Source organism: Aeromonas sp. 97A (assembly GCF_051919185.1).
Lineage (GTDB): Bacteria > Pseudomonadota > Gammaproteobacteria > Enterobacterales > Aeromonadaceae > Aeromonas > Aeromonas veronii.
The window spans coordinates 4,363,054-4,476,952 of sequence record NZ_JBQBFF010000001.1 but is presented as its reverse complement, the minus strand read 5'-3'; the positions used below and the strand labels follow the sequence as shown (position 1 = coordinate 4,476,952).

Sequence of the window (113,899 nt, the reverse complement as noted above, 5' to 3'; positions counted from 1 at the left end):
GCCATCCGCTGGCCGGACTGAAGCGGGTCAAACAGCAGGATCTGACCGATCACACCCAGGTCACCCTCTCGTATGTAGATGAATTTTCGGTAAAAAGCCTGCTACCTGTGGGGGGCATGCATATCGGCCTCTCCAGCTTCGAGTTGATGCGCAATGCGGTGCTGGATGGGCTGGGCTGGGCAGTGCTCCCCTCGCCACTGATCCAGAGCCAGTTGCGACAAGGCTCCCTGCTGACCCTGAAACACAAGTTCAGCCTGCAGTGGCGGGATTACGGGGTCTATCTGGCGGAAAACGCCTATCACGGCAAGGTGTTGGCCTGGTTGAAGAAGTCGATCCAGGGGTATCTGGAACCTTTCGAGTAGCGATAAAGAGGCGGAGCCAGCTCACGATATCTACTTATCCTGATGATCCGAGAGGATGTGATCGTGCATACTGTTCACATACTCATTGAGCGCCGGAGGCGTAACCGATATGAGCAGTGCCCAAGACAAGGACGATATCTTGCTGGACGACGACATCATCGAACTCGATGATGAGGAGGTCGTGGTCCCCAAGGCACTCAACCCATGGCAAGTGCTGATCGTGGATGATGAGCCGGATATCCATCATGCCACCCGCCTGGCCCTCTCCAACATTCACTACAAATCCCGTCCACTGGAGCTGCTCAATGCCTACAGCGGCGCCGAAGCTGGCCGCATGCTGGAGGCCAATCCCAGGATTGCGCTGATCCTGCTCGATGTGGTGATGGAGACCGAAGATGCAGGTCTGCGGCTGGTACACCGGATCCGCAACGAAATGCACAACTCGCTGGTGCGGATCGTGCTGCGTACCGGCCAGCCCGGTCAGGCCCCCGAGCAGCGGGTGATCCTCGATTACGACATCAATGACTACAAGACCAAGACCGAACTGACGGTACAAAAGCTGTACACCACCGTCATCGCATCCCTTCGTTCATACGAAACTCTCAGTGCCATCGACAAGAGCCGGCAGGGGCTCGGCAAAATTCTGGAAGGGGCGGGAGATCTCTACCATCTTCATTCACTCAAGGAGTTTGCCTCCGGCGTGCTGAAACAGATCAGCGCCATTCTCGATGTGGGCACCGAAGGGGCTATCTGCGCCGAGCGCCGTCCCGGCGAACAGGGGCTGGAGATCCTCGCCGCCACCGGCGACTACGAGACTCTGCTGGATGATGGCAAGATCACCGACTTTCCCACCCTCAATGACTCGGTTCTGAAGGCACTGGCGGCGCGCAGCAACCGCTTTGAACACCCGCAGGACTCCCTCTATATCGCCGCCCAGAATGGTCGCGAGTTCGTGCTGAGTTTTACCCCGACCCAGCCCCTCGATCCCCTCGAATGCGATCTGCTGGATGTCTTCTGTCAGCGCATCTCGGCGGCCTACGACAACCTCTATCTCTACAACCAGTTGCTGCGCGCGCAGGAGGCCACCGTGGTGGCGCTGGCGGCGCTGGCGGAGTTTCGCGACTCCGATACCGGCGAGCATGTCTTGCGGGTGCAGAAACTCTCCGATGCCATCGTGGCAGAGTTGAGGCAGATGTCGGCCTATCCCGAGCAGCTGACCCCGGAGTTTGTCGAGATGATCGGCATGGCCTCCATCCTGCACGATGTGGGCAAGGTGGGCACCCCGGATCATATCCTGCACAAGCCCGGCCGTTTCGACCCGGAGGAGCGGGCCATCATGGAGCAGCACGCAGGTATCGGCGCCAATATCCTGCACAAGGCGGGCGAAATGGTGGAGGGAACCAGCTACCTCTCTCTCGGCGCCGAAATCGCTCGGGGCCACCATGAGCACTTCGATGGCAAGGGCTACCCGCAGCAGTTGGCTGGTCAGCAGATCCCGCTGTCGGCGCGGATTGTGGCGGTAGTCGATGTATTCGATGCCCTGCTCAGCAAGCGCCCCTACAAGGAGCCCTGGACGCTGGCGCAGACCATGGAGTATATCCAGTCCCGCTCCGGCACCCAGTTTGACCCTCATGTCGTAACAGCCCTGTCGCGACTGGTCAACGAATCGAGACTCCCCTACTCGCTCTGACCCCCTTTGCTCGCAACTCCACATGCCCTGCCGGTGACCAAGGTCAGCGGCAGGGCATCAAAACAGCCGTTTTGTTGCATCCCGCACACATCAAAGTGCCGCAAAGCGGAAACATCCCCCTTCTTTGTTAGCGATATCCGCTGAAATATGGTCATTTAACATCACATCGCTATAATATCGGCCTGCAAACCTGATACTAACAACGAAGGAATTATCATGAGCCTGAACCTGGTACCGGCCGGCAAGAGCCTGCCCGACGATATCTATGTCATCATCGAAATCCCGCAGAATGCCGACCCGATCAAATACGAAGTCGACAAGGACAGCGGTGCTATTTTCGTCGATCGCTTCATGTCTACCCCGATGTTCTATCCGTGCAACTACGGCTACGTGAACGCGACCCTCTCTCTGGATGGTGACCCCGTCGACGTACTGGTTCCGACCCCCTACCCGCTGCTGGCCGGTTCCGTCATTCGCTGCCGCCCGGTTGGCGTGCTGAAGATGACCGACGAATCTGGCGAAGATGCCAAGATCGTTGCAGTACCACACTCCAAGCTGACCAAGCAGTACGACCATATCCAGGATGTGAACGATCTGCCGGAACTGCTGAAAGCCCAGATCCAGCACTTCTTCGAGCGCTACAAAGAGCTGGAAGCGGGCAAATGGGTCAAGGTGGAAGGTTGGGGCGACAAGGCCGCTGCCGAAGCCGAGATCAAGACCTCTGCCGAGCGTTACGCTGCCAAGTAAGCGTCACTTCGCTTGTAAAAAAGGCGCCTTATGGCGCCTTTTTTGTTGGTATTTGCGGCAGCTGACCGGCTGCATCTCCGGTAGGATTGCCCTGAATGTATATTTCACGACCATCTTTCTGGTAGGGACGATAGTAATCACCGCCACAGCGATAGCCGCCGCCCGGCTGGCTCATCAGCTCGCAGTTGACCGGTAATACCTCCAACCACTTGATGGCCTGCTGGTAGCGCAGCCACTCCTGCCATTCGTGTTCGCGCGCCAGCTGGTCACGAAGAGCAAAGGTATCCGCAACGGACATCCCCTTGTTTACGATCACCTGACCCGCCATGGCTGGCAGGCTGAGCAGCCCAAACAGCACTATGATCCAAGGCTTCATAACCCCTCCAGAGTGACTTAATTTCACAATTAAATTAAAAGTCACATCAATCTGTTATCCAGATCACAAAACGAAACATCACCAAAGTGGTGCCGGCTCACCTAGTTGTTAATTATCGTCCACGGCAGGAAGCACCACCATGAAGCTGACCCCCGCGCTGTTGCTCAGCCTCACTCTCAGCACCACCCTTGGCGCCACAAGCAACGCCAGCGAGATCAACATGAGCTGGCAGTGGCAATCCACCGATGGCCAGCGCAAGCACTTCCAGCTGACCACCGACGATCAGGTGATGGCCGCCAGTCGCCACGAGATGAGCCTGCTGAAGGCCTCTCTCACCAATCCGCTGGAGACCCTTTACGCCTATATCAGCCCACGGCTCTACAACAGCATCAACCTGATCAACCAGAGCAGCTCGGAGACCGCTACCAAATTTCGCAATCTGGAGCAGGCCTTCACCCTGCGGGACGACAGCATGGAGTCGATGCTGTTCTGGCAAGCCTACCAGCAGTATCAGGAGGATGCCTTCTACCAGATGAGGGTGATCCCCTGCGTCCATCCGGCCAATCGCAAACTGCCTTGCGTGCGACCCGATTACTCCCAGCTCTTCTACCACTTCAAGGGGCATCTCAAGCCGCTGGCGCAGCAATTTGCGGCCAAGGATCTCGCCACCAGCGTCAGCCTGCTGCAGGAGTGGCTGAACGCCATCCCCACCCAGCCAGAGCAGCTGGATCACTTCGCGCCGCCGCTGCAGGCACTGCAGGATAACAAGGCCGACAGCGACGAGAAGGCGCTGTTGATGGCCAGCCTGCTGGCGGAGCTGGCGCCGCAATATGTGCTCAGCATCATCTATCCGGATATCAGCATCGGCAGCGTCTCCCCTGCCTGGCTGGCCATTACGGCAGACAGTGGCGTACCCGGTGATGTGGTGGTGATCAACAATCAGCGCCATGTGCTGCTGACCGGCTCGTCCCTGCTGGCCCAGCAGATGACCATGGCCAAGATCCCCCTCATCAGCGAGTCGCTCTACTGACGCAGACAGCTCAGACCAGCAGCCAATTCATTGATTTTTATTGATGTCATGCCATCCTAGCCGCCCTTGCCAGCCAACCACCTGACTGGCGGGGCGCCGACGCTTCTGAATTGCGATCTTATTTAACACTTTTTAAACAGATCCGATCAGTTTAGGATGAAGCTCGCCCATTCCCTCAATCCGAAACTCGTTATAACATAACAAATGGAGTGTCATCAGGATGAAACATCTCGTACTTACTTTGGCGCTGCTGCCATCTCTGGTCTTTGCTCACAACTTCAAGGATGGCAACCCGGTTCCGCTGGTCAATGTCAGCGACAAGGGTGAGCTGGTACTGAATGGCAAGGAGATCGGCTACCAGCCGTGGCAGAGCACCTCGCTCACCGGCAAGGTGTTCCTGATCCAGCATATTGCCGGTCGCTCCAGTGCCAAGGAGCTGAACGCCCCGATGATCGAGGCGATCAAGGCCGCCAAGTTGCCGCAAGACAAGTACCAGACCGTTACCGTCATCAACAGCAATGACGCCATCTGGGGCACCTCCGGCTTCGTGAAGAGCAGTGCCGAGGACAGCAAGAAAGAGTTCCCCTGGTCCGCCATGGTGCTGGATGCCAAGGGCATGGCGCGCAACGCCTGGGATCTGACGCCGGAAAGCTCGGCGATCATTCTGCTGGATAAAGAGGGCAAGGTGCTGTTTGCCAAAGATGGCCAGCTCGATGCCAACAACATTGCTACCGTGATGGGGCTCATCAAGTCCCATCTCTAAGTCAGAGAGAAAGGGCGCTGATGGCGCCCTTTCCATAAGGGTCTATGGGTCGTATCAAGCTGAAAATCTGGATCTTGCTGCTGGGCTGGTTATGGCTGCAGCCTGCCCTTGCCCGGCACCAGTTTGAATCCGCCCTGCCCGGCCACGACGACCATCACTGCCTGGTTTGCGCCCTCCATCTGGATGGCAAGCAGGTCATCACCGCCACCCCCTATTGTTTCCCCGGTTCGACCTCTGTTCTGCCCGCAGTTGCAACCATGCAACGCTCGGCAGATACCGCCACGCTTCACAGCTATGCCATCCGTGCGCCGCCAGCCTCTGCTTTTCTCTATCCCTTTGTTTAATTTCGCTATTTGTTTTGAAAAGGATTAAAGATGAAAGCAGTTACTCTGTTGCTGGCCGCAGCGGCCTTTGGCGCACACGCAAATCACGACGAACACGAGAGCCACAGCCACGGCGCCCACGAGCATGGCCACGGCCACCTCAATCTGGTAGTCGATGGCGACCAGCTGATGATCGAACTGCAGGCCCCTGCTGCCGATCTGGTGGGCTTCGAGCACGCCGCCAAGAGCGATGAAGAGAAGGCACAGTATGCCAAGGCGGTCGCCCGCCTCCAGCAGCCTGACGCTCTGTTCCGCTTCGACCCGGCCGCTGGCTGCAAACTGACCCAGCAGGAGTTGCAAGCCGCCAAAGAAGAGCATGATCACGACCATGACCATGACCATGACAAGGCTGCCAGCGACAAACATGAAGACCACCATGATCATGACGAAGCGGGTCACGCCGATATGGGCGCCATGTATACCTACACCTGCGCCACGCCGGCCAAACTGACCGGCCTTGAGGCGACCCTGTTCAGCGTCTATCCGAGCCTTGAGAAGTTGAGCGTGCAGGGCATTCTGCCTACCGGCCAGACCGCTGGCGAGCTGACCCCGTCCGCCAACAAGCTGAGCTGGTAACGCCATGAAAAAAGCCGTGGTTGAGATCCGCGATCTGGCCTTTGCCTGGCCAGGTGGCGACGCTGTACTCGATCTGCCCGCCCTCACCATCCGCGAGGGTGAGCGGGTCTTTATCAAGGGCCCGTCGGGCTCCGGCAAGTCGACCCTGCTCGGGTTGCTGGCCGGGATCCAGACCGCCAACCACGGCACCCTGGAGGTGCTGGGCCAACCATTGGCCCGGCTCTCTGGCCGTGCCCGTGACCACTTCCGGGCGGCCAATCTGGGTTATATCTTCCAGCAGTTCAATCTGCTGCCCTTTCTCTCGGTGCAGGACAACGTGACCGCGGCCCTCACCTTCTCGCCCGCCAAACGGGCCCGCCTGCAAGGGAGTCCGGAGCAGGAGGCGCGCCGTCTGCTGGCGGAGCTGCAACTGCCGGATGACGCACTGCATCGCCCCGTCCATGCCCTTAGCATCGGCCAGCAGCAGCGGGTTGCAGCCGCACGGGCGCTGATCGGCTCGCCGCCACTGGTGATCGCCGACGAGCCCACCTCGGCCCTCGACACCGACAACCGGGCCGCCTTTATCAAGCTGTTGTTCGAGGAGTGCGACAAGCAGGGCTCGACTCTGATCTTCGTCAGTCACGACCCTTATCTCGAACCCCTGTTCCCGCGGGTCGAAAACCTGCAACAGCTCAACCGGAGGGTCACGTGCTAAAGCTCGCCCTGCAAAGTCTCTGGGCCCGCCGCCTCACCGCCGGGCTCACCCTGCTGGCCGTCGCCATCAGCGTCACCCTGCTGCTCGGGGTGGAGCGGGTGCGCACCCAGGCCCGTGAAAGCTTCTCCAACACCGTCTCGGGAACCGATCTCATCGTCGGCGCCCGCTCCGGTCAGGTGAATCTGCTGCTCTACTCGGTGTTTCGCATCGGCAACCCCACCAACAACGTGGGGTGGGACTCCTATCAGGCCATCAAGCAGAAACCGGGCGTCGCCTGGACCATCCCGCTCTCCCTTGGTGACTCCCACAAGGGATTTCGGGTGCTCGGCACCAATGGCGACTACTTCACCCACCTGAAGTACGGTCAGCAACAGTCGCTGCAACTGCGGGAAGGGCGACCGTTCGAGACGCCGTTTGAAGCTGTGCTCGGCGCCCAGGTGGCCGAGAAGCTCGGCTATCACCTTGATCAATCCATCGTCATCGCCCACGGCGCTGGCAACACCTCGTTCAGCCAGCACGACAATCTGCCATTCAAGGTGGTGGGCATTCTGGCGCCGACCGGTACGCCCATCGATCGCACCATCCATGTGCCGCTGGCGGGGATCGAGGCGATCCATCTCGGTTGGGATACCGGTCGCCACAGCAAGAACGTGACGCCGGAGCAAGCGCTGGCGCAGGATCTCACCCCGAAAACCATCACCGCCTTTATGGTGGGCTTGAGCAACCGGATCCTGGCGTTCCAGCTGCAACGCAGCGTCAACACCTATCCCAAAGAGCCGCTGATGGCGATCCTGCCGGGGGCCGCCCTGCAGGAGCTGTGGAGCCTGATGAGCGTGGCGGAAACCGCCCTGTCGGTCATCGCCGGTTTCGTGGTAGTCGCGGGCCTGATCGGCATGCTGACTACCCTGCTGGCAGGGCTTAACGAGCGGCGCCGGGAGCTCGCCATTTTGCGATCCCTCGGTGCCGGCCCCGCCCACCTGTTCCTGCTGCTGGCGCTGGAGGCCATGGCGCTGACCACGGTCGGCATCGCTCTCGGGGTCGCCGTGCTCTATCTGGGGCAGGGGCTTGCCTCGCCCTGGCTGCTCAGCCACTATGGCCTGCAACTGAGTCTGGGGCTGCCGAGCGCCTATGAGTGGCAGTTACTGGGGGTAGTGTGGCTGGCAGGCATGGTGATCGGCCTGCTCCCTGCTGCCCGCGCTTACCGCTACAGCCTGAGCGATGGCATGAGCATTCGCGTCTAGCGAGACGCCCAAAAATCGAAACAGAAGGACAGATGATGAAGTGGAAAATTGTGGCGCTGCTCGCCAGCCTGCTGGTGCTGCCCGCCCTGGCCGCCGATTACAAGACCATCGACTGGGATGTGCTCATCCCGGAAGGGGAAAAACTGCTGCCACCGCCCCAGGTCAATCACGAAGATCCCATGTCGGTGCCGCAACCGGTGGGCGGGGTAAACAAGAAGCTGGACAACCAGGATGTGCGCATTCCGGGCTTCGTGGTGCCGCTGGAAGGGGATGCCAAGAAGATCACCGCCTTCCTGCTGGTGCCCTACTTCGGCGCCTGCATCCATGTGCCGCCGCCCCCGACCAATCAGGTGATCTATGTGAGCTACCCCAAGGGTGCGCCGGTGGATGACCTGTGGGATGCCATCTGGGTGAAGGGCAAGATGCGCACGGTCAGCTCCAGCCACGAGATGGCCACCGCCTCCTATTCGATGGAAGCGGTCGAGGTGAGCGTCTACGAGGAGTAATCCTCCCGTTGCAAAAAAAGCGGCCTCCACGGAGGCCGCTTTGTTATCTTGGCATCCCGGTTGGAGTAACATTCAGCTCCAGAACCTGTGCGAATGGAGTCAGCATGGCAGACCTCCCCCCCCCCGAAAAAAGAGAGTTCGATCCTGAGCAGCCAGGAGCAGACCCTGCGTCTGGCCCGCAGTCGCGGCATCGACGGCATGCTCACCCGCAACAGCGACAGCACCTTCGAACAGCGAGCCACCTTTCGCCATCTGGCGGATCAGGCCGCTCGCCAGCGCAATCTGGAAGCCATCATGGTGATGGCCTCCCGCCACTGCGAAGAGACCGCGGCTGGCGGCGAGATGGACAGCGACTGGCTGACCCGCTTCCTGCAACTGGCGGAAGATATCAGCATGGTGCCGATGCAGCAGCTGTGGGGGCGGATCTTCGCGCTGGAAGTCGCCACGCCGGGCCGCTTCTCCATTCGGGCGCTCGCCACCCTCAAAGAGATGACCCAACGCGAGGCCCAGCTGTTCCAGCGCATCTGTTCACTGACTTGCCACTACACCGGCAGCGACGAGCAGCGACTGCTGCTGGGGCTGCACAAGGGGGCCACCCTGCTGAGCCGCGCCAAGGCAACGCGCCTCGGCCTTGGCAAATACCGACTGCCCTACAACGCCCTGCTGCAACTGTTTGAGCTGGGGCTGCTGCATCGTGCGGAGCTGGAGTCCGGCCCGCTGCCCGCCGATGGGGTCGAGCTGGAATTCGGCAACCAGCGCTGGCGGCTGCAGTGCAAGCAGAACAACATCACCCTGCTCTACTACCGCCTCACCCCGGTGGGCAACGAGCTCGCCCAGCTGCTGCAAGAGTCGCCGCTGGAGGAGTACCTGCAGGATCTGAAAACCGTGCTGGTGCAGGGTATCCAGATTGAAGTGATGCAGCTCGTCAGCGCCCCCTCCTCACCCGCTCCCGACCCTCTCCCCTGATCTCTGGCGGGGCAGCTGATGCCCCGTCGGTTCGTGGCTCCTTCGCATCAAGCTTCTGGCTCCCAGCTCATGGGCTTGACCAGAATAGGTTGCAAATTGCAGATGCCGCAAAGGCACACCCCGTCAGATCCGTTGCATATTGCAAACAGCACCGATCTTTTCCTGCCAAAACGTCACTAATAACACATCAATCATTAGCTTTTGCCAGCTGGCCCGCCCTTTGCACATGTCTTGATGCAAATCAAAATTCAACCATCACAGCTCGGGAGCAAGGCCATGAGAATCAATCAACCGGTTACCCAAAGAGAACGTCTCTATCCAGACCACCAGAGCCTGATTTCCACCACGGATCTGGAGAGCCGCATCACCTACGCCAACGATGAGTTCTGCGAGATTGCAGGCTTCTCGCTCGACGAGCTGGTGGGGGAACACCACAATCTGGTGCGCCATCCTGACATGCCGAAACAGGCCTTTGCCGATCTGTGGAACCATATCCGCGAAGGCAAGAGCTGGATGGGGCCGGTGAAAAATCGCTGCAAGAGTGGCGACCACTACTGGGTCAGCGCCTTTGTCACCCCCATCAAGGATGCCAGTGGCCGGGTGGTGGAGTATCAGTCGGTGCGCACCGCCCCGAGCGAGGAGATCAAACAGCGGGCCGAGAAGGTCTATGCCGACCTTCGCAACAACAAGCTGCCGCTGGCGCTCAAGTTGCCCACCTTCTCCCATACCCTGACCATCAACCTCTGCCTGCTGCTGAGCCTGCTCGCCATGTTTGCGCTGGGCTACAACCACGACATGAACTGGCAACTGGCGCTGGTCGCCCTGCCGCTGGCGATAGCGGCCATCACCCTGAATGCCCTCTCCCGTCGCCTCGGCAAGCTCAACAAGATGGCCCGCAGCCGCTTTGACAACCCGCTGATGCAGCTGCTCTACACCAACAAGGTGGACAACATAGCCGCCATCGAACTCTCGATGGTGATGAATCAGGCAGAGTTCAACGCCGTGCTGGCCCGCACCCAGCAGACCTGCAGCAAGATCCTGCAGGCCGCCGAGGGGGATCTGCGCAACGCCGAATCCATCACCGACAACCTGCAACAGCAGCAGGCCGAAACCAATCAGGTAGCGACCGCCGTGACCGAGATGTCGGAATCCATTCGCGAGGTGTCGCAAAGCTCGACTGACTCCTCCAGCCTGCTTGATGAAACGGCCGTGCTGTTCAAGAGCGGCAATAGTAGCGTGGCCGAAACCGTAGCTGCCGTGGCAGGCATGAACAGCGAGCTGACCACCTCCAAGAGCGTGATCAGTGCGCTGGTCGGCCACTGCCGCGATATCGACGGCATCCTTGATGTGATCAACAACATCGCCAACCAGACCAACCTGCTGGCCCTCAACGCCGCCATTGAAGCGGCCCGGGCTGGCGAAGCGGGTCGCGGCTTCTCGGTAGTGGCTGACGAGATCCGCACACTCGCCATCAAGACCCAATCCTCGACCAGCGAGATCCAGAAGATGATCACCGAGCTGCAAACCAGCGCCGGGGATGCAGAGCAGGCGATGGAGAAGGGCTGCCAACTCTCCGAAAGCTGCCAGCAAAAAGCCTCGGCGACCGGCACCATTCTCCAGCAGATCAACGATATGCTGCAGCAGGTCGCCTCCGGCAGCGGCCAGATTGCCCAGGCGGTGCAGGAGCAGTTCCACGTCACCGCCGAGATCAACCGCAACGTTCTCAGCATCAAGACCCTGGCCGATGACTCCAGCGTCGGCAGCCAGCACGCCGTGCACGGCATCACCCAGCTGGTAAACCAGTTAAGCGATCTCGACCGGCTGGTACGCCAGTTCCAGAAAGGGGCTCCGACAAGCCAGAGCCGCTACGAAGTGGCCACCACCCGCGCCGTGCCGGTTCGCCAAGCGAGATAACCACGACACAAACAATCACCGCAGACAAACCCTATGGGCCTTTGGGTCCATAGGGTTTTTTAATGCCCGCCAACAAGAGGACGATACTCCCGCTTCACCGTCCGATTTTCCCCTGCGCTGATTGACCGCTGCTGTTGAGCGACACCATCACCATCCGATGTTTATTAATTTATTGATCCTGCTCAGAAAGTTACCACCTCCCTATTCCCTACTAAGTCCCGTTCGGTAACATATCCGCTTGGCAACCCTTGTCGGAGTCAGCCATGAGCCAAGCCAGTTCCAAATCGCCGGTTAAAAGCAGCAAACTGGAGGCTGGGATTCAGGGGCGGTAGCGTGGTTTTTGCAGGCAGGAGACAAGCCCAATAGACGAAGACGGTCAGACCAAGCAGAGCGGGATAAACATGGAGCGGGCCGATCGGTAAAGCACATTTTCAGATACATTTCGCGGTAAACGTTGGGCTTCAATTCGTTCAGCACCACCTACGATTTTTAGCCTAACATACGAAATGGCACTCAATAATTTACACTCCATAAAAATAGCTTTCATTTTAAAAATTAACTATTCAATACACTCAAACCCCGTATGTTAGGAAAGTAAATGAAAAGAACAAATATTTTTTATGCGACGGTCTTTATACTTGTTTTGTTGTCTTTCTGTTTTGCCATATGGATTCATTATCTAAATGAAGGCAAAGATTTACTAAATTTTACAATATCAATTGTAGGATTTTGCATTGCATTGTTAGCCTTGTTTATTGCTGTCCGCACCTATACATCAATAGACAGTGTAAATAATATAAGCAAGATGGATGGTAACATCCTAGATAATGAAAACTATGTCACATCACTGCCAGAGATAATTAGTCAGTTTAAGTCTCAAGGTGAAAAAGATTTAGATAGAACCATATTTGACTCTATCGAGTACAAGTTAAAAAAAGAATCTCATACAGCAGTACTCTTTGCTGACACATTACAGTATATGATCGATCTAATAGTTATATTCCCTGCTGTCTTTAACGCTTCCGAAACTGACAGGGGAAGTTACAAGCAGCGTATGAACAGAATCCTAAAAAGCATAGATGAGCGGCGTGAGATTCTGTATTCCATTAGTAAAGGAAACTCCATTCAAATCACTGAATCCATAAAACTGTTTAAAGCTGTAGTTTCTTATCAAAATTTAGTTGCAGATGGCAATCTTAATATTCACGCTGATCTTCTTCATGTTCGTGGACCTATTCTTCGTAACCCAGTCACTAAAACTATCTATCACAACTACCTTGGCTTATATTACAATAAGAAAGGTATGCACTTACTTAGACAATCCCTTGCTATAGGATCGAAAGACATTCTTTCAATTGACGGTCTGAACAGTATTCAATCAAAAACAAATACTCTCTCACCACAAATTTTGGAAGAGGTAGTCATGTATTTAACCTCCGCATGCAAACAGTTTGATAGAGCCCTTGATATATCAAAGGAAGATATAATGTGGCCTAGCTTCATTAATTACAACAAGAGTAGAACATTATATTTTTTGAACTTGCTTTCAGGTTCGCATGATAGTTGGTTAGATGTTATGAATGAGACTATCAACTCTCGCTCCAGATTGAATAGATTAGTTGATGAAATTTTATCGGTAAGTAAATCAGGTGATGCTGAAGTAATTGATACACATCTGCGTACATTTTTTCTTTATCAAGAAGAGCTTGCTCGCCTAGTTAAACTAAATCTCATGATCTCAGAAAAAAACAATCAACCAAATATCTCCTCTATAATATACAGAGGTTTAGAGATCTCAAATATATCTAAAGATGACCTGAAAAAATCTTTCGTGGATATAGAAGAGTTCCCAACAATAAAATTGTATCAAGATGACATCATCAAAAAAACATACATGAAATGTGACTCAATATAAAATCATCATAGCAAACAAAAATATAATAAATCATTTGTAACCTCAACCTTAAAATAAAAGTATTACATCACGCCATTCATTTAAGTAAATGCCCCCCTTCAAAGATAGAATGGGCTAGCGACCCGAATAATATACGGTTTGATTCAATTCACCATCTAAATATAAACTATAATATTTACTCAGGAAAATACACCCTACGGGTTAATTATGCAACCAAAGTCACATACTTTATTTCATTTCACCAAGAACATTGATTTCCTAAAAGACATTTTAGCTAATGGATTCTGGCCAAGATATTGCCTTGAAGATATGCGATGGTACTCAGGAAACAATACAAGAAGTGCTTATCCAATAGTTTGTTTCTGCGATATACCACTTTCTCGTGTCGATGAACATGTGAAGTTCTATGGTAATTATGGGATCGGCGTCACTAGAGAATGGGCTAGAAAAAAACAACTATCCCCAGTGATTTACCTTAATGAAGATACACATCAACACCAATCTTTAAAAAAGATCCTATTAGGCAATTTGAAAGGCAATGGATATTATCAAGATGCCGGCAGTGACATTAACAATATAATGTCTCACATAAAGCCTATAGAGGGAGAAATGATAGTCAATGGCGAATCAATACTTAAGGAGTTTTATCAAGAAAACGAATGGCGCTATGCCATTAGTGGATTGGCAACAGAGTTAAAATCCAAGCCATGGTTGTACGAGATAGATTATAAAAACAAAACTATATTAGAGAATCAAAACTTGAAGTCAAAAGAGTATTACAGTTTAAAAATCTCACCATCAGATATAAGGTACATATTTGTCAAGTCTGATTCAGATATACCCAACATGGTTAATTTCATTCAAACTAATTTAGACTACTACCCTAGCTCAGACATTAAAATTCTATTATCGAGAATCATGTCTTTTGAAACGATAACTAGAGATATTTAAACCAATAATAAACACATCAACCAAATATTTAATTTATATTTCCGCCAAGAAAATATAAATGCCACGAACGATAAGGGCGATAGTTGGAAAAGAAATAAACATGGGGGAATTCTCCCCCTCTAATACCGATCCTCGGAATGGACAATCAACCTCAGTCGATCAACCCCCGTAGCCTTAGCGCAGCCAGCAACGCCTCCACCAGCTCCTCCACCGCTTTACCGGCATTCAGCAGATGAATTTCCGGCTGCTCGGGGGCCTCGTAGGCGGAATCGATACCGGTAAAATTCGTAATTTCCCCTGCCCGCGCTTTTTTGTAGAGCCCCTTGGGGTCGCGCTCTTCACAGATGGCGAGAGGCGCATCGACAAAGACCTCGACAAACTCCCCCTCGCTCAAGAGACTGCGCACCAGCTCCCGCTCGGCACGAAACGGCGAGATAAAGGCGGTGAGCACGATAAGGCCCGCATCCACCATCAGTTTTGCCACCTCGCCGACCCGGCGGATATTCTCCTGCCGCGCGGCATCATCGAAACCGAGATCGCCGCACAGGCCGTGGCGCACATTGTCGCCATCCAGCAGATAGGTGTGCTTGCCTTGTGCCGCCAGCGCCTGCTCCAGCGCCCCCGCCAGGGTGGATTTGCCCGCCCCCGAGAGCCCGGTAAACCAGATCACCAGCGGTTTTTGCCCTTTAAGCTCGGCCCGGCTCTGTTTGTCCACGGCATGTTTGTGCCACACGATATTGCTCATCCCACACTCCTTGCTTGGCGCTCACGCCTCAAAACTTAAACGGTCCGGCACCACGGGGAGCCGCCTCGGACTATCCGCCGACAACGTGCTGGTGCCATGGTATTGCTCACCCAACACACCCTGATTGGCGCTTACGCCTTAAAACGGAAACAGCAGGGGCACCATCACAATCACCCCGAGGCTATAGGCCAGCGAGACCGGCAGAGCCAGCTTGAGGTAGTCCGGCATCTTGTAGTTGCCCGCGGCATAGACCATCAGGTTGGTCTGGTAGCCATAGGGCAGGATAAAGCTGGAGCTCGCCCCGAACAGCACCGCCAGAATAAACGGCATGGTCGAAACATCCATGCTGAGCGCCAGCTGGTAACCCATGGGGAAGGCCAGCGCAGCGGCAGCATTATTGCTCATCAGTTCGGTCAGCACCAGCGTAAACAGATAGATACCGATAAAGGCGATGATGGGGCTGGCACCGTTGAACTCCCCCATCAGCCAGTCGGCGATAAGCTTGGCCAGTCCGCTCTTTTCCAGCTGATCGGCGATGGCGAGCGCCCCGCCCACCACCAGCCAGATATCCAGCGGGAAGCGGCGGCGGATCTCGTCCAGGGTCAGAATGCGGGTGAGCAGCAGCGCCACCAGCATCAGCAGCAACCCCTTGAACAGCGGCACCAGATCAAACACAGAGAGCGCCAACACCCCGAGAAAGCCCAGCACCACGGCAGCGCTACGCTTGCCATCGAGGCGGGTGGAGGCTTCCAGCCCGCTCACCACCACAAACTCCCGCCCCAGCGATTTGTTGCGGGCAAACTGGGGGCCAGGAGCCAGCAGCAGGGTATCACCGGCGTGCAGTTCAATCTGGCCGAGGCCGCCGGTGAGCTGGGTTTCGCCGCGGCGCACCGCCAATACCACCGCATCGAAGTGGGTGCGAAATTCGGCATCCTTGATGGTCTGACCCACCAGCCGCGAGCTGTGGCTGACGATCACCTCCACCAGATGCTGGCCGTTGAGGCGGTGCTGGCCGTAGAGATCCAGCCCCTTCATCTCCTGCAACACGCCGACGCTCTCCACATCGCCGCAAAACAGCAGCACGTCCCCTTCGTGCAGTTCATGTTCCGGCTGCACCGGGCAAATCACCTGATCGCCGCGAATGATCTCCGCCAGATAGAGGCTTTTCAGGCTGCGCAGGCCATTCTCCTTGACGCTGCGCCCCGCCAGCGGCGAACCGGCGCCCACCTTGGCTTCGAGAAAGTAGCCGGATTCGCGGCTCATCTCGGTATCCTGCTCCGGCAGGTGACGGGCAAACAGCAGCACGGCCACCAGACCGGTCAGCAGGGTGCCCGCCCCCACCATAAAGAAGTCGAACATGCCGAGCGGCGGCGCCCCCATCTTGATGAGGAAGCTGTTGACGATGAGATTGGTGGAGGTGCCGATCAGGGTCAGCACCCCGCCAAAGGTGGCCGCGAAGCACATGGGCAGCAGCAGTCGCGACGGCGCATGGTTGGGGTTGCGTTTGACCGCTCCCAGCATGGAGGCCACCACGGCGGTGTTGTTGACGAAGGCGGACAGGAAGGCGGTGGAGAACCACACCTTCACCAGCACCTTGTTGAATGAACCCGTGCCCACCAGATTGGCGAACCAGCTCATGATGCGGGTCTTCTCCACCGCCAGCGACACCAGCAGCAACAGCACCAGCGTCAGCAGGGCGCTGTTGGTGTAGCCCGCCACCACGGCGTTGATATCCGCCAGCCCGCTCAGGTAGGTGATGAGCACGGCGCCCGAGAAGAGCAGCGCCGGGCGGAGTTTGCCCTGGATCAGCAGGGCCACGAGAGCAGCCAGCAGACCCAGCACCAGGAATTGTTGCCAGGTCATGGGCTTACTCCTTGCTTGTGTCGTTACCGATGGCAAGGGCTTGCCAGTGCGGGAAGTGCTTGCGTACCAGGGCGTTGAGCTCGATTTCGAACTCGCTGTAGTGCCCTTTTACCGCTTTGGCGGCCAAGCCTTCCACTATCATGCCAGCGCCGACGGTGACGTTGGTCAGCCGGTCGATCAGGATAAAGCTGCCGGTGTCGCGGATCTCCTGATACGGGTCGAACGCCACCGGGTCGGTGAGGCTCAGCTCGCACAGGCCGATCTCGTTGAGCTTCAGCTCGCTGGCGGGCAGTTCGTCCAGCTTGTTGATCTCGATGCGGTGGCGGATGGCCTCCACCTGACCGCGACTCTTCTTGGTCGCCAGTTTGACGTCGTAGACCCGGCCCGGTTGCAGGGACTCCTCCCCCATCCAGACGATATGGGCCAGCACATTCTGGGTCACTTGCGGCCGCTTGGCCGCATCCACCAGCAAGTCGCCGCGGCTGATATCGATCTCGTCGGCGAAGGTGACCGTGATGGCCTGACCCGGCAGGGCGTACTCCAGATCCCCGTCGAAGGTGACGATGCGGGTCACTGTGCTCTCTTTGCCCGACGGCAGCACCGCCAGCTTGTCGCCCACCCGCAGGATGCCGGAGGCGAGTGTGCCCGCGAAGCCGCGAAAATCGAGGTTGGGGCGGTTCACATACTGCACCGGCAGACGCACCGGATGACGCTCCAGCTCGCGCTCAACCTCGGCGGATTCCAGCAGCGCAAGCAGGGTTTCGCCCTGATACCAGGCCAGCTTGTCGCTCTGGTTGACCACGTTGTCACCGTCCAGCGCCGAAACCGGCACGATATGGATGGTGTCGACGCTGAGCTTCTTGGCGAACTCGCGGTAGTCGGCACTGATGCGCTCGAACACCTCCTGACTGAACTCCACCAGATCCATCTTGTTGACCGCCACCACGAACTGCTTGATGCCGAGCAGGCTCGCAATAAAGCTGTGGCGGCGGGTCTGATCCAGCACCCCTTTGCGGGCATCGATCAGAATGATGGCCAGATCGCAGGTGGAGGCGCCGGTGGCCATATTGCGGGTGTACTGCTCGTGGCCCGGGGTATCCGAGATGATAAATTTGCGCTTGGCGGTAGAGAAATAGCGGTAGGCCACGTCGATGGTGATGCCCTGCTCGCGCTCCGCTTGCAGGCCGTCAACCAGCAGCGCCAAGTCCAGCTTCTCGCCGGTGGTGCCGAGCTTCTGGCTGTCGGACTCCAGCGCTTTGAGCTGATCTTCATAAATCTGCTGGGAGTCGTGCAGCAGGCGACCGATAAGGGTGCTCTTGCCGTCATCCACGCTGCCGCAGGTGAGAAAACGCAGCAGACTCTTGTGCTGCTGGGCGTGCAGGTAGGCTTCGATGCCCTGTTCGGTGATGGCGGTCTGAATATGGCTGTTCATGCTGACGACTCCTTAGAAATATCCCTGACGCTTCTTCTGCTCCATGGAGCCGGCCTGATCGTGGTCAATCAGCCGCCCTTGCCGCTCGCTCGAAGTGGTGAGCAGCATCTCTTCAATAATTTCCGGCAAGGTGGTGGCATCGGATTCGATGGCCCCGGTCAGCGGGTAGCAACCGAGGGTGCGGAAACGAACCAGCTCCTGCTTCACTTCGTCTTCTGGGCCGATGGGCATACGATCGTCATCCACCATGATCTTGATGCCGTTGCGCTCCACCACCGGACGGTAAGCGGCGAAGTAGAGCGGCACTATGTCGATCTTTTCCAGATAGATGTATTGCCAGATATCCAGCTCGGTCCAGTTGGAGAGCGGGAACACCCGGATGCTCTCCCCCTTGTTGACCTGGCTGTTGTAGACACGCCACAGCTCCGGACGCTGGTTTTTCGGATCCCAGCGGTGGGACTTGTCACGGAAGGAGTAGACCCGCTCCTTGGCGCGGGACTTCTCCTCGTCGCGACGGGCGCCACCGAAGGCGGCATCGAAGCCATATTTGTTGAGCGCCTGCTTGAGCGCCTCGGTCTTCATGATGTCGGTGTGCTTGCCACTGCCGTGCACAAAGGGGTTGATACCCATGGCGAGCCCCTCCGGGTTCTTGTGGACGATAAGATCCAGCCCGTACTTTTTGGCGGTCTCATCGCGGAACTTGATCATCTCCTTGAACTTCCAGTCGGTATCGACGTGGAGCAAGGGGAACGGGATCTTGCCCGGATAGAAGGCCTTGCGGGCCAGATGCAGCATGACGGAGGAGTCCTTGCCGATGGAGTACATCATCACCGGGTTTTCAAATTCGGCAGCCACCTCGCGGATGATATGGATGCTCTCGGCTTCCAGCTGCTGCAAGTGCGTCAATCTTTCACGGTCCATGTTGGTCCTCGGGTCATTGCTTATGCGCCTGCTCAAGGCGCTGGGTGGTTCAGTGCGCGGCCGCGCTGGCAGCCGCATCAAATATCTCTTTCTCGGTCAGGCCAGCTGCACCAGCTTGAGGTCGCAGCCATCGAGATCCGGGTTAGCGCGCTGCTGCTCGCCGCCCTGCTCTCCAAACCAGGCCAGCCGATCGCGCAGGGCGACCACTTCGCCGATGACGATAAGCGACGGGCTCACCGCCTGTTTGGCCAGCTCGGCCAGATCAGCCAAGGTGCCGGTCAGCACCCGCTGGCGGGATGTGGTGCCGCGCTCGATGATGGCGATGGGGGTGGCTTGGCTTCGGCCGTGATCCACCAGCTGCTGCTGGATATGCTCGGAGCGCATCAGGCCCATGTAGATGACCAGAGTCTGACTGGTGGCGGCGAGCTGCTGCCAGTCGGGCTCCTTGCCCTCTTTCTGGCAGTGGCCGGTAATAAAGACGGCGCTCTGGGCGTAATCACGGTGAGTGAGCGGAATGCCGGCATAGGCGGTGGCCCCGGCGGCGGCCGTGATGCCGGGCACCACCGAGAAGGGAATGCCTTCGTCGGCCAGCACTTCCAGCTCCTCGCCACCCCGGCCAAACATAAAGGGATCGCCCCCTTTCAGTCGCACCACCCGATTGCCCGCCTTGGCGTATTCCACCAGCAGGCGATTGGTCTCCTCCTGCGGCACGCTGTGGGCGCCCGCCTTCTTGCCGACCGACACCAGAGTGGCGTCGCGGCGCACCAGATCGAGGATCTCGGCGGAGACCAGCTGGTCGTAGAGCACCACTTCGGCCTGTTGAATCTGTTGCAGCGCCTTGAGGGTCAAGAGGCCCGGATCGCCGGGGCCCGCCCCAACCAATACCACCTCGCCCACTTCGCTTTTCGCCTGGTCGAGGCCATCGCTCAGCCACTGCTCGGCACCTTGCCAATCCTCTTTCTCAATCAGGCTAGCGAGGGTGTTGGAGGCAAAGGCGCGCTCCCAGAAACGGCGGCGATCGGAAATGGAAGAGAGCACCCGCTTGGCCTTGTCACGGACCCGGCCGGAGAGCTCGGTCAGCCCGCCAAGATGGCGCGGCAGCAGGCTCTCCAGCCGCTCGCGCAGCAGGCGCACCAGCACCGGCGCCTTGCCGCCGCTGGAGACCGCCACCATCAGCGGCGAGCGATCGATGATCGAGGGGAAGATAAAGCTGGAGCGCTTGGGGTCATCCACCACGTTGACGAACAGACCCAGCTGGTTGGCACTTTGATAAACCAGCGCGTTGACTTCGAGGTTATCGGTCGCCGCCACCACCAAAATCTGGCCAGCCAGATGGGCCGGGGTGAAGCGCTCGGCAAGATGGGTAAAACGACCGGTGAATTCCGCAAATTCCGGTTCAAGCTCCGGGGAGACCAAGGTCAGCCGGGCACCGGCCGCCAGCAGCAGGCGCGCCTTGCGCAGGGCAACCTCGCCCCCGCCCACCAGCAGTACCGGGCGGCCTTCCAACTTGGCAAACATAGGTAAATAATCCATTTCGGCCCATCCCTCGGAACACGACTAATATGGGGCGACTATAGGCAGGGCAGCTTATCCCTCAAAATAATAAAAAATGCTTTTTAATGCGTTTTGGTAATTAGCAAAGCCAATTCATGACAAAGGCGTACAAAGTCACTTGTGGTACCTGACGCCAGACCATAGGCTAGGGACTGTGTTTCATAAGGAGCTAAATGATGAATGAATCATTGATTGTGCTAGGGATTTTTGTGTTCCTGGTGCTCGCCACCCTGAGCGCGGGCATCAAGATAGTGCCCCAGGGCTACAACTGGACGGTGGAGCGCTTCGGCCGCTACACCCGCACTCTGACCCCGGGTCTCAACCTGCTGATCCCCTACGTGGATCGGGTCGGCCACAAGATCATCATGATGGAGCAGGTGCTGGACATCCCGGCACAAGAGGTGATCTCCCGCGACAATGCCAACGTCACCATCGACGCCATCAGCTTTGTGCAGGTGGTGGATGCCCGCAAAGCGGGCTACGAGGTCAACGATCTCACCAGTGCCATCCGCAATCTCACCATGACCAATATGCGGACCGTGCTCGGCGCCATGGAGCTGGACGAGATGCTCTCCCAGCGCGACACCATCAACGAGAAACTGCTGCGCACCATGGATGCCGCCACCGCCCCCTGGGGCATCAAGGTGACCCGCATCGAGATTAAAGATGTGCGCCCGCCGCTGGCACTGGTCGAGGCGATGAACGCCCAGATGAAGGCCGAGCGCCAAAAACGGGCCGAGGTACTGGAGGCCGAAGGGGTGCGCCAGTCCAAGATCCTGAAAGCGGAAGGCGAGAAGCAGTCCCAGATCCTCAAAGCCGAAGGTGAGCGCCAGGCCGCCTTCCTCGCCGCCGAAGCGCGGGAGCGGGCTGCCGAGGCGGAAGCCAAGGCGACCCATATGGTTTCCCAGGCGATTGCGGAAGGAGACCTGCAGGCCATCAACTACTTCGTGGCCCAGAAATATACCGAGGCACTGGCCCGCATCGGTGAAGGCCCAAACAGCAAGATCATCATGATGCCGCTGGAAGCGGGCAGCCTGATTGGCTCGGTGGCTGGTATGGCCGAGCTGTTCAACAAAGATGGCAAGGGCAGCAAGTCATGACAGCCCTGTTAGAGGGGCTGACCCACTGGCACTGGCTGGGGCTCGGCTTCATTCTGCTGGCCATCGAGGTGCTCGGCTCGGTGGGCTTTTTGCTCTGGACCGGCATCGCCGCGCTGGAAGTGGGGCTACTGCTGCTGATCTGGCCCTTTGGCTGGCAGGCGCAGTTGCTGCTGTTTGCGGTGCAATCCCTGCTCACCACCTGGGCCTGGTGGCGCTGGCAGCACCAGCGCGACAACTCGGGTCAGGATGCCGCCAGCACCATCAACGAGCGGATGCAGAGCTATATGGGCCGCGAGCTGACCCTGCTGGATGATGTCGCCCAGGGCACCAGCCGGGTACATCTGGACGACACGGTCTGGACAGTCCGTTGCGACGAGTCGCTGCCTGCGGGCAGCAAGGTCAGGGTGGTGGGGGCCGACTCCCACATCCTGCTGGTTGAACCCCGCAACTGACGCAACTCTGCCATCGAGTGATGAAAAAGCCCGCGATCGCTCGCGGGCTTTTGTCTCTCTGGCTGCCACTCAAGTACGCAGCCGATCGAGCTGACTGGCCAGCGCCGTGGCCGCTTGCTCCAGCGCTTCGCTCAGCTGATGGCTGGAGCTGGCCTCCTGCCCAATCACGTTGGCGGTATCGCCAATGCGCATCAAATTCTTGTTGATATCGTCACTGACGGCGCTCTGCTGCTCGGCGGCGGTAGCCACCTGACTGATGTGGTCGTGGATCTGCTGGATCTGGGCCACCACCCGATTGAGCGCCTCGAACGCCTGCTCGGTACCCTGCACCGTGGTGGTGGAACGCTCGATGCCGGTATTCATCAGACGTTGACTGCTGCTCACCTCTGTTTGCAGGCTACCAATCAGCTGGCCGATCTCGTCGGTCGATTCACGGGTCTTGTTGGCCAGCGCCCGTACCTCATCCGCCACCACCGCAAAGCCGCGGCCCATGTCCCCTGCCCGCGCCGCTTCGATGGCGGCGTTGAGGGCCAGCAGATTGGTCTGCTCGGCAATGGCGCGGATCACATCGAGGATCCGGCTGATATTGGTGCTGCGCTGGGCCACCAGCGCCACCGCCTTGTCCGCCTCATGCATATCGCCGACCAGAGTATGGATCTCGTTGCGGGCATTGCTGAGGGTCTGCTGGGCGGTATTGATGTGGTGGGTCGCCGCTTCCGACTCCTGCGCCGCCTGCTCGGCATAACCTGCCACGCTGACTGCCGTGGTGCTCATCTGATGCATGGCGCTTACCACGCTCTCCAGCTCCAGATTCTGCTCGTCCAGACTACTGCGCATGGTGTCGGCGGTATGTTTCATCTCCCGCGCCTGCTGGTAGACCTGCTGACCGATCCCCTTGCTCATTTGCACCATGCCCCGCAGCTTGCCGAGGAAGGCATTGAGCTGGGAACCCAGATCGATCAGCTCCTGATGGGTGTCGATCTCCATCTGCTGGGTCAGGTCCCCCTCGTTGCTGGAGAGATGGCCCACATGGCGGCTGATAAGGGAAAGCGGCGCTGTGATGGTCTGGATAAACCAGACCAGCAGCCCCAGCACCAACAGGGTGATACCGCCCATGGCGATGATCTGCTGCCGCTGGCCATCCACCAGCAGGGCACCCAGTTCATTGCTGATGGCGTGCGCCTTGCTCAGCGCCAGCGCCTTGGGCACCTTGATCATCAACCACCACTGGGTATTGGCAGCCTCAACCCGAATGGGCTGATGAAGAATGAAGTCACTGTCGCTGCTGACCGGCTGACCGTCAGGCAGGGTCAGGCCCACCTCCTTGAGTGGACGGCCCAGCTTGTCGGCATAGCGGTTGCTGCCCACAATCAGCCCCATCTTGCTGACCAGAGTCACATCCGCCTTGTTGTCATAGAGGCTCTTGCCAAGGTTTTCAGCCAGTTGCTGGAAGATGGGCAGGTTCATATCCACCCCGGCCAGCCCGACAAACTTGCCGTCACGCAGCACGGGCACCGTCAGGCTGGTCATCAGCATCTTGTTGCCCGGGCTGATTTCGTAGAGGTAGGGCTCCATCAGGCAGGGCTGGCGGGTATCGCGGCCACAGAGATACCACTCGCTGTTGCGAATGCCGAACTCGTTGAGAGAGGTATCAAACTTGGCCTCGCTGGCAGCGGCGTCCACCGCTTGCTGAGCGACGGCCCCTCCCTGATCCTTGGTGAAATAGACCTCCAGACTCCCCTTGCCTGCCACCGAGTGGCTGGCTCCGCCCAGCCAGTTGCCATCCTCGCCATCATAGCCATCCGGTTCAAACTGGGCATAAATGGAGCTGATCCCGCTCGCCTGCTGCAGGCTGCTGCCGAGCAGAGACTCCACTTGGGGCCGCGACAACCGCAGTTCCGGCTTGGCCATACCGGCTTCAATCTGGGCGGTCACGGTCAGGGGGATCTGATAGGAGTTCTGCATCAGCGAGGCAATCTGGATGGCATAGCGCTCTGCCTGATACTGCAGGCTGCGGGAGACCTCCTCTTCCAGTGCATCGCTGGTCTGGGTCATCACCATGTTGCGAAGGGAACTGAACGAGGCCGATTGCAACAGGGTCATGGCCAGCCCGGTCAGCAGAAACAGCCCCATGGTAAGGCACAACAGCTTGAACTTGAGGGAACGTTGCTTCATGCGACAACTCCTTATGGCAGAATAACAACGAATTACTTGAGTATATTCGCCCACTTGCGCTTCACCCGATTTGTTGATGGGTTTGTGGCAGGCTTCTGGTTATAATTTTTGCCTTCCCGAGCGTTGATGGAACAGTCGCAATGAGCAATGCACTGAGCAGTGTCCCGCCGGTAGTCGCGATGGACTACCCCTTTCCGGCCAAACCTCTTCCCCTGAGTGCCGAGCAGAGAACGACCTTGACCACAGAAATCAAGGCGCTGCTCAAGGAGCGCAAGGCGGTACTGGTTGCCCACTACTACACGGATCCCGAGATCCAGGCGCTGGCCGAAGCCACCGGCGGTTTCGTCGGTGACTCGCTGGAGATGGCCCGCTTTGGCCGCGATCACGAGGCGCAAACCCTGATCGTCGCCGGGGTGCGCTTTATGGGGGAAACCTCCAAGATCCTGAGCCCCCACAAGCGGGTGCTGATGCCGACTCTGGAGGCCGAATGCTCCCTCGATCTGGGCTGTCCCATCGAACAGTTCTCCGCCTTCTGCGATGCCAATCCCGACCATACCGTTGTGGTCTATGCCAATACCTCGGCCGCCGTTAAAGCACGGGCTGACTGGGTGGTGACCTCCAGCATCGCACTCGAGATCGTCGAACACCTCGACAGTCTGGGTCACAAGATCATCTGGGGCCCGGATCGCCATCTGGGCGCCTATATCGAGAAGAAGACCGGGGCGCAGATGCTGCGCTGGCAAGGCCACTGCATCGTCCACGACGAGTTCAAGGCCCGTGCCCTGCGCGAGCTGAAAGAGCAGAATCCGGACGCCGCCGTGCTGGTTCATCCGGAATCCCCCGCCTCGGTGATCGAGCTGGCCGATGCGGTGGGCTCCACCAGTCAGCTGATCAAGGCGGCCAAAGAGCTGCCCCAGCAGAAGCTGATCGTGGCGACCGATCGGGGCATCTTCTACAAGATGCAGCAGGCCTGTCCGGAGAAAGAGATGGTGGAAGCACCGACCGGTGGCGATGGCGCTACCTGCCGCAGCTGCGCCCACTGCCCCTGGATGGCGATGAACGGTCTGGTGGCGATCAAGGAGGCCCTCACCGATGGTGCCGAGCGCCACGAGATCCATGTCGATGAAGCGCTGCGGGTAAAGGCCCTCATCCCGCTCGACCGGATGCTCAATTTCGCCGCCGAACTCAAGCTCAAGACCCAGGGCAACGCCTGATTGCCACCGTCATGAGATGCAAAGAGGGCTCCCGCGGGAGCCCTCTTTATTTATCTGAACCTCATCCAACTCAGATGATCACGGTGGAGAGGCTGTGCTCTTCATCCGGCGCAACGGTCACACCCGCCTCGCCAGCGATGGCTGCTTCGACGCAGAGCATGGTGCGATAGCCATCGTCGCTCATGTCTGCCATGGCGGTGGCCCCTTCCAGCCAGGGGGTCCAGACCACCACGCTGTCGTGGTTGCCACTGACAACCCGGGTCTCGCGCTCACCATCCTGCACCTTCACCAGCGCCTCTGGCTGCCAGTAGACCCGATCCAGCGGCCCGCTCAGGGTCAATGCACCCTGCTGCTTGGCATCCTGTCCGGTCAGCTTGTCGGCATAGGGCTCACCCAGACCGCTCACGCTCACCACCTCCGGTGCGCTGATCTGCAAATAGGTGTGCAGCGCACCACTATAAGTCAGCGGCTGGCTACCGATGTTGCGAGTGGTCAGCACCAGCGAGAGCTCTTTGCCCACCAGCACATCCAGCTCCAGTTCGAAGGGGTGATCCCACAGGGCACGGGTCGCATCGCTGTCGCGCAGGGAGAGATGAACGAGCGTGCCGTCAGCGTGATCTGAGACCCCGTCCAGCATCCAGAGGGTGGTACGGGCAAAACCGTGGGAGGGCTTGCCGCTACCGACGCGGGCGGGCGCCGGGCCAAACCAGGGCCAGCAGATCGGGATACCACCGCGAACAGGCTTGCTGCCATCCAGCACCGCCTTGTCACTCAGCCAGATGGAGGCCGGCTCGCCATGACGCTGATAGCTCAGCACATGGGCGCCAAACAGACTGATCTCAGCCTTGGCATAGTCGTTGTTGATGGTGAGAACCGGCAGACCGGCCGCATTGTTGGCAAGCTTGCAATTGGCTGTCAGGGGACGAATGGATTGCATGTGGACTCCTGTCATCAGGGAAAACCGAAAAACAAAAAGGCGGCCAATGGCCGCCTTTTTCAAGCTACGCGATTGCGCATCCCAAATTACTTGGAGATGTGAGCGATCAGGTCCAGAACTTTGCTGGAGTAGCCCATTTCGTTGTCGTACCAGGATACAACTTTAACGAATTTGTCGTTCAGCTGGATACCAGCCTTGGCGTCGAATACGGAGGTCTGACGCTCACCCAGGAAGTCGGTAGATACAACTTCGTCTTCGGTGTAGCCCAGAACGCCTTTCATAGCGCCTTCGGAAGCAGCTTTCATCGCTTCGCAGATTTCTGCGTAGGTGGCAGCTTTCTTCAGGTTAACGGTCAGGTCAACAACAGACACGTCCGGAGTCGGAACACGGAAAGCCATACCGGTCAGCAGGCCTTTCAGTTCCGGGATAACTACGCCAACAGCTTTGGCTGCACCGGTAGAGGACGGGATGATGTTCTGAGCCGCACCGCGGCCACCGCGCCAGTCTTTGGCAGACGGACCATCAACGGTCTTCTGGGTAGCAGTGGTAGCGTGAACGGTGGTCATCAGGCCAGACTCGATACCGAAGGTATCGTTCAGAACCTTGGCGATCGGTGCCAGGCAGTTGGTGGTGCAGGAAGCGTTGGAAACGATGTCCTGGCCAGCGTAGGTAGAGTCGTTAACACCCATTACGAACATCGGGGTAGCGTCTTTGGACGGGCCAGTCAGAACAACTTTCTTGGCACCAGCAGCGATGTGCTTACGAGCAGTCTCGTCGGTCAGGAACAGACCGGTAGCTTCAGCAACAACGTCAACACCGATTTCGCCCCACTTCAGGTTGGCCGGGTCACGCTCAGCGGTAACACGTACGGTTTTGCCGTTTACAACCAGGTTGCCGTCTTTAACTTCAACGGTACCGTTGAAACGACCGTGAGTTGAATCGTACTTCAGCATGTAAGCCATGTAGTCAACATCGATCAGGTCGTTGATACCAACAACTTCGATGTCTGCACGCTCGCAAGCCAGACGGAATACGAAACGACCGATACGGCCAAAACCGTTAATACCTACTTTGATAGTCATATTTAGTTACCTAACTGTTCAGTAGTCAAAGAAAATTCCGCTTGTAAATTTACTAGAACTCTCCGGTGAGTCAACCAACATTCTGTCTGAAATTGCGCTATATCATGAAAAACTGTGAAATTAATTTTCTGTTTATGTAACTGATTACCACGTTTTGACGAAAAAAGTGCCAGATCGTGGCATCGCGCAGATATCCACAATAGTGCCTACTCGGTCACACAACCATTCACAGAGATATGTAAAAATGTGCGCGGTTTAGCATGGCCAAAGAGCCACTGTTCAAGTACCACCCCATAAAAATCAAACAAAATAGTATAGATAGAATCCACAGCGGGAATTCTCAAACTATGACCACCCTGATTGAACAGCTGGCTGCCGCAAAAGGTATCGCCAGCGAGTATGTCGATGCCTGGGGCCACCCGGCCCAGGTATCCGAAGAGAGCAAGGCCGCCATGCTGGGCGCCATGGGCTACCGCGTCGATGACGAGGCCGCACTGGTGCAGCAGTTGGAAGAGGAGCATCGCCAGCACTGGCTGCGGGCGCTGGATCCTGTGATGGTGGTTCGCACCGGCGACGCCGTTACCCTTGAGGTTCGCCTCCCCATCGAATTCGTCAACGACGCCCTCACCTGGCAGCTCCAGCAGGAGCAGGGTGCAGTGCTGTCCGGTCAATTCACTCCCATCGAGGGTGAGCTGGTCGGCGTGGCCGAATTTGAAGAGATGGAGTGCCAGGCCTATCGTGTCACTCTGGATATGGCCCCGGAGCTGGGTTATCACCAGCTGGTGTTGCTGGAAGAGGGCAATGACGAACCGCTGGCCGCCATGCGCCTCATCGTCGCCCCCAAGGCCTGCTACAAACAGGCGCCGATTGCCGATGGCCGCAAGGTATGGGGCCCGAGCGTGCAGCTCTACTGCCTGCGCAGCCGCCACAACTGGGGTATCGGTGATTTCAGCGATCTGGGCCAGCTGGTCGAGAAAGCCGCCGCCTGGGGTGCCCACTTCGTCGGCCTCAACCCTATCCACGCCCTCTATCCGGCCAATCCGGAGAGCGCCAGTCCCTACAGCCCCTCTTCCCGTCGCTGGCTCAACGTGGCCTATATCAATGTGGAAGCGGTGCCCGAATTCCAGCAGAGCGATCGCCTGAAAGCGGAAGTGGCAAGCCCTGCCTTTCAGCAACATCTGGCCGATCTGCGCGCCAAAGAGAACGTCGATTACACCGGCGTGATCCAGACCAAACTCGGCATGCTGCGTCAGGTGTTCGACGAAGCCAGCCTTGGCGCCGAGCGTCAGGCCGCCTTTGATGCCTTCGTGGCCGCCGGTGGTGACAGCCTGCAACAGCAGGCAGCATTTGATGCCCTGCAGGCCCACTTCTATGCCAAAGGCGAAAATGCCTGGGGCTGGCCGGTATGGCCGCAGGATCTGCGCGATTACCACAACCCTGCCGTTGCCGCCTGGATGGCCGAGCACCCGCAAGATGTCAACTTCTACCTCTATCTGCAGTTCTTGGCCGACGAGCAGCTGGCGCAAGCCGATGCCCGTGCCAAGGCTGCCGGCATGGTGATGGGTATCTACCGGGATCTGGCGGTGGGCGTCTCCGAAGGCTCCACCGAGATCTGGGCCAACCAGGATCTCTACTGCCCGAAAGCTTCGGTCGGTGCGCCGCCCGATATCCTCGGCCCGCTAGGTCAGAACTGGGGCCTGCCCCCGATGAACCCGAACAAGCTGTTTGAAGCGGCCTATCAGCCGATGGTGGACTTGTTCCGTGCCAACATGCGCTCCTGTGGCGCACTGCGTATCGACCACGTGATGGCCTTGCTGCGCCTGTGGTGGGTACCGCCCGGAGCGTCCGCCGCCAAGGGCGCCTACATCTACTATCCGGTCAACGATCTGCTGGGCATTCTGGCCCTCGAATCCCACCGCAATCAGTGCCTGCTGATCGGCGAGGATCTGGGCACCGTGCCGGAGGGGATCGACGTGACCCTGAAAGAGAACGGCGTCCACTCCTACAAGGTGTTCTTCTTCGAGCGCTCCAAGGAAGATGGCGGCTTTATCTCCCCGGCGCACTACACAGAGCAGGCGATGTCGGCCCTGACCACCCACGACATGCCGACCCTCAAGGGCTTCTGGCACTGCGACGATTTGGCGCTCGGCCGTCAACTGGGTCTGTATCCGGATGAAGATGTATTGAAGACTCTGTATGCTGATCGTCACCAGGCCAAACAGCGGATCCTCGACAGCTTGCATGCCCACAAGGTCATCTCTGACAACATCAGTCATGACGTGAACTGGGTCGGCATGAACACCGAACTTAACCACGGTCTGCAGATCCATATGTCCCGCGGCAGCTGCGCCCTGTTCAGTACCCAGCTGGAAGATTGGCTGGAGATGGACAAGCCGGTCAACGTACCGGGCACCAGTTACGAATACCCCAACTGGCGCCGCAAGCTCTCCGCTGATCTGGAAGATATTTTTGCCAATGAGGCACTCAAGGCACTGGCTGGCAAGATGAGCCAAGCCCGTGATGAGGCCAGTCGTTGAGACGCTGTCTCCCACAGCGCTCTCACCTAAATCCACTCCGGCTTCGGCCGGAGTGGATGCTCTGTCATGAAAGGAAATCTCGATGCTCGTTGAACGTTTGGTTGCTGCCCGCTGTTCCGATCCCTTCTCTCACTTAGGCCTGCAGGCCAATCCGGATGGGCCCGGCCTCAAACTGACCGCCTGGTTGCCTGATGCCCTCGAAGTTCGGGTCAAGGATCTCAAGTCGGGCAAAGTCGTTGCCACCCTGGCGCCCACCGATGAATCGGGTCTTTTTGAAACTGTTTTCACCCGCCGCAAAAACTCCTTCCCCTATCAGCTGATCGCCAGCTACCAAGATGCCACCACCGAGGTTATCGACCCCTATCAGTTTCAGGATGCCGCCTGGGCAGGCCTGGCCGAACTGACCGCCCAGCCGGAAAACCTCTACCACACCCTTGGCGCCCAGCTGCGCACCGTGGAGCATCTTGGCCAGCAGGTGGAAGGGGTGCGTTTTGCGGTCTATGCGCCGAGCGCCACCGCCGTGAGCCTCATCGGCGATTTCAACTTCTGGGATGGCCGCCGCCATCCGATGCAGCGCAGCCTCTGCGGTCACTGGGTGCTGTTTGTGCCGGGCCTCAAGGCCGGGGATCGCTACAAGTTCGAGCTCAAGGATCCCATGGGCAACCGGTTGCCCCACAAGAGCGATCCGGTCGGCTTTTACTGCGAGCAGTATCCCTCGTTCGCCTCCGTGGTCTATGACCACGCCCAGTACCAGTGGCAGGATGCCGAGTGGATTGCCAGCCAGCACAACGACAAGCGTGAGCAACCCCTATCCATCTATGAGCTGCATGTCGGCTCCTGGAAACGCCACCCCAATGGCGACAGCCTGAGCTGGCGCGAACTGGCAGTGGAGCTGGTCGCCTACATCAAGGAGATGGAGTACACCCACATCGAGCTGCTGCCGGTCTCCGAGCACCCCTTCAGCGGCTCCTGGGGCTACCAGCCGGTGGGTATGTTCTCCCCCACCAGCCGCTACGGCACCGCTGATGATTTCAAATACTTCGTCGACCAGTGCCACCAGGCCGGCATCGGCATCATTTTGGACTGGGTACCCGCCCACTTCCCGTCCGATGCCCACGGGCTGGCCCGTTTCGACGGTACCCCGCTCTATGAATATGAAGATCCGCGCCGTGGCTGGCACCCGGACTGGAACTCCTACATCTACGACTTTGGCCGCGACACAGTGCGCCAGTTCCTGGTGGCGAGCGCCCTGTTCTGGCTCGACAAGTTCCACATCGACGGCCTGCGGGTGGATGCGGTCGCCTCCATGCTCTATCTGGACTACTCCCGCAACGCCGGTGAGTGGGTACCGAACGTCGATGGCGGCAACCATAACTACGAGGCGATCAGTCTGCTCAAGTGGACCAACGAGGAGGTCTACGGCAAGTACCCCCACGCCATGACCATCGCCGAAGAGTCCACCGCATTTGCCGGTGTCTCCCGCCCCACCTTCCTCGGCGGCCTCGGCTTTGGCTTCAAGTGGAATATGGGCTGGATGCACGACACCCTCACCTATATGCAGAAAGAGCCGATCCACCGTCGCTACCACCACAACGACATGACCTTCTCCATGGTTTACCACTATGACGAGAACTTCATCCTGTCGCTCTCCCACGACGAGGTGGTGCACGGCAAGCACTCCATGCTCTACAAGATGCCGGGGGACGAGTGGCAGCAAGCCGCCAACCTGCGGGCCTACATGGGCTTCATGTACGCCCACCCGGGCAAGAAGCTCAACTTCATGGGCACCGAGATCGCCCAAAGCAACGAGTGGAACCACGACGCCCAGCTGCCGTGGCACCTGCTGCAATATCCCAAGCATGCCGGTCAGCAGCGGCTGATCCACGATCTCAATCACCTCTACCGTCATGAGCCTGCCTTGTATCAGGCCGATTATGAGCAGACCGGCTTCCGCTGGCTGGATCACAACGATGCCGACAACAGCATCTTTGCCTGGCTGCGGGCGGACAAAGAGGGCAAGCAGGCTATTGTGGTGGCTTGCAACTTCACCCCGGTGCCCCGTCTCGAATATCGGATCGGCGTCCCTGCGGCGGGCCACTATCGGGTGATGCTCAACACCGACAGCGAGTATTACTGGGGCAGTAACTATGATGTAGGTCTGGTGTTCGCTGCCGAGCCGACCCCCTGGCAGGGGATGGCACACAGCATAGTGCTGGATCTGCCGCCGCTGGCGACCTTGTTTATCAAACAGGAGTCTTGATGCTTGTAATGGAAAAAGGGGTGGGCCACCCGCTGGGGGCCCGCCTTGACGAGAACGGTTGCCACTTCTGCGTCTGGGCCCCCCAGTCGGACAAGGTGGAGATCTGCCTGTACGACGAGCAGGAGCAGGAGCTGATGCGGCTGGAGTTGCCCGGCCGCCGTGGCCAGTATCGCTTTGGCTACGTGCGCGGTGTAAAGGCCGGTCAGCGCTACGGCTATCGGGTCTATGGCACCCCGCAGGAGGGGATGCTGTTCGATCCGCAAAAACTGCTGATTGACCCCTACGCCAAGGCGCTCAGTCGTCCCACCTACTGGGATGAAGCCCTCTATCAGGGGGACAGCGCCGAGATGATTGCCAAGTCGGTGGTGGTGGATGACAGCTTTGACTGGCAAGGGGTTGGCAAACCCGGGATCAGTCCGGCCCGCACCATTATCTACGAGACCCACGTCAAGGGCTTTACCAAGCAGCATCCGGGGATCCCCAAAGCGCTGCAGGGCACCTACCTTGGCATCTGTCACCCGCTGGTTATCGAGCATATGAAGAGTCTCGGCATCACCTCGGTGCAGCTGATGCCGGTGGCCGCCTTCATGTCGGAACCGCGACTGGAGCAGTTGGGACTGACCAACTACTGGGGCTACAACCCCATTGCCTTCTTCGCCCCGGAGCCGCGTTACAGCACCCGAGCCGACGAGGCGGTGACCGAGTTCAAGACCATGGTGCGCGAGCTGCACCGGGCCGGGCTCGGGGTGATTCTGGATGTGGTCTACAACCACACTGCCGCCTCTGGCTTCGACGGCCCAACTCTCTCGTTCAAGGGCTTTGACAACGCCGGTTACTACGCCTTCGAAGCGGGCCCCCACGGCCCGGACTACACCCGTCACGCCAACGTGACCGGTTGTGGCAACAGCGTCAATCTGGATCACCCCAACACCCTGCGACTGGTGCTCGATGCTTTGCGCTACTGGGTCACCGAGATGCAGGTGGATGGCTTCCGTTTCGATCTGGCGGTGACGCTGGCGCGGGAAGCGGGAGAGTTCGAGCCCATGGGCGCCTTCTTCAAGGCCGTGATGGCCGACCCTGTGCTGTCACAGGTCAAGCTCATCGCCGAACCCTGGGATATCGGTCCCTTCGGCTACCGGCTGGGTCAATTCCCGAGCCAGTGGCAGGAGATCAATGACCGCTACCGCGATACGGTGCGCGCCTTCTGGCGCGGTGATGCTGGCAAGATGGGGGACTTCGCCACCCGCCTGGTAGGCTCGCGGGATATCTTCCCGAAGAACTGGCGCTCGCCTCACAGCAGCGTCAACTACCTCTGCTATCACGACGGTTTCACCCTGGAGGATCTGGTCTCCTACAACCAGCGCCACAATCAGGCCAACGGTGAAGACAATCGGGACGGCCACGGCAACAACCTCTCCTATAACCATGGGGTTGAGGGGCCGACCCTGGATCCGCGGGTCAACAGCCTGCGCCAGCAGCAGAAGCGCAATCTGATTGCCACCCTGCTGCTCTCCCAAGGTACTCCCCACTTCCTCGCCGGCGACGAGATGGGCCGCAGCCAGCTTGGCAACAACAACGCCTACTGTCAGGACAACCAGATCAGCTGGGTCAACTGGCAGTGGCGACCGGAGGATGAGCGGCTGTTCGCCTTCACCCAGCAGATGATGGCGCTGCGGGCGGAGTCCTGCGTCTTCTCCAACCTGCAACTGAGCGACGACAGCTGGAATGGCACCCCGTCCAGCTGCCATCAGGTCAACTGGTATCACCCGGACGGCCACCAGCTCACCGATCAGGATTGGCACGCCCCCATGGGGCAGGCGTTCGCCATGGATATCGGCATGATCAACTGTGTCGGCGAGCGCTGGTACGTGCTGTTCAACGCCAGCGACTACGATATCCAGTTCCGCCTGCCGCCGCCGGGGGAAGGGCTGGAGTGGATCCAGACCATCGACACCGCCACCAACGATGGGCTGCCCTTCCTGCCCGATGACATCAAACGGCAGGTAGCGGTCGGCCGGGCCCACTCCCTCAAACTGCTGGAGCGGGTGGCGCTGGCCAGCACGGCGGAGGATGCCCAGCCACCGCAGCAGGAAATTCTCCCTGCATCCGGTGAGGAGATGGTTGCCACCTCGATCACAGATACAGGCAAAGCATAAGAGGCATGCTGGAGTCAGCTTTACGGAGCCGCTATGCTGGGCTCCGGTATGGATGGCAAGGAGTCGGTATGAGCAGTAACAATCCGGAACAGTGGCGCAGCAAACTGACCCCCGAGCAGTTTCACGTCTGCTGGGAGAAGGGCACCGAGCGCCCCTACAGCGGCGCCCTGCTCCACAATCGCAAGAGCGGCGACTACCTCTGTGTCTGCTGCAAGAGCGTGCTGTTTCACTCAGGAGCCAAGTTTGATTCCGGCTGCGGCTGGCCCTCGTTCGACAAGGCCATCGAGGGGACGGTGGAGTACACCGAGGACAACAGCCACGGCATGAAGCGAGTGGAAATCACCTGCCGCCAGTGCGGCTCTCACCTCGGTCACGTCTTCCCCGACGGACCGACCGAGACAGGCCAGCGCTACTGCGTCAACAGCCTGAGTCTGGATTTCAATCCCGACGCTTAAGCGGCTGACCCATTGCAATACAAACGGCGCCTCCATCACGGAGGCGCCGTTTTTTATCGGGATTTCACCGGCTTCACGCCAGCAGGATAGCAGCCATCACCAACAGGGCCGCGATGGCCGGCACCGGCAGCCTCACCACCCGCAGCAGATGAAAACCGATGGCCGCCAGCGCCAGATCGGTCGGCGCCAGCACCGCGCTCTGCCACACCGGCTGATAGAGGGCGGCCAGCAGCAATCCCACTAAGGCAGCATTGATGCCGGTGACGGCCCCCGCCAGACGGGGACGGGCCAGCCACTGTTGCCAACAGGGGCCCACCGCCCAGAGCAGCAGAAAACCGGGTGCAAAGAGCGCCAGGGTCGCCGACAAGGCTCCGAGCAGCGGCATCTCGGGCTGCAGCTGGGCGCCAAGATAGGTGGCGAGGGTAAACATGGGGCCCGGCACCAACTGAGCCAGGCTGTAACCGGTCAGAAACTGCTGCTCGTTGAGAGTGTGTCCCACGCTCTCTTGCAGCAGCGGCAACACCACATGGCCACCGCCAAACACCAGACTACCGGCGCGATAGAAGTCGGCAACCAGCTGGCCAAGCGGGCTGCCGAGCAGCGGCAGGCCGATAAAAAGGATGCCAAACAGCAGCAGGGTCGGCCAATGGGGCTGACTGGCAGCGGCAGCAGGCAACTCGGTGGAGGCTGGGCGACTACCCGCTCCGCGCTGGCTGCGGGCGCAGATCAGCGCCGCTCCCGCCAGCATCAACAGTTGAGTCATCAGACCGGGCTGCCACCAGAGTGCAGCAGCGGTCACCACCATGATCCCTTGGGTCATTCCCGTGGCACAGAACTGACGACTCATGGTGAGCACCGCATCGGCCACCACGATGAGCGCCAACAGCTTGAGGCCGTGCAGCGCCGCATCAAGCCACAGATTGCTGCCCAGCTGACCGATACCGATCGCAGCCGCCAGTAGCAGCAGAAATGAGGGCAGCGTGAAGCCAACAAAAGCTGAGAGCGCCCCGCCCAGACCGGCGCGATGACGACCGATGGCGAAACCAAGCTGGCTGGAGGCAGGCCCCGGCAGCAGTTGGCACAGCGCCAGCAAGCGTGCAAATTCGGCCTGTGTCAGCCAGCCGAGCCGCTGTACAAAGGTGCGCTGGAAATAGCCGATATGAGCGGCCGGACCACCAAAGCTGATGCATCCCAGCCATAAAAACTGAATAAATACCTGCCCCACGCTCTTCTCCCTCATCCCTCTCCTCCCGATGAAGAGGGGATATTATGACAGCGCGATGATCGTTTTATGACAATCAGACTGATTAGGCCGACACCATGGGCACATCACCCGGCAGATAGCAGCGTCCCGCCAGCCAGCAGGCGATGGATTGGCGGCTGGCGTCGAAATGGGGCTCGGGCAACGCGCGCGGATCGCACCAGACCCAGCCTTCGCACTTCTCCGGCTCCAGCAGTTGCGGTTCGCCATCGGCCTTGGCATGCAGCGTCACCGAGATATAGTGCAGCCCGCTCTCGCGCCAGGTCTCCAGATTGTTGGTCACCGCCACCACCTCGGGCCCATGGATCTCAAGTCCGGTCTCCTCGGCCACCTCGCGGATCGCCGCCGACTCGAAGCTTTCCCCCAACTCCAGATGCCCCCCCGGGATCGACCAGTAGGGGGCATGGCTCCCTTTGCGTTTGCCAAGCAGCACCTGGCCTTGGGCGTTGGTCAGGATGACGCCAACCCCGACGCGGGGATAGAGAGTGGACATGAAAGCGCTCCTTCAATAAGGCAGTAAAACGGCCCCACCTTAGGCCCAAGGAGGGCACAGGGCAAGCCCCGGCTGCACGGCACCTGCGGCCGTCAGTGGTCCCTCCCCTTGCCCCTTAACCGGTTATCACTGATGCTGGGGAACCGGTTATCACTGATGCTGGGGAGTGGTCATCCCCATCCTCTCAGTCCCCCATCACCCCGAGGAGTCCGCCATGAAAAAATTGCTCCCCCTGTGCGCCCTGCTGCTCACGGCTTGCCAAACCACGCCGCCCCCCAACTCGCTCGCCATCGATGATGCCGACGCCTGGCAGGCCATTTGCAAAGATGGCACCCGGGTTCGCGCCGTGGTGGCAGAGGGGATCTGTGGGGATCATCGCGGGGTAGCCATGTGGACGAATAAGCCAAGAGCTGAACGGATGGCAGAAGAAGCCGCCAAATAGTGTGATCTAGGCACCATAAAATGACACTGCCGGCCAATTGGCCGGATTTTTTCGCGATCTCGCCAGCACTTTGCCACCTTGTTCATGGTGCGCTCAGTTTTCTGTTCCCATACTGGCCCTACAGTTCCAAAAGAGGAGAGACAAGATGCAAACATCCATCGTCGGGCTCTCCATTCTGTGGGGGCTAGCCAGTTTTGGTGTTCAGGGGGATTTCATCGAGAGCCGTGATTCCGTTGCGCCATCCTGGCAAGCCGAGTCCAGAGTGGAGATGGAAGGTTATCTGATTGAATCGCTTGGCGAAGATCGCTGGCTGTTCGACAACGGCAGCGAGAGCCTGCTGGTCTCCCTGCCCGAGGGGCAGTGGGTGCCGACCGGCGAGCGGCTGCGGGTCAGCGGCGAACCGCAGCAGGAGCAGAGCGGCTGGCTGCTGCAGGTGGAAGACATCAGCCAGGTCAGCGTCTGACAGCGGCAGTCGCCCCGTCACCGCGACAGCTAATCCAGACCCGATAACCACTACCGAATAACCAAGAGCGAATAGCAAAAGAGGAGGCCACTGGCCTCCTCTTTCTGTTTATATAAGCGGCTTGCGCGGGCTCACCCCAGATGGTTGAGCGGCAGCGCCGTCTTGTGCTTGATGCGGCGCAGCACGAAGCTGGAGCGCACTCCGGTCACCCCCGGAATATGGGTCAGCTTGTCCAGCAGGAAGTGCTGATAGTGCTCCATGTCGCGCACCACCACCTTGAGCTGGTAATCGGCATCATTGCCGGTGATGAGGTCACACTCCAGCACTTCGGGTAGTTCGCTGATGGCGCGATCGAAATTCTCGAACCGCTCCGGCGTGTGTCTGTCCATGGATATATGAATGTAGGCGGTGAGGGTGAGGCCAAGCTGGCGGGCGTTGAGCAGAGTAACGTGGGTGTCGATGAGACCGGCATCCTCCAGCGCCTTGACCCGACGGGAGCAGGGGGACGGGGAGAGCCCGACCAACTCGGCCAGTTCCAGATTGCTGATGCGGCCATTCTCCTGCATCAGCTCGAGAATATGTCTGTCTATGCGATCAAGTTTCAGCATTTACCCTTCCTCGTTGCAATGACTAATCCACTTTTCCTAGATTAAGGGTGAACTATTGCAAAAACAACCGAAATAAGTGGTTACTTTGCAACCACTCACCGGCACGGGAGGGATACTATGGTTACATCTTCCGGTGGCAAAGCAGATACCTGACCGGGTCTCTGCGGTGAAGGACCTTACCGGGTCAAGAGCCCCATCAGCCGTCTTACCTTATCGGGAAACGACGGGCTGGAACGAGAGAACCCCCTCCCCGAAGGCAACAAAGCAGGCATCCCGGCGCCTGCTTTGTTGTTTTTGGGCGTTTGACGAAATCAGAGCGAGGGCGGCGTGATGCGATAGAGGCAGCGATGCGCCCCCTCCAGCAGATATTGCTCCCGCTCCACCGTCGCCGGCGCCAGCAGCTGGCGAAACAGCGCCAGTTCGCTGCGACAGAAACCGCGGCAGGTGCGCGCCGCCGCACAGATGGGACAGTGGCTCTCCCACAGCAGCCAGCTGCCATCCTCTTCGCGGCGGGTCTCCGCCATGTAGCCCTCGCGAGTACGCAGCTCCTTGAGCGCCGCCAACCGGCCAGAGAGGCCATGGGACTCCAGCGCCTCCTGATAGCGAGCAAGCATCTGCTGCTCCCGCTGCTGGATCAGCCGCTCCATCCCCTCCTCGCCAAACAGCTCGCGCACGTTGTCGATCAACTGCACGGTCAGGTCGCTATGGGTATCGGGGAAGCGCTGCCAGGCCTGCTCGGTGAGCTGCCACAGCCGCACGGGACGACCGCGCCCGCGCGCCTCGTCGCTGAATGTGACCCACCCCTCCTGCTCGAGCGTGAGCAGGTGCTGGCGGGCGCCCATGGAGGTCATCTGCAACTGCTCCCCCAGCGCGGCGGCGCTCTGCGGGCCATGGCTCTTGAGCAGAAACAGGATCTTGTCGGTGCTTGCGTTCATGATCTCATTATGGGGAGCGCCTTTTATTAAATCAACAATTCACTTTACTTAATCCCGTCTATGAATCAGCATAAATAAACCAATAACTTTACTTAATGGGTGCGGCATGGAGAAACACGAGCACAAAAATCCCCTCTGGGTGCTGGTCATGACGGTCACGCTGGCAGTTGCAGGCTTCAGTCTCCCCTCCCCGGTATTGGCACCTTTGCTGCTGGACCCGGCCCACGGCATGCTGACGCCGGAAGCCTCCGACTGGAGCCGCAAGGTGTGGCTGGGGGTCATCATGGGGCTCTATCCCCTGTTCCAGCTGGTGGGCAGTCCCTGGCTCGGTCGCCTCTCCGACCGCTATGGCCGCAAGCCACTGCTGTTGCTCTCGCTGGCGGGGGTTCTGGCAGGCTATGCCCTGATGGCACTCGGTATCGCCTGGCGCTCCCTCCCCCTGCTGCTGCTCAGCCGGATTGTGGAGGGGCTATGCAACGGCAACATCGCCATCGTGCAGGCGATGGCAGCGGATCTCGCCGGCAAGGAGCACAAGGCCCGCAGCTTCGCCTGGATCAACATCGGCATGAATCTGGGCTGGGTCGTGGGGCCGATGATCGGGGGCTACGCCGCGGTGATCTCGGGGGATTACAGTCTGGCCGCCTGGCTGGCGGTAGGAATGACCCTGCTCAACCTGCTGCTGGTCTACTGGCTGATCCCCTATCGTCCGCCGGTGGCGGCCGCACGTCAGACTGCGACCCTCTCCAGCCGCCAGCTATTGCTGCAACCGGCCCTGCTGCCCTACTTCGTACTCACCCTGATCAGCTATGGCGCCGTGCAGCTCTATTTCACCTACTTCAATATCTGGCTGGTGGAGCGGCTGGCCTGGGATCCGGCCCAGCTGGCGCAGGCGGCGGTGCTGGTGAGCCTGCCCATGATGGCGGGCTCCTGGCTCGGCTCTCGCATCGCCCGCCACTGGCGCGGCAGCTCCCTCGGGATTGTCGGCCATCTGGTGATGGCGAGCGGCATGCTGCTCTTTATCCTGCCCGTGCACTGGTGGGGGCTGGCGCTTACCTTCGTTCCCGCTGGCATCGGCATGAGTCTGGGGGAGCTGGCCACCTCGGTGGCGATCTCCAACCGCAGTCACCCGGAGCAGCAGGGGCAGGCGATGGGGCTCTACCGCGCCCTCGCCGTGGGTAGCGAGATCCTGGCGGTGCTGCTCGGCAGTCTGGTGCTGCTGGCCGGTACCGAGTGGCCCTTCTATCTCGCCACCCTCTGCTCCCTTGCCAGTGCCGCCGGTTTCTATCTGCTGCGCCGCCGTGCCGACCGTCGTCAACAGCTGGCCAGCTGCACCTGAGCCACGAAGGGATCACAGTTCGGTGCTTCGGCCGCGGGCAAGGCTTGCATCGGGGCGCCGGGTCTGGGACGGTAAAGCTCTTTACGGATTTGTTCGATGCTGGAGGAGCTATGAGTGAGTACAAGGCCATCGCGCTCGATATGGATGGCACCCTGCTGACCCGTGATCACAAGATCTCGTCGGCCACCCGGGCAGCACTGGCGCAGGCCCGCGCCCACGGCATCAAGGTGCTGCTGGTCACGGGGCGCCACTATATGACGGCGCGCCCCTTTCACCACGAGCTGGCCCTCGATACCCCCCTCATCTGCAGCAACGGCGCCTATCTCTATGATCCGGTGCAAAACCGGATCATCAGCGGCGACCCGCTGGCGGCTGCCCCGCTTACCGAGCTGCTGGCCGCGGTCGAAGCGCAGCAGATGGGCGCCCTGTTCCACCTGAGCGAGGGCATTGGCTACATCGGCTGTGAAGAGCATGTCACCCGCATCCGCCACTGGTCGGCCAATCAGCCGGACCACCTCAAGATCGCCCTCCACCCGGTCGAGGAGCTGGCAGGCTGGCTCGACAATCCGGTCTGGAAGCTGGAGCTGTTCAATCAGGATCCTGCGCGCCTGCACACCTTTATGGGCGAGGTGGTCGAGCAGATGCCCTTTACCCGCGACTGGGCGGCCCCCTATGCGGTGGAGCTGGTACAGCCCGGTTGCAGCAAGGGCAACCGGCTTGCCCAGTGGGCAGCCAGCGAAGGGATTGCAATGGAGCAGGTGGTGGCGTTTGGGGACAACAACAACGACATCAGCATGTTCGAGCAAGTTGGGCTGGCGGTAGCCATGGGCAATGCGGCGCCGCAGATCCAGAGCCATGCCCATCGGGTCACGGCCGACCACAACGAAGATGGTATCGCACTGGCACTGCAGCGCTGGGTACTGCCCTGATCTGACAAGGTGCAACATGGCCAGCACGCGGGCTGGCCATAAAGAGAGGGATTAACCGCCGAAGGAGAACTGGATCACCCGATCCGGATAACGCAGACGGTTGTACTCCCGGCGCAGGGATTCGTAGTGGCGAATGGCCCGATCGCGCTTGGCGCGGTAATAGTCACGCTGTTCCGTGTTGGTTTCGTTGCGGATGCTGCGCTCCAGCGTATCGATATCACGCTCGGTACGCTCCAGCTCGTCGCTGATCTCCCGCAGGCGAGCAGCCAGTTTGTACTCTTCGTAGCCACGCTGATACTGCTTGAGGAAGCTGGCGTCATTGGGGCATACCCCCAGATAGGCCTGCCCCTCCTTACCCTTGCTGTAAGCCAGTTCGGGAATGCAGTAGAGCTCCAACCCCTTGTCGTAGCCCCGTTTCCACTCGGCCTCATCCACTTTGAGGCCATATTCGCTACAAGACGAAACGTAATCGCGGGTCGCCTGACGGGTTTTGCCTTCCGATCCATCCTGATAACCCAGGTTGTACCAGCTCATGGTGCGGCACTCATCTTCTGACAGGGCACTGCATCCCGCCAGCAATACCGGCAGGGTCAGCAACAGGATTTTGGGGGACATGAACAGACTCCGGAAAAGATAGTGACCGGCATTCTAGAGAGGATAAAAGGCCATAACAAGGGATGCGCTCCCGTGCGGTCTGGCGCGGTTTATTTGATGTTTTTGTCACTATTCAACGCCGTGCCAGACGGGCGGCCAACCCGCTTTCCTTGTTATCAGGCGCAAGGTAAACTGCGCCATCTTTTAACTGGCGCGCAACAAAAACAATGAAAGTCCTGACCGTCGATTACCGCTCACCCGATGCGGCCCAACGCTTCACCGAATCCCTGCGAACCACCGGCTTTGGCGTGCTGACCAACCACCCCATCCCGAAAGAGCTGGTGCAGTCCATCTACGACAACTGGTATCGCTTCTTCATGAGCGAGCAGAAGCAGGATTTCCTGTTCAACCGCGAAACCCAGGATGGCTACTTCCCGCCGTCGGTCTCCGAGGTGGCCAAGGGCCATAGCCAGAAAGACATCAAGGAGTACTTCCACATCTACCCCTGGGGCCAGATGCCGGAAGAACTGAAGGAGCAGGCGATGGAGTACTACCGCCTCGCCAACGGTCTGGCCGCCGAGCTGCTGGGCTGGGTGGAGCAGTATACCCCGGCCGATATCGCCGCCAACTACAGCTGCCCCCTCTCCTCGATGATCGAAGAGAGCCAGAAGACCCTGCTGCGGGTGCTGCACTATCCGCCGTTCGATGGCACCGAGGAGCCGGGCGCCATCCGCGCCGCCGCCCACGAGGATATCAACCTGCTCACCATTCTGCCCGCCGCCAACGAACCGGGGCTTCAGGTGAAGGGTTCCGACGGCGAGTGGATGGACGTGCCGTGCGACTTTGGCACCCTCATCATCAATATCGGCGACATGCTGCAGGAGGCCTCTCGCGGCTACTATCCCTCCACCACTCACAGGGTCATCAACCCGACCGGTGGCAGCGCCGCCAAGTCGCGTATCTCCCTGCCGCTGTTCCTCCATCCGCGCCCGGATGTAGTGCTCTCCGAGCGTCATACCGCCCACAGCTACCTGATGGAGCGGCTGCGGGAGCTGGGAGTGATCTAGTCCGCCGACGAGCAATTGTCAGAGACCAAACCGGAGCAATCTCGCTCCGGTTTTTATATGGTGGCAGGATTGGGCTAAAAACAGAATTAAATTAGCCAATCATGCCAATAAATCGCATTTACACCTGATAACCGTCGTAGTGATTGCGCCGTGACCTCCGTAATATGAGCGCCATTCTGCCCTGCCAAGGGGCGCTCGATTGGAGTTCTTATGAAGCAGTCCCAATGGTCATCCCGACTCGGCTACATCCTCGCCGCAGCGGGTTCTGCGGTCGGTATCGGCGCAATCTGGAAATTCCCCTATGTCACCGCCGTCAACGGCGGTGGCGCCTTCCTGCTGGTCTTTCTGCTGTTCAGCTTCACCCTGGGGGTTGCGGTACTGATGGGGGAAACCCTGCTCGGCAGCATGAGTCGCCGCGGGGTAGTCGGTGCCTTCTCCGATCTGCTCGGCAAACAGTGGCGCTGGGTTGGGGTAATGGGGGTGATCTCTACCCTGCTCATCTACTGCTTCTACAGCGTGGTGGGCGGCTGGACCTTGGGTTATACCGGCATGGCCATCTCAGGCCAGCTCAACCATGGCGATGCGGCAGCCCTCACCGCCCGCTTCAATGACTATGTCAGCGGCGACGTCTGGCCAATCCTCACTCACCTGCTGTTTGCCGCCCTCACCTGGATGGTGGTACAAGGCGGGATCCAGAAAGGGGTGGAACGTACCCTGCGCTGGATGATGCCGGCCCTGTTCCTGATGATCCTGATGCTGGTCGCCTTTGGCCTCACCCTGCCTAATGCGATGGCGGGAGTACGTCACTTCCTGATGCCCGACTTCAGTAAGCTGGGGATGTCCGGCGTGCTCGATGCCATGGGGCTGGCCTTCTTCTCCCTCTCCATCGGTCTTGGCATCCACACCACCTACGGCGCCTATCTGCCGACCAGCGAAGGGGTTGGTCGCTCCAGCCTCTGGGTGGTGCTGCTGGCCAGCATGGTGGCAGTGCTGGCGGGTTTGATGATCTTCCCGGTGCTGGCCTCGACCGGTATCGACCCGGCCTCCGGCCCCGGTCTCACCTTTATGACCATGCCGGCGGTATTTCAGCTGCTGCCCTTCGGTCAGGTGCTTGAGGTGATCTTCTTCGCCCTGCTGGTCTTTGCGGCGCTCTCCTCGGCCATCTCCCTGCTGGAGCATTTGCAGTGCTTCCTGTGCGAGACCTGGGGCTGGTCACGCCGCACGGCCTGCAGCGCCATCACTGGATTCGTCATGGTTAGCGGTGTTCCGGTCAGCCTGTCGTTTGGCCCGCTGCAACACGCAACCCTGTTTGGCAAAACCATCTTCGAGCTGCTGGACTTTGTCACCTCCAACCTGATGATGCCGCTGTTTGGCCTGATGCTGACGCTGCTGCTGGGCTGGAAGCTGGGGCGCAAGGCGCTGCCGCAGGGGATTGCCAGCCACTGGCATCACCTGCTGATGAACTGCTGGCGCTGGATTGCCCCCTTGCTGATCGGCGGGATCTTGATTCGCGGTCTGGTGTGACGGTTACTCTTCGCGGGCGGGCTCATCGGCCCGCCCCTGGGCGGCTCTGACGGCCTCCAGGGCATGCTGCCAGCGGGTGATCTCGGCATCATCCGTCCCCTTGGAGAAGACGATATAGAGACCGGCCTGATGAAGCAGTACACCACTGCTGACGATGCTGCGCCGGGATAACCCCATCTTGTCGAGGGTGGCCTCCATCACCAGCTCCGCCATCGGCAAGGCATCGATCTTGCCCAACATCAGCCGCTCTATCGCCTCCCCGACCGTCTTGTAGCGCACCAGATTGGTGTAGCCCTCATGGGTCAGCCGCACATCATCGGCATTGCCCAGCACGACCCCCACTCTGGGCAGATCCCGCAGCTGCGCCAGCGAGGTCAGCGGGTGGCGACTATCCGGTGCCTGATAGATAAAGACCCGATTGATAAAGAGCGGGCCAACCCATTTGAAATGGGACTCCCGCTCCGGGAGCCGCTGTACCACGAACAGTCCATAGCCGGGCTCGACCCGTGCCAGCGCCAGCGCCCGCTTGAGCGGGTAAATCCGCACCGGATAGCGGGTGCCAAGCTCCTCCTGCACCTCATCGATCAGGCGAATGGCAAATCCGTCGAGCTTGCCGTCGCGGTATTCGGTAAAGGGAGGTAAGTCGTGACTCAGCAGGGTTAATCCGGGCTGCGCCGACACACTCAGGCTGATCAGCAACCAGGGCAGCACCATCCATCTCATACGACATCCTGTCTCATCGTTGTTCCCGTCAGCGCCATGTAGCGGTCACTAGTTCCAGAAGAAGCTACGTCGATTATCGCCCAGTAAATAGCCACAAGGTAGAAAAGATACGGCCCGGCGAGGTTCTCCCCCATTGAGTTGTACGTACAGTCAGAGTGATGACAGCGGCACACAAAAAAATTTTTGATTTTATGTGTCAATTATTCTTTCCATGGTTTAGGCTGTTTCCTCATTCATTGGTCAGGTTGTCACCTCATGTCTGCCATCCTCGTGCTGTTTGGTCGATTTTTTAGCTCGCAAGAGAGGTGACCTTGCACGCACAGTTTTTCTGAATGTTCATTGCAAAGGTCGCCTCAGGCGGCCTTTTTTATGGTCTGTCGTTTATTGCTACTCAGGAGTATTGCTTCGATGTCGTGTTACCCGGAGGTTGTATGAGCCAGGTTCAGTGGTCTTCCCGTCTCGGTCATGTGCTGGCCGCAGCAGGCACAGCGATTGGCCTTGGTGCCATCTGGAAGTTTCCCTATGTGACCGCCACCAATGGCGGTGGCGCCTTCCTGCTGGTTTTTCTGCTGTTCAGCTTTACCCTGGGGGTAGCGGTACAGGTCGGCGAAACTCTGCTCGGCAGCCATAGTCAGCGCGGGGTGCTCGGCGCTTTTCGCAAACTGGTGGGGCCGAACTGGCGCTGGATGGGGTATATGGGGATCGCCTGCGGCTTCTTTATCTACAGCTTCTACAGCGTGGTGGGCGGCTGGACCGTGGGTTACGCCGCGCTGGCGATGGCTGGCAAGCTCAATCTGAGCGAAGGAAGCGCCCTCACCGCCCTGTTCAACGGCTATGTCAGCAACCCCTGGTGGCCGGTGCTGACCCATCTGATCTTCGCAGGCCTGACCTGGTGGTTCGTGCAGGGGGGTATTCAGAAAGGGGTGGAGCGGGCACTGCGCTGGATGATGCCCGCGCTCTTCATCATGATGTTGTTGCTGGTGGGGGTCGGTCTCTCCATGCCGGGCTCCATGGCGGGTGTGCGCCAGCTGTTGCTGCCGGACTTCTCCATGCTGACCGGCCAGAGCGTGCTGGACGCGCTGGGGCTGGCCTTCTTCTCCCTCTCCATCGGGCTCGGGGTACACACGACCTATGGCGCCTACCTGCCCAATAGCGAAGGGGTGCTGCGCTCCGGGGTCTGGGTGGTCACACTGGCCAGCCTTATCTCGGTGCTGGCGGGCTTGATGATCTTCCCGGCGCTGGCCTCCACCGGCATCGATCCCACCGCGGGCCCAGGGCTCACCTTTATGACCATGCCTGCCGTGTTCAGTAATCTGCCGTTCGGTCAGGGGCTGGGGGTGATCTTCTTCCTGTTGCTGCTGGTCGCCGCTCTCTCCTCCTCCATCTCCATGCTGGAGCATCTGGTGCGCTTCACCACCGAGGAGTGGGGTTGGTCGCGTCGTGGCGCCTGCAGGGTACTGACTCTGCTCATCATGGCCTCCGGCATGCCGGTGAGCCTGTCGTTCGGCCCATGGAGCGATCTGACCCTGTTTGGCAAGACCATCTTCGAGTTGCTCGACTATCTGACCTCAAACCTGATGATGCCGCTGTTTGGTCTGGTACTGACCCTGCTGCTTGGCTGGCGATTGGGTGATGCCATATTGCCTGCGGGCCTGTCACCCGCCCTGCGTCTGGCGCTGCTCTGGTGCTGGCGCGTGGTGGCGCCGCTGCTGATCAGCGGGATCCTGATCCGCGGGATCATGTAACACCTTGCGCATCCGTGCGGGCAGGCCTTGGCCTGCCCTTTTTATTGCTGGCATTTGCTTTAACAGGCGTTCATATGAACAGCATCACGATGGACAGGAGTGCAGTCGGGCAATCTCGGCAGAGCAAAGTAGAAGATGTGCGAAATGACAGAGTGGCAGAGTGGCAGAGTGGCAGAGTGGCAGAGTGGCACTATAAGAGGTGGTGCTTGGCTCGCCACAACGGCAACAGAAGAAGCGGGAGTACTGAATTGCGGGCAAAAAAAATCCCCATCTGAGTGGGGACTTTCTCTGCAAGCGCAGCTGATATCTCAGCCTCGCTTGCGAATATGGTGGTCGTTACTGGGATCGAACCAGTGACCCCCTCCTTGTAAGGGAGGTGCTCTCCCAGCTGAGCTAAACGACCTGGGATTCTTGAAATGATGGTGGGTCGTGCTGGATTCGAACCAGCGACCAATTGATTAAAAGTCAACTGCTCTACCGACTGAGCTAACGACCCATCTAAATCATTTTTACTTACAAACTGGTGGTCGTTACTGGGATCGAACCAGTGACCCCCTCCTTGTAAGGGAGGTGCTCTCCCAGCTGAGCTAAACGACCTGGGATTCTGAAATGATGGTGGGTCGTGCTGGATTCGAACCAGCGACCAATTGATTAAAAGTCAACTGCTCTACCGACTGAGCTAACGACCCATCTAAATCATTTTTTCTACAAACTGGTGGTCGTTACTGGGATCGAACCAGTGACCCCCTCCTTGTAAGGGAGGTGCTCTCCCAGCTGAGCTAAACGACCTGGGATTCTGAAATGATGGTGGGTCGTGCTGGATTCGAACCAGCGACCAATTGATTAAAAGTCAACTGCTCTACCGACTGAGCTAACGACCCATCTAAATCATTTTTTCTACAAACTGGTGGTCGTTACTGGGATCGAACCAGTGACCCCCTCCTTGTAAGGGAGGTGCTCTCCCAGCTGAGCTAAACGACCTGGGATTCTGAAATGATGGTGGGTCGTGCTGGATTCGAACCAGCGACCAATTGATTAAAAGTCAACTGCTCTACCGACTGAGCTAACGACCCATCTAAATCATTTTTTCTACAAACTGGTGGTCGTTACTGGGATCGAACCAGTGACCCCCTCCTTGTAAGGGAGGTGCTCTCCCAGCTGAGCTAAACGACCTGGGATTCTTGAAATGATGGTGGGTCGTGCTGGATTCGAACCAGCGACCAATTGATTAAAAGTCAACTGCTCTACCGACTGAGCTAACGACCCATCTAAATCATTTTTTTACAAACTGGTGGTCGTTACTGGGATCGAACCAGTGACCCCCTCCTTGTAAGGGAGGTGCTCTCCCAGCTGAGCTAAACGACCTGGGAATTCTGTCTCCACCGAGTGGAGAAAATGGTGGGTCGTGCTGGATTCGAACCAGCGACCAATTGATTAAAAGTCAACTGCTCTACCGACTGAGCTAACGACCCTCACCACGACCAGTTCCGACTGCATTACTGCTTCGGCTCTGACGGCGGCCTATATTACGGATTTAAATTTCCGGTGCAACAGAAAATTCGTAATTTAAATCCGTTTGCTCACTGTGCGTACAAATGCAGGCTGTTTTTACAGTAGCGTTACGAAAACAGTGACATACAGCAATGTTACAGCTTGGCCAGACTCTGTTTGGCCAACTGGGCTGGCGAGGTGTTGGGATAGCCCTTGATCACCTGCTCATAGAAGGATTTAGCTTCCGCCTTCTTGCCATCCAGCTGCGCCAGCATACCCAGCTTCAGCAGCGCATCTGCTCGCTTGGGGGATTTGCTGTATTTGTTGGCCACGGTCGAAAACTGGGCCGAGGCACCGGCTCTGTCACCCTTGTTGAACAGCAACTGGCCGAGCCAGTAGTGTGCATTGGGAACATAGCCCGAATTGGGGTACTGCTTGATGAAGCCCTGGAAAGCCGGAATGGCTTTGTCGTAGTTCTTCTCTTTGAGCACCATGTTGACCGCTGCGTCGTAGGCCTGATTCTCATCCTGATTGGTTGAGTAATTGGCGGCAGCAGCCGGTGTGGCAGCAGCAGAGGCCGGGGCGGCTGGAGCAGCTTGCTGGCTGCTGGCAACCTTGTCGAGCTCCTGATAGAGCTGACGCTGGCGCTCTTGCGACTGTTCCATCTGGTAGGTCTGCTGCTCCAGCTGACCACGCAGCTCGGAAACCTCCCCTTGCAGGGAGTCGACCTGTTGCTGCAATTCAGCTTGCAGTCGCAGACGGGCATTGAGGGTGCGCTCCAGCAGGGCAACCCGATCTTCCAGGCTACCGGTGGGCACGATGGCCCCGTTGTTGCCGCTAAGGACAACCCCACCACTTGAGTCACCGCCCAGATCGCTGACCGGTGCCGCAGCTTGCGCATTCAGAGCAACCATTACGGCCAGCGCAACGACAGCTTGCTTGTACACAGATTTCATTCGGATCAAACCTTAGCGTTTAGTACAGATAAAACGGCCAGCGCCATCGTCGCTCGCATATGCAGATTTCATTCGGATCAAACCTTGGCGTTTAGTGCAAATAAAACGGCCATCGAAATGGCCGCTTGCATATAAACGAACTTCGTTCGGTTCAAACCTTAGTAAACCAGAACCGCGCGGCGGTTTTTGGCAAAGGCATCCTCGGTGTGGGACATGTCCAGCGGCTTCTCTTCGCCATAGCTGACGATGGAGAGCTGCTCGGCCTGCACACCCAGGGTTTGCAGATACTTGGCAACAGCCTTGGCACGACGCTCGCCCAGGGCGATGTTGTACTCCGGAGTACCGCGCTCATCGGCGTGACCTTCGATCAGGACTTTAACGCTCGGGCGCTCGCGCAGGTAGCTGGCGTGGGCATCCAGCAGATCAGCGTACTGACCTTGGATATCGTAACCGTCGAACGGGAAGTAGATCACGTTGTCACGTTGCAGTGCTTCGAACTTCTGACGCATCTGCTCTTCCGGGGACAACATGCCGTTGGCGCCGCCGGTTTGTACACCGCCCATGCCGTCGGTCATACCTGATTCAGCGCCAGCGGCGTCGGAATCAGAAGAAGAACTACAAGCGGCCAGGGTGAACAGTGGCAGTGCGATGGCCAAACCCTTGAGCAGTTTATTGAGTTGCATGCTATTTCCTTAAACCTTTATAACAAAACAAAAAACAATTGGATTTTTATCAATTCAAGAAGGGCGACCAAGCTGGTGCACGAATTTCACCGCTACTGGTCGGAAGCACAGCCTTGAAGCGACCATCAGTCGACACCAACGCGAGACTCTTACGACCCTGATAGATGGTGGCATAAATGATCATGCTGCCATTGGGAGCCACACTTGGCGACTCATCCAGAGCGCTCTGGGTAAGGACCAACAGGGCATTGTTTTCCATGTCCTGACGGGCAATACGATACTGTCCCTGAACACGGGTCACCATCACCATGATTTTGCCATCAGGAGTGATGGATGCACCCTGGTTGGATTCACCTTCCCAAGTCATCCGGCGAGTCATACCAGTCGCCAAATTTACGCTATAAATCTGGGGTTTGCCACCACGTTCAGAGGTGAACAACAAATTTTGCCCGTCCGGCATCCAGGAGGGTTCGGTGTCGATCACACGGCTGGTTGTGACGCGGGTCAGCTGCTTGCTAGCGACATCAACCACATAGAGGTTCGGTGAACCATCTTTGGAGAGAACGATAGCCAGACGACGACCATCCGGAGACCACTCCGGCGCCCCGTTGATACCGCGGAAACTGGTGATCAGGCTGCGCTGCTGGGTGTAGATATCCTGCACGTAGATTTCGGACTTCTGGTTCTCGAAGCTCACGTAAGCCAGCTTGCTGCCATCCGGCGACCAGGCTGGAGACATCAAGGGCTCGCGGGAGCGCAGCAGGGTCTTCTCGTTGTAACCGTCGTAGTCAGAAATACGCAGCTGGTAAGGGAACTGGGTACCCTGCTGTACGGAGACATAAGCCAGACGGGTCAGGAAGGCACCGCGCTCGCCAGTGAGACGCTCATAGACGATGTCGGAGATACGGTGGGCAAACTGGCGCATCTGGGCACCCGGGATGGTCGCCATACGGCTATCCAGGATGTAACCGTTGCTCTCGCCACCTTGTGCCTTGGCCAGCTGGCCTTTCAGCACATCGACCAGCTCGAAGTTGACCTTGTAGGTGCCGTCACCGACTGCCGAAATGGAACCCACCACCACGGCTTCAACCCCTTGGGAGGCCCAGGGAGCGAAGTTGATCTCGCTGCTACTGCTCGGGGTTTGCGGCATCTGGCCACGGGCCAGCGGCTTGAACTTGCCGCTGCGCATCAGGTCGTTGGAGACCACTTCCGCGATGTCCTGCGGCAACTGCCCGTTACCTTCCCACTTGAAGGGGGCGACAGCGATGGGGCGTGCGCTATCAATACCGCCGGTGATGACGATGTCCAGGGCCGCCTGGGCACTCTGGCCCAGCAACAAACAGCCAACCAAAGCAAAAAATACTTTTCTGATCATGGCTTAAATACTCGGTTCCAATATAGATGAGAGGTTAAATTCCTTTCTCGGCGAGAGGTTGCCAACCGGAGGCAAGCAACCTCGTTTTATCACGCTTAGATACTCGGTTCTAACTTCAGGTTAAATTCCTTCAACATCTCGAATGCCGCAGGATCCTTGGGCACAGGCAGTTGATTGGCTTTCAGAACAGCCGCCTTACCGGAACGACAGACCGCCGGGTCACCCTGGCCGTTATCTACCGATATGACAAAGCCACTGCTCGCAAGACGTACGCCGATAGTACATGTTTTGCCCCGCATGGTGGGATCCAAAATCATATACCGCTCAACAGTGGCCTTGATGAGCGCCGCATATTTGTCGACTTCTCCCTGGGCTGCTGCCGATGCCGCCTGACTGCGGGCATTGGCCTCAGCCGACAGCTGCTGCTGCATCATCTCTTCCATCTCTTTTTGCAGCTTGGCCTGCTCGGCGGCTTTACGCTTGCGCTCAGCCGCGATCTTGGCCTGCTTTTCGGCCTCTGCCTTGGCTTTCTTCTCTGCGTCAGCTTTTGCCTTTTTCTCAGCCTCTTCCTTGGCCTTCTTCTCGGCCTCGGCTTTGGCTTTTTTCTCTGCTTCTGCCTTGGCTTTCTTCTCGGCTTCGGCTTTGGCCTTCTTGTCAGCTTCCGCTTTCTTGGCCTTGGCTTCTGCCGCCTTGGCCTTCTCTTCAGCCTCTTTCTTCTCTTGTTCCTTTTTCTTCTTCAGCGCCAACGCCTTGCTCTCGGCTTCCGCCGCTTTACGCTCGGCTTCGGCCTTCTTGGCCTTCTGCTCTTCCAGCTTGCGGGCTTCCTCGGCTTTTTGGGCCTTCTCTTCCGCCTGCTTCTGCTCGGCAACCTTCTTCTGCTTCTCGGCCTCGGCCTTGCGAGTCGCCTCTTCGGCCTGCTTGCGCTTGGTCTCGGCGATGCGAAGCTGCTCCTGTTTCTGAGCCAGCTCGCGCTTGGCGAGATCCGTGTCTTCCTTATCCTTCTCTTTCTCTACCTTTTGAGGCTTGGGCTGAGATTTCTGCTGCTGGATCTGCTTGGCCTGTTCGTTGAGGAAGTTCTCATCGAGCATGACGGCATTGACGATCTGCCCCTTCGATTCGGGTCGTTTCGGTTTGCTGAAATCGAGCCCGACAAACAGGATGATGCCGATGATCAGGTGCAGCAGAAACGACGCGATGAGATAACCGGAAATACCACGCTTCACATCCATCTCCGTTAGTTCACCGGATCTGTCATCAGGCCAACCTGAGGCACACCCGCATTCTTGAGGGCCACCATCAACAGGATCACCTCTTCGTAGCGCACGGCCTTGTCACCCGCGACCACCACGGGGGCATTCTGGTTGATCGCCAGATAGCCCATGGCTTTTTCGGTGATGTATTGCTGCATCGCCTCTGGCGTGCCGCTTGGCACCGGCTCGTCATCGGCTTCGCCAGCCTTGATGACATACTCGCCTTCGGTATTGACGCTGACGATGAAGGGCGGCTTGGCATCTTCCGGCAACTGCTCGGACTCAGCCTGTGGCAGATCCACCTTGACCCCTTGCGTGATCACCGGCGTGACCGCCATAAAGATGATAAGCAGCACCAGCATGACGTCGATATAGGGAACCACGTTGATCTCGGCCACCTTCTTGCGCCGGATCCGCTGATAGGTTTGCATTACTGATCACCCTGCTGCTGTGCAATTTGACGGTTCAGAATGGTAGTGAACTCGTCCATGAAGTTGGCGTAGGCGTTCTCCAGCCGCTCGACCTTGTTGGAGAAGCGGTTGTAGAAGATAACCGCCGGGATAGCGGCAAACAGACCCATGGCGGTAGCGATCAGCGCTTCCGCGATACCCGGTGCCACCATCTGCAGGGTGGCCTGCTGAACCTGCCCCAGGGCGATAAAGGCGTTCATGATCCCCCATACGGTACCAAACAGACCGATATAGGGGCTGATGGAGCCGATGGTCGCCAGCACCGGCAGATTGGATTCCAGATCATCCACCGCGCGGGAGAGGGAGACGCGCATGGCGCGGTAGGTACCATCCATCACCGCATCCTGACCACGGGCACCGGCCTTGAGCAAGCGGGCATACTCCTTGAAGCCGGAGTAGAAGATATCTTCCATGCCTTCGATATCATCGCGGCGGGAAGAGGACTCCTGATAGAGGCGATTGAGATCGACCCCTGACCAGAAGCGATCTTCAAACTGTTCCGATGCGAGATTGGCCGCCTTGATCGCCTTTGAACGCTGGATAATCAGCGCCCACGAGACAATAGACATGCTCATCAGGGTCATCATGACCAGTTTTACCAACAGGCTGGCTTGCCAAAACAGGCCAATAAACGAAATTTCAGCGTGCACTTAACAGCACTCCCTTGATTTTTTCAGGTATAGCTACAGGTTTCATTTGCGGATGACTGACACAGGCTATCTGTACCATGGCCTGGGTGATCAGTCGTCCATCAGCCGCCAGGATCTGCTGCGAAAAGCGCAGGGATGCGCGTTTCACTTCAATCACTTGCGTTAATACATTCAATAGTTCATTAAAACGGGCCGCCGAGCGGAAATCGATCTCAGTTCGGCTCACCACGAAGGCATATCCCTCCTGCAGCCAGACGTCCTGTTCGACCCCTTTGGCACGAAGAAACTCGGTGCGAGCACGTTCCATAAACTTGAGATAATTGGCGTTGTAGACGATGCCCCCGGCGTCGGTGTCTTCGTAGTAGACACGCACCGGAAACTCAAAGACTTCCCCCATAACAATCTGTGATCCATTCGACAGTCAGATGGGGGGCTATCATAGCGCAGGGCTGAATAGGAAAGAAGCAGGGGGAGACAGGGAAATCCTGCCTCCCCCCGTTTTTTATGAAAGGAAATATGAATGTGTCAGCCAGAGGCCATACAACAAACTGGGCCAGGCGAGCCAGGGGTTGAACAGCACACGTCCGGGCAGGCTTTTCAGATGAAAGCCAAGCCCGTTAAGTACGCCACAACAGACGGCCCACATCAGCCAGGGAGCAAGCCAGAGACCATGCTCGCTGGTGTTGGCCGCGATCAGATTGGGGGCCTGTAAAATAGCGACGGCCAACAAGGCCGCCGCGAGTAACATCAACCCCTGCCACGGCTGCCGCTCCAGTGGAGCGGCCAGCCTGGCGAGTCGATCACTTGTTTTCATCGATCTGACGATCCATGTTCTCGGTGTGTTCCAGCCACAGCGCATTGATGATGCCAAATGCACAGGCCAGCAACAGTCCCAGGATCCAGGTGAAATACCACATTGTCAGCGCACCTCTTAATAGAGAGATTGTTGGTTATCTTCGATGTGCTTGTTGGTTACCCGGCCAAACATCTTGATGTAAGTCCAGATGGTGTAACCCAGCACAATCGGTACGAAGATCGCTGCAGCCACAGTCATCACCTGCAAGGTGTTGAAAGAGGCGGTAGCATCCCACATGGTCAGGCTCAGTGACGGCTCAAGGCTTGAGGGCATCACGAACGGGAACATGGAGAAACCGGCAGTGAGGATGACCCCGGCAATCGCCAGCGAGGAGCTGGTAAACGCCAGCCAGCCGATGTTCATGCGGGCAAACAGCGCAGTCAGCAGGCTCATGGCCAGGCCCAGTACAGGGGCGGCCACCATCCACGGATAGAGGGTGTAGTTGTTCATCCAGGCACCAGCCTGCAGGACAACTTCCTTGTTCATCGGGTTGGATACTGCGTCTGTCGCGGCAGCCTTGACGATGACATACCCTTCCATACCGCTTACCCACCAACCCGCGGCAGCAAACAGCACCAGAGTCAGCAGTGAGCAGACCATGGCGGCAGTGCGGGAACGCGCCAGCACTTCACCGTCGGTCTTCATCATCAACCAGGTTGCGCCCTGGGTGAGCAGCATGAACAGGCTCACCAGACCAGCCAGAATGCCGAACGGGTTAAGCAGACCAAAGAAGTTGCCGTGATAGGTCAACATCATGAACTGGTTAAACTCGAACGGAACGCCTTGCAGCAGGTTGCCAAAGGCCACACCAAAGACGATGGGCGGTACGGCGCTACCGGCGAACAAGGCCCAGTCCCAGTTGCTGCGCCATTTGGCATCAGCACGCAGGGAGCGGTACTTGAAACCGACCGGACGCAGGAACAGCGCCATCAGCGTCAGGATCATGGCGATGTAGAAGCCGGAGAAGGTCGCGGCATACACCATCGGCCAGGCGGCGAACAAGGCACCACCGGCAGTGACCAGCCACACCTGGTTGCCTTCCCAGTGCGGCCCCATGGTGTTGAGCATCACGCGGCGCTCGACATCTTTCTTGCCGACGAACGGGAGCAGTGCGCCTACCCCCATGTCGAAGCCGTCAGTGATGGCAAAACCGATCAGCAGTACGCCGACCAGAGCCCACCAGATGACACGCAGAGTTTCGTAATCAAACATGGTCGCTCTCCTTATGCCTTGATCTGTTCAAAGTGATACTTGCCTGTCTTCAGGCTGCTGGGGCCAAGACGGGCATACTTGAACATCAGGTACATCTCGATAACCAGAAGTACGGTATAGAACAGGCAGATACCGATCAGAGAGAACCAGATCTCGGCTGCAGGCAAGTTGGATGCAGAGAGGGAAGTCGGCAACACCTCTGCAATGGTCCACGGTTGGCGACCATACTCAGCGACAAACCAGCCAGCTTCGATCGCGATCCACGGCAGCGGGATACCCCACAGCAGACCCTTGAGCAGCCACTTGCGCTTGCCGATCTGGTGACGGGCACTGTCATAGAAGGCCATACCAATCAGCACCAGCATCAGCATGCCGACGGCAACCATGATGCGGAAGGCGAAGAACAGCGGCAGAACCTGCGGGATGGAGTCATCCACGGCGGCCTTGATCTGCTCGTCGGTAGCATCGGTCACGTTGCTGGTGTAGCGCTTGAGCAACAGACCGTAGCCCAGATCCTGCTTCACTTCGTCGAAGCGAGCGCGGGTCTCGTCAGACTTGTCACCGGATTGCAGCTTGGTCAGCAGGTCGTAAGCGGTCATACCGTTGCGGACGCGCAGTTCGTGCTCGCTCTTCAGATCCTTCAGACCGGTTACCTGACCATCCAGAGAACGGGTCGCGATAATGCCCAGCGCATAGGGGATCTTGATGGCGTAGTCGGTGCGCATCTCTTCCTGATTCGGAATACCGAACAGGGTAAAGGCGGCCGGAGCAGGTTCAGTCTCCCACTCAGCTTCGATAGCGGCCAGTTTCACCTTCTGCACTTCACCGGTCTCGTAACCGGATTCGTCACCGAGGATCAGCACGGACACGATGGAAGCCATACCGAACGCAGCGGCAATGGCGAAGGAGCGACGGGCAAACGCCACATCACGATTCTTCAGCAGGTAGTAGGAGGAGATACCCAGCACAAACATGGCGCCACAGGTATAACCAGCCGCCACAGTGTGGACGAACTTGACCTGAGCAACCGGGTTGAGCACCACGTCAGCGAAGCTCATCATCTCCATCCGCATGGATTCGAAGTTGAACTCGGCACCGACCGGGTTCTGCATCCAGCCGTTGGCGACCAGGATCCAGAGGGCGGAGAGGTTGGTACCCAGCGCCATCAACCAGGTGGCAGCCAGATGCTGATGCTTGCTCAGACGATCCCAACCAAAGAAGAACATACCGACGAAGGTGGACTCCAGGAAGAAGGCCATCAGCCCTTCGATAGCCAGCGGGGCCCCGAAGATATCGCCGACATAATGGGAGTAGTAAGCCCAGTTCGTCCCGAACTGGAACTCCATGGCCAGACCTGTGGTGACCCCCAAGGCAAAGTTGATACCAAACAACTTACCCCAGAATTTGGTCATGTCCCGGTAGATGGTGTTGTTGGTCATCACATAGACGGATTCCATGATCGCCAGGAGAAAGGCCATTCCCAGCGTCAGGGGTACAAACAAAAAGTGATAAAGGGCCGTCGCAGCGAACTGGAACCGCGATAGGTCTACCACATGCTCAGCAATCATGATGTTTCCTCACCGATTATTGGCACGGCTATTTTAAGTTTTAAGCACAAAGCTTCCGTTGGAGGTTATCGAATGAGCCTTATTGGGACGTGTCACAACAAAACGCGTTCAGTAACCACTGGCATTAACAACAAGGCAATACGAGAACACAAATAAAGCTAATGTTTAACAATTCCAAAACAATCAGCCTAAATTTATTCTCGCCCATGATGACCGGGTTTTTATATCACCTTTATTTGATTGAAATCAATGTAAAAGGACCCGCCATACATGGCTTTGAAAGGCATTTTTAATCTATTTCACGATTATTGACGCGAGCCAGATCACAAAACACGATAAAGCGTAAAACATTGATTTAAATCAATTTAAGAATTTAACATCCCGCCACTCGGTTTAATTTGAAAAGCGTGAATGACGCGCCTTTTTCCATGTTATCCGAGTCAGGCAATCTGATTCGAAAACTCAATTTAAAATTGCAAAGAATGCATACTCATGCGAACCAATTTCATCAACAAAGACATTAGATAAACTAATTTGAAGAGTGCAATTTTTCTTGTTTGCCGGGGTCGATTCGAACTCCTACAATGCGCCTCGCAGTGAGGGCATACCCTTGGATACAGGCCGGTTAATCCGGGTTCACGGTACGTATTCGACGATCAATTTGAACCTGTCTATTGGAATCGAAGATGAAAAAGTTTGTTGCTAAAACCATCCGTTACTACAAGCTTTCCTTTGTTCAGCTCTATCAACTGAACCGACTCTGAGAGCTCGCGACGGCTCACCTGTTTATTTTCCGGTCTGTGTCCAGACGCACTCACTGTCTGTGAACATCCATCCTGAATTGTCTTTGCCCACCGCATCCGCCGTGGGCTTTTTTTTGCCCGGATAATAAAAAACCGCCTTTGACGGCGGTTTCATGTTCAAACGACTGTTTTTACTTCTCATCTGGTCGCTGAAGACCGAAATGAGCGTAGGCTCGTGTGGTCGCAATCCGTCCTCTGGGTGTACGTTGCAGATACCCTTGCTGGATCAGATAAGGCTCCAACACATCTTCGATAGTATCTTTCTCTTCCCCGATCGCGGCGGCCAAATTATCGAGACCCACCGGGCCCCCCATAAACTTGTCTATCACAGCCAACAATAACTTGCGGTCCATGAAGTCAAAACCTTCGTTATCGACATCCAGCATGTCCATGGCGCGGGCAGCAATGGGGCCGTCGATCCGGCCATCGGATTTCACCTGGGCAAAGTCGCGCACCCGCCTTAACAAACGGTTAGCAATCCGCGGCGTGCCGCGAGAGCGACGGGCGACCTCAATGGCACCATCTTCCGTCATGTCTAGCCCCAGACAACGGGCACTGCGGGAGACGATATCGGTCAGGTCCTTGACGTTGTAGAACTCCAGCCGCTGGACGATACCAAAGCGATCCCGCAGCGGGCTGGTGAGTGAACCGGCCCGGGTGGTGGCGCCAATCAGGGTAAAGGGAGGCAGATCCAGCTTGATGGAGCGAGCTGCGGGTCCCTCCCCGATCATGATGTCGAGCTGGTAATCCTCCATCGCCGGATAGAGCACCTCCTCCACCACAGGGCTGAGGCGATGGATCTCGTCGATGAACAGCACATCGTTCGGTTCGAGGTTGGTGAGCAGCGCCGCCAGATCCCCCGCTTTCTCCAGCACCGGGCCGGAGGTGGTCTTGATATTGACCCCCATCTCGTTGGCGACGATGTTGGCGAGGGTAGTCTTGCCCAGACCCGGCGGGCCGAAGATCAGCAGGTGATCGAGCGCTTCACCCCGCTGACGGGCCGCTTCGATAAAGATCTCCATCTGCTCGCAGACGGTATCCTGACCGGTGTAATCAGCCAGCTTCTTGGGGCGGATAGCCCGGTCAATAATGTCATCCTCACGGGCGGCACTGGCCGAAATGAGGCGGTCTGCTTCAATCATCAACTACCTCATACCAGGCTACGCAGGGATTCACGGATGATATCTTCCACCGACATCCCCTCTTTGGCGATCTTGCTGACAATCTGACTCGCCTGCTGCGGCTTGTAACCTAGGGCCACCAGCGCACTGGCCGCCTCCTCGGTCACATCCGGTGCCCGCAATTCGGGCTCACTGGCTGGCAGGGTGACCATGGCCGGGGAGAAGAGGTCGTGACTGACCCACCCCTTGAGGCGATCCTTCATCTCCACCACCAGCCGCTCGGCGGTCTTCTTGCCGACTCCCGGCAGTTTGACCAAAGAGCTTATCTCTTCACGTTCGACACTCAGCACAAACTGGGTAGCTGTCATGCCGGAAAGAATCGCCAGCGCCAGCTTGGGGCCGACTCCATTGGTCTTGATCAGCTCGCGGAACAGCGCCCGCTCCTGTTTGTGGTTAAAACCATAGAGCAGCTGGGCATCTTCCCGTACCACGAAGTGAGTATGGATGGTCGCTTCCTTGCCGATCTCCGGCAAATCATAGAAGCAGCTCATCGGCATCTGTACCTCATAGCCAACCCCGCCCACTTCCAGCAGGACCTCGGGGGGCTGCTTTTCAATGACAATGCCTCTCAAGCGACCAATCACGGCTCTCTCCTCACCAATACAACTATTCGTAAATTGGCTCATAGCATAAAGAATAACTGGATAAGTATCCAGCATAGGGCAGCAACACCCTTGTGGTCAGAGAGGCTTTTTATCCAATTTTCCACCATGCTTGATCGGGTGCAGCCAGTGCACGGGATGTTTCAGCGCCGCACCGGCCCCCGAGCGGGGGATAAACCACTACACTAAACCCGTTCGGAACCGAAACTGGTGCCAATGTCGATACCAAGGAAGGCCATCACATGAAAATTGTTACCACCTCCAATCTGGGTCTTGCCATATTGCTCGGCTGTACGCTGGGCATGGGGGTCGTTGGCTGGTATGGCAGCCAGCGGCTAGCCAATCTGCTCTCCTACGTACTGGGCGCCGCCTGGCAGACCGCCGACGGTGCCATGGAGGGCTCCATAGAGCTGGGCAATCAACAGCTACAGATTCAGAAGATGCAAAACGGTACCCCGCTCAATCGCGCCGAACTCGATGCAGCCAAGGCGGCGACCGATGATGCGCTGGCCCGGGTCAGCCAGGGGCAGCTCATTGATGGTGCAGCCCTTGCCACCATGGAACAGCACAAGCAGGACTATCAACAGCAACAAGAGAAGCTGCTGGCGCTCTATCACGCGTATACAGAGGTGGATCAGGCCCTGCATCACAACGCCGACCTGATGGCCCGCCTCTCGACCCAGCTGGAGGTGATCGGCGATGGGGCAGTCGAGGCGCTGACCCAATCCCCCGACCAGACCATCAGCTGGAACAGCGGCCTCTCCACTCGCTGGGAAGCGGCCGACGGGGGGATGGAATCCAACATAGGCTTTTTGCGCCAGCTCTATGCGCTGGAGAAGATGCGCAGACAAGGAGTCACAGAGGCGATCCAAGCCGAGTTAAAAGAGGCGACCGATTTCTACCACGAAGCGGTCGACAGCATGCTCGGCACAGGGCTGTTCGATATCGAGGGAACCGGCGAATTTACCGGCAAGACACTGTCGGCAGAGTATCGCGCCCTGTTGGCCAGGCATCAGCAACTGATGGGACAGTGGGTCGATGCGCTCGGCAGCTATCAGGCCCAGCAGTCCGCCTATGAGGTCAGTGCCGATGAGCTGCGACAACAGCTGGTTGCCATCGAGGAGAGCGGCGATGCTACCGTAGAGGATCAGGTGGCCCAGCTCAACGGCATCATCAGCCAGACCCGAACCCTGCTGCTGGGTGGCCTGCTACTGAGCCTGATCATGGTCACTCTCTGCGGCTTCTGGCTGACCCGCAAGCTGGTGACCCCGCTGCTGCAAGTGGACAAACGAATGCAGGATATCGCCGCCGGCGAGGGAGACCTCAACGCCCGCATCAACCTGCAACGGGATGACGAGATAGGCTCGCTGGCAAACAGCGTGGATCGTTTCATCGAGAAATTGCAGAAGATGATCAGCTCCACCATGGACAACAACCAGCACATCAGCGAACACGTTCACACCTCGGTCAACCGGGTGGAGGCAATCAGCCAAAGCAGCCGCCAGACCGCCGAACATGCGCTGGCCCTGCACCACGACAGTGAACAGATGGTGCAAGTCGCCACCGGTATCTCGGACAACTGCAGCATGGCGGCCCACAATGCCAATGAGGTGCGCCAGCTGACCACCGAGAGCAGCCAGTATGTCGCCTCCGCCAGCGCGGGCATGCAGCGGGTGGTACAGGAGGTGAGCGAGTGTGCCATCGCCATCAACTCCCTCAAGGAGCAGGCGGGTCAGATTGGCCAGATCATCTCCACCATCAGCGGTATCTCGGAGCAGACCAACCTGCTGGCTCTCAATGCGGCCATCGAAGCGGCCCGCGCGGGGGAGATGGGGCGTGGCTTTGCGGTGGTTGCGGACGAGGTGCGCACCCTGGCCAATCGCACCGCGACATCAAGCGCCGAGATCAGCCAGGTGATCAGCAGCATCCAGCAGCAGACCGAAACCGCCTATCTGATGATGCAGCGCAACCTCAAGACGGTAGAGTCCGGCATGCAGGACTCCGAGAACACCAAGCAGATCCTGTTCAAGGTGGAAGGCGCCATCGACCAGCTGGCCGACATGGTGCAGCAGGTGGCCGTGGCTACCGGGCAACTGTCACACACCCTGAGCCACTCCTCTGACAAGGTCTCCGGCATCAGTCTGCAAGCCAGAACCGGCGAACAGGAGGCGCAGGAGTGTCTGCAACTCGCCTCCTCGCTCCATCAAGCCAGCCTGATGCAACAGCGCCTGCTCTCCCAGTTCAGAGTCTGAGCCCCTCCAATAGCAAAGATGCCACTCATATGAGTGGCATCTTTTTGTTACCGGTCGCTCATTCCTGCCGCCTTAACTTCCTCAACGTCCTATGGCCAGTTGAACAGCCAGGCTCAGCATGATGATGCCAACCAGCAGGTCGATCCCCTGCTGCACCCGGCTGCTGGCCAGCCAGGGCGCCAGTGCCGCAGCACCCAGCGCCAGCGAGTAGAACCACACCAACGAGGCCAGCATGGCCCCCGCAGCAAAGGCCGGACGCAAGGACTCGCTCACCTGACTGCCAAGGGAGCCAAGCAGCATCAATGTATCGAGATAGACGTGAGGATTGAGCAGCGTAACTCCCAGCGTCATCGCCAGCACGCTTTTGGCACCCATCTGCTGAGCAGACTCGGCAAGCCCCTCCCCCTTGCCACGCCAGGCACTGAGCAGGGAACGGCCACCAAACCAGCCGAGAAACAGCACGCCTCCCCAGGTGAGCAACGCCATGCCGAAGGGGCTGGCGGCCAGCACATTGGCCCCGCCAAATACGCCGATAGCAATCAGGGTGAGATCGCAGAAACTGCAGAGCGTGGCCGTCAGCAGATGGTGATTGCGATGGATGCCCCGGCTCAGCACAAAGGCATTCTGGGCGCCGATGGGGATGATCATGGCCAGACCGATGGTGAAGCCTTGCAGTGTCGTTGCGAGCATCATGGAGAGTACCGTTCGAAATGATGAATGAGCGGCACTATAGCGATGGTAGTTCCTTCTTAGAAATTCATTGATTTACTGATTGATTCATTTTGCTAATAAAAACCGGCATACCCAGCCGCTGTTCCAGCCCTTGTCAATTACCGGATCTGACAATTGTGACCCTCAGAGTGCGGCAGGAGAATCTGTTGCGCCTGTGGGCTCAGCCTACTGCAGCAATCTGGGGAAGTTGGTAACCACAACTTGCTCCAGATTGGGCAGCAACAGCCCCGTACTAACCCCTTTGGCAATGGCCTGATAGCGGTTCATTGAGCCGGTTTTGCGGGTGACCTGATTGAGATGGTAATTGACCGTGCGCTCCGTGATCCCGAGGATGCAGGCGATCTCGCTAGAGGTCTTCCCTTCGCTGGCCCAGAACAGGCACTCGGTCTCGCGCTCGGTCAAGGGGTCTTTCCCCGCACTGTCCATCATGCTGAAACGCACCACCCGAATGGCCGCCTCGAAGATGTAATTGGACATCCAGGAGAGGATCGGCGAGGACTCCAGCAGCAGGTCGCTCGAGGCCCGCTCGGAGGTGATGAAGGAGAGAATACCGTTCTCCCCGGCTGCGCCGTGCAGAGGGAAGGAGATGCCGTTACGCAACCCGAACTCGGCTGCCAACCCCATCACGTCCATGGTTCCCTCCTGCAAAAAACTGGCCCGCTCATCGAGGCGGTTCCAGTAAATGGGCAACGTCTGCTTGCGTGCCAGCCGGATCACCGGATCGCACGCCAGCATGTTGTTTTCGGTATAGGCCTGCACCCAGGAATCAGGGCACTGGTTGAACAGCACCACCTTGGGCCTTTGCATCGACATCGGCAGGATCAGGGCGAAGCGATAGTAGTCATAGCCCATCCCGAGCGTAAAGCGACCGATCAGTTCGGCCAGACGATTGCCGTCCGTCACCGAAGTGAAATGTTCGAGGTACTCAAGCAGTTGGTCTCTGTTCATATGAAAGCCCCCTTGGCCAGACATGTGATTATAACGGCGAATAGCAAGATAGAGGGTCCATAATGTTGGTTTTTAAAGGAAAATTGAGAGAACATCCACGAAACGAGGTGGAGAATGAACTCTATCGCTTTCGAAATCGCGCCTTTTCCGACCGGCTAGGCTGGGATGTCGAGTCTCATCGGGGCCTGGAGCGTGACAGCTTCGACACGCCAGACACCCATTGGGTTCTGATCGAGGACGAACAAGGGCTGTGTGGCTGTATTCGTCTGCTCAACTGTGCCGATGCCTATATGCTGCCCACCATCTTCCCCACCGCCCTTGCCGGTGAAAGCGCGCCACGCACCCCCGATGTCTGGGAACTCACCCGTCTGGCTATCGATGCCCAGCGCGCACCGCGCATGAGCAATGGCGTCAGCGAACTCACTTGCGTCATCTTCCGCGAGGTCTATGCCTTCGCCCATGCCCACGGGATCCGGGAGCTGCTGGCCGTCGTCAGCCTGCCGGTGGAGCGCATCTTCCGCCGACTTGGCCTGCCCATCGAGCGGCTCGGTCATCGGCAGGCGGTCGATCTGGGGGCGGTAAGGGGCGTTGGCATCCGCTTCCATCTGGATGAGCGCTTCGCGCAGGCGGTCTCCCAACCTCTGCTGGGCCATTATCAAACCAGCCATTATCCACTGCAGCAACCGTCACCGGTGCTGGCAGTTCACTCATAAAAAATCCCGGGAAAACAGACCCGGGATAAAGATGTCGCTACGATCTGCGCAGGGCTACCCCATGCGGCACCAGAGAGTATCCTCCCTCAATGGCCTGACCACTACTGTCAAAAATCACAGCGCAACGTCCCTTCCACCGCCCATTGTTGTCCCCTGCCGAGTGACGTAGAGTCAGCCCTTGGGCAACGGAAGGGAGAGAAGATGAAAGAGCTGGACTACAAACTGCTGCGGGCACTGGATGCGGTACTGCAGGAACAGAACTTCGATCGGGCGGCCAAGTCGCTCCATATCACCCAGTCGGCCATCTCCCAGCGGATCAAGCAGCTGGAGCAACAGTTTGCCGAGCCGCTGCTTATTCGTAGCCAGCCGCTGCAGGCCACGCCACTCGGCCAGAAACTGCTGGCCCACTATCGGCAGGTACATCAGCTCGAGCTCGAACTGTCGGGGGAGCTGACTCCCGATGAGCCGCAAGGGCCAATCCGGATCAGCATCGCCGTCAACGCCGACAGCCTGGCCACCTGGTTTTTGCCCGCCATTGCCCCCTTGTTGAAACAGCACCCCATCGAACTCAACCTGCTGGTCGATGACGAGAGCCGCACCCTCGACAAGGTCCGCGAGGGTCAGGCCTTTGGCGCAGTCAGCCTGCATCCCCAACCGCTGGCGGGTTGCTGCGTCGATGAGCTCGGTGAGATGAACTATCAGCTTACCGCCAGCCCCGCCTTTGTTGCCCGCCACTTCCCTCGCGGCCTGACCCGTGAGGCGCTGGCCAAGGCACCGGCGGTGGCGTTCGATCAGCGCGATGACATGCATGTGAGCTTTATGAGAGAACGCTTCGGGCTGGAGCCGGGCGGTTATCCCTGCCATACGGTCCACTCGTCAGAGGCCTTCGTCGCCATGGCCGAACAGGGGCTGGCCTACTGTCTCATTCCCGAATTGCAGATAAGAGGCCAGCTGGCTGGCGGGTCACTACTCAACCTCAGTCCCGACCACGTCCTGACGGAACGCCTCTACTGGCACCGCTGGGTACTGGAAAAAGGGGTTCACAAGCAGCTCTCCCAACGCCTTATCGACCATGCCAGCTCGCAGTTGAAACCACGCTGAGCAGGCCATTCACCTTGGCTTTGCAGGGCTAAAAACGTATAGTGCTGGGCGATCCTTCATCAGGTCTCCACCCAGGTTTTCACTTCAGGTTCCTCACTTATGTTCCAAGACAATCCGCTGCTGGCCCAGCTCAAGCAACAAATCCGCGAAAACATCCCGAAGAAAGAGGGTGTGATCCGCGCCTCGGACCGGGGCTTCGGCTTTCTGGAAGTCGATGAGAAGACCAGCTATTTCGTGCCGCCTCCCTACATGAAGAAGGTGATGCACGGTGACCGGGTGACCGCCCTGATCCGCACCGAAAAAGAGAAGGAAGTGGCCGAGCCGGATACCCTGCTGGAGCAGTCCGTCACCCGCTTCGTGGCCCGGGTCAAGATGTTCCGCGACCGCCTCAACGTGGTGGCCGACCATCCGCTGATCAAGGATGCCATCAAGGCCCGCGTCAAGAAGGGTCTGGATGAGAAAGAGTTCAAGGAAGGTGACTGGGTGGTGGCCACCCTCAAGCGCCATGCGCTGGTCGACGGCAACTTCTCTGCCGAGATCATCCAGAAGATTGCCGCCCAGGAAGATCACAATGTGCCTTGGTGGGTGGTGCTGGCGCGCCACAATCTGGCCCAGGTCGAGCCGGCTGACTTGCCGGAGTGGAAGGTGATCGAAGAGGAGGAGCTGCCCCGTCGTGACCTGACCAAGGTGCCCTTCTTCACCATCGACGGTGCCAAGACCAAGGATATGGACGATGCGCTGGCCATCACCAAGCTGGAGAACGGCTGGGAGCTGCTGGTTGCCATCGCAGACCCGACCGCCTATGTGGCCGAAGGCAGCGAGCTGGACAAAGAGGCGGCCCAGCGCGCCTTCACCGTCTATATGCCGGGCCGCAACGTGCCGATGATCCCGCGCACCCTCTCCGACGAGCTTTGCTCCCTGAAAGAGGGCGAGGAGCGCAACACTCTGTGCGCCCGTCTGCTCATCGCCGAAGATGGTCTGCTGCTGGAGGAGACCGAGTTCTTCGCCGCCCGCATCTGTTCCCACGCCCGTCTCAACTATGACGACGTCTCCGACTGGGCCGAGCATGGCAAAGAGCTGTCCATCGACGCAGGCGTACTGGCCCAGCTGCCGCTGATGAAGGCGATGACCGAGGCGCGCATCGCGTGGCGCACCGAGCATGCGCTGGTATTCCCGGATCGTCCCGACTACGACTTCGAGCTGGGCGAGAATGGCGAAGTGCTGGCCATCCACGTCGAGCCGCGCCGCATCGCCAACCGCATGGTGGAAGAGTCGATGATCGCCGCCAACATCTGTGCCGGTCGCGTGCTGGGCAAGAGCGTCGGTTACGGCATCTTCAACGTTCACACCGGCTTTGACGAAGAGTCCCTCGACGGCGCCATCGACCTGCTGAAGAGTGCCGAAGCCCCGTTCGAGCGCGACGAGATCGCCAGCCTCTCCGGCTTCTGCGCCCTGCGCCGCTGGATCGACAACCTCGACACCCGCTGGCTGGATGGCAAGATCCGCCGCTTCCAGAGCTATGCGCTGATGTCCTCCGAACCGGGCGCCCATTACGGTCTGGGTCTGGATGCCTACGCCACCTGGACGTCACCTATTCGCAAGTACGGCGATATGGTCAACCATCGTCTGCTCAAAGCCGTCATCGCCGGCAAGACCCCGGGCGAGCGCCCGAGCACCGAGCTCACCGAGCACCTGACCGCCTGCCGCCGTCTGCACCGCATGGTGGAGCGCGACATCGGCGACTGGCTCTATGTTCGCTACCTCAAGGCCGATGCTGGCACCGACAAGGTGTTCAACGCCGAGATCATCGACGTGATGCGTGCCGGTCTCAAGCTGCGTTTGCAGGAGAACGGCGCCGTGGTCTTCATGCCTGCCCGTCACATCCTCGACAACAAGGATCGACTGGAGTGCAACTGGGACAACGGCCGCGTCTATCTGGACAAGACCGAGGTGGTCTACGAGCTCGGCCAGATCATCGAGGTGAAGCTGACCGAAGCGGTGGAAGAGACCCGTTCTCTCATCGCCAAACCGGCGGTAGATCTGGTACCAGGTCCGGCACCGGAAGCCCCGGCGACCGAGAGTGCGCCAGCCGATAGCAGTGAAACGACCGCTGAGGCTGCCCCCAAGGCAGAATAAGCCGCGCAGAATCATCTGATCTGCCCGAGAGCCCGCCATCGTGCGGGCTCTTTTTTGCCCGGCATCCCGCCCTACAAGCAGCCATATATACCGTTATGGCATACAGTTCTATCCACGATTGGCAGAGAACGCAGTGAATGTCTCCACCAGCAGGGCTGAAAGCAACCGTTATGTGCACTGCCTCTCCTTTCTGACATATTAATCAAGGAGAAATATGTCTATACTCGCTTGGGTACAATCCAAGGGATATTGGCATGCAGGAATGGGACCCGGAACACTTCACCAACTTCGCTCAGTTATGCGAAGTGAGCCTCGCCACCATCCGTGAAAAGACCGATGCCGAACGCCTCTACCTCTGGCTGAAAGCCCCCGAACCGCAGCTCTACAGCTTTCAGCTCGATCAGGGGCTGACCACGCTTGATCTCGCCCATCTCGGTCAACTGACCCTGCCCCACCACCTGATCGACAAGGCGATGGAGAAGGGACAACTGGTGATCGAGCAGCTCCCACCACCGCCTGATCCCGGAGAAAATGTGGAGCCTGCCCAGCCGCAGTTACGCGCCTGTTTCCCTCTCAAGCGTCACATGAAACTGGAAGGGGTCATCTATCTGGAGACCCGCCGCCGCATCGATCGCCTCTCCTCCCACCAGCGTCAGGGCATCCAGCTCCTTATCCACTATCTGACTGCCGAGCTCAGCAATCACCTGCTCTCCAGCCAGGTCAATCAGGAGCGGGACCAGCGGCTCCATACCCAGACCGACCTGGTACAGAGTCAGGCACTGCAGGGCTCCTTCCTCACCATGTTGCAGGCGCTGCACATGGTAAGCGTCACCCTCTCCCGCAGTCGCAGCGAGAACGATCTGCTGCGGGATGCCGTGCTGCTGGCCCGCAAGGAGCTGCAGTTCGATCGGGTTGCCATCTTCCTGATCGAACCCGATGGCAAGACCATGCGCGGCACTTGGGGCACCAGCGAAGAGGGCGAGCTGATGGATGAACATAACTTCATCAGCCCCATCCCAGATCACCCGACGGTGCAAGAGGCGCTCATGCGCAAGGATTACGTGCTGGTGATGGAAGATACCCCCCTCTACTACGAGAAGCAGCAGGTGGGCCGTGGCTGGAACGCCATGGTATCACTATGGGATGGCACCACCCCCATCGGCTGGATCGCCGCCGACAACCTGCTCTGGCACCGTCCGCTCAAGGCCTATCAGAGCGAGATCTTCAAACAGTACGCCGCCATCCTGTCGCAACTGCTGATCCGCCAGCGCACTCAGGAGCAGCTGGAAACCCTCAACCGCCAGCTGGAGGCCCGGGTCGCCGAGCGCACCATGCAACTGGCCGAGACCAACCGTGCGCTGGAGGAGGCCAATCACCGCCTCTCCCTGCTGTCGCTGGAAGATCCCCTCACCGGCATCGCCAACCGGCGCCAGTGGGACATCACCATGCAGCGGGAGTGGGAGTGGGCACGACGCACCCAGAACCTGCTGGCGGTATTGATGATCGACGTCGACGAGTTCAAGGCCTACAACGACCACTTCGGCCATGCCAAGGGGGATCTCTGCCTGCAACAGGTGGCCCATGTGCTGCGGAATGCTGAACGGCGCTGCACCAATCTGGTCGCCCGTTACGGCGGCGAGGAGTTCGTCATTCTGCTCTGCGCCCCCCAACCCGGTGAGGCCGAACAGCTGGCCGGGCGGATCCACGATGGTCTTGCCCGCTTGAAAATGCCCCATCCCGCCTCGCGGGTTGCTGATTTCATTACGGTTAGCATAGGCTTTAGCTATCTGGTTCCCTCCCAGGACGGAGCATGGCAGACCCTGACCGAACAGGCTGACCAGGCGCTCTACCACGCCAAGTCACAAGGGAGGGCCCGCACTCTGGCCTATCGGTGATCCCATGCTGTTGCGTCGCTACCCTATCTTCAATCGTCGCCTGGCTCTGGTGGCCTACGGCATCGACTATCAGCTCAGCTCACCGGCCGAATGGCCTTCACTGGCGCAACATTGCCGCCTGCTGGCACAGGGGCGTCAATATCTGGTGCCCTTCACCCACGAACAGCTCGATGAACAGCGTCCCATGCTGCTGGATCAGGACGCGATCCCGCTGGTTGAAGCCTCCAGTGAACGCCAGCCCAACTCGTTCCCGGTGCTGGAGCAGTGGCGCGACAGCCGGCGCAGACTGGCGGTGCACGGCGCCAACCGGGATCCACGCTGGCTCGGCGCCAGCCGCCTGCTGGTGTACTGGATGGGGGAAGAGGGGATCTGCCAGCCCACCGAACACAAGCGGATGGCGCTGAACATCGAAACCTGGGCGGATTTTCTCCCACTGCGGGAGGCGGGGGTCGACTTCTTTGCTGGCGGCTTTCTCGCCCGTCCGGAGTTGGTCAATCAGCGGGCCAACCAGCCCGATATGGCGCTGGTACAGCAGATCCTTCAGCTCATCTGCCACGAAGAGTTCTCCTTCGCCCAGGTAGCCCGCCTGCTGGAGCAGGATGCCTGGCTGCCCGGCCTGCTGCTCACCTACGTCAACGCCCCCGGCTTCGATCATGCCGCCCCCATCACCTCGGTACCCCGCGCCCTCTCCTATCTGGGGGAGCAGGAGATCCGCAAGTTCGTGCTGATCAACGGTCTGGCCCGGGTGAGCCAGCACATACCCGAAGCCTGTACCCGCATGGCCATAGCCCGCGGCCGCTTCTGCGAGTTGATGGCCCTCACCGCCCTCGGTAAAGCGGAGGCAAGCTGGGCCTTTCTGGTAGGACTGGTGCTCGATGGCTCCCTGCTGTCGGAGCCGTTGATGGCCCACCTGCCCAAGAGCGTGCAGCGCGCCATCGAACTGCACGAAGGGCCACTCTTTCATCTGTTTCAGCTGGTCAGCACCTATGAACAGGGTAACTGGGCCCTGCTGGAACAGCTTGCCCCCAAATATCAACTCGATCCGGCCCAGCTCACCCCCGTCTATTTTCAGTCACAAATGTGGGGGCAAGCGTTTCTCACCAGCTAGGTGATGGCGAGGCGGGGAGCCACTGGCTAGAATGGGCTCCCTTTTTTCAGAGACTGACCCGCACCATGACGCTTTTCGGATTCCAAGGCCTGGTCTTTGACCTTGATGGCACCCTAGTCGACTCCATGCCGCTGCACCTCGCCGCTTGGGAACATACCGCCCGCGAATTTGGCTTTCACTTCGATGCCGACTGGTTCTATGAGCTGGGTGGCATGCCGAGCCGCAAGATAGCCCTGCTGGTCGCACAGGAGCAGCAGATCCCCCTCGATCCCCTCGAAGTCACCCGCTGCAAGACCGCCCACTATGTGGCCAACCTGCACAAGGCGACCGTCTTTCCGGCCATGCAGGCGCTGGTCGAGCGCTATCATGGCGTCATCCCGATGGGGATCGGCACCGGCTCGCCCCGCGTCAACGCCGAAGCGGTGCTACGCAACACCGGGCTGGCTCGCTACTTCTCTGTGGTGGTCACCGCAGACGATGTGGAGCTGCACAAGCCCAATCCGGACACCTTCCTGCTGGTCGCCAGCAAGCTGGGGGTCGAGCCATCAGGCTGTCTGGTGTTTGAAGATACCGGAATCGGGGTACAGGCCGGAGAGGCGGCGGGTATGCAGACCTGCATGGTCAAAGAGGGTCAACCGGTCGGCATAACCGCGTAGTGCGGAAAAAAATATCGCCCTGCAAGGGGCGATAACCGGAACCGGCTCTCATACGGGACATTAATGAAAAATGAGAGCAGGTTCCGTCAGCCGCTGACGCAGGGCGCGTCAACGAGGAGTGCGGGGCAGACGATTACTCGTTGTTGCCGCCGCCCTGATTGTCGTCATAACGACCCGGCGCACCGTGGGGGCGCGGCGCCATGGAGACACGCGGCTTGCGAGCACGCTGGATGTTCACCTGCGGACGGCCGGTGTGCATGGCGATGGTGGAGATCTTGGCCTTGTAGACCAGCTGCTGGTTACCATGAGCATCGGTCAGCAGCACGCTGTACTGGTCGAACCCGCTGATGGTGCCTTCCAGCTTGATGCCGCTCACCAGAAAAATAGCGACCTGACTGCGGTTCTTGCGCAACCAGTTGAGGGCAGAATCTTGCCCGTTCCCGAGGGAGAAGGCTTGCTCAATCGTGGAGTAGCTGGGGGATTCAGTTGTCATAAATTATTGTCCCGCGGAAAAAAAGTGGCGTTTGATTGTGCTAAATGGGCACTGGCTTGTCAAAGTCATTCTCACTCCCGCCAGCAATAGCGCCCTCCGGGGGCTGGTCGCTGACCAGCACAACTGCGATAATCGCCAGCTCTGGCTCTACCACGGGCCTTATCTGGGGTTTTATCTTGCATCCGGTTTCACACCAACACCACACCACCTATGTCCATGATGCCACTGCCTGCGAAGAGTGTGACCTGCTGATACCGGCCACACCGCTCGAGGTGGGACAGGCCAGCTGCTGCCCCCGTTGCGGACACACCCTGAGTCGCCACCTGCCACAGCAGGAGTTGCGGCCGATCTCCTACGGGTTCGCGGCACTTATCATGTTCGTGCTCGCCAATGCCTTTACCTTTATGTCCTTCTCGGCCAAAGGCGTGGGTCAGGAGATGACCTTTTTGCAGAGCATCACCACCCTGGTGGATGAGGGCTATCTGTTTCTCGGTGCGGTACTGAGCCTGACCCTGATCGGCCTGCCACTGGTTTATATGGGATCCATCATGCTGGTGCTGTGGCGGGTCGATAAAGATCTGCACAGCAATGCTCTGCGCTCCCTCGGCCGTCTGCTCTGCCGGATCAAACCCTGGCTGATGGTGGATGTCTTTCTGGTGGGGGTGCTCATCTCGCTGGTCAAGCTGATGGGGATGGCCGACATCAAGATGGGGCTGTCATTCTGGGCTTTCGTCGGTTACACGGTGCTGCTCATCAAGATGATCTCCTCGCTGGATCAGATGTGGCTGTGGCAGCGGCTGTTCGGCCCTACCGAGGCGCGGGATATCGACCCGGAAGCGGGCGCGCTGGAAGCAGGTCTGGTGGGCTGCCATATCTGTGGTGCACTAAGCGAGGTGGGCAGCCACAGCTGCTCCCGCTGCGGCGGCAAGCTGCATGCGCGCAAGCCGGGCGGCCTGAACCGCACCTGGGCGCTGCTGTTTACCTCCGCCATTCTCTACATTCCGGCCAACGTCTATCCCATCATGGATACGGTGTTTCTCGGTGATGACAGCCCCTCCACCATCCTAGGCGGTGTGGTGCTGCTCTGGGCCATGGGCTCCTACCCCATAGCGGCGGTGATTTTTTTCGCCAGCGTGGTGGTGCCGCTGGTGAAAATACTGGCGCTATTCTGGCTTTGCTATATGGTGCAGCGCGGCAATGTCACCTCCCCCCTCGGCAAGCTCAAACTCTATCGCATGACCGAATTTGTCGGACGCTGGTCGATGATCGACGTCTTCGTGGTGGCCATTCTGGCGGGCCTGATCAGGCTCGACAATCTGATGACCATCTATCCCGGCCCTGCGGCCGTCGCATTTGCAGGTGTGGTGCTGATCACCATGGTCGCCGCCATGAGTTTCGACTCCCGCCTGATCTGGGATTTACAACAAGGAGAACGCGAACGTGAGTGAGCGTAAAAAAAGGTGGAAACCGGGCTCTGACTTTCTGAGCTCTGCCGCCGCAATCTGGATGGTGCCCCTGCTGGCGCTGTTCATCGGTCTCTGGATGCTGTTCCAGCACTGGTACTCCCAGGGCCCCAGCTTCACCCTGACAGTCGCCACTGCCGAGGGCATAGTCGCTGGCAAGACGGTGATCCGCTCCCGCGAAGTGGACGTCGGCCGCATCGAGGCCGTCGAGCTGAGCGATGACTACAGCCATGCGGTGCTGAAAGGACGGCTGACCAATGCGGCCTCCGGCATGCTGCGCGGTGACAGCCAGTTCTGGGTGGTCAAGCCCAGAGTGGGCCGTGAAGGGGTATCGGGCCTGAGCACCCTGCTCTCCGGCGCCTATATCGAGCTCGCCCCCGGCAAGAAAGGTCGGGCGCGGGACGAATACGCCATGCTCGACAAACCGCCGCTCGCCTCCCTCGATGCCAAGGGGGTGCGTCTCACCCTCAGCAGTCGCGACACCCGCGCGCTCGGGGAAGGCTCCCCCATCAACTATCAGGGCTTCACCATAGGTCAGGTGGAAGAGGCGAAGTTCCTGCCGGAAAAGAGCGAGATGCAGTATCAAATCTTCATCCACGCCCCCTATGACATTCTGGTGAGCAGCAACTCCCGCTTCTGGATGACCCCGGGCTTCGAGGTCTCCATGAGCAGCGAGGGGATGAAAGTGAAGATGGATTCGCTGGAGAGCCTGATCGATGGCGGCATCACCATGGGTCTGCCACCCGGCTGGGCGCCTGGCGAGCCGGTCAAACAGATGGAAGGGTTCACCCTGTTCCAGGATGAGGCGAGCGTGCTGGCCGGTAGTCTGGATCAGTTCATCGACTACGTCTTCCTGTTCGATGACAACGTGGGTGGCCTGCACCCGGGCGCGGCGGTGCAGTATCGCGGTATTCGGGTCGGTACCGTCATCTCCGCCCCCTACCTCATCGAGGACAAGGGCGTGCAGATCTTCAAGAGCCGCCAGATCCCGGTGCTGGCTCGCATCGAGGTGCAGCGCCTCTCCCACCGCTATGCCAAGGCGGAGAAGGATCAGTGGCGAGCCCTGTTCGGCAAGCAGTTCAAGGAGGGGTTGCGTGCCAGCCTCAAGACCTCGAGCCTGCTGACCGGCGGCAAGATCATCGATCTCAACTTCTATCCGGACGCGCCACGTTTCGAGCAGGCCAAGCTGGCCGGTTATCAGGTCTTCCCCACCGTGCAGGGCGGGCTGGATCAGATCGAGCGCAAGGTGAACCTCATCCTCGACAAGTTTGTCGACATGGACATGGCGACCACCCTGACCAAGGTCAACGGGTCACTCACCACCCTGGATGGCACCCTGAAGAACATCAGTGCAGTCAGCGCCAACCTGAACAAGCTCACTGCCAAGGATTCCACCCAGCAGCTGCCGGCCTCGCTCAACGAGAGCCTAAAGCAGTTGCAGGAGACCTTGCAGGCCTATGATGCCCAGTCGCAGACCAATCAGGATCTGCGTCAGTCGGTGCAGACCCTCAATCAGTTGATGCGCGAACTGCAGCCGCTGGTGCACTCCCTCAACGAGCAGCCCAGCTCGCTGATCTTCGATCGCGCGCATCCATCGGACCCTGAGCCCAAGCGAGGCAAACAATGAAAAAAGAGATCCTGACGCTGGCCCTGCTGGGCCTGCTGGCGGGTTGCAGCAGCCAGCCAAGCCTGCACTACTACTCGCTCGATGCCGACAACCAGCAACCCGTAACGGCCCCGGCCCAACCGCAGCACCAGCTGGTGCTGCGCCCGGTGGCGCTGGCCAGCCAGCTCGACCGGATCAGTCTGGTCTATCAGCTGGAAGGGCAAGAGCTCCACTTCACCGAGTACCATCGCTGGGCAGGTGCGCTGGACGATCAACTCAACCAGCTCACCCTCAATGGCCTCTCCACCCGCCTGCCGGGCTGGGTGGTACGGCAGGATGGCGCCCGCAAGGGGCCGGTGCTGACCATTCTGGTGGAGCGCTTTCAGGGTCGTCATGACGGCAGCGCCGTGCTGAGCGGTCGCTGGCGCCTGCTGGCGGAAGATGGCACCGTGCTGCGCGATGCTCCCTTCCGTCAGGAGCGAGTACTGCCGGCCGATGGCTACAACGCGTTGGTGAACGAGCTGGGTCAGGGCTGGCAACAGCTGCTCGACCAGATCGCCGCCGAGGTGCGCCAGAGCGCCAGCTAATCGCCCATCCGCCGATTGCAGAGATAAAAAAACGACGCCAGCTGGCGTCGTTTTTTTATGGGCAAGAGTCGGGGGCGACTTATGCCTTGGCAGGCAGGCTCAGGCGGGCAACCGCTTCCACATGCATGGAGTGCGGGAACATATCGACCGGCTGCACCTCGTCCAGCACGAAGCCTTGCTTGACCAGCCAGGCGAGGTCGCGGGCCAGGGTCTGTGGATTGCAGGAGACATAGACCAAACGACGGGGCGCCATGGCGACCAGGGTCTGCAGCACCGCCTTGTCACAGCCTTTGCGCGGCGGGTCCATCACTACCACGTCGGCGGTCACACCTTGGGCGTGCAGTTCGGGCATCAGCTGCTCGGCCTTGCCGACGTGGAATTCGGTGTGCTCGATACCGTTGAGGGCGGCGTTGCGACGGGCATCGCTGATGGCGCTCTCCACCGACTCGATCCCGACGACCTTGGCGGCCTTGCCAGCCAGGAACAGGGAGATGGTGCCGATACCGCAATAGATGTCGAACACTGTCTCGTTACCGGTCAGCTCGGCATACTCGAGGGCGCTGGAGTAGAGCACATCGGTCTGGGTCGGGTTGTTCTGGAAGAAGGAGAGCGGCGAGATCTCGAACTCGAGTTCGTGGATCTTGTCGCGGATCACCCCTTCGCCGAGCAGCACCCGGTTGGTCGCGCCCAGAATGCGGTTGGTGTGCTCATCGTTGATGTTCTGCACCAAGGTTGTGACCGGCAGATCGCTCAGAGCTGCCAACAGTTCGGCTTCGAACGGCAGCACCTCACCCAAAGTGACCAGCACCACCATCAGTTCGCCGCTCTTGAAGCCCTTGCGGGTCATCAGGTTACGCACGCAGCCGCTGTGGTTTACTTCGTCATAGGCGGCGATGTCGTGCGCGCGCATCCAGTTGCGCACCCGGGCGTTGAGCTCCACGTGCAGCGGATCCTGCACCGCACAGTCATCGGCGGTGATGAGATCGTGGGAGTGCTTGCGATAAAAACCGATCTCGGCACCGGCGTCACAGCCACGCACCGCATATTGCGCCTTGTTGCGATAGGCGAACGGGCTCTCCATGCCAAGGATATCCTTGACCTGCGTGTCACCCAGCCCGACCTGTTCCAGTGCGCTCTGCACCAAGGCCTGCTTGAGCTTGAGTTGGGCCGGATAGGCCAGCGGGCGCACCTGACAGCCACCACACTCGGTGTTGGGGCAGAAATCGGCAACCCGGTCGGCAGAGGGCTGGAGCAGCTCGGCAACCTTGCCGTGCAGATAGTTCGGCTTGACCTCGGTCAGCTCCACCAGCGCCTGCTCACCGGGCAGCAGACCTTCGACAAACAGGGGGCGATCGAACAGGCGTCCTTTGCCATCTCCTTTGTCGGTCAGTTCCAGGATCTCGATCTGGTGTTGATGTCCCACTAACGGCATGAGCGGCTCCAAAAGTACTAAAAATGGGGGGTGATGAACGCAGCAAAGCCATGCCCATCGAGAAAAGGTGGCAGAGTTTAGCGGAGATCCGGCCAAATTGCAGGCATAAAAAGCCTGCTTGTTGCAATGGTCATTGCCCTGACCATCTGCCGGGCGTGGCCACCTTTCGGGTTGCGGCAAATTTAGCCCTTGGGCCGCAACGCCCAGCCTGTTAAAATTCCGCCCTTGAAATTATCCTGGGCCCCGCGCCCGTTCTAGCTAAGGTCTACCGCGATGCGTACCAGCCAATATCTGCTTTCCACTCTCAAGGAAACCCCCTCCGACGCTGAAGTTGTCAGCCACCAGCTGATGCTGCGCGCCGGGATGATCCGTAAACTGGCCTCCGGCATGTATGCCTGGTTGCCAACCGGTCTGCGGGTACTGAAGAAAATCGAGAACATTGTTCGCGAAGAGATGAACAATGCTGGTGCCGTCGAAGTCTCCATGCCGGTGGTACAACCCGCCGAGCTGTGGCAGGAGTCCGGCCGCTGGGATGACTACGGTCCCGAGCTGTGCCGTCTGACCGACCGTCACAACCGTCCCTTCGTGCTGGGCCCGACCCATGAAGAGGTGATCACTGCGCTGGTGCGTTACGAAGTGAACAGCTACAAGCAGCTGCCGCTCAACCTCTACCAGATCCAGACCAAGTTCCGCGACGAAGTGCGCCCCCGTTTCGGCGTGATGCGTGGCCGCGAATTCCTGATGAAGGATGCCTACTCCTTCCACATCGACAAAGAGTCTCTGGTCGATACCTACGAGAAGATGCACGCCGCCTACTGCAAGGCGTTCACCCGCATGGGCCTGAACTTCCGTCCGGTGCAGGCCGATACTGGCTCCATCGGTGGTACCGGTTCCCACGAATTCCAGGTGCTGGCCGAGAGCGGTGAAGACTTGATCGCCTTCTCCGACAGCTCCGATTACGCCGCCAACATCGAGATGGCCGAAGCGCTGGCACCGGCTGGTGAGCGCGCAGCCGCCACCGTAGCCCTGACCAAGGTTGCCACCCCGAACGTCCACACCATCGACGAAGTGGCTGCCTTCCTGAACGTGGCACCGACCGCCATCGCCAAGACCCTGCTGGTACTGGCAGAGGAAGATGAGCACGGCAAGCAGGCCGTCATCGCGCTGGTACTGCGTGGCGACCACGAACTGAACGAAATCAAGGCAGAGAAACTGGCTGGCGTGGCCAACCCGCTGACCTTCGCCAACGACGAGCAGATCAAAGCTGCCGCCGGTTGCGATGCAGGCTCCATCGGCCCGGTCGGCTTTGCCGGTCGCATCATCGTCGATCGCAGCGCCGCCCATCTGGCGGACTTCGTCTGCGGCGCCAACGAAACCGGCTTCCACCTGACCGGTGCCAACTGGGATCGCGACATCGCTACCTACGAAGTTGCCGACCTGCGCAACGTGGTGGAAGGCGACCCGAGCCCGTGCGGCCAGGGCAAGCTGCTGCTCAAGCGCGGTATCGAAGTGGGCCACATCTTCCAGCTGGGTACCAAATACTCCGAAGCGATGAAGGCGAGCGTGCTGAACGAAGCTGGCAAGTCCGTCACCATGGAGATGGGTTGCTACGGGATCGGGGTTTCCCGTCTGGTAGCTGCCGCCATCGAGCAGAACAACGACCAGTACGGCATCATCTGGCCGGACGCCATCGCTCCGTTCGAAGTGGCTATCGTGCCGATGAACATGCACAAATCCGAGCGCGTGGCCGAACAGGCACAGCAGTTCTACGCCGAGCTGAAAGCCGCTGGTGTGGACGTGCTGTTCGACGACCGTAAAGAGCGCCCGGGCGTAATGTTCGCCGACATGGAGCTGCTGGGCATCCCGCACGCCATCGTCATCGGCGATCGCGGTCTGGACAACGGCGTGGTGGAGTACAAGTGCCGCCGCACCGGCGAGAAGCAGGAAGTGGCCATTGGCGACATCATCGCCATGCTCAAGGCCAAGCTGGGCCGTTAATCCCGCCCTCTTCCCGATATAAAAAAGCGCGCCATTTGGCGCGCTTTTTGTTTCCGTGTGCTGACGACGGCAACCGGATGAAGGGTTGCCTCAGGGATTGCGACCGATAAAGAGATCGGTCACGTGGCAGCTGCTTCTGGCTTCCAACGCGTCGAGCATATAGGCCGCCGCATCTTCCGGGGTCATGAAGCCACTCGGGTCCACGTGATCCGAGTTGTCCCAGAATTCGCTGCGGATCCCGCTCGGATAGAGGTTGACCAGCCGCAGTGGCGAGCCTTTCAGCTCGGCGCGCAAGGATTCGAGAAAGCCGCGCATCCCCCATTTGGAGGCGCAGTAGAGGCTCTCGTTGGCCTTGCCCACCTGAGCGGCGGAGGAGAGCACATTGGCCAACACTCCGCCTTTCTCACCGATAAGCCGCACCGTCTGCTGAGCCACCAGAATGGTGGAGATGAGATTGCTCTCCACCACCCGGCGGATCTGCTCGGCGGTGTAGACACCGACCGGGCCAAACTCGCCCACCCCGGCGCAGTGGATCACCATGTCGGGCTGCCCGCCCCACTCCACCGCAGCGGCGAAGGCGACATCAACCTCTTCATGGTGCGCCAGATCGGCCGCGATGCCGATCACCGCGCTGCCGAGTAGTTGCTCCTGCTCCTGCAGTCGCTGATAACGGCGCCCCATCATGGAGACCTGATGGCCTCGCTCAACCAGTCCGATGGTCAGCGCCCGGCCGAGACCAGAACCGGCACCTGTCACTATGATGTGGCCCATTATCGCTCCTCGTCGTCAGTTGACGGTCAGATTAGAAAGTGAATTCATCGCCCATGAACCATCCATCGACAGAATACTCTGATAGATGTTGGCGAAGAATATCACCCCCCGTTGTCAGACAACGTCAGATTAGAAAGTGAATTCGCCGCCCATGAACCAGCCATCGACAGACTGGTCGATATTGGCGAAGTCGACCTTGGCTTCACGCCAGCCGGCACGCAGCTTGATCGGCATGGAGGAGAACTTGTAGGAACCGCCCAGACGGTAGTCATAGTTGTCCGCATCGTGAGTGCGCAGATCGCCGAAGAAGGCGATGCCGGTGCCCGGGATCTTCACTTCGCTGCCGGCATAGGCCATCAGGGTATCTTCGTCATAACCCTTGCGACCGACATAGACCTGCTCGCCATCGTAGTGACGACCGGTCATACCCAGATCGATCTTGAACAGATCGTTGTTGAACAGACGGTAGTAGAGGCTCAGATCGTAGGCGGTCAGATCGTTCTTGAAGTTACCGCCGGAGGTGCTGAAATCGGAGACTTCAAACTTGGCGTTCGGCAGGAAGATGATGCCGTGTTCCAGTTGCAGATAGCCGTTCCAGTTGTAGCTGTCGTCATAGCTGCCATCAGCACTGGTGCCATAAGCCTGACCACTGCCCTTGGCGGCCCATACGTCGGCACCGGCGGCAAAACGCCAGTCGTCAGCGGCCATGGCACTCTGGCTGCACAGAGCCAGCACAAAACCGGCAATCAGCGTCTTTTTCATTACGTCACTTCCTCTTGCATACATGGAAAAGAGCACTATTTTACTCGGTGCAGCCAAAATACCCAGCGTCAATCCTGAACAAACGACGACAAATGTCAGTGCTTCATATGCTTCATCTCTGCCATCGGCTCAATCGGCTTCACCGGCAGTGACAGATCCAGCTTCTGACCATCATCCATGGTGAGGGTGAGCGGGAAAGGGGTCTGCTCGGAGAGCGTGCCCACCTCGAACAGCATGATGTGCAGGCTGCCCGGTTTCAGCACCGCCTCGCCCTTGGCCGGGATCTCGATATTCTCGACCTGGCGCATCTTCATCACACCATTTTCGTGCAGATGAGTGTGCAGCTCGGCACGCCCGGCCGCAGCAGAAGCCGCCGCCACCAGCTTGACCGGCTGGTCGGCGTCATTCTTGAGCACCATAAAGGCGGCGGTGTTGGGGGAACCCGGCGGCAACAGGCGCACATAGCCGTCGACGGCCTCGACCTTGGCCAGTGCAGGCGCCGTCATACCCAGAACCAGCAGAGAATAAAACGCACGTTTAAACATGGTTGAAATCCTTTTATGATGTTGTTAAACGGCGCCAAGGTTACCCCAGCAGAAACCTTTTTTGCACCTTTCAATAACAAGGATTTAGACATGGCCCCCATTCTCATTGCCGAGCAGCAGGATGGCTTGCTCACCCTGACCCTCAACCGCCCCGACAAGCGCAATGCCCTCAATACCGAGCTCTATAAGCAACTGGTGGCAGTGCTGCGAGAGGCGGCAGCCGATGAGGAGGTGCATATCCTGCTGTTGCAGGGGCAGCAGGATTGCTTTACCGCGGGCAATGATCTGGCCGACTTTATGGGCAAGAGCTCGCTGGAGCCCGACGATCCCATACTGCAGTTCCTCCACACCCTGGCCGACTTCCCCAAACCTGTGGTCGCCGCCGTTGCAGGCCCGGCGGTGGGGATTGGCACCACCATTCTGCTGCACTGCGATCTGGTCTATCTGGCTGATAACGCCCGCTTGCAGCTTCCTTTCGTCGAGCTAGGGCTGGTGCCGGAGTTCGCCTCCAGCCTGCTGCTGCCGCGCTTGGTGGGTCACCTCAAGGCGGCCGAGCTGTTGCTGCTGGCCGAGGCGATGGATGCCGAGGAGGCGCTGCGACTCGGGCTCGCCAACAAGGTGGTGGCGGCCGATGGATTGCTCCCCTTTGCCCGCGAGCAGGGACTGAAGCTGGCGGCCAAGCCGCCCAGAGCGCTACAAAAGAGCAAGGCGCTGCTGAAACAGGAGCTCAAACAGGCGGTGCACTTTGTCATCGATCTGGAGGCGCGCGCCTTCGCCCAGGCTCTGCAAGGGGACGAGGCGCAGCAGCGCATCGTCCAAAAACTCAAACGGCGGGGCTGAGCTGCCGCTCAACGCCTGTCAGTTGAGACGAAAACGGCCGATCAGCTCGCAACCCTGTACCTTGTCCTGCAACTGGATCAGCCGGGCAATTTCCGGATTGGGGTGGCGCTTGAGAAAGGCGAGCAGGGCACCGCGACAGCAACCCAGCTCGCTGATCAGCGCCTCGCACTCGCGGTTGGGGCATTGTGGCACCAGCGCCGTCACCAGCTCGGAGGCGAGTTTCAGGTAGCGCAGCTCGTAAGTCGGCTCATCCATCGCCCGCCAGAAGTCGGCCAGCCGGTGACAGGTGGCGACTCGCATGGTGGCCAGTTCGGTCAACTCCACCTGGGTCATCTCGTAAACATCCCCCAGCGCCTGCTGATAAAAACAGATCGCCGCCCCCAGCGAACCGGCCTGCCAGGCACGCTCCGCCTCCAGCATGTATCGTTGCCAACTTTGCGGTGTCATCTCGCTCTCCCGAGTCCGTTATGGTGGGAGTGTTATCATGGCTAATTGAGAATAAATATCAACCAGAGGGTTAGTGCAGGATCTCTGCGCAACCTTGGCAAACCCGGCGCCCGACCTTATGATCGCGCCCTTCCCTCTTCTTTGGAGCACACCACAATGCGACCACGCCTCCCGCAGATGCTGGGTTGCTCCCTGCTCTGCGTGCCCCGCATGCTGGTCTGGATCCATTAGCTTCGCTCAAGCGAACGCAACCCATCCGATCCATTCAGCAAAGGAGTACCAATATGAGCACCTGCCAACACTGGTCGCAGGTCGAATACCTGCACTTGACGGTAACCAACCCCAATATCTGCCTAAAGGGGCAGCACAGCTACTACTCGGGTGCCTGGGATGGCCCCTTCGAAGAGGTGGCGGTGCGCTACCTCCATGGCGATCCCTTCAGCCGCAGCCCGGACACCGGCTGGGAGCCGCTCTGGCATATCGACCGGCTCCATATCGGCGACTATGTGCAGATTGCCGCCGGGGTAAAGATCATCATGGGTGGCAACCACACCCACAACACGTCCTTCATCAGCACCTATCCGTTCGCCGATCTGGCGGCGCTCCAGCGCAGCTACCGCCCCGCAGGCGATACCCGCATCGGCAACGATGTCTGGATCGGCATGGAGGCGATGATCATGCCCGGCGTCACCATCGGCGATGGCGCCATCATCGCCGCCCGCTCGCTGGTCAATCAGGATGTGCCGCCCTATGCCATGGTGGCGGGCACCCCGGCCAGGGTGGTGCGAATGCGCTTTGGCGAGGAGGAAATTGCCCGGCTACAGGCCCTCGCCTGGTGGGATTGGCGGGATCAACAGGTCAACGATCTGCTACCGCTGATCCAGCAAGGTGACGTCGCCCTGCTTGAACAGGCGGCTGCCCACTGGGCGGAGCGCCATGAGTGACCACCGCTAACCAGTAGCTGACAGCATAAGGGCGACCCTGGGGTCGCCCTCTTTTATCTCCGGCATGCTCTGGATGCCGTCATCGCACATCCACTCATTGCGCGCTTTTGGACTGGTTGAGGCTGCACTGCTTGCCGGGATAACCGGGTAGCTCCTTGGCATCGCTGCCGCAGGCGAGCCGTTTGGCCTGTTGCAGGCGGACCGCCAGATTGGCGCTGTCTACCGGCATCCACTGCATCTGCTTGCCGAGCCAGCTGGCCCAGGCAAACTCGACGAAATAGACCTGTTTGTCCTTGCGAAAGTAGCCCGCATTCTGCAGCAGTCCGGCGAGGGTGCGATAGGGGTAATCAGGCAGCTTGTCGATACTGGTCGGCAACTGCTCCGGGGTCAGCGGCTGTCCCTTCTCATCCTTGAGCCAGGCCCAGTGGTTGTTCTGCATCTGGCTCCAGAAGTTGGCTTTGTCCTGCAGACGGCCAATCACCTTGACCCGGGCATCCTTGACGCCCTGCTGCCACAACGCCTTGGTGAGATGGTGCCTGTCCACCAGCCAGTAGTTGCCATCCGGCGCAATCACCACGGGGATCTCTTTCTTTTTCATCAACTTGTCGAGCTGCTTTGCGCTCATGCCCGCCAATGTGGCCTGGGTCTCATCGACCTGGATCTGGCCGACGCCCCCCTGAGTCGGCTGCAAGGCATCGATGCCGATCTCGCACCAGTTGCCCACCGCCGTGTCGCTCTGGCACGGGGCCAACGCCCAGGCACCCTGGCTCAACACACAGGCCAGCAATAACCATGCTTTCATCGTTTGACACTCCTCACCACATTGAACTGCGCAGACGCCGACAAGCCCCTTCGACCCCGATTGGGAGTGAGAGTCGAATGCTGGCGGTCAGACCAGCAAACGGGATATCATGATTTCCCATCTGTCGGCGATATTTTCTCGCCGAGTTTTCTCCCCGCTTCACACTATTTGAAGGATCCGACCCATGAAAGGATGGACCCCCTTGCTGGCCCTGCTGGGCTGTGCTGCTGTCCAGGCTGCCGATATTCCCGCCGGAACACAACTCGCCGCCGAGCAGATTGTCGTTCGCCACCTCAAGGATGAACCTGCGAGCCTGAGCCCGCTCAAGCTGGTCGGCCTGCCGGAGTTGCAGGTACTGCGGGATCTGTTCGAGGGGCTGCTGACCCAGGGGCCGGATGGCAAACCGGTTGCCGGGGTGGCGGCCAGCTGGGAGAACAAGGGCAACCAGTTCTTTACCTTCCATCTGCGCCCGGATGCGCGCTGGTCCAACGGCGATCCGGTCAAGGCCGGCGACTTCGTCTACGGCTGGCGCAAGCTGGTCGACCCGAAAGAGGCGGCCACCTTCGCCTGGTTTGCCCAACTGGCCCGTTTCGACAAGGTTGACGAAATAGTCGCTGGCAAATTGCCTGCCAGCGAGCTGGGGGTCAAGGCCCTTGATGACCACACCCTGCAGGTGACCCTCTCCCAGCCGGTGCCCTACTTCCTGAACCTGCTGAGCCACCCCAGCCTGTCGCCGCTCCATCAGGCCAGCATCGAGCAGTACGGCAACCTGTGGACCCAACCCGGCAAACTGGTGGGCAACGGTGCCTTTGTACTGAACAACCGGGTAGTCAACGAGAAGCTGGAGCTGACCCCCAACCCTTATTACTGGGATCGGGCCCATACCGTATTGACCAAGGTGATCTTCATGCCTATCAATCAGGAGAGCGCGGCCACCAACCGCTATCTGGCGGGCGATCTGCATATCACCGAATCCTTCCCCAAGGAGCAGTACGACAAGCTGAAGCAGCAGAGCCCGAATGAGGTCTACACCCCGGATCAGCTCGGCACCTACTACTACGCTTTCAATACCCGTCAGGCACCACTGAACGATGTGCGGGTGCGCAAGGCGCTCTCCTACACCATCGACCGCGCCCTGATCGCCGACAAGGTGCTCGGTACCGGCGAGAAACCGGCTTATCACTTCACTCCGGATGTGACCGCCAGCTTTACCCCGGCCGCCAACCTGCTCTCCATCAGCAGCCAGCCAGCGCTGGACAGCAAGGCCAAGGCTCTGCTCAAGGAGGCCGGTTACGGCCCGGACAAGCCGCTCAAGCTGACCCTGCTCTACAACACCGCGGAAATTCACAAGAAGATGGCACTGGCGATTGCCAGCATGTGGAAGCAAAAGCTGGGCGCCGAGGTCGAGCTGACCAATCAGGAGTGGAAAACCTATCTCGACAGCCGCCAGAGCGGTCAATTCGAGGTTATCCGCTCCTCCTGGGTCGCCGATTACAACGACCCGTCAGCGTTCCTTGGCCTGTGGGGCTCTCGTCACAGCGGCAATATGGCTGGCTTTGCCAATGCCCGTTATGACCAGCTGCTGGCAGAGGCGGCCAGCACTCAGGATGCCGCCAGCCGCAGCAAGCTGTTTGGCGAGGCGGAGGCGATCCTGCTGGATCAAGCCCCCATCGCCCCCATCTACCAGTACACCAATGCCCGACTCATCAAGCCATGGCTCAAGGGCTACCCCATCAACAACCCGGAAGATGTGGCCTACAGCCGCCAACTCTACCTCGTCAAACACTGACACCGGCCACAACGATGCGAGGCCCCGCAGGGCCTCGCTATTGATACTGTTCACACCCCGATTTACAGCCTAAAATGCCGCCCCTTCTGTTCAATTAATCTTCAATACCCAGTCAGACATGCGTTATTTGATACTGCTCTCATTGTTGTGGACCCTGCCTGCTCAGGCCAACAGCGAATCCCAATGCCAGCAAGAGTTTGTCGGCTGGATGCTGCACCAGCAGCAACAGTTCAGCGATCGCAAGTCTGACAAGATGGAGCGGCGCCGGGCCGAGCGGGCCATCGAGTTGGCTCGTCAGGAGTACGACAAGCAGACCAGCTTTTGCAAGACAATGGAGCTGGTGCGCAGCTACAAAGATAGCGATCCGCGCTTTAAACCGAGAAGCGGCGAAGTTCACGATTTCACACCGGCCAGCTGACCCTCACTTCATCAATTGATTGTGTTGATTAATTGACCCAAGCCAAGTTCGGGTCACTGAAGAGCCTTAGAATGATTAACTGAGAACGACAATAAAAAACATAGTTATCAGTTGGTTGGCTTTTTCAGGAACGACACATGCCCAGACTCCATCAGGAGGGGGAGATACACTTCCCCGACAACATCGCACTCATCTCGACCACGGATCCCGCCAGTCATATTACCTATGCCAACCAGCACTTCTGCGATGTGGCCGGGTATGGTGCGGCCGAAATGGAAGGGGCACCCCACAATCTGGTGCGACACCCCGACATGCCCAAAGCGGCCTTCACCGACATGTGGCAGCGGCTGCGACAGGGCAAAAGCTGGATGGGGCTGGTCAAGAACCGCGCCAAAAGCGGTCAGTTCTATTGGGTAAACGCTTACGTCACCCCGATCCTCAATGCGCAGAAGGAGATCGTCGAGTTCCAGTCGGTGCGCACCAAACCCGCCGCCAGCGATGTGGCCTGGGCCGAGCAGCTCTATGGCCTGTTGCGCAGCGGCAAGGCGCTTCCCTGGCTGAGCCGCTTTCACTTTGAACCGGGTCAGCTGACCCTCTGGCTCTCCGCTTCTGCCTTGTTCACCACCCTTGCTAACTTTGCCACCGGCAACCTGTTATGGCTGCTGCCCACCGCCTTGTTGCTGTTGGCACAGGCAATCCACGGCTGGCGATTGCAGCAGCGGCTGGCTCATCTGCTCACCCTTGCCGATCAAGACAAGGGAACCCGCCTCTGTCAGGTGCTCTACACCCGACGGCGCGACACCCTGGCAGCCGTCGAACTGGCCCTGCGGATGAAGCAAGCCGAGCTCAAGGCCGTGGTCGGGCGCAGCGCCGACACCAACCAGCAGATCCTGCAGGCAGCCGAAGATGACCGGGGCAATATCCAGACCATCGATACTCATCTGCAGCAGCAGCGCGCCCACAGCGAGCAGCTGGCGACCGCCATCACCGAGCTGAGCCACTCCATTCGGGATGTGGCCCACAGTGCCCATGAGGCGAGCAATCTGGTTATAGAGGTACAACAGGTCTCCGATGAGGGGCTGCAAGCATTGGCGACCACCCGCTCCGCCGTCAACCAACTCCATCAGGAGCTGGATGCCAACCACGCCGTGCTGGCCCAGCTCACCAGCGACAGCCAGAAGATCAGCGGTATTCTGGAGGTGATCAGTCAAATCGCCGACCAGACCAACCTGCTCGCCCTCAATGCGGCCATCGAGGCCGCCCGGGCGGGCGAACAGGGGCGCGGCTTTGCCGTGGTGGCGGATGAAGTAAGGGCGCTGGCCCAGAAGACCCGTGCCTCGACCAGCGAGATCCACGAGATGATCCAGGCGCTGCAACAGACTACACGACAGCTGTCGGAGGGGATGACACAAGGGGCGCAGACCTCGGTGCGCTGCCAGCAGCACGCGGGCACCACCGCCGACGTGCTCACCCAGATCAACCGGATGCTGGGGCAGGTAACCCGCACCAGCGACGAGATCGCCCAGGCGGTGAGTCAGCAGGCCGACGTCACGGCGACGCTCGATGAAGGGGTACACCAGATCCACCAGCTGGCCAGCCACACCGCCGACAACAGCAGGTTGGCCCTCGATGGCATCACCCTGCTGGTAGAGCGGCTGCAGGATCTCTCGCGGCTGATCAACCAGTTCAGATATTGAAGCGACAGTAATAAAAAAACGCGTCAACTGACGCGCTTTTTGGTTGCTCTTGCCTTGGCACAACTGGCTTATTCGGCCGTCTCGCTGGCGGCAAACTCCGGCACCTTGGCCATGGCATCCAGCACCACCTGAATACCGGCGCCCGGTTTGCAGGCGTTCTCACTCAGGTGACGGCGCCAGGCGCGGGCACCCTGCATGTTCTGGAACAGCCCCAGCATGTGGCGAGTCATGTGGGAGAGGTAGTTGCCCTTGGCCAGCTCCTGCTCGATATAGGGCAGCATCATCCGCACCACCTCGTGGCGGCTCGGCACGGCGTTGTTCTGACCAAACACCAGATTGTCCACCTGCGCCAGAATGTAGGGGTTCTGATAGGCTTCGCGCCCCATCATGACGCCATCGACGTGTTGCAGGTGCTCCAGAGTCTGCTCCATGGAGGTGACGCCGCCGTTGAGGGCGATGGTGAGATCCGGGTAATCCTGCTTGACCCGATAGACGCGGGGATAATCGAGGGGCGGGATCTCGCGGTTCTCCTTGGGGCTCAGGCCACTCAGCCACGCCTTGCGGGCATGGACGATGAAGGTGTCGCAACCAGCATCGCGCACCTGTTCGATAAAGGCCTGCAAAAACTCGTAAGAGTCCTGATCGTCGATACCGATACGGGTCTTCACCGTCACCGGAATATCGACCACATCGCGCATCGCCTTGACGCAGTCTGCCACCAGCGCCGGTTCCCCCATCAGGCAGGCGCCAAAGCGGCCATTCTGCACCCGATCGGAGGGGCAACCGACGTTGATGTTCACCTCGTCATAGCCACGCTCCTCGGCCAGCTTGGCGCAGTGGGCCAAATCGGCGGGATTGCTACCACCCAGCTGCAGGGAGATGGGGTGCTCCTGCTCGCTGTAACCCAGATAATCCCCCTTGCCATGGATGATGGCGCCGGTGGTCACCATTTCGGTATAGAGCAAGGTCTGGCGGCTCATCAGTCGATGAAAGTAACGGCAATGCCGATCAGTCCAGTCCAGCATGGGGGCGATGGAAAAACGCTGCGCCTGCATAAAAATCATCCGGGTTGGCTAAAGAAAGGGGCGGATTTTATCACAACGTGAAGCAGCCCCAGAAAATGAATTTTGTCGCCGCGCCATGCGAGGCCCTGTGATAGTATCCGGCTAATAGAAAGGGTATCTGCGCGATCATGAATCAAGACCAACTTTTACAACGAGCCGAGCGACTCTGTATACAGCGAGGGATCCGCTTCACCCCGACCCGACGTCAGGTATTTCGCCTGCTGGCGGCACACGGCAACGCCATCAGCGCCTATGATTTGTTGGCCCAGTTGCAACAAACCGAAGCCAATGCCAAGCCGCCAACCGTCTATCGGGCACTCGATTTTTTGCTCGAACAGGGCTTTGCTCACAAGGTGGAATCTCTCAACGCGTTTATCTTCTGCTGCCACTTCGATCACGCTCACCCGATGCAGTTGCTGATCTGCGACGAGTGCGGGGATGTGGTCGAGCTTCACGATACGGCGATCGATAGCGCGTTTTCCGAGCAGGCCCACTTGCATGGTTTTACTATTACCAATAAGACGATAGAGGCACATGGCCAATGTGCCCGTTGTACGCCCACTGTAGGAAGTCATCATGAAGGCTGATTTTGTAAATCCGTTCCTGCTATCCCTGCTCAATGTGCTCTCGACCATGGCACAGCTGGAACTCAAACCGGGCAAACCGAAACGCAAGATGGATGAGCTGGCGCGCGGCGACGTCTCCGGCCTGATCGGCATGGTTGGCCCGCAGACCCGTGGCTCCCTCTCAATCAGCTTCGAGAAGGGGCTGGCGCTGGAGATCATGCGCCGCATGCTGGGGGAAGCTCCCGCCTCCATCAACGAAGAGGTGACCGACATGGTCGGTGAAATCACCAACATGGTGACCGGCGGTGCCAAGCGGATGCTGGGCGAGAAGGGCTACGAGTTTGACATGGCGACCCCCATCATCGTCTCCGGCCCCAACCACACCATTACCCACCGTGCCGATGGCACCAAGATCATGATGCCGTTCGAATCCGATTTCGGTCGCGCCACTATCGAAATTTGCTTCGAGTAACCCTATGTGGAAAGCATTGAAATGGATTTTCATCTGCTGGGCCCTGCTGTTGATCCTGTCGGACATTCAGATCAGCACCTCCCTCTACAAGTACGAAGATAACCGGGTGCTCATCAACTTCCCGCGCTGGGAAGCCAAGCAGCCCTGGGGCACCTTCGAGTGGCATGCCGGACGGGTAGAAACCCACTGGTATGGTCTGGAGGGCAAACCCAAGCCAAAAGGCCCGCAAATCTGATCCGGTAACGGATCCGGCAGAAACAGAAGAGGCCAGCAGTTGCTGGCCTCTTTGCTATCTCGTTGTTTCTGAATCAAGCCGCTTCGGCAACCAACTTCCCGCTTGGTCGCACCAGGATGCCGACGATGCAGGCCAGCAGAGTCGGCAGCAGCCAGGCAAGCCCCTTGTCGAACAGCGGCAGGAAGGCAAAGCCGTCCATCGCCATCCCGGCAGCCCCCAGCCCATCGAGGCAACCAAACAGAAAGGCGACCGTCAGCACGCCGCGAAACGCCAGCCGTGGCTGGGCAAACCATCCCTTGAGGAAGGTCACCAGCACCAGCGCGATGGCAACCGGATAGATGGCCACCAGCACTGGGATGGAGAGGCCAATCAGCTCGCTCAGCCCCACATTGGCCACCACTGCACAGAGCGCCCCCAGCAGCATGACCCAGTTGCGATAGGCCCAGCCAGTCAGGCCATGGAAGTAGTCGGCACCGGCACAGAGCAGGCCAACTGCGCTGGTAAAACAGGCCAGGGTGATGATGGCAGCCAGAATAAACTGACCCGGTTGACCAAACAGACTCAGGACGTAGGCATTGACGATGGCGCCGCCATTACTGATATCGCTCGCCACCCCACCGGCGCTGTTGCCCAGCTGAAAGAGCGAGATATAGACAGCCGACAGCCCGACCGCCGAGATCAAGCCTGCGATGGTCAGATATTTGAACTGGCTGCGATAATCCTCAATCCCCTTCTGGCGCAGCAACCCGATGATCAGGGCGCCAAACATCAGGGAGGCCAGGGTATCCATAGTGTTGTACCCCTCCAGCATTCCTTTGGTCAGGGCTGCATCTATGTACTCACCGCTGGCATCAGGCATGGTGCCCTGCGGCGTCATAAAGACCCCGACCGCCAGAATAAGCAGCATCGCCATCAGGGCTGGGGTCAGATACTTGCCAACCGCATCGAGCAGCTTGCCCCGATCGAGCGCCACCAAGATCACCAGCGCAAAGAAACTCAGGGTGTAGATCAGCAGCCCCTCATGACCGGCATCGCCGAGCCAGGGCTTGAGCCCCATCTCATAGGCGACCAAACCGGTGCGGGGAATGGCAAAAGCAGGCCCCATGATGATATAGATGGCGATGGCCAGCGCCGTCGCCGCCCCGGCGGGCAGATAGCGGGTCATTCCGGTCCAGCCACTCGCGCCGCCCCCCGAGCTCCCCTTGGCCACCGCAATCAGGGTGATCAGCGGCAAACCCACTGCCGTCAGCAAAAAGCCGCACATGGCGGCCAGCAGATGCTCACCAGCCATAAAACCGGCTAGCGGCGGAAAAATGATATTGCCTGCCCCCAGATAGAAGGCAAACGTCATAAACCCCAATCCGAATACGTCGGACAACTTCAATGATTTCGTCAAACTCAACCTCATCTGCCTTATCAGCTTGTTATTGATTGCACCCACTGCTTGGCAGATAACCGGTAACAATACCTCTCGTCCCCACACGGCCCGCAGACCGGATGAGGCGCAGCACCTTTAGCATAAAGAAGAGGAGTTCGATCTCAATCACCAATTAATATCTTGAAACAATTTACCGCTGTGGAATTAATCGCCGAATAACTCAGCGCTCCATAAACAGGTGTCGCATGTGGCGTATGGGAGGCAAGAAGAGGGGGACAGGTTATAGCGGCCAAATACGGCTGCTCAGGTGCTATCTGCGTAAAGTGACAATTACGGCAGCAAAGCGAGGCGAGAAGCGAGGCTCACAGAAAACAAAAGAGCCTGCACGGGGCAGGCTCTTGGCAATATCAGATCGGGTGTGATCAGGCAGCTTCGGCAGCCATCTCGGTCGGACGCACCATCACGCCAACTACGCAGGCCAGCAGGGTCGGCATCAACCAGGCGAGGCCCTTGTCGAACAGCGGCAGGAAGGCAAACGCATCCATCTTCATACCCGCAGCACCCAGACCATCCAGGCAACCGAACAGGAAGGCAACCATCAACACGCCACGGAACACCAGACGGGGACGGCCGAAGTAACCTTTCAGGAAGGTGACCAGCACCAGCGCCACGGCAACCGGATAGATGGCAACCAGCACAGGAATGGAGAGGCTGATCAACTGGCTCAGGCCCACGTTGGCCACCACGGCACAGATAACGCCCAGCAACACCACCAGCTTCTTGTAAGCCATGCCGGTCAGATTGTGGAAGAAATCGGAACAAGCGGAGATCAGACCGACGGCAGTGGTAAAGCACGCCAGAGTGATGATGGCCGCCAGAATGAACTGACCCGGCTGACCAAACAGGCTCAGTACGTAGGCGTTGACGATGGCGCCACCGTTGCTGACATCGGTCGCCACACCGGCGGCAGTGTTACCCAGCTGGAACAGGGAGACGTACACCACGCTCAGACCAACGGCAGAGATAAGGCCAGCAATGGCCAGATACTTGAACTGGCTCTTGTAATCGTTGATGCCTTTCTGGCGCAGCAGATCGACGATCAGGGCGCCAAACATCAGGGACGCCAGGGTGTCCATGGTGTTGTAGCCTTCCAGGATCCCTTTCACGAAGGGGCTGTTCTGATAGTCACCGGACGCATCAGGCATGGAGCCTTGCGGTGCTACGAATACACCGATCGCCAGAGTCAGCAGCAGCAGCATCAGTACCGGAGTCAGGTATTTGCCGATGGCGTCCATCAGCTTGCCTTGGTTCATGGAGACCAGAATGGCCACACCAAAGAAGATCACGGTATAGGCCGCCAGACCCGCCTGCCCCATGTCACCGATGAATGGCTTGAGGCCCATTTCATAGGCAACCAGACCGGTACGGGGCGCGGCAAAAGCCGGGCCGATGATGATATAGATGGCAACGGCCAGCGCAGTCGCGACACCGGCAGGCAGCAGTTTGGTCATGCCAGCCCAACCGTTACCGGCTTTCGCCACGGCCAGAATGGTCACCAGAGGCAGGCCCACGGCAGTGACCAGGAAGCCAAACATCGCCAGGGAGAGGTGCTCACCAGCCATGTAACCGGCCAACGGCGGGAAAATGATGTTACCGGCGCCCAGGTAGAAGGCGAAGGTCATAAACCCTAATCCGAGTACATCGGACAATGTGAGTGATTTCGTCAAGTTCAACCTCGTCTGTCTTGTAAATTATTGCTTGTTATAGTTTTTATCGGTCGCTGACCGGATGTGTTCAGGGGGTATAAAAAAAGAGCCCCGCATGTTTTTTCATCGCAACCAGTGGTTTTGGCTGGTCTGGAGCGGGCGCTCGATCTGGAACCAGCATAATGGCGTGAAAAAATAGTTCAAGACGAAATTTACATCTTCAAATAGAAGGGGTTGGTCAGTTGGATATATCTGTCGGAATAGGCCCCATCAGCAGAATGGATCACAATTTCACCCCTCTCACACCTGTTTAATCCTCTGCCAAGTAGCAATAAAACACGATTTGCCTCTTTACCCTCTCTGGTGATAACAGCTGTATAACAAATGCAATGCAGATCATAATTCGCCGAAATGCATAAAATTTCATCGGCCATCGCCGTCGGCAGCACCAGCGCTACCTGCCCGTTCGGGCTCAGCAAACGATCGCAGGCCGCCAGTAATGCGTGGCTGTCGAGGGCGCCGGTATGGCGGGCCAACGCCCGCGCCGGATCGCTAAATGACTGGCCTGCCACGAAATAGGGAGGGTTGGAGACGACAAGATCGTAGGGGGCAGCCTGATAATCCTGAATGGCACTCTCTATGATGGTCACCCGATCGGCCCAGGGAGAAGCAGCCGCATTCTCCCGCGCCTGACTGGCCGCATTAATATCCAGCTCGACCGCATCAAGACGGCAGTCAGATCTGCTGCGCTGGGCCAGCATCAGGGCGATCAGGCCGCTGCCGGTGCCGATATCGAGCACTCGACGCGCCTGTTCGACCGGCGCCCAGGCACCGAGCAAAATGCCATCGGTGCCCACCTTCATGGCGCAGCGATCGTGATTGATATGGAACTGTTTTAAGGTAAATCCGCGACTACGTCCCATCTGGCCCCCGTCATCTGCAAAAATGGTGGGCGATTATAGCGGCTAAGACACACTCACCAATAGGAGCCGACGAGATAATCGCCTATAATCTGCCGTTTCCTTAATGACCGAGTATTGCCATGAGCCAGTCCTTTGATGATTTCGACCTGCACCCAGCCCTCAACCGGGCCTTGGCCGAGATGGGATTCACCCGCCCCACCACCATCCAGCAGATGGTGCTGGAGCCAGCCCTGGACGGCCGCGATATTCTGGCATCCGCTCCGACCGGTACCGGCAAGACTGCCTCCTTCCTGCTGCCGGCACTCCAGCACCTGCTGGACTTCCCGCGCCGCAAGCCGGGCCCCTGCCGCATGCTGATCCTGACCCCGACCCGCGAGCTGGCCCTGCAGGTGACCGCCCACGCCAAGGCGCTGGCGGCCCACACCAACCTCAGCATCGAGACCATCATCGGCGGCGTCAGCCATGAAGAGCAGCTGCCTGCCCTGACCAAGACCACCGACATCGTCGTGGCCACCCCGGGTCGTCTGCTTGAGTACATCGAGAAAGAGGAGTTCGAGAGCCACGACATCGAAGTGCTGGTGCTGGATGAAGCGGACCGCATGCTGGACATGGGCTTTATCAAGGATGTGAACCGCATCGTGGAAGAGGCGCGCTACCGCAAGCACACCATGCTCTTCTCCGCCACCCTGGAAGGGGCCGGCCTTGAGAAGTTCGCCAACGAGATCCTCAAGGATCCGGTGGAGCTGCACGCCGAGCCGCCGCGCAGCGAACGTCGCCCCATTACCCAGTGGATCCATCTGGCCGATGACGCCACCCACAAGCTGGCGCTGCTGACCCATATCCTGAAAGATCCGGAAACCCAGAAAGCCATTATCTTCGTCAAGACTCGCGAGCGTCTGGCGGAGCTCTCCGGCCAGCTGCAGGCTGCAGGTATCTCCTGCGCCTGGATCCGTGGCGAGATGGAGCAGAGCAAGCGTATCGAATCGATCCGCAAGTTCCACGAAGGGGAAGTACCCTTCCTGATCGCCACCGACGTCGCCGCCCGCGGCATCGACCTGCCGAACGTCAGCCATGTCATCAACTACGACATGCCCTACGGCGCCGACGTTTACGTCCACCGGATCGGCCGTACCGGCCGCGCCGGCAACCGTGGCTGTGCCATCAGCCTGGTGGAAGCCCACGACATGGCGATGGTCGCCAAGATCGAGCGCTACACCGAAGAGCGCCTCAAGCGCCGGGTGATCGACGAGCTGCGCCCGAAACACAAAGAAGCGCGGGTACCGGTGAAGAAGAAAAAGCCGGTCGACAAGAAGAAGTCCGCCAAGAAGAAAAAGAAGAAGTGATCGCCTGGCGATAAAGAGAAGGGCCATCCCGCGGGATGGCCCTTCTGCATTCTGAATCACTCTGACGAGTAGTTATGCCACCACTCTGCGCATCCCCATATGGGGGATATCGTCTTCGAGATAGCCTTCCCCTTCCGCCACAAAACCGTGCTGGCCGTAGAAGCCTTGCAGATGGGCCTGCGCCCCCAACCAGATGCTGTGGGTCGGCCAGCGCGCCTCGCACGCCTTGACCGCCTCGCCGATCAGCTTATGACCGAGACCGCCGCCGCGCGCCTTGGGTGAGGTCACCACCCGACCGATGGCGGCACCGCTCTCCTCGCCAATGCCGGGCGCCATAATCCGCGCATAGGCGGCCAGCAGCTCGCCCTGATAGCCGAGCAGGTGCCAGACCCCTTCGCGGCGATCGAGCCCGTCCAGATCCTGAAAGGGGCAGGTCTGCTCCACCACGAACACCTCGGCCCGCAGCGCCAGCAACTCATACAACTCGTCAGTGGTCAGTTCAGACCAGGGTTTCAGGATCCAGTTCATCGGCAACTCCTTATCAGTTCGGCCTGCCAGCATAATCGTGGTGCCAGTGCCCTGCATTAACCTTTGTTAAGTTCTTTCAGTCGCTTGCGAATGCGGCTCAGGCTGATGGGTGTGATACCGAGATAGGCGGCAATCTGGTGGTCGGGCACTCTGGCATCGAGTGCGGGAAAACTGTCGAGAAAGTGCTGGTAGCGTGCCTGCGGGCTGCCGGTCAGCAGCAACTGCTCCTTCTCCTCCTTGATGCGCAGCTGCACCTCCAGCAGATGCTGGTACCAGCGCAGCCAGCCGGGCAACTGGCGCAAGTCGGCCAGACTGAACAGCTGCAGACGGCAGGGCTCCAGTGCCTCCACGCTGTAGCGGGCTGGCTCGCCACTGAGCAGGTGGTGGAAGTCGAGAAACTCGTCCCCCTCCCAATAGAACTCCTTGATGTACTCGCGGCCATCCTCCAGCACCAGCTTGGCCCGCAGCAGCCCCTGCTCTACCCTGACCAGCAGATCCGGGCTGTCGCCGGCGTGCCAGAGGCAGCTTTTCGGGCTGAGGGTCAGCGGGCGGGCAAAAGAGAGGAGGCGCGCGGCCTCCTCTCTATCTGCGACCTGCGCCCAATCGAAGGGGGGTCTGTCAGTCAGCATGATTAACCGCGACGCTGACGCACGGCTTCAAACAGGCAGACGCCGGTCGCCACCGAAACGTTGAGGCTGGATACCGCCCCCGCCATCGGGATACTCACCAGCTCGTCGCAATGTTCGCGGGTCAGACGGCGCATGCCTTTACCTTCAGCCCCCATCACCAGCGCCATCGGGCCGGTCAGTTTGGCCTGATAAAGGTCGTGATCGGCCTCGCCAGCGGTACCGACAATCCAGACGCCGCGCTCCTGCAGCTCGCGCAGGGTGCGGGCCAGGTTGGTGACCTGAATGAGCGGCACCACTTCAGCGGCGCCACAGGCAACCTTGCGCACGATCGGGGTGAGACCCGTGGCCTTGTCCCGCGGCACGATGACCGCATGAGCCCCGGCAGCATCGGCGCTGCGCAGGCAGGCGCCGAGGTTGTGCGGATCGGTCACGCCATCCAGCACCAGCAGGAAGGGCTGGCTCTGTTGTGCCGCCAACTCGTCCAGCAGGCTGGCCAGATCGTGCTCGGCCAGCTTCGGCGCCTCTTTCACCCGGGCCATAATACCCTGGTGATTGTTGCCTTCCGCTTTGTCATCAAGGGTCTTGCGGTTCACGCTCTGCACCTTGAGGCCGAGGGACTCCAGCTCGGCCAGCAGGGGTTGCAGCCGGTCGTCATCCCGCCCTTTCAGCGCCCATACCTCGATGAAACGCTCCGGGGTGCGCTCCAGCAGCGCGGTGACAGCGTGAATGCCGTAGATCAGTTCAGTACTCATTTAGTGCTCTTGGCCTTATCGCGAGCCTTTTTGCTCGGTCGTCTGTTGCTCGGTTTGGCACGGCCACCCTTGTCGGATTTGCCGTGATCCTTGCCCTCTTTACGTTTTTCGTGGCGCTGGGCGCTCTTGGCCTTCTCTTTCTTGATCTCGGCCTGCTTGCGCGCCATCTCTTTGGCGTTCTTGCCGGTGGCCTTGAGCGGCTCTTCGACCATCACGAAGTCGATCTTGCGATCATCCAGGTTCACGCCCATCACCTTGACCCGCACCTTGTCGCCCAGACGGTAGCGACGGCGGAAGTTCTCGCCGATCAGCTGCATGTGCAGGGGATCAAACTGGTAGTAGTCGTTGGTGAGGGTACTGACGTGCACCAGACCATCGATATGGATCTCCGCCAAACGCACGAAGAAGCCAAAGCCGGTGACGCTGGCGATAACGCCGTCAAACTCGTCACCCACGTGATCCAGCATGTACTCGCACTTGAGCCAGTCGGCCACGTCGCGGGTCGCATCGTCGGCACGGCGCTCGGTCATGGAGCAGTGCTCGCCCATCGGGTCCACTTCTTCCAGCTGGTAGTGATAACCACCGCTCGGGGTCCACTTGTGGCGCAGGTTGCCCTGTTGCTCCTTGGCGGTCTGATACTTGATCGCCCGGTGCAGGATGAGGTCGGGATAGCGACGGATTGGCGAGGTGAAGTGCGCGTAGGACTTCAACGCCAGACCGAAGTGACCGATGTTGTCGGCCTGATAGATAGCCTGACGCATGGAGCGCAGCAGCATGGTGGAGAGCAGCTCCGCATCCGGGCGCCCCTCAAACTTGGCAGCCAGCTCGGCGAAATCTTTCGGCTCGGGCTCGAGGCCGCCCTTGAGCTCCAGACCCAGTTCGGCCAGGAAATCGCGGAAACCGGTCAGACGCTCTTCGCCCGGACGGTCATGGACCCGGAACAGGGCAGACGCTTCGTTCTTCTCGATATAACGGGCCGCGGCCACATTCGCCTGGATCATGCACTCTTCGATGATCTTGTGGGCATCGTTGCGCACCAGCGGCACGATGCGGTCGATCTTGCGCTGGGCGTTGAAGATGAAGCGGGTCTCCTCGCTCTCGAACTCCACCGCACCGCGCTGGTGGCGGGCATGCTTGAGCGCCTTGTAGAGGTTGTTGAGCTCCTCGATATGGCCCACCAGCGGATCATACTGCTGACGCAGCTTGGGATCGCCATCGAGGATCGCCGCCACCTTGGTGTAGGTCAGACGGGCGTGAGAGTTCATTACCGCTTCGTAGAACTTGTAACCGGACATGCGGCCAGCGGCGGAGATGGTCATCTCGCACACCATGCAGAGACGGTCAACTTGCGGGTTCAGGGAACACAAGCCGTTGGAGAGCACCTCCGGCAGCATGGGCACCACGAACTCGGGGAAGTAGACGGAGTTACCGCGCTGATAGGCTTCGGCATCCAGCGCCGTGCCGGGCTTCACGTAAGCGGAGACGTCAGCAATGGCAACCCACAGGCGCCAGCCGCCACCACGCTTGGCTTCACAGAAGACGGCGTCATCGAAGTCACGGGCGTCTTCCCCGTCGATGGTGACCAGCGGCAGAGCGCGCAGGTCGATGCGGCCCTCTTTGGCTTTCTCCGGCACCTGCTCGCCTAGACCGGCAACCTCTTTGGTCACCTCTTCCGGCCAGGTGTGCGGAATGCCGTGGGTACGCAGGGCAATTTCGATCTCCATGCCCGGCGCCATGTTCTCGCCCAGCACTTCCAGGACGGTGCCGACGGCATTGATGCGGGAGGTGGCGCGCTGGTTGATGCGCACAACCACGACTTGGCTCTGGCGAGCCCCTTTGTTTTCACCTTCCGGGATGATGATGTCCTGGCCGATACGGCTGTCATCCGGCACCACGAAACCAACGCCATTCTCGACGAAGTAACGGCCGACAATGTCTGCCTCACGGGACTTGAGCAGGCGCACCAGACGCGCTTCCTGACGACCCTTGCGGTCGATCTCGGTCGGCTGCACCAGCACGTAATCGCCATGCATCAGGCGTTGCATCTCTCGGTTGTTCAGATACAGATCCGGACCACCACCTTCCGGACGCAGAAAACCGAAGCCATCCTTGTGGCCGATTACATAACCTTTGACCAGATTCAGGCGATCCGGCAGGGCATAACATTGGTTGCGAGTGAATACCAGTTGTCCATCACGCTCCATGGCGCGCAGACGACGACGCAAGGCTTCCAACGGCTCTTCATCTTTCAGCTTGAGGACCTTGGCCAACTCTTCACGGGACATGGGCTTTTCATGGCCCTTGATGAGTTCCAGGATCAACTCGCGACTGGCGATGGGGTTATCGTATTTTTCGGCCTCGCGTTCGAGGAAAGGATCTTTTTGAGACATAAGCAGGCCTTAGGGTAGGTGGTAACGGTGCCATTATATCGGAGGGGGGGGCGAATGGCATCCATCGGCTGCCTTTTGGCCAATCTCTCTGTCATACTATCTTCAGTTCGCTGGCATGATGAGACACAGAACTCATGAGTAAGGACACATTTGCCCAATCCGCCGCCTATCTCAAACAGGCGGTTCCCTTGATGATCAAGTACCAGATCCCCACGACACCGGACAATTACCACCTGTGGTACAACTATGTCTCGGCCAGCATGCCCGAGCTCAACCAGGCGATTGATCAGGCAGTCAAAATGCAGGGAACCTGCTCGCTCACCACCTGCGAGCGACTCTATCACCAGTATCTGGCCGCTCAGGACGAGAAGCAGATGGAGGCGATGAAACTGAGCCTCGCCGCCATGGCCAACGAGCTCGGCCACTCCATGCAGGACGCCATCTCCGATACCGGCATGTTTCAGGAGATGCTCGACAAGAGTTTTGACAAGCTCAGCCGCATTGATGACGAGGGCTTCAGCCTGGAAGACACCATGGGGATCCTGCGGGAGCTGGTGCGCGAATCGCGGGACGTGCGCATGTCCACCATGCACTTTCGCAACCAGCTCAGCAATGCGGAGAAAGAGATCAAGGAGCTGCGGGCCGCGCTCAACGAGACGCGCAAGCTGGCCAACGAGGATGCCCTCACCAACCTGCTCAACCGCCGCGCCTTCGATCTGGAGCTGGAGGGGTTGATCCGCAGCCAGCACCCCTTCTCGCTGATCCTCGCCGATATCGATCGCTTCAAGAACTTCAACGACGAATATGGTCACCTGCTCGGCGATCAGGTGCTGCGCGCCTTCAGCAAACGGCTGCGCGATGCCTGCAAGGAGGGGGTCACCGCCTATAGGCTGGGTGGGGAAGAGTTCGCCATGCTGGTCCCCCATCGCTCGCTGGCGTTGGCCAGACAGATGGCGGAGAGCATGCGCCGCGCCATCGAGCGGATGTCGATTCTGGATCGCAAATCGGGCCGCCGCATCGACCACATCACTGCCTCGTTTGGCGTGGGCGAGTTCAACGGTCAGGAGAGCGCAGACTGTCTGGTCGAACGTACCGACAAGCTGCTCTACAAGGCCAAGGAGCTGGGGCGCAACCGGGTGATGCCGCTCCCATCCTGATTTAGTCCCCTGCCCGACCGCAATGCCAATGTAAAAAGCCAGTCAGATCAACTGACTGGCTTTTTGGTCTCTCTTGCTCCGACAGGGGCTGTTCATTCCAGCCCCAGTGAAGATCAGCTCAGTGTGAAGGATTACTCCTGCACCTCGCTGACACCTTCGACTTTCACATCAACACGACGATCCGGAGCCAGACAGACGATCAGCTCACGCTTGGACTTGCTGACGCAGCTGTCGCCGGTAACGGGTGAGGATTTACCACGCCCTTCCACATTGATCTTGGCGGCCGGGATCCCTTTACCAACCAGATAGTTGGCAACGGTCTGGGCACGCTGTTCGGAGAGCTTCTGGTTGTAGGCATCGGAACCGATACGGTCGGTGTGACCAATTACGGTTGCCACGCCATCTTTGGGTCGTGCTTCTTCAATCTGGCTATAGAGGCTATCCAGTGCCTGACTGGCCTCTGGCTTGAGGGTCGCCTTGTTGAAGTCAAACAGCACATCGGAGCTCAGGGTGAACTGCTTCTCAACCATCACAGGTGCAGGAGCAGGTTCCGGAGCCGGAGCGGGCGCCACAGGGGCAACCTGACCAAAGCGATAGACTGCGCCCACAGAGAGCAGGCCATTGTCCATACGCAACCCGGTATTGTCTCGACTGCCGTAGGGGGTAGTGTATTGATATTCAAGACGGGCAGCCCAGTCACGATTGAACGCATACTCGGCACCCAGCGCGCTGACAAAGTTGAACCGGCCATCACCCCCTTTCAGGTCACTGTTAGCGGCCGCATAACCACCGCCGATACGTCCGTACAGGTCGAGGCTATCAGTTACAGGGAAGCCCAGCTTCAATGATAAATGAATAAGTTGGGCCTGAACTTCATCTTGCAACGCTGCGCCCGTCGCTGAGCGGGCATCATATTTGTACTTACCCAGATAATCGTAGCCATACTCGATACCCAGGTTCTTGTTAAGCTGATAGCCGGCAAATACGCCAGCCCCAAGAGCATCATTGGTCTCATTGCCGAGGGTAAAGCTGTTGCTTTCATCAATGCCGTAGAAGTTGGACCAACCCAGTTTGGCACCGCCATACCAGGTGTTGTCTTGACCGGCAGCCTGGGCATTGGCCGCCAGCAGGCCGGTAACCAGCAAGGTAATCAATGATTTTTTCATGTTTGAGCCTCTGCAACTTTATGTAGGAGGAGGTTGATTGATATCTCCTCGTCTTATAGGTGCAACCACCCAAAAGCGATCGCAGCATATCAACGTTAGCCTATTTTCAAGTAACTGATATCAATTAACAAAAAACACTCTAACGCAACCACGTTACAAAAACAGCAACAAACGTTTGTTATATGAACTGAATGTGACGCAAAAAGACGCACTGATGAGGATAGATAGGAGAAAAAGGCCAGCAACATGCTGGCCCGAAGCGATATCAGTGACGAACAAACTCGTAGTGCTGATCGATAAAGTCAGCAACACGCTGGCTCAGTACCTTGTGCACCGTCCTGGTCGGATGCACCTGATCCCAGAACATATGCTCATCGCAGTTGAGAGTCGCAGCTCGCCCTTTTGCCTGCCCGCTCACCACCGCCTGCGCCAGGAGCGGGTTACCGGCAATAGCCACTCTTTCGGAGACACTCAAAGCCGGGGTCGCAGCCACCTCGGCGGCGCTGCCGGAGAACGGCTTCCACGTATAGCCGCCACCGTAGCAGGCGTGTTCTGTGTCACTCAGTCCGAACTGCTGAGGATCGCGCATCATCTCGTCAAACTGCTTGTCCACGTCGAACAGCTTCACGATGCCAAGGGGAGCCAGCTCTCGAGTGAGGTTCTGCAACTTCTGGTTGTGGTAGCTGGCCACATGGCGCACCTTCTCCACCACCTTCATACTGCGGGCTGACGGGGTCTGCCCCAGATCAGGAATGTTGAACAGCAGGATCTGCTGCGCGCCGTTGAGCACCAACCGGTTGGATGCCAGCCGGATGGTATCGATCACCCGATCCGCATCCCGCTCGGTGTTCCAGCCATAAGCCAGATAGTCGTTGGCACCGACCCAGATAACCACCAGATCATCGGGGCGGAACTTGTCCTTTTTCAGGAACTGATCGATCTCGTAATCGAGGTTGTTGATCACCTGATATTTGGGATCCCAGGACCAGAAACCGAGCCAGCCGTTCAGAGCCCCCAGATGGTTATAGGCCACCGCGGTCGCACCGCCTTCCGCCTCGTTGGCCACGACCAGACCGGGGAAGCGCTCGTCACCCAACTGCTCCAGCCACACCGGGCCGTTGCTGAAACGCCCGTTGAAGTAAGGTGGGCTGGAGGGGAGATACCCCCGCATCTTCTTGTACATCTTGCCGGTGTCGGAGAGGCTGTCACCAAACATCACAACCCGGGAAAAAGGTTGGCGTCCCTCTGCCGCTTGCGCGGTCAATGCCATTAACCCCAATAAACAAACAAGCCATTTTTTCATATTGTTATGCTCTTCGATTAAGCAGGTGAGACCTGCGGACTTCTCCTCGAGTGGCGACAGGCATGGGAAGAGTCTGCTGCCACTGACTTCTGGTGAAGGCGACAGATTACAGTTCCAGATGAAATCACACATGTTCCGCCACCGATGAAATCGCTTGCGCTCACAAAACAGACAATCACACCAGCCTATTTCTTTCACGCTTGTTTCACGCCCCCCCCGGCACAATGCCCTCATACCAACGACAGGAGTATGAAATGAACAAGGCAAGCGCAAGCGTAATCGGACTGTTGACCCTGATGTCTGTCTCCTCTTTTGCCATGGCGGCCTACACAGGCCCGCAAGAGCAGAACAAGGTTTCCGTTGCTCAGCTGAAAGATCTGGCCGATGACAGCTGGGCCACCCTGGAAGGGAAACTGGTCAAGCACCTGGGCGGCGAGAACTATCTGTTCCGCGATGCCAGCGGTGAGGTGGAGGTCGAAGTGGATCAGGATGTGTGGCGTGGCACCGAAGTGGGCCCGGATGATCAGATCCGCATCCGTGGTGAAGTGGACCACAGCTGGAACAAAACCGAAGTGGAAGTGAAAACCCTGGAGAAAGTGGGCGCGGCCCCGCAGACCAAGGGCGGCTTTATCGCCAAATAAGGCCACTTCAACGATGAACTGGCCAGACGTTAAAAGGGCGCTTGATATCAAGCGCCCTTTTGCATGGTTAACCCAGCGTCACAGCTTAACCGGCCCGACTGGCAAAGGCTCTCTTGAACCCCTTCTCGGCCTGATTGACCTTGTAGAGGTAACGGCGCGCCTCCTCTTTGGGATGCTGCTCGGTCAACACCTGATAGACCGCCTCGGGGGAGAGCCGGTTGATCCGGCCCGGCGCCGCCTTGCGATCGCTGGAGAAGGTATTGAGTACCCCGCCCGCACCACCGTTATAGGCGGAGATCACCGCATAGCGACGGGAGCGCGGATCCTCGATATCCGCCAGATAGACGGTCTGCAACAGGTGGAGATAGGCGGTACCGACATCGATGTTGTAGGCCGGGTTGAACAGCTCCTCCCGGGTCGGCTGGCCGTTCTTGCCCTTGACTCGCACATAGACGTCACGCCCAGCCGTAGCCGGAATGACCTGCATCAGGCCATAAGCGTTGGCATGGCTCACCGCATAGGGGTTGAAGCTGCTCTCGGTCTTGATCACCGCATAGATCAGGCTCTCCGGCACGCCGTATTTGCGCGACGCTTCCCGGATGATCCCCGCATACTTGTAGCCCCGTCGATCTTCATGGTTGGCCACCATGGGAATATCAACGAAGAAGATGGTGCGAATCCCCAAAGTGCGCTTCTTCATCGCCGTGTTGAGCAGGTAATCGGCATAACGCTCGGCGCGCCAGGAGGCGCGGATTGGCTGGCGCTGGTTGTCCAGCACCTGACCATAGAGGAAAGGCTCGCCGCCGGTCAGAATTTCCCGATCGGAGTAAAGATCCACTTCGGCCGGATCGTCCGGCGTCAGCAGGGTCTCGATAATGGCGCGACGCAGGTGAGCGCGGGGATCGATGCCAGATACCGTCTCTACCATGATGTGGCCGCTGGAGAAGTCAATGTGGGCCCGGCTCTTGTACTGATCCGTGTATTTGACGTAGTCAAACTTGCCCGCAAACAGCGCCTCCCGCCCCCATATCTCGTTCACGTTATGGGAGAGCGCGCTGATCATGTGTTCAAAACCGCGGATGTCCTTGCCGTTGACCAGATCGTCATCCTCACTCCCGCTGGGCTTGGGGGAAGATGAGCAGGCAGAGAGAAACAGCAGGGTGCACAGCAGCCAAAAAATTCGGCCCATAGGATCCTCAAACCGGGCAGCAGAGCTGCCCATCATTCATTTGCTGCGACTTCAGGAGCGGTCACGCCAGTGTGGCGCCATTCCCGCACCTGTTCACACGTACAACAGCCGGAGAGCTTACTGGGCAGGCGGGGTGTAACCTTCGATCTGCACTTCACCTGCATCAAACAGGTAGCTGACCATCTCTTTTTCCAGCAGTTGGCGATGCTCAAGATTCATCATGTTGAGCTTTTTCTCGTTGATCAGCATCACCTGTTTCTTCTGCCACTCGGCCCAGGCTTCCTTGCTGATGTTGTCAAAAATCCGCTTGCCGAGCTCACCGGGATAGAGTTGGAAATCCAGACCCGGGCCCTCTTTTTTCAGGCGTTGGCAAAATACAGTACGGCTCATGTTGACCTCTATGGTTGTAACTCTGGATAGGCGAGCAGACGGGCCGTGGCGGCCGCCAGCCCCACCTCGGCAGGATGGCGTAAGTTATACCAGAGTCGGTTATCTGCTTCCATGAGCCGCAGCGGCTGCGCCTCATCAATGTCAATCAGCAGCGGCTGAATATCGAGATGGAAGTGGCTGAAGGTATGGCGAAAACCGGCCAGTTCACGATAACTGTGATGGCTCAGGCCGAGGGACGCCAGCAGACCATCCACCTCCGCCAGCGAGGCCACCTGCGGGAAGCAGTAGAGCCCGCCCCAGATCCCCTGTGGCGGCCGCTTCTCCAGCAGCAACTCATCGCCGTGACGAATCAGCAGCATGATGCCATCGCGGGCCGGCATGCTCTTCTTGGGCTTGCTGTTGGGATAAGCGGTAGGCTTGCCTTGCGACAGCCCCTGGCAATCGGCCCGCACCGGACAGCGATCACAGGCTGGCTTGCTGCGGGTGCAGATCGTCGCCCCGATATCCATCATTGCCTGATTGTATTGCGCCACCCCCAGCTTGGGGGTGAGCCGGATGGCGATCTCCCACAGCTCGTTCTCCACCTGTTTTTGACCGGGCCAGCCCGGCAGCGCCAGCCAGCGGGTGAGTACCCGCTTCACGTTGCCATCGAGGATGGCATGAGGCTGACCAAGAGAGAGCGACAGCACGGCCCCGGCGGTAGAACGGCCAATGCCCGGCAGCGCCATCACCTCGTCAAAGCGCTCGGGAAAGAGGCCATGGTGATGATCGCGGATCTGCTGGGCCGCCTTGTGCAGGTTGCGGGCCCGGGCGTAGTAGCCAAGCCCGGTCCAGTGGTGCAGCACCTCATCGACAGGGGCATCGGCCAGCGCCACCACATCGGGGAAGCGCGCCATAAAACGCTGGTAATAGGGGATGACTGTGGCGACCTGGGTCTGCTGCAGCATGATCTCCGAGACCCAGACCCGGTAAGGGGTCTTCTCCTGCTGCCAGGGCAGGGTTTTGCGGCCATGAAGCTCGTACCACTCCAGAACCCGGCTTGCGAAGGTTGATTGATTCACGTTGTTCTCATGTCGTTGATATATGGGGAACTCTGCGGTTCCTTCGGCTCATCTGGCCTGCGTGGGCATAAAGTCATCCCGCGCACAGCGTCAGCTGTCTGGTGCGGCAGCGTAAGGCCTCGTCACGCCCAAGTCAAAGCCGCGCTGACTGACGCTGCGGGCAGGTGGTGGCCAGGCAGCAAAGCGGTAACAAAGACGATATACTCGGCCCCACGATTGATGACGGGAGAGACGGTTTGCAGACTTATCTGGTTGGGGGCGCAGTGCGGGATCGCCTGCTGGGATTGCCGCAGGGCGACAGGGATCATCTGGTGGTCGGCGCCACCGTGGAACAGATGCTGGCGTTGGGTTTTACCCAGGTCGGTCGCGACTTTCCCGTGTTTCTTCACCCCAAAACCCAGCAGGAGTATGCCCTCGCCCGTACCGAACGCAAACAGGGTCAGGGCTACACCGGCTTTGTCTGCCACGCCGCCCCCGATGTGACGCTGGAGCAGGATCTGCTGCGCCGGGATCTCACCATCAACGCCATCGCCGAGGATGATCAGGGCCAACTCCACGATCCCTACGGTGGCATTGAGGATTTGGAAAAACGGCTGCTGCGCCACGTTTCCCCTGCCTTTGCCGAAGATCCGCTGCGCATCCTGCGGGTCGCCCGCTTCGCCGCCCGCTTCCACGCTCAGGGCTTTACCATAGCGCCGGAGACCCTCGCCCTGATGAGCGAGATGACGGCCGCTGGCGAGCTGGCCCACCTCACGCCGGAGCGAGTCTGGAAGGAGCTGGAAAAAGTGCTGCTGGGGCCGACCCCGCAGATCTTTATCGAGGTGCTGCGCCAGTGCGGCGCCCTCAAGGCACTCTTCCCCGAAATCGACGCTCTGTTCGGCGTCCCCGCCCCGGCCAAGTGGCACCCGGAGATCGACACCGGCATCCACACCCTGATGGTGCTGGAGCAGGCGTGCCGGATCTCCCCCGAGCTGACCGTCCGCTTTGCTGCCCTCTGCCACGACCTTGGCAAGGGAGTAACCCCCAAGGAGTTCTGGCCAAGCCATCACGGTCACGGCCAGAAGGGGCTGCCGCTTATTCGCGCCCTGTGCGAGCGGTTCCGGGTTCCCAACGAGTGCCGGGATCTGGCGCTGCTGGTGAGCGATCTGCACACCCACATCCATATCGCTTTTGAGCTCAAGCCCGCCACCCTGCTCAAGGTGTTTGACAAGGCAGATGCCTGGCGTCGCCCCGAGCGCTTTGCCCAGTTGCTGGATGCCTGCCGCGCCGACTTCCATGGCCGTACCGGTTTCGAGGAGCGGGTCTACGCCGAGCCGGACTATGTGGCCGAAGCGCTGGCTGCCGCCCAGGCGGTGCCGGTGAAAGAGATAGTGGCGGCCGGTTTCAAAGGGGAAGAGATCAAGGAGCAGCTGGCCAAAAAGCGGACCGATGCCATCAGCCGGGTCAAGGATGAGTGGACCTTTATCGAAGAGTAACTTGGGCCCCATAACAGACGGCCGCCCTGATGATGAGCTCCGCAAGGAGAGCATCGCCAGGGCGGCCGTTTTGCATCCAGATTGATATGTGAGGGGGCGCTAACCCCTGCTGGTGCCGTTATGCCGGACCAATTCGCTCCATCAGGCTCATATGGGATGAGCCATCGTGGCGCTTGAGGTTCTGACGATACTCGAACTGGCGCTGGCTCTCCTGTTTGAGCCCCAGCATCAGCGAATAGCACATGGCCAGCATGATCACCGAGAAGGGCAGCGCGGCTATGATGCTGGCCGCCTGCAAGGCCGCCAGGCCGCCGGAAACCAGCAGGATAGCTGCAACCAGCCCCTGCCCCAGACCCCATACGGCGCGGTGCAGTACCGGCGGCTCCTGATCACCGATGGAGAGCAGAGTCGTGATGACCAGCGTGCCCGAGTCACTGGAGGTGATGAAGTAGGTGCAGATGAGCAGAGTCAGCACGGCCTTGGCGATCCAGCCGAAGGTATCCCAGTGCAGCAGGTCGACCGTCTTGTAGAGCGCCAGCGTCACATCCTGATTGACCGCAGCGACCACGCCACCACCGCCAAATAGCTCCAGATTCATCGCCGTGCCGCCAAACACGGTGAGCCAGAACATGCCGAGCAGCGAGGGTACCAGCAATACACCGAGCACAAACTCGCGAATGGTACGCCCCTTGGAGATGCGGGCGATAAACATGCCGACAAACGGCGCCCAGGCAATCCACCAGCCCCAGTAAAACGCCGTCCAGCTCGACTGCCAGGCCGAAGTGCCGTTGGCCTCGGTGTTGGTCCAGAAGCTCAGTTTGACGATGTTCTGCAGGTAATCACCGATGTTCTGTACATAGGCGTTGAGGATATAGGTGGTCGGCCCCAGCACCAGAAAGAGTGCGAGAACGAAGACGCTCAGCCAGATATTGAGCTCGGAGAGGATCTTCACCCCGCGCCCGACCCCGGAAACCGCCGACAGAGTGGCGATCAGGCTGATACCGCCAATCAGCCAGAGCTGGTTGGACTGCGACACCGCCATACCAAACATCTGGTTGAGGCCGGTATTCATCTGGGAGACCCCCAGACCAAGGGAGGTCGCCACCCCGAACACGGTGCCGAACACGGCCAGCACATCGGCCGCATGGCCCCAAAAACCGTAGATCCGCTCGCCAAGGATGGGGTAAAGCACAGAGCGGATCGCCAGCGGCAACTTGCGCCGGTAGCTGAAAAAGGCCAGTGACAGGCCGACGATCACATAGATGGCCCAGGGGTGCAGGCCCCAATGGAAAAAGGTGAGGCGCATGGCGATCTGGGCCGCTTCCGGGGTCATCCCTTCGGTAATGAACGGATTGCCCTGCAGATGGTTCATCGGCTCGGCGATGCTCCAGAACACCAGACCGATACCCATGCCTGCGCTAAAGAGCATGGAGAACCAGGCGAAGTAGCCGAACTCCGGTACCTGGTCGTCGTCACCCAGCCGGATGCTGCCAAAACGGCTGAACATCAGGTAGACAGCGAAGAACAGGAACAGGGCGACCACCAGAATGTAGTACCACTTGAACCCGGCAATAATCTGATCCTTGGCACCGACAAACCAGGCGGCCGCGGTATCGGGAACAAATACGCCAAACAGCAAAAACAGGGTGATCACGGTGAGGGCCGTCATGGCCATAGTCGGGTTGAGGCCTTTCAATAGCCCTTTGCTTGCTCGCATCCAGCCTCCTTAGTCGTTGTTGAAAAAGTCTTCGCCCACATGATCACCGGCCCCGCCGATGGCACGATAGACCAGTTTGCCGGCCGCCTGTTCGCGGTGATCCACCAGCGAAACCGAGGGCTGGCCATTCACGGCGTGACGCTTGCCAAGGAAGATGGCCATGGGGACGCCCAGATTGGAGATACCGCTGGTGATCCAGAGGCGGTTGAAGTCGTATGAGCCACCGATGAATTCCAGCTGGGCCAGGCCGGTATCGAGGCCGGTCAGATAAAAGTTCATGGCACTTTCGTCAGGAAAGAGGTGCACCAGCACATAGGCGTAGCGCAATTCGTTCACTAACTCCTTTAGGTTGAAAGTACCTGTCTCACTGCAAGAGAGGGGTAACTCACCATCATAGTGGTGTACCTTGAGGTTGTTGGGATCTTCATCATAGGCAGGCTGATAGCGCACAAAAGCCGAGGTGTCCGGCAGTTCATAGCGCACTCTGACCACACGTAACTCGGCCACCAGAGACTTGATATCCAGCTCGTCATTCATCATTTCGCTCCTCAAATGTCAGGGTGAATTCCGTGAAATGCCCGTCAACCTAACACAAAATTAGTTAGAGCAGAAATTATTACAACAAAAACCATATTGACCTTGTGACGAATTAGGCGGAAAATTTTGCGCCTCTCCATAGCCTTCCAATGACGCACACCCCATGGAAAAACATGATGAAGTGCTGGTCGCCCTGCGCCAGATTATTCGTGCCATCGACATGCACTCCAGGCGCTTGATCAAAGAAGCCGGGCTCACCTCCCCGCAACTCTTGCTGCTCAAAGGGATCGACGAGTTGGGACAGATCTCCATGCGCCAGCTGGCCGATCACACCAACATGAGCCAGGCCACCGCCACCACGATCATGGACCGATTGGAGAGCCGCCAACTGGTGCAGCGCGTTCGCAGCAATACCGACAAGCGCAAGGTTCACGCGACACTGACTGATGCAGGCCGTGCCCTGCTGGCTCAGGCCCCGACCCCGCTGCAAGAGCGCTTTATCCAACGCTTTCAATCCCTTGAAACCTGGGAGCAGACCCTGCTGCTCTCCTCCCTGCAACGCATCTCCGCCATGATGAATGCAGACGAAATCGACGCAGCCCCGGTGCTGAGCGTCAGACCCCTCACCGAAGAGCAGGCATAAGCTGCTGAACAATTTCAGGCATAAAAAAAGCTCCCGAACGGGAGCTTTTTTCGATCAGGGGCCGCAGAGAATTACTCTTCCAGGCTGATCCCGATATTGGAGACGCCATCCTGAGAGGCGAATACTCTGATAGCCAGGATACGATCGCTGTCGCGCTCATGGGCAACCCGCTTGAGCAGTTCAACCTGGAACTCCAGCTCGGCCTCCATGTACTCGTGCTCGTAGAGCTCCTCTTCGGTCAGATCCCGCTCTTCCAGCAGCTCGATAAAACCGGCCACGGTACCGACTGACGCATGGCTGGCATCGTTGGCCTCTTCGCCGACCCGGCAGATCACCGAGTTATAGGCGCAGCCCAGCGCAACACAGGCATCCAGCGCGGGATAGGCACCGTAGGATTCAAACTTGCGGGGATCCGGAATGTGAGACTCGAACTCTTCGAGAATGGCACCCAGATTGACCCGGGATCCCTTGACGGTGAGGTAGACCCACATCTGATCCAGCGCATGCCGGAAAGCACCAGCATTGCCAAAGCCGGAAGCCTGACAGAACAGGGCATAGTTGGGGTACATGCGCTCTGCCAGCGCCAGGGTGTAGACGGTCTGTTGCCAAGGCTGTAGCTCGGCCAGTCGCTTATAAAACTTGTCACCAAACACTGGAGTCGGATCCTTTGCAAAATGTGGGGCAGATTGTAGCCCACGAGGGGCGCGGCGAAAACGAAAAAGCGCCCTGGTCGGCTATGTTGCGATATGAAGTCAGGTAAGATGGGTCGAGAGCGGCATCTTGTTGCGCCGCAAATTCTGATAAGGAACAAGAGTATGAGCCAACGTACCCTTCTTTTGCTCAGCCAGGATAATGCTCACTACGAACGGCTGCTCAAGGCCGCCAATCTCCCCCATCTGCGCATTCTGCGAGCCGATAACCAGAGCGATGCCGAGAAGCTGATCGGCGAAGCCCATATTCTGATGGCCGAACCGGCCCGTGCCAAACCGCTGCTGCCCAAAGCCAACAAGCTGAGCTGGTTCCAGTCCACCTATGCGGGAGTCGATGTGCTGCTCGACCCTGACAGTCGCCGCGACTACCAGCTCACCAATGTCCGCGGCATCTTCGGCCCGCTGATGAGCGAGTATGTCTTTGGTCATCTGCTCAGCCTGATGCGCCAAATTCCCCTTTATCGGGAACAGCAGAAACAGCGACTGTGGCAGAGTCACCCCTATCAGGGCCTCAAAGGCCGCACGATGTTAATCCTGGGTACCGGCAGCATTGGCCAGCATATTGCCCACACCGGCAAACATTTTGGCATGAAGGTACTGGGCATCAGCCGCAGCGGTCGGGAGCGGGCCGGGTTTGATCAGGTTTATCAACTCCCTGCGCTCAACAAGATGCTGGCGCAGGCCGATGTCATCGTCAGCGTGCTGCCAGCCACCCGCGATACCCGTCATCTGTTCAATGCCGCCCGCTTCGAACACTGCAAACCGGGCGCCATCCTGTTCAACGTCGGTCGTGGCAGCGCCGTGCACTCTGGCGATCTGCTCACCGCACTGCGTACCGGCAAGCTGGCGATGGCAGTGCTGGATGTGTTCGAGCAGGAGCCGCTGCCCGCCGACAGTCCATTGTGGGGCCAACCCAACCTCATCGTCACCCCCCACAACAGCGCCTACAGCTTCCCGGATGATGTAGCCCAGATCTTTGTGCGCAACTACATCCGCTTTATCGATGGCCAGCCACTGGACGGCAAGATCGACTTCGACAAGGGTTATTGACCCTCACGGCGCATGTAAAAAGGCCCCGCCAATCTGGCGGGGCCTTTCATTTCAGGCTGTGACGACAGGAATCAACCCGCGGCCAGCTCCTTGCGATAGCTCTTCACCTTGGCAAGGAACTGACGACGCTCCTTGCCGCTGAGCGGTTCAGCCATCGGCAGCTTGGCTGTCATGGCATTGACCGGGCGGTTGTTGATCCGCAGCTCGTAGTGCAGGTGAGCACCGGTCGAGCGACCTGTGTTGCCGGAGAGGCCGATCTTGTCGCCCATCTTCACTCGCTGACCGGTTTTGACCAGCAGCTTGCTCAGGTGCAGATAACGGGTAGAGAGAGTACGGCCATGCTTGATGACGATATAAGTGCCCGCTAGCGGGTGGCTGGTTGCCTTCTGGACGATACCATCGCCAGTCGCCAGCACTGGCGTGCCCACCGGCACCGCAAAGTCGGTGCCCTCGTGAGGACGCACCATACCGGTTACCGGATGTTTGCGCGCCGGGTTGAAATTGGAGCTGATCCGATAGCGGCTG

106 protein-coding genes, 12 tRNA genes and 1 pseudogene (2 of these 119 running past the window's edge) are annotated in these 113,899 nt (G+C 58.8%); 53 read left to right on the top strand and 66 right to left on the bottom strand.

Going from position 1 to position 113,899, the window contains the following annotated elements:
- The 3 genes from ACTG27_RS20620 to ppa form a co-directional block, all read left to right on the top strand.
- Positions 1-362, top strand: partial view of a LysR family transcriptional regulator gene (locus ACTG27_RS20620; RefSeq protein WP_076492513.1) — the 3' portion only. Its footprint begins 520 nt before the window's first position; the window shows 362 of its 882 coding nt (coding positions 521-882); the start codon falls outside the window, past its left edge; its stop codon occupies positions 360-362.
- 109 nt (positions 363-471) lie between these two features.
- Positions 472-2,052 (top strand): DUF3369 domain-containing protein, encoded by a 1,581-nt coding sequence (locus tag ACTG27_RS20615; protein WP_236272261.1) that lies wholly within the window; start codon positions 472-474, stop codon positions 2,050-2,052.
- Positions 2,053-2,268: 216 nt separating this feature from the next.
- Entirely contained in the window at positions 2,269-2,799 is a 531-nt protein-coding gene (gene ppa, locus ACTG27_RS20610) for an inorganic diphosphatase (RefSeq protein ID WP_005335667.1), read from the top strand.
- Between the two features lie 28 nt (positions 2,800-2,827).
- Here ppa and ACTG27_RS20605 read toward each other — a convergent pair whose 3' ends face one another.
- A complete protein-coding gene (locus ACTG27_RS20605; RefSeq protein ID WP_421318920.1) occupies positions 2,828-3,175 on the bottom strand; it encodes a hypothetical protein in 348 nt (115 codons plus the stop codon).
- Between the two features lie 139 nt (positions 3,176-3,314).
- Here ACTG27_RS20605 and ACTG27_RS20600 point away from each other — a divergent pair, with 139 nt between their 5' ends.
- The 11 genes and pseudogenes from ACTG27_RS20600 (at position 3,315) to ACTG27_RS20550 (ending at position 14,114) form a co-directional block, all read left to right on the top strand.
- Complete coding sequence (locus ACTG27_RS20600) at positions 3,315-4,205, top strand: hypothetical protein (protein ID WP_421318918.1); 891 nt, start codon at positions 3,315-3,317, stop codon at positions 4,203-4,205.
- A gap of 220 nt (positions 4,206-4,425) precedes the next feature.
- Positions 4,426-4,968, top strand: a complete 543-nt coding sequence (locus ACTG27_RS20595; protein ID WP_005335681.1) for a YtfJ family protein — start codon at positions 4,426-4,428, stop codon at positions 4,966-4,968.
- A 44-nt stretch (positions 4,969-5,012) separates the two neighbouring features.
- Positions 5,013-5,312: a DUF2607 family protein gene (locus ACTG27_RS20590; protein WP_100645133.1), complete on the top strand. Its 300-nt coding sequence runs from the start codon at positions 5,013-5,015 to the stop codon at positions 5,310-5,312.
- A gap of 30 nt (positions 5,313-5,342) precedes the next feature.
- Entirely contained in the window at positions 5,343-5,927 is a 585-nt protein-coding gene (locus tag ACTG27_RS20585) for a DUF2796 domain-containing protein (RefSeq protein WP_139436906.1), read from the top strand.
- Between the two features lie 4 nt (positions 5,928-5,931).
- Complete coding sequence (locus ACTG27_RS20580) at positions 5,932-6,621, top strand: ABC transporter ATP-binding protein (RefSeq protein ID WP_201953598.1); 690 nt, start codon at positions 5,932-5,934, stop codon at positions 6,619-6,621.
- Positions 6,615-7,862 (top strand): ABC transporter permease, encoded by a 1,248-nt coding sequence (locus ACTG27_RS20575; RefSeq protein ID WP_021229567.1) that lies wholly within the window; start codon positions 6,615-6,617, stop codon positions 7,860-7,862. Before ACTG27_RS20580 ends, ACTG27_RS20575 begins: the two co-directional genes overlap by 7 nt.
- Before the next feature lie 32 nt (positions 7,863-7,894).
- Positions 7,895-8,368, top strand: a complete 474-nt coding sequence (locus ACTG27_RS20570) for a DUF3299 domain-containing protein (RefSeq protein ID WP_026034852.1) — start codon at positions 7,895-7,897, stop codon at positions 8,366-8,368.
- Between the two features lie 104 nt (positions 8,369-8,472).
- A pseudogene (locus tag ACTG27_RS20565) lies at positions 8,473-9,334 on the top strand (TIGR03899 family protein).
- Positions 9,335-9,610: 276 nt separating this feature from the next.
- Complete coding sequence (locus ACTG27_RS20560) at positions 9,611-11,248, top strand: methyl-accepting chemotaxis protein (RefSeq protein WP_040068272.1); 1,638 nt, start codon at positions 9,611-9,613, stop codon at positions 11,246-11,248.
- A 598-nt stretch (positions 11,249-11,846) separates the two neighbouring features.
- Entirely contained in the window at positions 11,847-13,163 is a 1,317-nt protein-coding gene (locus ACTG27_RS20555) for a hypothetical protein (protein WP_439980314.1), read from the top strand.
- A gap of 207 nt (positions 13,164-13,370) precedes the next feature.
- The gene (locus ACTG27_RS20550; RefSeq protein WP_064341693.1) at positions 13,371-14,114 is read left to right on the top strand and encodes an abortive infection system antitoxin AbiGi family protein; all 744 of its coding nucleotides are present in this window, start codon (positions 13,371-13,373) and stop codon (positions 14,112-14,114) included.
- A 151-nt stretch (positions 14,115-14,265) separates the two neighbouring features.
- On the opposite strand, the gene cysC is transcribed toward ACTG27_RS20550, so the two are convergent.
- From cysC to cysG, 5 genes are all read right to left on the bottom strand, one after another.
- Positions 14,266-14,859 carry an adenylyl-sulfate kinase gene (gene cysC, locus ACTG27_RS20545; protein WP_439980311.1) on the bottom strand — a complete coding sequence of 198 codons (594 nt, stop codon included), beginning with the start codon at positions 14,857-14,859 and terminating at the stop codon, positions 14,266-14,268.
- A 138-nt stretch (positions 14,860-14,997) separates the two neighbouring features.
- Positions 14,998-16,722 carry an SLC13 family permease gene (locus ACTG27_RS20540; RefSeq protein WP_040068267.1) on the bottom strand — a complete coding sequence of 575 codons (1,725 nt, stop codon included), beginning with the start codon at positions 16,720-16,722 and terminating at the stop codon, positions 14,998-15,000.
- Between the two features lie 4 nt (positions 16,723-16,726).
- Complete coding sequence (gene cysN / locus ACTG27_RS20535; protein WP_042079975.1) at positions 16,727-18,154, bottom strand: sulfate adenylyltransferase subunit CysN; 1,428 nt, start codon at positions 18,152-18,154, stop codon at positions 16,727-16,729.
- A gap of 12 nt (positions 18,155-18,166) precedes the next feature.
- A complete protein-coding gene (gene cysD / locus ACTG27_RS20530; protein ID WP_330125379.1) occupies positions 18,167-19,099 on the bottom strand; it encodes a sulfate adenylyltransferase subunit CysD in 933 nt (310 codons plus the stop codon).
- A gap of 72 nt (positions 19,100-19,171) precedes the next feature.
- Complete coding sequence (gene cysG, locus ACTG27_RS20525; RefSeq protein WP_160882011.1) at positions 19,172-20,608, bottom strand: siroheme synthase CysG; 1,437 nt, start codon at positions 20,606-20,608, stop codon at positions 19,172-19,174.
- A 197-nt stretch (positions 20,609-20,805) separates the two neighbouring features.
- On the opposite strand from cysG, the gene ACTG27_RS20520 reads away from it, so the two are divergent.
- The gene (locus tag ACTG27_RS20520; RefSeq protein ID WP_005335703.1) at positions 20,806-21,729 is read left to right on the top strand and encodes an SPFH domain-containing protein; all 924 of its coding nucleotides are present in this window, start codon (positions 20,806-20,808) and stop codon (positions 21,727-21,729) included.
- Positions 21,726-22,181 carry an NfeD family protein gene (locus ACTG27_RS20515; RefSeq protein WP_005354718.1) on the top strand — a complete coding sequence of 152 codons (456 nt, stop codon included), beginning with the start codon at positions 21,726-21,728 and terminating at the stop codon, positions 22,179-22,181. The genes ACTG27_RS20520 and ACTG27_RS20515 overlap by 4 nt, the downstream gene beginning before the upstream one ends.
- Positions 22,182-22,250: 69 nt before the next feature.
- Here ACTG27_RS20515 and ACTG27_RS20510 read toward each other — a convergent pair whose 3' ends face one another.
- Entirely contained in the window at positions 22,251-24,356 is a 2,106-nt protein-coding gene (locus ACTG27_RS20510; protein WP_439980308.1) for a methyl-accepting chemotaxis protein, read from the bottom strand.
- Positions 24,357-24,496: 140 nt separating this feature from the next.
- Between ACTG27_RS20510 and nadA the strand changes: the two genes are divergently transcribed.
- Positions 24,497-25,570 (top strand): quinolinate synthase NadA, encoded by a 1,074-nt coding sequence (gene nadA / locus ACTG27_RS20505; RefSeq protein WP_005343233.1) that lies wholly within the window; start codon positions 24,497-24,499, stop codon positions 25,568-25,570.
- A gap of 70 nt (positions 25,571-25,640) precedes the next feature.
- Here nadA and ACTG27_RS20500 read toward each other — a convergent pair whose 3' ends face one another.
- Together ACTG27_RS20500 and gap are read right to left on the bottom strand one after the other, a co-directional pair.
- Positions 25,641-26,507, bottom strand: a complete 867-nt coding sequence (locus tag ACTG27_RS20500) for a D-hexose-6-phosphate mutarotase (protein WP_439980306.1) — start codon at positions 26,505-26,507, stop codon at positions 25,641-25,643.
- An 86-nt stretch (positions 26,508-26,593) separates the two neighbouring features.
- A complete protein-coding gene (gene gap / locus ACTG27_RS20495; RefSeq protein ID WP_005335708.1) occupies positions 26,594-27,589 on the bottom strand; it encodes a type I glyceraldehyde-3-phosphate dehydrogenase in 996 nt (331 codons plus the stop codon).
- A 347-nt stretch (positions 27,590-27,936) separates the two neighbouring features.
- On the opposite strand from gap, the gene malQ reads away from it, so the two are divergent.
- From malQ to msrB, 4 genes are all read left to right on the top strand, one after another.
- Positions 27,937-30,126 (top strand): 4-alpha-glucanotransferase, encoded by a 2,190-nt coding sequence (malQ, locus tag ACTG27_RS20490; RefSeq protein WP_439980304.1) that lies wholly within the window; start codon positions 27,937-27,939, stop codon positions 30,124-30,126.
- Positions 30,127-30,208: 82 nt separating this feature from the next.
- Positions 30,209-32,386: a 1,4-alpha-glucan branching protein GlgB gene (glgB, locus tag ACTG27_RS20485; protein ID WP_439980302.1), complete on the top strand. Its 2,178-nt coding sequence runs from the start codon at positions 30,209-30,211 to the stop codon at positions 32,384-32,386.
- Positions 32,386-34,542 carry a glycogen debranching protein GlgX gene (gene glgX, locus ACTG27_RS20480; RefSeq protein ID WP_439980300.1) on the top strand — a complete coding sequence of 719 codons (2,157 nt, stop codon included), beginning with the start codon at positions 32,386-32,388 and terminating at the stop codon, positions 34,540-34,542. The genes glgB and glgX overlap by 1 nt, the downstream gene beginning before the upstream one ends.
- 68 nt (positions 34,543-34,610) lie before the next feature.
- Positions 34,611-34,997: a peptide-methionine (R)-S-oxide reductase MsrB gene (gene msrB, locus ACTG27_RS20475; protein WP_439980298.1), complete on the top strand. Its 387-nt coding sequence runs from the start codon at positions 34,611-34,613 to the stop codon at positions 34,995-34,997.
- 73 nt (positions 34,998-35,070) lie between these two features.
- On the opposite strand, the gene chrA is transcribed toward msrB, so the two are convergent.
- Both chrA and ACTG27_RS20465 read right to left on the bottom strand, forming a co-directional pair.
- Complete coding sequence (gene chrA / locus ACTG27_RS20470; RefSeq protein WP_439980296.1) at positions 35,071-36,237, bottom strand: chromate efflux transporter; 1,167 nt, start codon at positions 36,235-36,237, stop codon at positions 35,071-35,073.
- A gap of 67 nt (positions 36,238-36,304) precedes the next feature.
- A complete protein-coding gene (locus tag ACTG27_RS20465; RefSeq protein WP_227095266.1) occupies positions 36,305-36,751 on the bottom strand; it encodes a nucleotide triphosphate diphosphatase NUDT15 in 447 nt (148 codons plus the stop codon).
- A 214-nt stretch (positions 36,752-36,965) separates the two neighbouring features.
- Here ACTG27_RS20465 and ACTG27_RS20460 point away from each other — a divergent pair, with 214 nt between their 5' ends.
- Both ACTG27_RS20460 and ACTG27_RS20455 read left to right on the top strand, forming a co-directional pair.
- Positions 36,966-37,193, top strand: coding sequence for a hypothetical protein (locus ACTG27_RS20460; protein ID WP_005335715.1), 228 nt, complete (start codon positions 36,966-36,968; stop codon positions 37,191-37,193).
- Positions 37,194-37,338: 145 nt separating this feature from the next.
- Positions 37,339-37,656, top strand: a complete 318-nt coding sequence (locus ACTG27_RS20455) for a hypothetical protein (RefSeq protein WP_005343224.1) — start codon at positions 37,339-37,341, stop codon at positions 37,654-37,656.
- Positions 37,657-37,787: 131 nt separating this feature from the next.
- On the opposite strand, the gene ACTG27_RS20450 is transcribed toward ACTG27_RS20455, so the two are convergent.
- Both ACTG27_RS20450 and ACTG27_RS20445 read right to left on the bottom strand, forming a co-directional pair.
- A complete protein-coding gene (locus ACTG27_RS20450) occupies positions 37,788-38,264 on the bottom strand; it encodes an Lrp/AsnC family transcriptional regulator (protein ID WP_005304871.1) in 477 nt (158 codons plus the stop codon).
- 311 nt (positions 38,265-38,575) lie between these two features.
- On the bottom strand, positions 38,576-39,199 hold the full coding sequence (locus ACTG27_RS20445) for a helix-turn-helix transcriptional regulator (protein WP_439980293.1): 624 nt from the start codon (positions 39,197-39,199) through the stop codon (positions 38,576-38,578).
- 106 nt (positions 39,200-39,305) lie between these two features.
- Here ACTG27_RS20445 and ACTG27_RS20440 point away from each other — a divergent pair, with 106 nt between their 5' ends.
- Both ACTG27_RS20440 and ACTG27_RS20435 read left to right on the top strand, forming a co-directional pair.
- Positions 39,306-40,535 (top strand): MFS transporter, encoded by a 1,230-nt coding sequence (locus ACTG27_RS20440; protein ID WP_439980291.1) that lies wholly within the window; start codon positions 39,306-39,308, stop codon positions 40,533-40,535.
- A gap of 110 nt (positions 40,536-40,645) precedes the next feature.
- Positions 40,646-41,464 carry a Cof-type HAD-IIB family hydrolase gene (locus tag ACTG27_RS20435; RefSeq protein WP_064335451.1) on the top strand — a complete coding sequence of 273 codons (819 nt, stop codon included), beginning with the start codon at positions 40,646-40,648 and terminating at the stop codon, positions 41,462-41,464.
- 51 nt (positions 41,465-41,515) lie between these two features.
- Here the strand turns inward: ACTG27_RS20435 and ACTG27_RS20430 are convergent, their stop codons facing one another.
- A complete protein-coding gene (locus tag ACTG27_RS20430) occupies positions 41,516-42,079 on the bottom strand; it encodes a DUF2799 domain-containing protein (protein WP_005362971.1) in 564 nt (187 codons plus the stop codon).
- Positions 42,080-42,285: 206 nt separating this feature from the next.
- Here ACTG27_RS20430 and ACTG27_RS20425 point away from each other — a divergent pair, with 206 nt between their 5' ends.
- Both ACTG27_RS20425 and ACTG27_RS20420 read left to right on the top strand, forming a co-directional pair.
- Positions 42,286-43,125 (top strand): isopenicillin N synthase family dioxygenase, encoded by an 840-nt coding sequence (locus ACTG27_RS20425; protein ID WP_124928531.1) that lies wholly within the window; start codon positions 42,286-42,288, stop codon positions 43,123-43,125.
- A gap of 210 nt (positions 43,126-43,335) precedes the next feature.
- Positions 43,336-44,649, top strand: coding sequence for a sodium-dependent transporter (locus tag ACTG27_RS20420; RefSeq protein ID WP_005335722.1), 1,314 nt, complete (start codon positions 43,336-43,338; stop codon positions 44,647-44,649).
- A 3-nt stretch (positions 44,650-44,652) separates the two neighbouring features.
- On the opposite strand, the gene ACTG27_RS20415 is transcribed toward ACTG27_RS20420, so the two are convergent.
- Positions 44,653-45,372 (bottom strand): substrate-binding periplasmic protein, encoded by a 720-nt coding sequence (locus ACTG27_RS20415; protein ID WP_267518651.1) that lies wholly within the window; start codon positions 45,370-45,372, stop codon positions 44,653-44,655.
- A 431-nt stretch (positions 45,373-45,803) separates the two neighbouring features.
- On the opposite strand from ACTG27_RS20415, the gene ACTG27_RS20410 reads away from it, so the two are divergent.
- Positions 45,804-47,117: a sodium-dependent transporter gene (locus tag ACTG27_RS20410; protein ID WP_439980289.1), complete on the top strand. Its 1,314-nt coding sequence runs from the start codon at positions 45,804-45,806 to the stop codon at positions 47,115-47,117.
- 327 nt (positions 47,118-47,444) lie between these two features.
- Here ACTG27_RS20410 and ACTG27_RS20405 read toward each other — a convergent pair.
- The 25 genes from ACTG27_RS20405 to ruvA form a co-directional block, all read right to left on the bottom strand.
- Positions 47,445-47,520: transfer RNA gene (locus ACTG27_RS20405), tRNA-Val, on the bottom strand.
- Positions 47,521-47,537: 17 nt separating this feature from the next.
- Positions 47,538-47,613 (bottom strand) — tRNA-Lys (locus tag ACTG27_RS20400).
- Between the two features lie 25 nt (positions 47,614-47,638).
- Positions 47,639-47,714: transfer RNA gene (locus ACTG27_RS20395), tRNA-Val, on the bottom strand.
- 16 nt (positions 47,715-47,730) lie between these two features.
- A tRNA-Lys gene (locus ACTG27_RS20390) sits at positions 47,731-47,806 on the bottom strand.
- A 24-nt stretch (positions 47,807-47,830) separates the two neighbouring features.
- Positions 47,831-47,906 (bottom strand) — tRNA-Val (locus ACTG27_RS20385).
- A 16-nt stretch (positions 47,907-47,922) separates the two neighbouring features.
- Positions 47,923-47,998 (bottom strand) — tRNA-Lys (locus ACTG27_RS20380).
- A gap of 24 nt (positions 47,999-48,022) precedes the next feature.
- Positions 48,023-48,098, bottom strand: a tRNA-Val gene (locus ACTG27_RS20375).
- Positions 48,099-48,114: 16 nt separating this feature from the next.
- Positions 48,115-48,190 (bottom strand) — tRNA-Lys (locus ACTG27_RS20370).
- 24 nt (positions 48,191-48,214) lie between these two features.
- Positions 48,215-48,290: transfer RNA gene (locus ACTG27_RS20365), tRNA-Val, on the bottom strand.
- Positions 48,291-48,307: 17 nt separating this feature from the next.
- Positions 48,308-48,383, bottom strand: a tRNA-Lys gene (locus tag ACTG27_RS20360).
- 23 nt (positions 48,384-48,406) lie between these two features.
- A tRNA-Val gene (locus tag ACTG27_RS20355) sits at positions 48,407-48,482 on the bottom strand.
- 31 nt (positions 48,483-48,513) lie between these two features.
- Positions 48,514-48,589, bottom strand: a tRNA-Lys gene (locus tag ACTG27_RS20350).
- A gap of 174 nt (positions 48,590-48,763) precedes the next feature.
- On the bottom strand, positions 48,764-49,564 hold the full coding sequence (gene ybgF, locus ACTG27_RS20345; RefSeq protein ID WP_439980287.1) for a tol-pal system protein YbgF: 801 nt from the start codon (positions 49,562-49,564) through the stop codon (positions 48,764-48,766).
- Between the two features lie 158 nt (positions 49,565-49,722).
- A complete protein-coding gene (pal, locus tag ACTG27_RS20340; protein ID WP_005304908.1) occupies positions 49,723-50,247 on the bottom strand; it encodes a peptidoglycan-associated lipoprotein Pal in 525 nt (174 codons plus the stop codon).
- Between the two features lie 49 nt (positions 50,248-50,296).
- Complete coding sequence (tolB, locus tag ACTG27_RS20335) at positions 50,297-51,622, bottom strand: Tol-Pal system beta propeller repeat protein TolB (protein ID WP_005335728.1); 1,326 nt, start codon at positions 51,620-51,622, stop codon at positions 50,297-50,299.
- Between the two features lie 95 nt (positions 51,623-51,717).
- Positions 51,718-52,851 (bottom strand): cell envelope integrity protein TolA, encoded by a 1,134-nt coding sequence (gene tolA / locus ACTG27_RS20330; protein ID WP_013723471.1) that lies wholly within the window; start codon positions 52,849-52,851, stop codon positions 51,718-51,720.
- A 5-nt stretch (positions 52,852-52,856) separates the two neighbouring features.
- A complete protein-coding gene (gene tolR, locus ACTG27_RS20325) occupies positions 52,857-53,303 on the bottom strand; it encodes a protein TolR (RefSeq protein ID WP_005335733.1) in 447 nt (148 codons plus the stop codon).
- Positions 53,303-53,992, bottom strand: a complete 690-nt coding sequence (gene tolQ, locus ACTG27_RS20320; RefSeq protein WP_005335735.1) for a protein TolQ — start codon at positions 53,990-53,992, stop codon at positions 53,303-53,305. Before tolQ ends, tolR begins: the two co-directional genes overlap by 1 nt.
- The gene (gene ybgC / locus ACTG27_RS20315; protein WP_005335737.1) at positions 53,982-54,389 is read right to left on the bottom strand and encodes a tol-pal system-associated acyl-CoA thioesterase; all 408 of its coding nucleotides are present in this window, start codon (positions 54,387-54,389) and stop codon (positions 53,982-53,984) included. The genes tolQ and ybgC overlap by 11 nt, the downstream gene beginning before the upstream one ends.
- A 105-nt stretch (positions 54,390-54,494) precedes the next feature.
- Positions 54,495-54,806, bottom strand: coding sequence for a cyd operon YbgE family protein (locus ACTG27_RS20310; RefSeq protein ID WP_041202810.1), 312 nt, complete (start codon positions 54,804-54,806; stop codon positions 54,495-54,497).
- Positions 54,793-54,909: a cytochrome bd-I oxidase subunit CydX gene (gene cydX, locus ACTG27_RS20305; RefSeq protein ID WP_005304933.1), complete on the bottom strand. Its 117-nt coding sequence runs from the start codon at positions 54,907-54,909 to the stop codon at positions 54,793-54,795. The genes ACTG27_RS20310 and cydX overlap by 14 nt, the downstream gene beginning before the upstream one ends.
- 14 nt (positions 54,910-54,923) lie before the next feature.
- Entirely contained in the window at positions 54,924-56,060 is a 1,137-nt protein-coding gene (cydB, locus tag ACTG27_RS20300) for a cytochrome d ubiquinol oxidase subunit II (protein WP_019446890.1), read from the bottom strand.
- Between the two features lie 11 nt (positions 56,061-56,071).
- Complete coding sequence (locus tag ACTG27_RS20295; RefSeq protein WP_005335743.1) at positions 56,072-57,628, bottom strand: cytochrome ubiquinol oxidase subunit I; 1,557 nt, start codon at positions 57,626-57,628, stop codon at positions 56,072-56,074.
- Between the two features lie 934 nt (positions 57,629-58,562).
- Positions 58,563-59,573 (bottom strand): Holliday junction branch migration DNA helicase RuvB, encoded by a 1,011-nt coding sequence (gene ruvB / locus ACTG27_RS20290; protein ID WP_005335744.1) that lies wholly within the window; start codon positions 59,571-59,573, stop codon positions 58,563-58,565.
- An 8-nt stretch (positions 59,574-59,581) separates the two neighbouring features.
- Complete coding sequence (ruvA, locus tag ACTG27_RS20285) at positions 59,582-60,196, bottom strand: Holliday junction branch migration protein RuvA (protein ID WP_005335746.1); 615 nt, start codon at positions 60,194-60,196, stop codon at positions 59,582-59,584.
- Between the two features lie 260 nt (positions 60,197-60,456).
- Here ruvA and ACTG27_RS20280 point away from each other — a divergent pair, with 260 nt between their 5' ends.
- On the top strand, positions 60,457-62,466 hold the full coding sequence (locus tag ACTG27_RS20280; protein ID WP_439980285.1) for a methyl-accepting chemotaxis protein: 2,010 nt from the start codon (positions 60,457-60,459) through the stop codon (positions 62,464-62,466).
- An 81-nt stretch (positions 62,467-62,547) separates the two neighbouring features.
- Here ACTG27_RS20280 and lysE read toward each other — a convergent pair whose 3' ends face one another.
- Both lysE and ACTG27_RS20270 read right to left on the bottom strand, forming a co-directional pair.
- Entirely contained in the window at positions 62,548-63,156 is a 609-nt protein-coding gene (gene lysE, locus ACTG27_RS20275) for an L-lysine exporter (RefSeq protein WP_058056519.1), read from the bottom strand.
- Between the two features lie 207 nt (positions 63,157-63,363).
- Positions 63,364-64,146, bottom strand: coding sequence for a LuxR family transcriptional regulator (locus tag ACTG27_RS20270; protein WP_005335753.1), 783 nt, complete (start codon positions 64,144-64,146; stop codon positions 63,364-63,366).
- Positions 64,147-64,208: 62 nt separating this feature from the next.
- Between ACTG27_RS20270 and ACTG27_RS20265 the strand changes: the two genes are divergently transcribed.
- The 6 genes from ACTG27_RS20265 to ACTG27_RS20240 all read left to right on the top strand — a co-directional run bounded on the left by ACTG27_RS20265 (position 64,209) and on the right by ACTG27_RS20240 (position 71,755).
- Positions 64,209-64,859, top strand: a complete 651-nt coding sequence (locus ACTG27_RS20265; RefSeq protein WP_439980283.1) for an acyl-homoserine-lactone synthase — start codon at positions 64,209-64,211, stop codon at positions 64,857-64,859.
- Between the two features lie 201 nt (positions 64,860-65,060).
- Positions 65,061-65,960 carry a LysR family transcriptional regulator ArgP gene (locus tag ACTG27_RS20260; RefSeq protein ID WP_439980282.1) on the top strand — a complete coding sequence of 300 codons (900 nt, stop codon included), beginning with the start codon at positions 65,061-65,063 and terminating at the stop codon, positions 65,958-65,960.
- Positions 65,961-66,059: 99 nt separating this feature from the next.
- Positions 66,060-68,096, top strand: a complete 2,037-nt coding sequence (locus ACTG27_RS20255; protein ID WP_439980281.1) for an exoribonuclease II — start codon at positions 66,060-66,062, stop codon at positions 68,094-68,096.
- Positions 68,097-68,350: 254 nt separating this feature from the next.
- A complete protein-coding gene (locus ACTG27_RS20250) occupies positions 68,351-69,991 on the top strand; it encodes a sensor domain-containing diguanylate cyclase (protein ID WP_439980280.1) in 1,641 nt (546 codons plus the stop codon).
- 4 nt (positions 69,992-69,995) lie between these two features.
- Positions 69,996-71,099 (top strand): EAL and HDOD domain-containing protein, encoded by a 1,104-nt coding sequence (locus ACTG27_RS20245; protein ID WP_439980279.1) that lies wholly within the window; start codon positions 69,996-69,998, stop codon positions 71,097-71,099.
- Between the two features lie 65 nt (positions 71,100-71,164).
- Entirely contained in the window at positions 71,165-71,755 is a 591-nt protein-coding gene (locus ACTG27_RS20240) for an HAD family hydrolase (RefSeq protein WP_439980277.1), read from the top strand.
- 133 nt (positions 71,756-71,888) lie between these two features.
- On the opposite strand, the gene hfq is transcribed toward ACTG27_RS20240, so the two are convergent.
- The gene (gene hfq / locus ACTG27_RS20235) at positions 71,889-72,248 is read right to left on the bottom strand and encodes an RNA chaperone Hfq (RefSeq protein WP_005335772.1); all 360 of its coding nucleotides are present in this window, start codon (positions 72,246-72,248) and stop codon (positions 71,889-71,891) included.
- A gap of 176 nt (positions 72,249-72,424) precedes the next feature.
- Here hfq and ACTG27_RS20230 point away from each other — a divergent pair, with 176 nt between their 5' ends.
- From ACTG27_RS20230 to ACTG27_RS20220, 3 genes are read left to right on the top strand one after another with little or no spacing between them, the layout of a single operon-like run.
- The gene (locus ACTG27_RS20230) at positions 72,425-73,696 is read left to right on the top strand and encodes a PqiA/YebS family transporter subunit (RefSeq protein WP_439980276.1); all 1,272 of its coding nucleotides are present in this window, start codon (positions 72,425-72,427) and stop codon (positions 73,694-73,696) included.
- On the top strand, positions 73,689-75,338 hold the full coding sequence (gene pqiB, locus ACTG27_RS20225; RefSeq protein ID WP_439980275.1) for an intermembrane transport protein PqiB: 1,650 nt from the start codon (positions 73,689-73,691) through the stop codon (positions 75,336-75,338). Before ACTG27_RS20230 ends, pqiB begins: the two co-directional genes overlap by 8 nt.
- A complete protein-coding gene (locus ACTG27_RS20220; RefSeq protein WP_040066980.1) occupies positions 75,335-75,904 on the top strand; it encodes a PqiC family protein in 570 nt (189 codons plus the stop codon). The genes pqiB and ACTG27_RS20220 overlap by 4 nt, the downstream gene beginning before the upstream one ends.
- A 79-nt stretch (positions 75,905-75,983) precedes the next feature.
- Here the strand turns inward: ACTG27_RS20220 and rlmD are convergent, their stop codons facing one another.
- Positions 75,984-77,336 (bottom strand): 23S rRNA (uracil(1939)-C(5))-methyltransferase RlmD, encoded by a 1,353-nt coding sequence (rlmD, locus tag ACTG27_RS20215; protein ID WP_439980273.1) that lies wholly within the window; start codon positions 77,334-77,336, stop codon positions 75,984-75,986.
- 273 nt (positions 77,337-77,609) lie between these two features.
- Here rlmD and ACTG27_RS20210 point away from each other — a divergent pair, with 273 nt between their 5' ends.
- Entirely contained in the window at positions 77,610-79,334 is a 1,725-nt protein-coding gene (locus tag ACTG27_RS20210) for a proline--tRNA ligase (RefSeq protein ID WP_106844096.1), read from the top strand.
- A 90-nt stretch (positions 79,335-79,424) separates the two neighbouring features.
- Here ACTG27_RS20210 and ACTG27_RS20205 read toward each other — a convergent pair whose 3' ends face one another.
- From ACTG27_RS20205 to ACTG27_RS20195, 3 genes are all read right to left on the bottom strand, one after another.
- Positions 79,425-80,105: an SDR family oxidoreductase gene (locus ACTG27_RS20205; RefSeq protein ID WP_042052437.1), complete on the bottom strand. Its 681-nt coding sequence runs from the start codon at positions 80,103-80,105 to the stop codon at positions 79,425-79,427.
- A gap of 129 nt (positions 80,106-80,234) precedes the next feature.
- Positions 80,235-80,867: a TIGR04219 family outer membrane beta-barrel protein gene (locus tag ACTG27_RS20200; protein ID WP_106844095.1), complete on the bottom strand. Its 633-nt coding sequence runs from the start codon at positions 80,865-80,867 to the stop codon at positions 80,235-80,237.
- Positions 80,868-80,962: 95 nt separating this feature from the next.
- On the bottom strand, positions 80,963-81,412 hold the full coding sequence (locus ACTG27_RS20195; protein WP_005335782.1) for a copper chaperone PCu(A)C: 450 nt from the start codon (positions 81,410-81,412) through the stop codon (positions 80,963-80,965).
- A gap of 90 nt (positions 81,413-81,502) precedes the next feature.
- On the opposite strand from ACTG27_RS20195, the gene ACTG27_RS20190 reads away from it, so the two are divergent.
- Entirely contained in the window at positions 81,503-82,252 is a 750-nt protein-coding gene (locus tag ACTG27_RS20190; RefSeq protein WP_106844094.1) for an enoyl-CoA hydratase-related protein, read from the top strand.
- 18 nt (positions 82,253-82,270) lie between these two features.
- On the opposite strand, the gene ACTG27_RS20185 is transcribed toward ACTG27_RS20190, so the two are convergent.
- Positions 82,271-82,699 carry a DUF2753 family protein gene (locus ACTG27_RS20185; protein WP_005335785.1) on the bottom strand — a complete coding sequence of 143 codons (429 nt, stop codon included), beginning with the start codon at positions 82,697-82,699 and terminating at the stop codon, positions 82,271-82,273.
- A 284-nt stretch (positions 82,700-82,983) separates the two neighbouring features.
- Between ACTG27_RS20185 and ACTG27_RS20180 the strand changes: the two genes are divergently transcribed.
- On the top strand, positions 82,984-83,643 hold the full coding sequence (locus ACTG27_RS20180) for a CatB-related O-acetyltransferase (RefSeq protein WP_245148130.1): 660 nt from the start codon (positions 82,984-82,986) through the stop codon (positions 83,641-83,643).
- Between the two features lie 94 nt (positions 83,644-83,737).
- Here ACTG27_RS20180 and ACTG27_RS20175 read toward each other — a convergent pair whose 3' ends face one another.
- Positions 83,738-84,445 carry a ParB-like protein gene (locus ACTG27_RS20175; RefSeq protein ID WP_245148131.1) on the bottom strand — a complete coding sequence of 236 codons (708 nt, stop codon included), beginning with the start codon at positions 84,443-84,445 and terminating at the stop codon, positions 83,738-83,740.
- Between the two features lie 184 nt (positions 84,446-84,629).
- On the opposite strand from ACTG27_RS20175, the gene ACTG27_RS20170 reads away from it, so the two are divergent.
- From ACTG27_RS20170 to ACTG27_RS20160, 3 genes are all read left to right on the top strand, one after another.
- Positions 84,630-86,234 (top strand): peptide ABC transporter substrate-binding protein, encoded by a 1,605-nt coding sequence (locus ACTG27_RS20170; protein WP_439980270.1) that lies wholly within the window; start codon positions 84,630-84,632, stop codon positions 86,232-86,234.
- Positions 86,235-86,352: 118 nt separating this feature from the next.
- Positions 86,353-86,652: a hypothetical protein gene (locus ACTG27_RS20165; protein WP_005335795.1), complete on the top strand. Its 300-nt coding sequence runs from the start codon at positions 86,353-86,355 to the stop codon at positions 86,650-86,652.
- A gap of 137 nt (positions 86,653-86,789) precedes the next feature.
- Positions 86,790-88,349, top strand: a complete 1,560-nt coding sequence (locus tag ACTG27_RS20160) for a methyl-accepting chemotaxis protein (RefSeq protein WP_439980268.1) — start codon at positions 86,790-86,792, stop codon at positions 88,347-88,349.
- 68 nt (positions 88,350-88,417) lie between these two features.
- Here ACTG27_RS20160 and dusA read toward each other — a convergent pair whose 3' ends face one another.
- The gene (gene dusA / locus ACTG27_RS20155; RefSeq protein ID WP_139443481.1) at positions 88,418-89,404 is read right to left on the bottom strand and encodes a tRNA dihydrouridine(20/20a) synthase DusA; all 987 of its coding nucleotides are present in this window, start codon (positions 89,402-89,404) and stop codon (positions 88,418-88,420) included.
- A gap of 137 nt (positions 89,405-89,541) precedes the next feature.
- On the opposite strand from dusA, the gene zur reads away from it, so the two are divergent.
- Genes zur through ACTG27_RS20140 form a run of 3 tightly spaced genes read left to right on the top strand, consistent with a single transcriptional unit; the run spans position 89,542 to position 90,686 of the window.
- Positions 89,542-90,000, top strand: coding sequence for a zinc uptake transcriptional repressor Zur (gene zur / locus ACTG27_RS20150; protein ID WP_005335805.1), 459 nt, complete (start codon positions 89,542-89,544; stop codon positions 89,998-90,000).
- Positions 89,990-90,451: a chemotaxis protein CheX gene (locus ACTG27_RS20145; RefSeq protein ID WP_005343179.1), complete on the top strand. Its 462-nt coding sequence runs from the start codon at positions 89,990-89,992 to the stop codon at positions 90,449-90,451. Before zur ends, ACTG27_RS20145 begins: the two co-directional genes overlap by 11 nt.
- 4 nt (positions 90,452-90,455) lie before the next feature.
- Positions 90,456-90,686, top strand: a complete 231-nt coding sequence (locus ACTG27_RS20140; RefSeq protein WP_005335809.1) for a hypothetical protein — start codon at positions 90,456-90,458, stop codon at positions 90,684-90,686.
- Positions 90,687-90,759: 73 nt separating this feature from the next.
- Here the strand turns inward: ACTG27_RS20140 and brnQ (ACTG27_RS20135) are convergent, their stop codons facing one another.
- The 3 genes from brnQ (ACTG27_RS20135) to ACTG27_RS20125 all read right to left on the bottom strand — a co-directional run bounded on the left by brnQ (ACTG27_RS20135) (position 90,760) and on the right by ACTG27_RS20125 (position 94,693).
- Positions 90,760-92,037: a branched-chain amino acid transport system II carrier protein gene (gene brnQ / locus ACTG27_RS20135; RefSeq protein ID WP_439980546.1), complete on the bottom strand. Its 1,278-nt coding sequence runs from the start codon at positions 92,035-92,037 to the stop codon at positions 90,760-90,762.
- A 449-nt stretch (positions 92,038-92,486) separates the two neighbouring features.
- Positions 92,487-93,791 (bottom strand): branched-chain amino acid transport system II carrier protein, encoded by a 1,305-nt coding sequence (gene brnQ / locus ACTG27_RS20130; RefSeq protein WP_005335813.1) that lies wholly within the window; start codon positions 93,789-93,791, stop codon positions 92,487-92,489.
- 191 nt (positions 93,792-93,982) lie between these two features.
- Positions 93,983-94,693 carry a tRNA1(Val) (adenine(37)-N6)-methyltransferase gene (locus ACTG27_RS20125; RefSeq protein WP_439980267.1) on the bottom strand — a complete coding sequence of 237 codons (711 nt, stop codon included), beginning with the start codon at positions 94,691-94,693 and terminating at the stop codon, positions 93,983-93,985.
- A 119-nt stretch (positions 94,694-94,812) separates the two neighbouring features.
- On the opposite strand from ACTG27_RS20125, the gene srmB reads away from it, so the two are divergent.
- The gene (gene srmB / locus ACTG27_RS20120; RefSeq protein WP_064339387.1) at positions 94,813-96,036 is read left to right on the top strand and encodes an ATP-dependent RNA helicase SrmB; all 1,224 of its coding nucleotides are present in this window, start codon (positions 94,813-94,815) and stop codon (positions 96,034-96,036) included.
- Between the two features lie 72 nt (positions 96,037-96,108).
- Here the strand turns inward: srmB and ACTG27_RS20115 are convergent, their stop codons facing one another.
- From ACTG27_RS20115 to rnr, 4 genes are read right to left on the bottom strand one after another with little or no spacing between them, the layout of a single operon-like run.
- Positions 96,109-96,564 carry a GNAT family N-acetyltransferase gene (locus ACTG27_RS20115; protein ID WP_439980266.1) on the bottom strand — a complete coding sequence of 152 codons (456 nt, stop codon included), beginning with the start codon at positions 96,562-96,564 and terminating at the stop codon, positions 96,109-96,111.
- Positions 96,565-96,620: 56 nt separating this feature from the next.
- Entirely contained in the window at positions 96,621-97,193 is a 573-nt protein-coding gene (locus ACTG27_RS20110) for a Crp/Fnr family transcriptional regulator (protein WP_439980265.1), read from the bottom strand.
- Between the two features lie 2 nt (positions 97,194-97,195).
- Positions 97,196-97,945 (bottom strand): 23S rRNA (guanosine(2251)-2'-O)-methyltransferase RlmB, encoded by a 750-nt coding sequence (gene rlmB / locus ACTG27_RS20105; protein WP_047434512.1) that lies wholly within the window; start codon positions 97,943-97,945, stop codon positions 97,196-97,198.
- Complete coding sequence (rnr, locus tag ACTG27_RS20100; protein ID WP_421317270.1) at positions 97,942-100,335, bottom strand: ribonuclease R; 2,394 nt, start codon at positions 100,333-100,335, stop codon at positions 97,942-97,944. The genes rlmB and rnr overlap by 4 nt, the downstream gene beginning before the upstream one ends.
- Before the next feature lie 134 nt (positions 100,336-100,469).
- Between rnr and ACTG27_RS20095 the strand changes: the two genes are divergently transcribed.
- The gene (locus ACTG27_RS20095) at positions 100,470-101,492 is read left to right on the top strand and encodes a GGDEF domain-containing protein (protein ID WP_019445736.1); all 1,023 of its coding nucleotides are present in this window, start codon (positions 100,470-100,472) and stop codon (positions 101,490-101,492) included.
- A gap of 131 nt (positions 101,493-101,623) precedes the next feature.
- Here ACTG27_RS20095 and ompA read toward each other — a convergent pair whose 3' ends face one another.
- Together ompA and ACTG27_RS20085 are read right to left on the bottom strand one after the other, a co-directional pair.
- On the bottom strand, positions 101,624-102,658 hold the full coding sequence (gene ompA / locus ACTG27_RS20090) for a porin OmpA (RefSeq protein ID WP_042052454.1): 1,035 nt from the start codon (positions 102,656-102,658) through the stop codon (positions 101,624-101,626).
- Positions 102,659-102,923: 265 nt separating this feature from the next.
- Complete coding sequence (locus tag ACTG27_RS20085) at positions 102,924-103,961, bottom strand: SGNH/GDSL hydrolase family protein (RefSeq protein ID WP_439980264.1); 1,038 nt, start codon at positions 103,959-103,961, stop codon at positions 102,924-102,926.
- A 254-nt stretch (positions 103,962-104,215) separates the two neighbouring features.
- Here ACTG27_RS20085 and ACTG27_RS20080 point away from each other — a divergent pair, with 254 nt between their 5' ends.
- A complete protein-coding gene (locus ACTG27_RS20080) occupies positions 104,216-104,602 on the top strand; it encodes a YgiW/YdeI family stress tolerance OB fold protein (protein WP_005335826.1) in 387 nt (128 codons plus the stop codon).
- An 85-nt stretch (positions 104,603-104,687) separates the two neighbouring features.
- Here the strand turns inward: ACTG27_RS20080 and mltC are convergent, their stop codons facing one another.
- The 3 genes from mltC to mutY all read right to left on the bottom strand — a co-directional run bounded on the left by mltC (position 104,688) and on the right by mutY (position 107,242).
- Positions 104,688-105,791: a membrane-bound lytic murein transglycosylase MltC gene (gene mltC / locus ACTG27_RS20075; RefSeq protein WP_042052484.1), complete on the bottom strand. Its 1,104-nt coding sequence runs from the start codon at positions 105,789-105,791 to the stop codon at positions 104,688-104,690.
- A 117-nt stretch (positions 105,792-105,908) separates the two neighbouring features.
- Positions 105,909-106,181 (bottom strand): oxidative damage protection protein, encoded by a 273-nt coding sequence (locus ACTG27_RS20070; RefSeq protein ID WP_005335828.1) that lies wholly within the window; start codon positions 106,179-106,181, stop codon positions 105,909-105,911.
- Positions 106,182-106,189: 8 nt separating this feature from the next.
- Positions 106,190-107,242, bottom strand: coding sequence for an A/G-specific adenine glycosylase (mutY, locus tag ACTG27_RS20065; protein WP_201911836.1), 1,053 nt, complete (start codon positions 107,240-107,242; stop codon positions 106,190-106,192).
- Between the two features lie 236 nt (positions 107,243-107,478).
- Here mutY and ACTG27_RS20060 point away from each other — a divergent pair, with 236 nt between their 5' ends.
- Complete coding sequence (locus tag ACTG27_RS20060; protein ID WP_219264742.1) at positions 107,479-108,717, top strand: multifunctional CCA addition/repair protein; 1,239 nt, start codon at positions 107,479-107,481, stop codon at positions 108,715-108,717.
- A gap of 118 nt (positions 108,718-108,835) precedes the next feature.
- Here ACTG27_RS20060 and ACTG27_RS20055 read toward each other — a convergent pair whose 3' ends face one another.
- Complete coding sequence (locus ACTG27_RS20055; RefSeq protein ID WP_307896221.1) at positions 108,836-110,434, bottom strand: BCCT family transporter; 1,599 nt, start codon at positions 110,432-110,434, stop codon at positions 108,836-108,838.
- Positions 110,435-110,443: 9 nt separating this feature from the next.
- Complete coding sequence (locus tag ACTG27_RS20050; protein ID WP_005335836.1) at positions 110,444-110,971, bottom strand: hypothetical protein; 528 nt, start codon at positions 110,969-110,971, stop codon at positions 110,444-110,446.
- A gap of 163 nt (positions 110,972-111,134) precedes the next feature.
- Here ACTG27_RS20050 and ACTG27_RS20045 point away from each other — a divergent pair, with 163 nt between their 5' ends.
- Entirely contained in the window at positions 111,135-111,614 is a 480-nt protein-coding gene (locus ACTG27_RS20045; RefSeq protein ID WP_047434495.1) for a MarR family winged helix-turn-helix transcriptional regulator, read from the top strand.
- Between the two features lie 71 nt (positions 111,615-111,685).
- Here ACTG27_RS20045 and ACTG27_RS20040 read toward each other — a convergent pair whose 3' ends face one another.
- Positions 111,686-112,267, bottom strand: a complete 582-nt coding sequence (locus ACTG27_RS20040) for a YjaG family protein (protein WP_005335839.1) — start codon at positions 112,265-112,267, stop codon at positions 111,686-111,688.
- Between the two features lie 162 nt (positions 112,268-112,429).
- Here ACTG27_RS20040 and ACTG27_RS20035 point away from each other — a divergent pair, with 162 nt between their 5' ends.
- Complete coding sequence (locus ACTG27_RS20035) at positions 112,430-113,374, top strand: D-2-hydroxyacid dehydrogenase (RefSeq protein WP_005363043.1); 945 nt, start codon at positions 112,430-112,432, stop codon at positions 113,372-113,374.
- A gap of 71 nt (positions 113,375-113,445) precedes the next feature.
- Here ACTG27_RS20035 and mepM read toward each other — a convergent pair whose 3' ends face one another.
- On the bottom strand, positions 113,446-113,899 hold the final stretch of the coding sequence (gene mepM / locus ACTG27_RS20030; RefSeq protein ID WP_005354854.1) for a murein DD-endopeptidase MepM. 884 nt of this gene lie beyond the right edge of the window; only the last 454 of its 1,338 coding nucleotides appear in the window; its start codon lies off the right edge, out of view; it ends in the stop codon at positions 113,446-113,448.

Coding starts and splice junctions, on each gene's coding strand:
- ACTG27_RS20615 (WP_236272261.1), top strand. CDS start 472: ATGAGCAGTGCCCAAGACAAGGACGATATCTTGCTGGACGACGACATC.
- ppa (WP_005335667.1), top strand. CDS start 2,269: ATGAGCCTGAACCTGGTACCGGCCGGCAAGAGCCTGCCCGACGATATC.
- ACTG27_RS20605 (WP_421318920.1), bottom strand. CDS start 3,175: ATGAAGCCTTGGATCATAGTGCTGTTTGGGCTGCTCAGCCTGCCAGCC.
- ACTG27_RS20600 (WP_421318918.1), top strand. CDS start 3,315: ATGAAGCTGACCCCCGCGCTGTTGCTCAGCCTCACTCTCAGCACCACC.
- ACTG27_RS20595 (WP_005335681.1), top strand. CDS start 4,426: ATGAAACATCTCGTACTTACTTTGGCGCTGCTGCCATCTCTGGTCTTT.
- ACTG27_RS20590 (WP_100645133.1), top strand. CDS start 5,013: ATGGGTCGTATCAAGCTGAAAATCTGGATCTTGCTGCTGGGCTGGTTA.
- ACTG27_RS20585 (WP_139436906.1), top strand. CDS start 5,343: ATGAAAGCAGTTACTCTGTTGCTGGCCGCAGCGGCCTTTGGCGCACAC.
- ACTG27_RS20580 (WP_201953598.1), top strand. CDS start 5,932: ATGAAAAAAGCCGTGGTTGAGATCCGCGATCTGGCCTTTGCCTGGCCA.
- ACTG27_RS20570 (WP_026034852.1), top strand. CDS start 7,895: ATGATGAAGTGGAAAATTGTGGCGCTGCTCGCCAGCCTGCTGGTGCTG.
- ACTG27_RS20560 (WP_040068272.1), top strand. CDS start 9,611: ATGAGAATCAATCAACCGGTTACCCAAAGAGAACGTCTCTATCCAGAC.
- ACTG27_RS20555 (WP_439980314.1), top strand. CDS start 11,847: ATGAAAAGAACAAATATTTTTTATGCGACGGTCTTTATACTTGTTTTG.
- ACTG27_RS20550 (WP_064341693.1), top strand. CDS start 13,371: ATGCAACCAAAGTCACATACTTTATTTCATTTCACCAAGAACATTGAT.
- cysC (WP_439980311.1), bottom strand. CDS start 14,859: ATGAGCAATATCGTGTGGCACAAACATGCCGTGGACAAACAGAGCCGG.
- ACTG27_RS20540 (WP_040068267.1), bottom strand. CDS start 16,722: ATGACCTGGCAACAATTCCTGGTGCTGGGTCTGCTGGCTGCTCTCGTG.
- cysN (WP_042079975.1), bottom strand. CDS start 18,154: ATGAACAGCCATATTCAGACCGCCATCACCGAACAGGGCATCGAAGCC.
- cysG (WP_160882011.1), bottom strand. CDS start 20,608: ATGGATTATTTACCTATGTTTGCCAAGTTGGAAGGCCGCCCGGTACTG.
- ACTG27_RS20520 (WP_005335703.1), top strand. CDS start 20,806: ATGAATGAATCATTGATTGTGCTAGGGATTTTTGTGTTCCTGGTGCTC.
- ACTG27_RS20515 (WP_005354718.1), top strand. CDS start 21,726: ATGACAGCCCTGTTAGAGGGGCTGACCCACTGGCACTGGCTGGGGCTC.
- ACTG27_RS20510 (WP_439980308.1), bottom strand. CDS start 24,356: ATGAAGCAACGTTCCCTCAAGTTCAAGCTGTTGTGCCTTACCATGGGG.
- nadA (WP_005343233.1), top strand. CDS start 24,497: ATGAGCAATGCACTGAGCAGTGTCCCGCCGGTAGTCGCGATGGACTAC.
- ACTG27_RS20500 (WP_439980306.1), bottom strand. CDS start 26,507: ATGCAATCCATTCGTCCCCTGACAGCCAATTGCAAGCTTGCCAACAAT.
- gap (WP_005335708.1), bottom strand. CDS start 27,589: ATGACTATCAAAGTAGGTATTAACGGTTTTGGCCGTATCGGTCGTTTC.
- malQ (WP_439980304.1), top strand. CDS start 27,937: ATGACCACCCTGATTGAACAGCTGGCTGCCGCAAAAGGTATCGCCAGC.
- glgB (WP_439980302.1), top strand. CDS start 30,209: ATGCTCGTTGAACGTTTGGTTGCTGCCCGCTGTTCCGATCCCTTCTCT.
- glgX (WP_439980300.1), top strand. CDS start 32,386: ATGCTTGTAATGGAAAAAGGGGTGGGCCACCCGCTGGGGGCCCGCCTT.
- msrB (WP_439980298.1), top strand. CDS start 34,611: ATGAGCAGTAACAATCCGGAACAGTGGCGCAGCAAACTGACCCCCGAG.
- chrA (WP_439980296.1), bottom strand. CDS start 36,237: ATGAGGGAGAAGAGCGTGGGGCAGGTATTTATTCAGTTTTTATGGCTG.
- ACTG27_RS20465 (WP_227095266.1), bottom strand. CDS start 36,751: ATGTCCACTCTCTATCCCCGCGTCGGGGTTGGCGTCATCCTGACCAAC.
- ACTG27_RS20460 (WP_005335715.1), top strand. CDS start 36,966: ATGAAAAAATTGCTCCCCCTGTGCGCCCTGCTGCTCACGGCTTGCCAA.
- ACTG27_RS20455 (WP_005343224.1), top strand. CDS start 37,339: ATGCAAACATCCATCGTCGGGCTCTCCATTCTGTGGGGGCTAGCCAGT.
- ACTG27_RS20450 (WP_005304871.1), bottom strand. CDS start 38,264: ATGCTGAAACTTGATCGCATAGACAGACATATTCTCGAGCTGATGCAG.
- ACTG27_RS20445 (WP_439980293.1), bottom strand. CDS start 39,199: ATGAACGCAAGCACCGACAAGATCCTGTTTCTGCTCAAGAGCCATGGC.
- ACTG27_RS20440 (WP_439980291.1), top strand. CDS start 39,306: ATGGAGAAACACGAGCACAAAAATCCCCTCTGGGTGCTGGTCATGACG.
- ACTG27_RS20435 (WP_064335451.1), top strand. CDS start 40,646: ATGAGTGAGTACAAGGCCATCGCGCTCGATATGGATGGCACCCTGCTG.
- ACTG27_RS20430 (WP_005362971.1), bottom strand. CDS start 42,079: ATGTCCCCCAAAATCCTGTTGCTGACCCTGCCGGTATTGCTGGCGGGA.
- ACTG27_RS20425 (WP_124928531.1), top strand. CDS start 42,286: ATGAAAGTCCTGACCGTCGATTACCGCTCACCCGATGCGGCCCAACGC.
- ACTG27_RS20420 (WP_005335722.1), top strand. CDS start 43,336: ATGAAGCAGTCCCAATGGTCATCCCGACTCGGCTACATCCTCGCCGCA.
- ACTG27_RS20415 (WP_267518651.1), bottom strand. CDS start 45,372: ATGAGATGGATGGTGCTGCCCTGGTTGCTGATCAGCCTGAGTGTGTCG.
- ACTG27_RS20410 (WP_439980289.1), top strand. CDS start 45,804: ATGAGCCAGGTTCAGTGGTCTTCCCGTCTCGGTCATGTGCTGGCCGCA.
- ybgF (WP_439980287.1), bottom strand. CDS start 49,564: ATGAAATCTGTGTACAAGCAAGCTGTCGTTGCGCTGGCCGTAATGGTT.
- pal (WP_005304908.1), bottom strand. CDS start 50,247: ATGCAACTCAATAAACTGCTCAAGGGTTTGGCCATCGCACTGCCACTG.
- tolB (WP_005335728.1), bottom strand. CDS start 51,622: ATGATCAGAAAAGTATTTTTTGCTTTGGTTGGCTGTTTGTTGCTGGGC.
- tolA (WP_013723471.1), bottom strand. CDS start 52,851: ATGGATGTGAAGCGTGGTATTTCCGGTTATCTCATCGCGTCGTTTCTG.
- tolR (WP_005335733.1), bottom strand. CDS start 53,303: ATGCAAACCTATCAGCGGATCCGGCGCAAGAAGGTGGCCGAGATCAAC.
- ybgC (WP_005335737.1), bottom strand. CDS start 54,389: ATGGGGGAAGTCTTTGAGTTTCCGGTGCGTGTCTACTACGAAGACACC.
- ACTG27_RS20310 (WP_041202810.1), bottom strand. CDS start 54,806: ATGAAAACAAGTGATCGACTCGCCAGGCTGGCCGCTCCACTGGAGCGG.
- cydX (WP_005304933.1), bottom strand. CDS start 54,909: ATGTGGTATTTCACCTGGATCCTGGGACTGTTGCTGGCCTGTGCATTT.
- cydB (WP_019446890.1), bottom strand. CDS start 56,060: ATGTTTGATTACGAAACTCTGCGTGTCATCTGGTGGGCTCTGGTCGGC.
- ACTG27_RS20295 (WP_005335743.1), bottom strand. CDS start 57,628: ATGATTGCTGAGCATGTGGTAGACCTATCGCGGTTCCAGTTCGCTGCG.
- ruvB (WP_005335744.1), bottom strand. CDS start 59,573: ATGATTGAAGCAGACCGCCTCATTTCGGCCAGTGCCGCCCGTGAGGAT.
- ACTG27_RS20280 (WP_439980285.1), top strand. CDS start 60,457: ATGAAAATTGTTACCACCTCCAATCTGGGTCTTGCCATATTGCTCGGC.
- lysE (WP_058056519.1), bottom strand. CDS start 63,156: ATGCTCGCAACGACACTGCAAGGCTTCACCATCGGTCTGGCCATGATC.
- ACTG27_RS20270 (WP_005335753.1), bottom strand. CDS start 64,146: ATGAACAGAGACCAACTGCTTGAGTACCTCGAACATTTCACTTCGGTG.
- ACTG27_RS20265 (WP_439980283.1), top strand. CDS start 64,209: ATGTTGGTTTTTAAAGGAAAATTGAGAGAACATCCACGAAACGAGGTG.
- ACTG27_RS20260 (WP_439980282.1), top strand. CDS start 65,061: ATGAAAGAGCTGGACTACAAACTGCTGCGGGCACTGGATGCGGTACTG.
- ACTG27_RS20255 (WP_439980281.1), top strand. CDS start 66,060: ATGTTCCAAGACAATCCGCTGCTGGCCCAGCTCAAGCAACAAATCCGC.
- ACTG27_RS20250 (WP_439980280.1), top strand. CDS start 68,351: ATGCAGGAATGGGACCCGGAACACTTCACCAACTTCGCTCAGTTATGC.
- ACTG27_RS20245 (WP_439980279.1), top strand. CDS start 69,996: ATGCTGTTGCGTCGCTACCCTATCTTCAATCGTCGCCTGGCTCTGGTG.
- ACTG27_RS20240 (WP_439980277.1), top strand. CDS start 71,165: ATGACGCTTTTCGGATTCCAAGGCCTGGTCTTTGACCTTGATGGCACC.
- hfq (WP_005335772.1), bottom strand. CDS start 72,248: ATGACAACTGAATCCCCCAGCTACTCCACGATTGAGCAAGCCTTCTCC.
- ACTG27_RS20220 (WP_040066980.1), top strand. CDS start 75,335: ATGAAAAAAGAGATCCTGACGCTGGCCCTGCTGGGCCTGCTGGCGGGT.
- rlmD (WP_439980273.1), bottom strand. CDS start 77,336: ATGCCGTTAGTGGGACATCAACACCAGATCGAGATCCTGGAACTGACC.
- ACTG27_RS20210 (WP_106844096.1), top strand. CDS start 77,610: ATGCGTACCAGCCAATATCTGCTTTCCACTCTCAAGGAAACCCCCTCC.
- ACTG27_RS20205 (WP_042052437.1), bottom strand. CDS start 80,105: ATGGGCCACATCATAGTGACAGGTGCCGGTTCTGGTCTCGGCCGGGCG.
- ACTG27_RS20200 (WP_106844095.1), bottom strand. CDS start 80,867: ATGAAAAAGACGCTGATTGCCGGTTTTGTGCTGGCTCTGTGCAGCCAG.
- ACTG27_RS20195 (WP_005335782.1), bottom strand. CDS start 81,412: ATGTTTAAACGTGCGTTTTATTCTCTGCTGGTTCTGGGTATGACGGCG.
- ACTG27_RS20190 (WP_106844094.1), top strand. CDS start 81,503: ATGGCCCCCATTCTCATTGCCGAGCAGCAGGATGGCTTGCTCACCCTG.
- ACTG27_RS20185 (WP_005335785.1), bottom strand. CDS start 82,699: ATGACACCGCAAAGTTGGCAACGATACATGCTGGAGGCGGAGCGTGCC.
- ACTG27_RS20180 (WP_245148130.1), top strand. CDS start 82,984: ATGAGCACCTGCCAACACTGGTCGCAGGTCGAATACCTGCACTTGACG.
- ACTG27_RS20175 (WP_245148131.1), bottom strand. CDS start 84,445: ATGAAAGCATGGTTATTGCTGGCCTGTGTGTTGAGCCAGGGTGCCTGG.
- ACTG27_RS20170 (WP_439980270.1), top strand. CDS start 84,630: ATGAAAGGATGGACCCCCTTGCTGGCCCTGCTGGGCTGTGCTGCTGTC.
- ACTG27_RS20165 (WP_005335795.1), top strand. CDS start 86,353: ATGCGTTATTTGATACTGCTCTCATTGTTGTGGACCCTGCCTGCTCAG.
- ACTG27_RS20160 (WP_439980268.1), top strand. CDS start 86,790: ATGCCCAGACTCCATCAGGAGGGGGAGATACACTTCCCCGACAACATC.
- dusA (WP_139443481.1), bottom strand. CDS start 89,404: ATGCAGGCGCAGCGTTTTTCCATCGCCCCCATGCTGGACTGGACTGAT.
- zur (WP_005335805.1), top strand. CDS start 89,542: ATGAATCAAGACCAACTTTTACAACGAGCCGAGCGACTCTGTATACAG.
- ACTG27_RS20145 (WP_005343179.1), top strand. CDS start 89,990: ATGAAGGCTGATTTTGTAAATCCGTTCCTGCTATCCCTGCTCAATGTG.
- ACTG27_RS20140 (WP_005335809.1), top strand. CDS start 90,456: ATGTGGAAAGCATTGAAATGGATTTTCATCTGCTGGGCCCTGCTGTTG.
- brnQ (WP_439980546.1), bottom strand. CDS start 92,037: ATGACGTTTGCCTTCTATCTGGGGGCAGGCAATATCATTTTTCCGCCG.
- ACTG27_RS20125 (WP_439980267.1), bottom strand. CDS start 94,693: ATGGGACGTAGTCGCGGATTTACCTTAAAACAGTTCCATATCAATCAC.
- srmB (WP_064339387.1), top strand. CDS start 94,813: ATGAGCCAGTCCTTTGATGATTTCGACCTGCACCCAGCCCTCAACCGG.
- ACTG27_RS20115 (WP_439980266.1), bottom strand. CDS start 96,564: ATGAACTGGATCCTGAAACCCTGGTCTGAACTGACCACTGACGAGTTG.
- ACTG27_RS20110 (WP_439980265.1), bottom strand. CDS start 97,193: ATGCTGACTGACAGACCCCCCTTCGATTGGGCGCAGGTCGCAGATAGA.
- rlmB (WP_047434512.1), bottom strand. CDS start 97,945: ATGAGTACTGAACTGATCTACGGCATTCACGCTGTCACCGCGCTGCTG.
- rnr (WP_421317270.1), bottom strand. CDS start 100,335: ATGTCTCAAAAAGATCCTTTCCTCGAACGCGAGGCCGAAAAATACGAT.
- ACTG27_RS20095 (WP_019445736.1), top strand. CDS start 100,470: ATGAGTAAGGACACATTTGCCCAATCCGCCGCCTATCTCAAACAGGCG.
- ompA (WP_042052454.1), bottom strand. CDS start 102,658: ATGAAAAAATCATTGATTACCTTGCTGGTTACCGGCCTGCTGGCGGCC.
- ACTG27_RS20085 (WP_439980264.1), bottom strand. CDS start 103,961: ATGAAAAAATGGCTTGTTTGTTTATTGGGGTTAATGGCATTGACCGCG.
- ACTG27_RS20080 (WP_005335826.1), top strand. CDS start 104,216: ATGAACAAGGCAAGCGCAAGCGTAATCGGACTGTTGACCCTGATGTCT.
- mltC (WP_042052484.1), bottom strand. CDS start 105,791: ATGGGCCGAATTTTTTGGCTGCTGTGCACCCTGCTGTTTCTCTCTGCC.
- ACTG27_RS20070 (WP_005335828.1), bottom strand. CDS start 106,181: ATGAGCCGTACTGTATTTTGCCAACGCCTGAAAAAAGAGGGCCCGGGT.
- ACTG27_RS20055 (WP_307896221.1), bottom strand. CDS start 110,434: ATGCGAGCAAGCAAAGGGCTATTGAAAGGCCTCAACCCGACTATGGCC.
- ACTG27_RS20050 (WP_005335836.1), bottom strand. CDS start 110,971: ATGAATGACGAGCTGGATATCAAGTCTCTGGTGGCCGAGTTACGTGTG.
- ACTG27_RS20045 (WP_047434495.1), top strand. CDS start 111,135: ATGGAAAAACATGATGAAGTGCTGGTCGCCCTGCGCCAGATTATTCGT.
- ACTG27_RS20035 (WP_005363043.1), top strand. CDS start 112,430: ATGAGCCAACGTACCCTTCTTTTGCTCAGCCAGGATAATGCTCACTAC.